This is a genomic window from Klebsiella sp. 141153, assembly GCF_032601995.1.
GTDB classification, from domain to species: Bacteria; Pseudomonadota; Gammaproteobacteria; order Enterobacterales; family Enterobacteriaceae; genus Klebsiella; species Klebsiella aerogenes.
Map to the genome: position 1 here is coordinate 282,173 of NZ_JAQIRJ010000001.1, position 114,867 is coordinate 397,039.

The 114,867-nt window shown below is 55.1% G+C and carries 109 protein-coding genes and 2 riboswitches (1 of these 111 running past the window's edge); of the genes, 34 read left to right on the top strand and 75 right to left on the bottom strand.

Translation table 11 applies throughout. From position 1 onward, the window contains the following. Positions 1–57 precede the first annotated feature (57 nt). From hpxW to hpxZ, 4 genes are read left to right on the top strand one after another with little or no spacing between them, the layout of a single operon-like run. Positions 58–1,641: an oxamate amidohydrolase gene (gene hpxW / locus PGS10_RS01410; RefSeq protein WP_316422277.1), complete on the top strand. Its 1,584-nt coding sequence runs from the start codon at positions 58–60 to the stop codon at positions 1,639–1,641. Positions 1,642–1,651: 10 nt separating this feature from the next. Next, the gene (gene hpxX / locus PGS10_RS01415; protein ID WP_015366605.1) at positions 1,652–1,840 is read left to right on the top strand and encodes an oxalurate catabolism protein HpxX; all 189 of its coding nucleotides are present in this window, start codon (positions 1,652–1,654) and stop codon (positions 1,838–1,840) included. Continuing rightward, positions 1,837–3,234, top strand: coding sequence for an AtzE family amidohydrolase (locus PGS10_RS01420; RefSeq protein ID WP_316422278.1), 1,398 nt, complete (start codon positions 1,837–1,839; stop codon positions 3,232–3,234). Before hpxX ends, PGS10_RS01420 begins: the two co-directional genes overlap by 4 nt. After that, on the top strand, positions 3,231–3,620 hold the full coding sequence (gene hpxZ / locus PGS10_RS01425) for an oxalurate catabolism protein HpxZ (RefSeq protein ID WP_316422280.1): 390 nt from the start codon (positions 3,231–3,233) through the stop codon (positions 3,618–3,620). The genes PGS10_RS01420 and hpxZ overlap by 4 nt, the downstream gene beginning before the upstream one ends. Before the next feature lie 792 nt (positions 3,621–4,412). On the opposite strand, the gene puuE is transcribed toward hpxZ, so the two are convergent. The 3 genes from puuE to PGS10_RS01440 are packed head-to-tail and all read right to left on the bottom strand — an operon-like array spanning position 4,413 to position 6,817. Next, the gene (gene puuE / locus PGS10_RS01430) at positions 4,413–5,345 is read right to left on the bottom strand and encodes an allantoinase PuuE (protein WP_316422281.1); all 933 of its coding nucleotides are present in this window, start codon (positions 5,343–5,345) and stop codon (positions 4,413–4,415) included. Between the two features lie 15 nt (positions 5,346–5,360). Then, positions 5,361–6,101 carry an allantoin racemase gene (gene hpxA / locus PGS10_RS01435; RefSeq protein WP_063415306.1) on the bottom strand — a complete coding sequence of 247 codons (741 nt, stop codon included), beginning with the start codon at positions 6,099–6,101 and terminating at the stop codon, positions 5,361–5,363. Beyond that, a complete protein-coding gene (locus tag PGS10_RS01440) occupies positions 6,101–6,817 on the bottom strand; it encodes a GntR family transcriptional regulator (protein WP_015705421.1) in 717 nt (238 codons plus the stop codon). The genes hpxA and PGS10_RS01440 overlap by 1 nt, the downstream gene beginning before the upstream one ends. A gap of 143 nt (positions 6,818–6,960) precedes the next feature. On the opposite strand from PGS10_RS01440, the gene PGS10_RS01445 reads away from it, so the two are divergent. Together PGS10_RS01445 and guaD are read left to right on the top strand one after the other, a co-directional pair. Further along, entirely contained in the window at positions 6,961–8,457 is a 1,497-nt protein-coding gene (locus tag PGS10_RS01445; protein ID WP_045394361.1) for an NCS1 family nucleobase:cation symporter-1, read from the top strand. A gap of 95 nt (positions 8,458–8,552) precedes the next feature. Beyond that, positions 8,553–9,866, top strand: coding sequence for a guanine deaminase (gene guaD, locus PGS10_RS01450; protein ID WP_316422282.1), 1,314 nt, complete (start codon positions 8,553–8,555; stop codon positions 9,864–9,866). Positions 9,867–9,909: 43 nt separating this feature from the next. Here the strand turns inward: guaD and uraH are convergent, their stop codons facing one another. Genes uraH through PGS10_RS01465 form a run of 3 tightly spaced genes read right to left on the bottom strand, consistent with a single transcriptional unit; the run spans position 9,910 to position 12,093 of the window. Beyond that, positions 9,910–10,236 carry a hydroxyisourate hydrolase gene (gene uraH, locus PGS10_RS01455; protein ID WP_047048387.1) on the bottom strand — a complete coding sequence of 109 codons (327 nt, stop codon included), beginning with the start codon at positions 10,234–10,236 and terminating at the stop codon, positions 9,910–9,912. After that, positions 10,233–10,733, bottom strand: coding sequence for a 2-oxo-4-hydroxy-4-carboxy-5-ureidoimidazoline decarboxylase (gene uraD / locus PGS10_RS01460; RefSeq protein WP_047056833.1), 501 nt, complete (start codon positions 10,731–10,733; stop codon positions 10,233–10,235). Before uraD ends, uraH begins: the two co-directional genes overlap by 4 nt. Continuing rightward, positions 10,711–12,093, bottom strand: a complete 1,383-nt coding sequence (locus PGS10_RS01465; protein WP_316422283.1) for a nucleobase:cation symporter-2 family protein — start codon at positions 12,091–12,093, stop codon at positions 10,711–10,713. Before PGS10_RS01465 ends, uraD begins: the two co-directional genes overlap by 23 nt. Before the next feature lie 359 nt (positions 12,094–12,452). Here PGS10_RS01465 and hpxO point away from each other — a divergent pair, with 359 nt between their 5' ends. Continuing rightward, entirely contained in the window at positions 12,453–13,607 is a 1,155-nt protein-coding gene (gene hpxO / locus PGS10_RS01470; protein WP_316422284.1) for an FAD-dependent urate hydroxylase HpxO, read from the top strand. On the opposite strand, the gene hpxR is transcribed toward hpxO, so the two are convergent. Next, the gene (hpxR, locus tag PGS10_RS01475; protein ID WP_316422285.1) at positions 13,586–14,521 is read right to left on the bottom strand and encodes a LysR family hpxDE operon transcriptional regulator HpxR; all 936 of its coding nucleotides are present in this window, start codon (positions 14,519–14,521) and stop codon (positions 13,586–13,588) included. The two genes, hpxO and hpxR, sit on opposite strands and share 22 nt — an antisense overlap. 125 nt (positions 14,522–14,646) lie before the next feature. Between hpxR and hpxD the strand changes: the two genes are divergently transcribed. Then, on the top strand, positions 14,647–15,684 hold the full coding sequence (gene hpxD / locus PGS10_RS01480) for a molybdenum cofactor-independent xanthine hydroxylase subunit HpxD (RefSeq protein WP_316422286.1): 1,038 nt from the start codon (positions 14,647–14,649) through the stop codon (positions 15,682–15,684). 15 nt (positions 15,685–15,699) lie between these two features. Next, the gene (locus PGS10_RS01485; RefSeq protein WP_316422429.1) at positions 15,700–16,668 is read left to right on the top strand and encodes a PDR/VanB family oxidoreductase; all 969 of its coding nucleotides are present in this window, start codon (positions 15,700–15,702) and stop codon (positions 16,666–16,668) included. Positions 16,669–16,709: 41 nt separating this feature from the next. Here PGS10_RS01485 and PGS10_RS01490 read toward each other — a convergent pair whose 3' ends face one another. Both PGS10_RS01490 and PGS10_RS01495 read right to left on the bottom strand, forming a co-directional pair. After that, complete coding sequence (locus tag PGS10_RS01490; RefSeq protein ID WP_316422287.1) at positions 16,710–17,315, bottom strand: hypothetical protein; 606 nt, start codon at positions 17,313–17,315, stop codon at positions 16,710–16,712. 40 nt (positions 17,316–17,355) lie between these two features. After that, positions 17,356–18,615, bottom strand: coding sequence for a mechanosensitive ion channel family protein (locus tag PGS10_RS01495; protein ID WP_410477084.1), 1,260 nt, complete (start codon positions 18,613–18,615; stop codon positions 17,356–17,358). A gap of 224 nt (positions 18,616–18,839) precedes the next feature. On the opposite strand from PGS10_RS01495, the gene ivy reads away from it, so the two are divergent. Beyond that, the gene (gene ivy / locus PGS10_RS01505) at positions 18,840–19,289 is read left to right on the top strand and encodes an Ivy family C-type lysozyme inhibitor (protein ID WP_316422289.1); all 450 of its coding nucleotides are present in this window, start codon (positions 18,840–18,842) and stop codon (positions 19,287–19,289) included. Positions 19,290–19,346: 57 nt separating this feature from the next. Here ivy and PGS10_RS01510 read toward each other — a convergent pair whose 3' ends face one another. The 37 genes from PGS10_RS01510 to PGS10_RS01690 all read right to left on the bottom strand — a co-directional run bounded on the left by PGS10_RS01510 (position 19,347) and on the right by PGS10_RS01690 (position 57,398). Further along, positions 19,347–19,934 carry a hypothetical protein gene (locus tag PGS10_RS01510; RefSeq protein WP_316422290.1) on the bottom strand — a complete coding sequence of 196 codons (588 nt, stop codon included), beginning with the start codon at positions 19,932–19,934 and terminating at the stop codon, positions 19,347–19,349. Beyond that, positions 19,934–20,266 carry a thioredoxin family protein gene (locus tag PGS10_RS01515; protein ID WP_047079168.1) on the bottom strand — a complete coding sequence of 111 codons (333 nt, stop codon included), beginning with the start codon at positions 20,264–20,266 and terminating at the stop codon, positions 19,934–19,936. Before PGS10_RS01515 ends, PGS10_RS01510 begins: the two co-directional genes overlap by 1 nt. Before the next feature lie 74 nt (positions 20,267–20,340). Beyond that, positions 20,341–20,733, bottom strand: a complete 393-nt coding sequence (locus tag PGS10_RS01520) for a DUF4150 domain-containing protein (RefSeq protein WP_015366584.1) — start codon at positions 20,731–20,733, stop codon at positions 20,341–20,343. Between the two features lie 10 nt (positions 20,734–20,743). Next, a complete protein-coding gene (locus PGS10_RS01525; RefSeq protein WP_316422291.1) occupies positions 20,744–21,349 on the bottom strand; it encodes a DUF3540 domain-containing protein in 606 nt (201 codons plus the stop codon). Between the two features lie 11 nt (positions 21,350–21,360). Next, complete coding sequence (locus tag PGS10_RS01530) at positions 21,361–22,431, bottom strand: pentapeptide repeat-containing protein (protein WP_316422292.1); 1,071 nt, start codon at positions 22,429–22,431, stop codon at positions 21,361–21,363. Continuing rightward, positions 22,428–24,968, bottom strand: a complete 2,541-nt coding sequence (locus tag PGS10_RS01535) for a DUF2169 family type VI secretion system accessory protein (RefSeq protein ID WP_316422293.1) — start codon at positions 24,966–24,968, stop codon at positions 22,428–22,430. Before PGS10_RS01535 ends, PGS10_RS01530 begins: the two co-directional genes overlap by 4 nt. A gap of 65 nt (positions 24,969–25,033) precedes the next feature. Continuing rightward, positions 25,034–25,414: a DUF3592 domain-containing protein gene (locus tag PGS10_RS01540; protein WP_316422294.1), complete on the bottom strand. Its 381-nt coding sequence runs from the start codon at positions 25,412–25,414 to the stop codon at positions 25,034–25,036. Positions 25,415–25,447: 33 nt separating this feature from the next. Continuing rightward, the gene (locus PGS10_RS01545; RefSeq protein ID WP_316422297.1) at positions 25,448–25,825 is read right to left on the bottom strand and encodes a hypothetical protein; all 378 of its coding nucleotides are present in this window, start codon (positions 25,823–25,825) and stop codon (positions 25,448–25,450) included. A 129-nt stretch (positions 25,826–25,954) separates the two neighbouring features. Beyond that, complete coding sequence (locus tag PGS10_RS01550) at positions 25,955–26,290, bottom strand: hypothetical protein (protein WP_316422298.1); 336 nt, start codon at positions 26,288–26,290, stop codon at positions 25,955–25,957. Positions 26,291–26,393: 103 nt separating this feature from the next. Further along, positions 26,394–26,768, bottom strand: a complete 375-nt coding sequence (locus PGS10_RS01555) for a DUF3592 domain-containing protein (RefSeq protein ID WP_045382186.1) — start codon at positions 26,766–26,768, stop codon at positions 26,394–26,396. A gap of 8 nt (positions 26,769–26,776) precedes the next feature. Beyond that, positions 26,777–29,050 (bottom strand): type VI secretion system Vgr family protein, encoded by a 2,274-nt coding sequence (locus tag PGS10_RS01560; protein ID WP_316422299.1) that lies wholly within the window; start codon positions 29,048–29,050, stop codon positions 26,777–26,779. Between the two features lie 38 nt (positions 29,051–29,088). Further along, a complete protein-coding gene (locus PGS10_RS01565; RefSeq protein WP_316422300.1) occupies positions 29,089–29,463 on the bottom strand; it encodes a DUF3592 domain-containing protein in 375 nt (124 codons plus the stop codon). Positions 29,464–29,487: 24 nt separating this feature from the next. Then, a complete protein-coding gene (locus tag PGS10_RS01570) occupies positions 29,488–30,912 on the bottom strand; it encodes a serine/threonine protein kinase (RefSeq protein WP_315710502.1) in 1,425 nt (474 codons plus the stop codon). Between the two features lie 24 nt (positions 30,913–30,936). Beyond that, a complete protein-coding gene (tssH, locus tag PGS10_RS01575; protein WP_316422301.1) occupies positions 30,937–33,549 on the bottom strand; it encodes a type VI secretion system ATPase TssH in 2,613 nt (870 codons plus the stop codon). Positions 33,550–33,598: 49 nt separating this feature from the next. Next, complete coding sequence (gene tssG, locus PGS10_RS01580) at positions 33,599–34,642, bottom strand: type VI secretion system baseplate subunit TssG (RefSeq protein WP_316422302.1); 1,044 nt, start codon at positions 34,640–34,642, stop codon at positions 33,599–33,601. Then, a complete protein-coding gene (gene tssF, locus PGS10_RS01585; protein ID WP_316422303.1) occupies positions 34,639–36,510 on the bottom strand; it encodes a type VI secretion system baseplate subunit TssF in 1,872 nt (623 codons plus the stop codon). The genes tssG and tssF overlap by 4 nt, the downstream gene beginning before the upstream one ends. Positions 36,511–36,512: 2 nt before the next feature. After that, on the bottom strand, positions 36,513–37,076 hold the full coding sequence (gene tssE / locus PGS10_RS01590; RefSeq protein WP_015705452.1) for a type VI secretion system baseplate subunit TssE: 564 nt from the start codon (positions 37,074–37,076) through the stop codon (positions 36,513–36,515). Further along, entirely contained in the window at positions 37,073–37,867 is a 795-nt protein-coding gene (locus tag PGS10_RS01595) for a type VI secretion system accessory protein TagJ (RefSeq protein WP_315710506.1), read from the bottom strand. Before PGS10_RS01595 ends, tssE begins: the two co-directional genes overlap by 4 nt. A gap of 9 nt (positions 37,868–37,876) precedes the next feature. Beyond that, positions 37,877–38,860, bottom strand: a complete 984-nt coding sequence (locus PGS10_RS01600) for a hypothetical protein (RefSeq protein ID WP_063447110.1) — start codon at positions 38,858–38,860, stop codon at positions 37,877–37,879. Between the two features lie 21 nt (positions 38,861–38,881). Continuing rightward, positions 38,882–39,676: a PP2C family protein-serine/threonine phosphatase gene (locus PGS10_RS01605; RefSeq protein WP_015705455.1), complete on the bottom strand. Its 795-nt coding sequence runs from the start codon at positions 39,674–39,676 to the stop codon at positions 38,882–38,884. After that, positions 39,676–41,403 (bottom strand): type VI secretion system-associated FHA domain protein TagH, encoded by a 1,728-nt coding sequence (tagH, locus tag PGS10_RS01610; protein ID WP_315710508.1) that lies wholly within the window; start codon positions 41,401–41,403, stop codon positions 39,676–39,678. Before tagH ends, PGS10_RS01605 begins: the two co-directional genes overlap by 1 nt. 80 nt (positions 41,404–41,483) lie before the next feature. Then, positions 41,484–41,891 (bottom strand): putative T6SS immunity periplasmic lipoprotein, encoded by a 408-nt coding sequence (locus tag PGS10_RS01615; RefSeq protein WP_213316095.1) that lies wholly within the window; start codon positions 41,889–41,891, stop codon positions 41,484–41,486. Further along, the gene (locus PGS10_RS01620; RefSeq protein WP_316422305.1) at positions 41,882–42,424 is read right to left on the bottom strand and encodes a hypothetical protein; all 543 of its coding nucleotides are present in this window, start codon (positions 42,422–42,424) and stop codon (positions 41,882–41,884) included. Before PGS10_RS01620 ends, PGS10_RS01615 begins: the two co-directional genes overlap by 10 nt. A gap of 55 nt (positions 42,425–42,479) precedes the next feature. After that, positions 42,480–42,962 carry an Hcp family type VI secretion system effector gene (locus tag PGS10_RS01625; RefSeq protein WP_015366565.1) on the bottom strand — a complete coding sequence of 161 codons (483 nt, stop codon included), beginning with the start codon at positions 42,960–42,962 and terminating at the stop codon, positions 42,480–42,482. Positions 42,963–43,814: 852 nt separating this feature from the next. Then, entirely contained in the window at positions 43,815–44,303 is a 489-nt protein-coding gene (locus PGS10_RS01630) for a hypothetical protein (RefSeq protein WP_316422307.1), read from the bottom strand. An 86-nt stretch (positions 44,304–44,389) separates the two neighbouring features. Then, entirely contained in the window at positions 44,390–44,806 is a 417-nt protein-coding gene (locus tag PGS10_RS01635) for a T6SS amidase immunity protein Tai4 family protein (protein ID WP_316422308.1), read from the bottom strand. Positions 44,807–44,878: 72 nt separating this feature from the next. Beyond that, positions 44,879–45,277, bottom strand: a complete 399-nt coding sequence (locus PGS10_RS01640; protein WP_227505045.1) for a Rap1a/Tai family immunity protein — start codon at positions 45,275–45,277, stop codon at positions 44,879–44,881. Between the two features lie 59 nt (positions 45,278–45,336). Further along, positions 45,337–46,836 carry a type VI secretion system contractile sheath large subunit gene (gene tssC, locus PGS10_RS01645; RefSeq protein WP_045382220.1) on the bottom strand — a complete coding sequence of 500 codons (1,500 nt, stop codon included), beginning with the start codon at positions 46,834–46,836 and terminating at the stop codon, positions 45,337–45,339. 3 nt (positions 46,837–46,839) lie between these two features. Next, positions 46,840–47,364: a type VI secretion system contractile sheath small subunit gene (gene tssB, locus PGS10_RS01650; RefSeq protein WP_032711669.1), complete on the bottom strand. Its 525-nt coding sequence runs from the start codon at positions 47,362–47,364 to the stop codon at positions 46,840–46,842. Positions 47,365–47,439: 75 nt separating this feature from the next. Next, entirely contained in the window at positions 47,440–48,450 is a 1,011-nt protein-coding gene (gene tssA, locus PGS10_RS01655; protein WP_316422310.1) for a type VI secretion system protein TssA, read from the bottom strand. 11 nt (positions 48,451–48,461) lie between these two features. After that, positions 48,462–49,169 carry a type VI secretion system-associated protein TagF gene (gene tagF, locus PGS10_RS01660; protein WP_316422311.1) on the bottom strand — a complete coding sequence of 236 codons (708 nt, stop codon included), beginning with the start codon at positions 49,167–49,169 and terminating at the stop codon, positions 48,462–48,464. A 16-nt stretch (positions 49,170–49,185) separates the two neighbouring features. After that, positions 49,186–52,797 (bottom strand): type VI secretion system membrane subunit TssM, encoded by a 3,612-nt coding sequence (tssM, locus tag PGS10_RS01665; protein WP_316422312.1) that lies wholly within the window; start codon positions 52,795–52,797, stop codon positions 49,186–49,188. Positions 52,798–52,799: 2 nt separating this feature from the next. Then, complete coding sequence (locus tag PGS10_RS01670; RefSeq protein ID WP_047079152.1) at positions 52,800–54,029, bottom strand: DotU family type VI secretion system protein; 1,230 nt, start codon at positions 54,027–54,029, stop codon at positions 52,800–52,802. Positions 54,030–54,043: 14 nt separating this feature from the next. Then, entirely contained in the window at positions 54,044–55,387 is a 1,344-nt protein-coding gene (gene tssK / locus PGS10_RS01675; protein WP_047067581.1) for a type VI secretion system baseplate subunit TssK, read from the bottom strand. A 24-nt stretch (positions 55,388–55,411) separates the two neighbouring features. Beyond that, positions 55,412–55,918: a type VI secretion system lipoprotein TssJ gene (gene tssJ / locus PGS10_RS01680; protein ID WP_315710522.1), complete on the bottom strand. Its 507-nt coding sequence runs from the start codon at positions 55,916–55,918 to the stop codon at positions 55,412–55,414. 24 nt (positions 55,919–55,942) lie between these two features. Beyond that, positions 55,943–56,437: a hypothetical protein gene (locus PGS10_RS01685; RefSeq protein ID WP_015366552.1), complete on the bottom strand. Its 495-nt coding sequence runs from the start codon at positions 56,435–56,437 to the stop codon at positions 55,943–55,945. A 646-nt stretch (positions 56,438–57,083) separates the two neighbouring features. Continuing rightward, positions 57,084–57,398 (bottom strand): DUF2502 domain-containing protein, encoded by a 315-nt coding sequence (locus PGS10_RS01690; protein ID WP_015705463.1) that lies wholly within the window; start codon positions 57,396–57,398, stop codon positions 57,084–57,086. Between the two features lie 280 nt (positions 57,399–57,678). Here PGS10_RS01690 and PGS10_RS01695 point away from each other — a divergent pair, with 280 nt between their 5' ends. Continuing rightward, positions 57,679–58,962, top strand: a complete 1,284-nt coding sequence (locus tag PGS10_RS01695) for a glycoside hydrolase family 10 protein (RefSeq protein ID WP_316422430.1) — start codon at positions 57,679–57,681, stop codon at positions 58,960–58,962. A gap of 73 nt (positions 58,963–59,035) precedes the next feature. Here the strand turns inward: PGS10_RS01695 and PGS10_RS01700 are convergent, their stop codons facing one another. Beyond that, entirely contained in the window at positions 59,036–60,013 is a 978-nt protein-coding gene (locus PGS10_RS01700) for an NAD(P)H-dependent flavin oxidoreductase (protein WP_047067586.1), read from the bottom strand. Positions 60,014–60,175: 162 nt separating this feature from the next. Between PGS10_RS01700 and PGS10_RS01705 the strand changes: the two genes are divergently transcribed. Continuing rightward, on the top strand, positions 60,176–61,060 hold the full coding sequence (locus PGS10_RS01705) for a LysR family transcriptional regulator (RefSeq protein ID WP_045394277.1): 885 nt from the start codon (positions 60,176–60,178) through the stop codon (positions 61,058–61,060). A gap of 47 nt (positions 61,061–61,107) precedes the next feature. Here PGS10_RS01705 and PGS10_RS01710 read toward each other — a convergent pair whose 3' ends face one another. The 6 genes from PGS10_RS01710 to PGS10_RS01735 form a co-directional block, all read right to left on the bottom strand. Then, positions 61,108–61,656, bottom strand: a complete 549-nt coding sequence (locus tag PGS10_RS01710) for an RNA polymerase sigma factor (RefSeq protein WP_045414211.1) — start codon at positions 61,654–61,656, stop codon at positions 61,108–61,110. Positions 61,657–61,673: 17 nt separating this feature from the next. Continuing rightward, positions 61,674–62,096, bottom strand: a complete 423-nt coding sequence (locus PGS10_RS01715; protein ID WP_032714542.1) for a hypothetical protein — start codon at positions 62,094–62,096, stop codon at positions 61,674–61,676. Positions 62,097–62,204: 108 nt separating this feature from the next. Next, positions 62,205–63,158, bottom strand: a complete 954-nt coding sequence (locus PGS10_RS01720) for a hypothetical protein (RefSeq protein WP_316422313.1) — start codon at positions 63,156–63,158, stop codon at positions 62,205–62,207. 66 nt (positions 63,159–63,224) lie between these two features. Further along, complete coding sequence (locus tag PGS10_RS01725; protein WP_047079147.1) at positions 63,225–64,331, bottom strand: DUF4056 domain-containing protein; 1,107 nt, start codon at positions 64,329–64,331, stop codon at positions 63,225–63,227. A gap of 66 nt (positions 64,332–64,397) precedes the next feature. Further along, complete coding sequence (locus PGS10_RS01730; RefSeq protein ID WP_316422314.1) at positions 64,398–65,351, bottom strand: hypothetical protein; 954 nt, start codon at positions 65,349–65,351, stop codon at positions 64,398–64,400. A gap of 15 nt (positions 65,352–65,366) precedes the next feature. Then, positions 65,367–66,491: a BamA/TamA family outer membrane protein gene (locus PGS10_RS01735; RefSeq protein ID WP_213797198.1), complete on the bottom strand. Its 1,125-nt coding sequence runs from the start codon at positions 66,489–66,491 to the stop codon at positions 65,367–65,369. Between the two features lie 257 nt (positions 66,492–66,748). After that, a riboswitch (TPP riboswitch) is annotated at positions 66,749–66,852 on the top strand. A 67-nt stretch (positions 66,853–66,919) separates the two neighbouring features. Between PGS10_RS01735 and tenA the strand changes: the two genes are divergently transcribed. The 6 genes from tenA (at position 66,920) to PGS10_RS01765 (ending at position 73,215) form a co-directional block, all read left to right on the top strand. Further along, the gene (gene tenA / locus PGS10_RS01740; protein WP_047048500.1) at positions 66,920–67,615 is read left to right on the top strand and encodes a thiaminase II; all 696 of its coding nucleotides are present in this window, start codon (positions 66,920–66,922) and stop codon (positions 67,613–67,615) included. Further along, positions 67,612–68,337: an ABC transporter ATP-binding protein gene (locus PGS10_RS01745; RefSeq protein ID WP_316422315.1), complete on the top strand. Its 726-nt coding sequence runs from the start codon at positions 67,612–67,614 to the stop codon at positions 68,335–68,337. The genes tenA and PGS10_RS01745 overlap by 4 nt, the downstream gene beginning before the upstream one ends. Beyond that, positions 68,334–69,074 carry an ABC transporter permease gene (locus PGS10_RS01750; RefSeq protein ID WP_316422316.1) on the top strand — a complete coding sequence of 247 codons (741 nt, stop codon included), beginning with the start codon at positions 68,334–68,336 and terminating at the stop codon, positions 69,072–69,074. Before PGS10_RS01745 ends, PGS10_RS01750 begins: the two co-directional genes overlap by 4 nt. 27 nt (positions 69,075–69,101) lie before the next feature. Beyond that, positions 69,102–70,031, top strand: coding sequence for an ABC transporter substrate-binding protein (locus PGS10_RS01755; RefSeq protein ID WP_316422317.1), 930 nt, complete (start codon positions 69,102–69,104; stop codon positions 70,029–70,031). A gap of 307 nt (positions 70,032–70,338) precedes the next feature. Then, positions 70,339–71,724, top strand: coding sequence for a diaminobutyrate--2-oxoglutarate transaminase (locus tag PGS10_RS01760; RefSeq protein ID WP_047048511.1), 1,386 nt, complete (start codon positions 70,339–70,341; stop codon positions 71,722–71,724). A gap of 9 nt (positions 71,725–71,733) precedes the next feature. Beyond that, positions 71,734–73,215, top strand: coding sequence for a pyridoxal phosphate-dependent decarboxylase family protein (locus tag PGS10_RS01765; RefSeq protein ID WP_196796519.1), 1,482 nt, complete (start codon positions 71,734–71,736; stop codon positions 73,213–73,215). A 67-nt stretch (positions 73,216–73,282) separates the two neighbouring features. On the opposite strand, the gene PGS10_RS01770 is transcribed toward PGS10_RS01765, so the two are convergent. The 4 genes from PGS10_RS01770 to PGS10_RS01785 all read right to left on the bottom strand — a co-directional run bounded on the left by PGS10_RS01770 (position 73,283) and on the right by PGS10_RS01785 (position 77,730). Next, positions 73,283–74,473: a cytochrome c biogenesis protein/redoxin gene (locus PGS10_RS01770; RefSeq protein WP_316422318.1), complete on the bottom strand. Its 1,191-nt coding sequence runs from the start codon at positions 74,471–74,473 to the stop codon at positions 73,283–73,285. An 88-nt stretch (positions 74,474–74,561) separates the two neighbouring features. Then, positions 74,562–75,914, bottom strand: a complete 1,353-nt coding sequence (locus PGS10_RS01775) for an ATP-binding protein (protein WP_047079141.1) — start codon at positions 75,912–75,914, stop codon at positions 74,562–74,564. Then, positions 75,914–76,651, bottom strand: a complete 738-nt coding sequence (locus PGS10_RS01780) for a response regulator (RefSeq protein WP_316422319.1) — start codon at positions 76,649–76,651, stop codon at positions 75,914–75,916. Before PGS10_RS01780 ends, PGS10_RS01775 begins: the two co-directional genes overlap by 1 nt. Before the next feature lie 86 nt (positions 76,652–76,737). After that, positions 76,738–77,730 carry an alpha/beta fold hydrolase gene (locus PGS10_RS01785; RefSeq protein ID WP_045394239.1) on the bottom strand — a complete coding sequence of 331 codons (993 nt, stop codon included), beginning with the start codon at positions 77,728–77,730 and terminating at the stop codon, positions 76,738–76,740. Between the two features lie 247 nt (positions 77,731–77,977). On the opposite strand from PGS10_RS01785, the gene PGS10_RS01790 reads away from it, so the two are divergent. The 7 genes from PGS10_RS01790 (at position 77,978) to pqqF (ending at position 84,644) form a co-directional block, all read left to right on the top strand. Continuing rightward, positions 77,978–78,997, top strand: a complete 1,020-nt coding sequence (locus PGS10_RS01790; protein ID WP_047048524.1) for a dipeptidase — start codon at positions 77,978–77,980, stop codon at positions 78,995–78,997. 138 nt (positions 78,998–79,135) lie between these two features. Next, a complete protein-coding gene (pqqA, locus tag PGS10_RS01795) occupies positions 79,136–79,207 on the top strand; it encodes a pyrroloquinoline quinone precursor peptide PqqA (protein WP_002905689.1) in 72 nt (23 codons plus the stop codon). 54 nt (positions 79,208–79,261) lie between these two features. After that, positions 79,262–80,179: a pyrroloquinoline quinone biosynthesis protein PqqB gene (pqqB, locus tag PGS10_RS01800; RefSeq protein WP_020078734.1), complete on the top strand. Its 918-nt coding sequence runs from the start codon at positions 79,262–79,264 to the stop codon at positions 80,177–80,179. Positions 80,180–80,181: 2 nt separating this feature from the next. After that, a complete protein-coding gene (gene pqqC, locus PGS10_RS01805; protein WP_063415353.1) occupies positions 80,182–80,937 on the top strand; it encodes a pyrroloquinoline-quinone synthase PqqC in 756 nt (251 codons plus the stop codon). 2 nt (positions 80,938–80,939) lie between these two features. After that, positions 80,940–81,218, top strand: a complete 279-nt coding sequence (gene pqqD / locus PGS10_RS01810) for a pyrroloquinoline quinone biosynthesis peptide chaperone PqqD (RefSeq protein WP_015366526.1) — start codon at positions 80,940–80,942, stop codon at positions 81,216–81,218. Further along, positions 81,205–82,347, top strand: a complete 1,143-nt coding sequence (gene pqqE / locus PGS10_RS01815) for a pyrroloquinoline quinone biosynthesis protein PqqE (protein WP_316422320.1) — start codon at positions 81,205–81,207, stop codon at positions 82,345–82,347. Before pqqD ends, pqqE begins: the two co-directional genes overlap by 14 nt. Next, the gene (pqqF, locus tag PGS10_RS01820; protein ID WP_316422321.1) at positions 82,347–84,644 is read left to right on the top strand and encodes a pyrroloquinoline quinone biosynthesis protein PqqF; all 2,298 of its coding nucleotides are present in this window, start codon (positions 82,347–82,349) and stop codon (positions 84,642–84,644) included. The genes pqqE and pqqF overlap by 1 nt, the downstream gene beginning before the upstream one ends. A gap of 5 nt (positions 84,645–84,649) precedes the next feature. On the opposite strand, the gene mrdA is transcribed toward pqqF, so the two are convergent. The 4 genes from mrdA to PGS10_RS01840 form a co-directional block, all read right to left on the bottom strand. Next, positions 84,650–86,569 carry a penicillin-binding protein 2 gene (gene mrdA, locus PGS10_RS01825; protein WP_316422322.1) on the bottom strand — a complete coding sequence of 640 codons (1,920 nt, stop codon included), beginning with the start codon at positions 86,567–86,569 and terminating at the stop codon, positions 84,650–84,652. Between the two features lie 186 nt (positions 86,570–86,755). After that, complete coding sequence (locus PGS10_RS01830) at positions 86,756–87,388, bottom strand: LysE family translocator (protein WP_045394225.1); 633 nt, start codon at positions 87,386–87,388, stop codon at positions 86,756–86,758. Between the two features lie 17 nt (positions 87,389–87,405). Then, positions 87,406–87,485, bottom strand: a riboswitch (ZMP/ZTP riboswitch). Positions 87,486–87,494: 9 nt separating this feature from the next. Beyond that, positions 87,495–87,998 (bottom strand): DMT family transporter, encoded by a 504-nt coding sequence (locus tag PGS10_RS01835; RefSeq protein ID WP_063415564.1) that lies wholly within the window; start codon positions 87,996–87,998, stop codon positions 87,495–87,497. Positions 87,999–88,007: 9 nt separating this feature from the next. Beyond that, positions 88,008–88,442: a DMT family transporter gene (locus PGS10_RS01840; RefSeq protein WP_047048535.1), complete on the bottom strand. Its 435-nt coding sequence runs from the start codon at positions 88,440–88,442 to the stop codon at positions 88,008–88,010. Between the two features lie 100 nt (positions 88,443–88,542). Between PGS10_RS01840 and PGS10_RS01845 the strand changes: the two genes are divergently transcribed. Beyond that, the gene (locus PGS10_RS01845; RefSeq protein WP_047048537.1) at positions 88,543–89,475 is read left to right on the top strand and encodes a LysR family transcriptional regulator; all 933 of its coding nucleotides are present in this window, start codon (positions 88,543–88,545) and stop codon (positions 89,473–89,475) included. A 264-nt stretch (positions 89,476–89,739) separates the two neighbouring features. Continuing rightward, positions 89,740–91,917: a catalase/peroxidase HPI gene (katG, locus tag PGS10_RS01850; protein ID WP_316422323.1), complete on the top strand. Its 2,178-nt coding sequence runs from the start codon at positions 89,740–89,742 to the stop codon at positions 91,915–91,917. Positions 91,918–91,993: 76 nt separating this feature from the next. Here the strand turns inward: katG and zapE are convergent, their stop codons facing one another. Together zapE and PGS10_RS01860 are read right to left on the bottom strand one after the other, a co-directional pair. Further along, complete coding sequence (gene zapE / locus PGS10_RS01855) at positions 91,994–93,016, bottom strand: cell division protein ZapE (RefSeq protein ID WP_213797187.1); 1,023 nt, start codon at positions 93,014–93,016, stop codon at positions 91,994–91,996. Then, positions 93,000–93,608, bottom strand: a complete 609-nt coding sequence (locus PGS10_RS01860; protein ID WP_316422324.1) for a TetR/AcrR family transcriptional regulator — start codon at positions 93,606–93,608, stop codon at positions 93,000–93,002. The genes zapE and PGS10_RS01860 overlap by 17 nt, the downstream gene beginning before the upstream one ends. 132 nt (positions 93,609–93,740) lie before the next feature. On the opposite strand from PGS10_RS01860, the gene PGS10_RS01865 reads away from it, so the two are divergent. Beyond that, a complete protein-coding gene (locus PGS10_RS01865; protein ID WP_316422325.1) occupies positions 93,741–94,613 on the top strand; it encodes an arginase family protein in 873 nt (290 codons plus the stop codon). 99 nt (positions 94,614–94,712) lie between these two features. Here the strand turns inward: PGS10_RS01865 and mgtU are convergent, their stop codons facing one another. From mgtU to mgtA, 3 genes are read right to left on the bottom strand one after another with little or no spacing between them, the layout of a single operon-like run. Continuing rightward, positions 94,713–94,799: a magnesium transporter protection protein MgtU gene (mgtU, locus tag PGS10_RS01870; protein ID WP_257880777.1), complete on the bottom strand. Its 87-nt coding sequence runs from the start codon at positions 94,797–94,799 to the stop codon at positions 94,713–94,715. Positions 94,800–94,809: 10 nt separating this feature from the next. Further along, positions 94,810–94,902, bottom strand: coding sequence for a protein MgtR (gene mgtR / locus PGS10_RS01875; RefSeq protein ID WP_020078726.1), 93 nt, complete (start codon positions 94,900–94,902; stop codon positions 94,810–94,812). A gap of 21 nt (positions 94,903–94,923) precedes the next feature. Then, complete coding sequence (mgtA, locus tag PGS10_RS01880; protein WP_316422326.1) at positions 94,924–97,656, bottom strand: magnesium-translocating P-type ATPase; 2,733 nt, start codon at positions 97,654–97,656, stop codon at positions 94,924–94,926. Between the two features lie 686 nt (positions 97,657–98,342). On the opposite strand from mgtA, the gene PGS10_RS01885 reads away from it, so the two are divergent. Next, positions 98,343–99,464 carry a polysaccharide pyruvyl transferase family protein gene (locus PGS10_RS01885; RefSeq protein ID WP_063447134.1) on the top strand — a complete coding sequence of 374 codons (1,122 nt, stop codon included), beginning with the start codon at positions 98,343–98,345 and terminating at the stop codon, positions 99,462–99,464. Between the two features lie 38 nt (positions 99,465–99,502). Here the strand turns inward: PGS10_RS01885 and PGS10_RS01890 are convergent, their stop codons facing one another. Further along, the gene (locus PGS10_RS01890; protein WP_047048555.1) at positions 99,503–100,033 is read right to left on the bottom strand and encodes an anti-virulence regulator CigR family protein; all 531 of its coding nucleotides are present in this window, start codon (positions 100,031–100,033) and stop codon (positions 99,503–99,505) included. Between the two features lie 272 nt (positions 100,034–100,305). Here PGS10_RS01890 and PGS10_RS01895 point away from each other — a divergent pair, with 272 nt between their 5' ends. After that, positions 100,306–101,712, top strand: coding sequence for an MFS transporter (locus PGS10_RS01895; RefSeq protein WP_316422327.1), 1,407 nt, complete (start codon positions 100,306–100,308; stop codon positions 101,710–101,712). Here PGS10_RS01895 and PGS10_RS01900 read toward each other — a convergent pair. Beyond that, positions 101,709–102,899, bottom strand: a complete 1,191-nt coding sequence (locus PGS10_RS01900) for an MFS transporter (RefSeq protein ID WP_316422328.1) — start codon at positions 102,897–102,899, stop codon at positions 101,709–101,711. The two genes, PGS10_RS01895 and PGS10_RS01900, sit on opposite strands and share 4 nt — an antisense overlap. 104 nt (positions 102,900–103,003) lie before the next feature. On the opposite strand from PGS10_RS01900, the gene PGS10_RS01905 reads away from it, so the two are divergent. Then, a complete protein-coding gene (locus tag PGS10_RS01905; protein WP_047048560.1) occupies positions 103,004–103,906 on the top strand; it encodes a LysR family transcriptional regulator in 903 nt (300 codons plus the stop codon). On the opposite strand, the gene PGS10_RS01910 is transcribed toward PGS10_RS01905, so the two are convergent. Further along, on the bottom strand, positions 103,903–104,799 hold the full coding sequence (locus PGS10_RS01910) for a LysR family transcriptional regulator (RefSeq protein ID WP_045394200.1): 897 nt from the start codon (positions 104,797–104,799) through the stop codon (positions 103,903–103,905). The genes PGS10_RS01905 and PGS10_RS01910 overlap by 4 nt on opposite strands. 161 nt (positions 104,800–104,960) lie before the next feature. Then, on the bottom strand, positions 104,961–107,261 hold the full coding sequence (locus tag PGS10_RS01915; RefSeq protein ID WP_316422329.1) for an FdhF/YdeP family oxidoreductase: 2,301 nt from the start codon (positions 107,259–107,261) through the stop codon (positions 104,961–104,963). A 453-nt stretch (positions 107,262–107,714) separates the two neighbouring features. Here PGS10_RS01915 and PGS10_RS01920 point away from each other — a divergent pair, with 453 nt between their 5' ends. From PGS10_RS01920 to PGS10_RS01930, 3 genes are read left to right on the top strand one after another with little or no spacing between them, the layout of a single operon-like run. Further along, a complete protein-coding gene (locus tag PGS10_RS01920) occupies positions 107,715–109,124 on the top strand; it encodes a cytochrome ubiquinol oxidase subunit I (RefSeq protein ID WP_015366505.1) in 1,410 nt (469 codons plus the stop codon). Position 109,125: 1 nt separating this feature from the next. After that, entirely contained in the window at positions 109,126–110,136 is a 1,011-nt protein-coding gene (gene cydB, locus PGS10_RS01925; RefSeq protein ID WP_015705494.1) for a cytochrome d ubiquinol oxidase subunit II, read from the top strand. After that, complete coding sequence (locus PGS10_RS01930; protein WP_064568862.1) at positions 110,136–110,297, top strand: DUF2474 domain-containing protein; 162 nt, start codon at positions 110,136–110,138, stop codon at positions 110,295–110,297. The genes cydB and PGS10_RS01930 overlap by 1 nt, the downstream gene beginning before the upstream one ends. 38 nt (positions 110,298–110,335) lie before the next feature. Here the strand turns inward: PGS10_RS01930 and PGS10_RS01935 are convergent, their stop codons facing one another. The 5 genes from PGS10_RS01935 to PGS10_RS01955 all read right to left on the bottom strand — a co-directional run. Further along, positions 110,336–111,253, bottom strand: a complete 918-nt coding sequence (locus tag PGS10_RS01935; RefSeq protein ID WP_316422330.1) for a bestrophin family protein — start codon at positions 111,251–111,253, stop codon at positions 110,336–110,338. A gap of 458 nt (positions 111,254–111,711) precedes the next feature. Next, the gene (locus PGS10_RS01940) at positions 111,712–112,656 is read right to left on the bottom strand and encodes a Dyp-type peroxidase (protein ID WP_045394192.1); all 945 of its coding nucleotides are present in this window, start codon (positions 112,654–112,656) and stop codon (positions 111,712–111,714) included. 69 nt (positions 112,657–112,725) lie between these two features. Further along, positions 112,726–113,652 (bottom strand): cation diffusion facilitator family transporter, encoded by a 927-nt coding sequence (locus tag PGS10_RS01945; protein WP_045394190.1) that lies wholly within the window; start codon positions 113,650–113,652, stop codon positions 112,726–112,728. Between the two features lie 166 nt (positions 113,653–113,818). Beyond that, positions 113,819–114,688, bottom strand: coding sequence for an oxygenase MpaB family protein (locus tag PGS10_RS01950; protein WP_063415540.1), 870 nt, complete (start codon positions 114,686–114,688; stop codon positions 113,819–113,821). A gap of 117 nt (positions 114,689–114,805) precedes the next feature. Continuing rightward, positions 114,806–114,867, bottom strand: the 3' portion of a protein-coding gene (locus tag PGS10_RS01955) for an OsmC family protein (protein ID WP_316422331.1). The gene runs 370 nt beyond the window's last position; 62 of the gene's 432 nt are visible here — the last part of the coding sequence; its start codon lies beyond the right edge, outside the window — the gene reads right to left on this strand; its stop codon occupies positions 114,806–114,808.

Below are 114,867 nucleotides of genomic sequence, written 5' to 3' on the forward strand. Positions count from 1 at the left end.
CTTTTGCACGGACAGCGTTTGCAGCAGTGGCTGCACGATTCGTTACGAGGATAATTTATGCAGAGTCATTTCTCGACCCAGGGGATGGCGGTCGCCCCCCATCATCTGGCTAGCCAAAGCGCGCTGTCCCTGCTGCGCGAAGGCGGAAGCGCAATAGAAGCGATGGTCGCCGCCGCTGCGACCATCGCGGTGGTCTATCCGCATATGAATGGTTTAGGCGGCGATGGGTTCTGGCTGATCGTGCCGCCGCAGGGCGATCCGATCGCCATTGACGCCAGCGGCGCCGCTGGTTCACTGGCGACGCCGGAAGCCTATGCCGGGCTAACGCACATCCCGCATCGCGGCCCGCAATCCGCCCTGACCGTCGCCGGCACCGTCAGCGGCTGGGATGAGGCGCTGAAAGTTTCACAATCCCTGACCGGTAAATCACTACCGCTTTCGCGCCTGTTACAGGACGCGATTGGCTATGCCGATAACGGTATTCCGGTGACCGCCTCACAAGCCAGCGCCACCGCTGGAAAGTTAGATGAACTTCAGCGCCAGCCGGGCTTCGCTGAGACCTTTCTGGTCAATGGCCGCCCTCCTGAAAGCGGCAGCCGCTTTTGTCAGCCTGCGCTGGCCTCCACGCTAAAACGGCTGGTTGCGGAAGGGCTTGATAGTTTCTATCGCGGCTCGCTGGCGGAACAACTGGCGGCCGGCATGGCCCGTTACGGCCTGCCTATCACGCTTGACGATCTGCGCCAGCATCGCGCGCGCCGCCCGCAACCACTGCGGCTACAGCATCAACACGGTGAGTTATGGAACCTGGCGCCGCCGACGCAGGGGCTGGTGTCGCTGGCCATCCTCGGCATCACTGACCGGCTGGCGATGGAACAGGCCGACGATGCGCAGACCATCCACCGTATCGTGGAAGCGACAAAACAGGCCTTTAGCCTGCGCGATAAACATATTACCGACCCGCTGCATCTGGACGTGGATATTCAAAGTTTGCTGTCCCCGCAGGCGTTACAACCGCTGGCGGAGAAGATCGACGACCAGCGCGCCGCGCCATGGGGCGCAGGCAAAGGCCCCGGCGATACCGTCTGGATGGGCGTGATGGATAGTAGCGGGCTGGCGGTCTCCTTTATCCAGAGTCTCTACCATGAGTTTGGCAGCGGCGTGGTGCTTCCGGACAGCGGTATTGTCTGGCAAAACCGCGGCGCGTCGTTCAGCCTCGACCCGGCGCATTTGCTGGCGCTGGCGCCCGGCAAGCAACCCTTCCATACCCTTAATCCCGCCGCCGCACGCCTGAACGATGGGCGGGTGATGGTTTATGGCTCAATGGGCGGCGACGGCCAGCCGCAAACCCAGGCGGCGCTGTTCACCCGTTATATCCTGCAGAACGTCCCGCTTCAGGAGAGTATTTCTCGTCCGCGCTGGCTCCTTGGGCGCACCTGGGGACAGACCTCGGACTCACTAAAAGTGGAAGGTCGCTTTGCGCCGCAAACCCTCGCCCGACTCAGGGAACTGGGGCATGAAGTTGAGGTACTGGCCGACTTCAGCGAGGCCATGGGACATGCCGGGGCCATTGTCCGCCATCCTGACGGCCTGTTTGAAGGCGCGTCTGACCCGCGCAGTAACGGCACCGCCGCTGGCTATTAGGAGGAGAAGCATGAAACAAACCGAAAAAGAGTGGCGCGACTGGCTTCTACAGATGGAACAGATCCTCGCCCTTGAACTGGATGAATCGCGCCGCGCTGAGCTGCTGGCGCAATTTCGCCGCATTGCCGATATGGCTGAACCGCTGATGGCCTATCCGCTCGATCAGCGTCTGGAAATCGCCGGAGTGTATAAAGCATGAAGCTACATCAGATGACCATTGCCGACATTCAGCAGTCGCTGAGTCGCGGTGAATTTAGCGCCAGAGAGCTGGCTCGCCAGACGCTTGATGATATTGCGCAAAGTAACCCGCGGCTCAACGCCTGGACGACAGTCACCGGGAAACGGATGCTCGACGAAGCGGACGCCATTGATGCCCTACGGCGTACGAATCAGCCGCTGCCTGCGCTGGCAGGTATTCCCTATGCGGTCAAAAATCTGTTTGATGTCGCAGGGGAAACCACCCTTGCCGGCGCGCAACTGTTCAGCGATAACCCGCCTGCCCGCGTCGATAGCTGGGCGGTAAGTCAGATCCATAGCGCAGGCGGCCTGCTCAGCGGGATGCTGAATATGGACGCCTATGCTTACGGTTTTACCACGGAAAACAGCCACTATGGCGCGACGCGCAATCCGCACGATCTTAACCGCATTGCCGGCGGATCCTCCGGCGGCTCGGCGGCGGCGGTCGCCGCCGGATTGGTTAATTTCTCGCTCGGTAGCGACACCAATGGTTCGATTCGCGTTCCGGCATCCCTGAGTGGGATTTTTGGTCTCAAGCCAACCTTCGGCCGCCTGTCGCGCGCCGGCAGCCACCCTTTTGTTCCCAGCCTCGATCATATTGGTCCGTTTGCCCGCACGGTAGAGGATTTAGCCACAGTTTACGATGTTCTGCAGGGGCGAGACGTCAACGATGGGTTTCAGGCCGAACGCGGCGTCGCCCCTGCCACGCCGCATCTACGATATGGTCTCCAGGGGCTGCGTTGCGCGGTTTTAGGCGGCTATTTCAGCCGCTGGTGCGATGACGATGGCCGCGCGGCGGTGGCTCGCGTCGCCCGCTATCTCGAAGCCTCTGAAGAGTATCTCTTCCCCGAGGCGGAGCTGGCGCGCGCTTCTGCGTTTATCATTAGCGCTTCTGAAGGCGGAAACCAGTACCTTCCAGCCTTACGGCGCGAGCCGGAGCGCTTTGAACCGCACTCGCGCGAACGTCTGCTGGCGGGCGCGATGATCCCTTCCGCCTGGTACCTGCAGGCGCAGCGCTTCCGTCGCCACGCTCAGCAGCGAGTCGCCTCGCTGTTCACCCACGCCGATGTGCTCATCGCCCCGGCAACACCGTGCAGCGCGACGCTTATTGGCGAGCAGACGATGGAGATCAACGGCGAGTCTTTACCGATACGCGCCAGCATGGGCATGCTTACTCAACCGATCTCCTTTATCGGTCTGCCGGTGGTGACCGTCCCGCTTCGTTCCGCGACGGGGCTGCCTGTCGGGGTGCAGTTAATTGCCGCGCCGTTTAATGAACAGGCTTGTCTGCGCGCCGCCTATGCGCTGGAAGCGATGGGAGTAACCGATTCTCGTCCGGTGGGGGTAGCCGCATGATCGCATCACAAGACATCAATCTTCCGCAAGTGGTCGCCGAAGTTACGGCGGCCTTTTATCGCTATGAACAGGCGCTGGTGAGTAACGATATCGCGGTGCTGGATGCGTTGTTCTGGCACGATACGCGCACGGTTCGCCTCGGCGCCGGAGAGAATCTGTATGGTATTGATGAGATCCGCGCCTTCCGCGCCGCGCGCCCTGCCGCAGGGCTTGCGCGGGAGTTACGCCATACGGTGATCACCACCTATGGAGAGGATTATGCGGTATGCAGTACCGAGTTCACCCGTGAAGGCAGCGAACGTATTGGCCGTCAGCAGCAAACCTGGGTGCGGTTTTCCTGCGGCTGGCGTATCGTTGCCGCGCAGGTCAGTTTGATGGGACATTGATGCCGTTGTCGCCCCCTGCTTGCGCTGCGCTTAGCAGGGCTACCAACTCACAATGGCACGGATCGTAGGCCGGATAAGGCGCAGCCCCATCCGGCGCGAAAGTGGTTCTTTACCCGCGGTTATTGCCCGGCGGCGCTACACTTACGTGGGCCTACAGATCACATGCCGGCGTAGATACTGTTATCGATTTGCAACGGTTTTGGTCTGGGAAAAACATGTGCTTTGGGTTAATTCTGAGCACATTGCGCTCCCGGTTAATTTTTTCCGCAATATGTTTTCCGTGGCGCTGGGAGCGCACAGAGGGCGGCCAGTCGCCGCTGCCCTCTGTACTCCCGGGCTCTGGCCGCCAAAATCGCCACTTCGTGGTTCCTTCGACTTATCCCGGCAGGCTCCGGGTCGGGCCGAGGCAGCATCCCTGCAAATCACGGCCCTCAGCCCGCATCCATGCGGGCTGCCCCGGCCTTCCGGGAACGTCTCAGCGATTTTGAGGCCACCAACACCGCAGTTTCAGTAGCCATTTACAAGATAGAGATCTTAAGCTCACAACGGTACGGACCATAGATACTGTTATCGGTTTGCTACTTTTTTAAGGGGTTTTCCCGGACGCGGCGCGTTGCGCCTTCTCCGGGCTACCAAATCGCAAAGCGCTGTAGCCCCGGTAAGCGGCAGCGCCACCGGGGATTTTGAGGCTACCAACACCGGCAGTATAAATTAACGGCAGGCCGCACGGACCGTAGGTCGGGTAAGGCGTTAGCCGCCACCCGACAAAATAACGGCGCAATGGGCCTGCTGCTATGGCTGGTACGGATGTACCTGCCGCCAGTGGTCGGCAATCTGCTGGCGGGTACAAATCCACACGCGCTCATGCTGCTGCACGTAATCGAGAAAACGTTGCAGAGCGCGGAAACGTCCGGGGCGCCCCAGCAACCGGCAGTGCATGCCGATAGACATCATTTTCGGCGACATTTCGCCTTCCGCGTACAGCACATCAAAGCTGTCTTTCAGATAGGTATAAAACTGTTCAGAGGTATTAAACCCCTGAGCGGTGGCAAAGCGCATGTCGTTGGCATCGAGCGTGTAAGGCACGATGAGATGCGGTTTACGCTGCCCGTCGGCGCAAGGCACTTCCGTCCAGAACGGCAAATCATCGCCATAATAGTCGCTGTCGTAATCAAATCCGCCATGTTCCACCACCAGTTGCCGGGTGTTAGGGCTATCGCGACCGGTATACCAGCCGGTGGGCGGTTTGCCAAACAGGTCGGTCAGCACCTGCACCGCTTTATGCAGATGGTCACGCTCCTGTTCAATCGCCATATGCTGATAGTGGATCCAACGCCACCCGTGGCTGACCACATCATAGTTGGCCGCTTTGATCGCCGCGACGATATCCGGATGACGCGCCAGCGCCATCGCCACGCCAAACACCGTCAACGGCACCCCCCGCTCCTGAAAGGCATGATGGATACGCCAGAAGCCCGCGCGGCTGCCATATTCATACAATGAGTCCATTGACATATGGCGGTCGGGGTAGCTGGCAGCGCCGATGATATCGGAGAGAAACTGTTCGGAACCCGCATCGCCGTGCAGGACGTGATTCTCGGCGCCCTCTTCGTAATTAAGCACAAACTGCACCGCGATACGCGCCTGATTTGGCCACTGCGCGTGCGGCGGCTTTCCCGCATAGCCGCGCAAATCGCGCGGATACGATTCTGCTGCTGGTATCATCTCCCACCCCTTCATTTAATCATTAAACACGGCAAATTTACCGCTAAGCGTTTTACGTTCCGGATAGGCTAAATCACCGTGCTTGCCGGTTGTCAGCCCGAGCGACACCAGAGATTCAACCATCTTCACCGCCGCGCTGACGCCATCAATAACGGGTACCTGAAGTTCCCGGGTCAGTTGCTGCGCCAGGGTCGCCATGCCGCCGCAGCCCAGCACGATAGCGCCGCAGCCATCCTCCTGTAGCGCCTGAATACAGCGGGCGCGTACTTTTTCCTGCGCCACGCCGCTGCCATCTTCCAGCGCCAGCACCGGTAGATCGATCGCATGCAGACCGGCGCAATGGTCATGGAATCCATATTGATGTAGCAGGTGGCGAGCGATAATCAGCGTGCGCGGCAAGGTAGTGACCACCGAGAAGCGGGTAGCGACCAGCGTCGCCATATGCATCGCCGCTTCGGCAATACCAATAACCGGCCCCTGGGCCAGTTCACGGGCGGCCAGTAGTCCCGGATCGCCAAAACAGGCGATGACATGGCCGGAAACGCCCTGCCGCCGCCCGGCTTTAATCTGCTCCAGCACGCCGACGGCGGCGACGGCTTCGTCAAAATGTCCTTCAATCGACGGCACGCCGTCCGGTGGACAGACCGCGAGAATATCGGTTCCTGGCGACGCCGCGGCGCGGGCCGCCTCGGCGATGGTTTGCGTCATACCGGGATCGGTATTGGGATTGATAACTTGTATACAGATGGTGGACATTACCGCTCCTTATAGCCGGCGAATAGCCGGGCGAAATCGGGAACCGACTCCCCCGTGCGGGAAAAACATAAACTGGCGACGATGTGTTCAAAGTGATGGTTGAGCGCCTCGGTCAGCGCGGTTAGCGCTTTTTCGCGCAGCAGGCCGACAAGGCGCTCGTGATCATCGCAGCGGCACCCTTGCCGCCACGGCGCGCCCCAGGCGGCAATCACCAGCGATGAGCGTTGACTGAGTCGGGTGACCATCTCCGTTAGTACCTGGTTGCCGGAAATGGCCTGTAACTGAATATGAAAATTAGCGGAGTGGCGGATAGCCGCCGGGCCATCGTAGGCCTCATGCGCTAGTTGCTCCTGCTGAATAATGGCTTCCAGCGCCGCCAGATGCGGAGGCTGGCAGCGTTGCAGGACATCCGGCAGATTCGCCACTTCCAGTAGCGCGCGGGTGCGGAATATTTCCCGTGCCTCGTCGACCGTCGGACTGGCGACCTGTGCACCACGTTTGGGCGTTAATGTCACCATTTGCACAGCGGCGAGTCGTTGCAGCGCTTTGCGTACCCCCGTGCGGCTGACGCCGAACACCTCCGCCAGCGCCTCTTCCGGCAATTTGCTGCCCGGCAGCAGCTGTTGCTCGACAATCGCGGTCAGCAAGGCTTCGTAGATAGACTCATCCTTGTCATGCAGTCCGGCTGCGGCCTGCAGCGGATTTTCATTGCCCATTGGTCTACTCCACTTTCCATTTTGATATCAAATCGTATACATAAAATAAATATTTTGTATACAAGATTAACCATTCTGGCCTGAATCCTGCAACGCCTTCCGCTATCAACGGCACAACGTTTGTCTTCAGAGGAGCAGGATCCATGCCAAATACACAAAACACGCATCAGCTCAACGCCGGTGACCCGGCATCAGGCTACAGCCCGCGTCTTTGCAACGAGGATCTGGCGCCGACGCGCGAGCAAAACTGGAACTGGTACAACATTTTTTCTTTCTGGATGTCGGACGTGCATAGCATGGGAGGCTATGTGGTGGCGGCGAGTTTCTTTACGCTGGGGCTGGCGAGCTGGCAGGTACTTATCTGCCTGTTGGCCGGAATTGTTATCGTCCAGCTTTGCGCCAATCTGGTGGCCAAACCCAGCCAGATTGCCGGCGTGCCCTATGCGGTCATTTGTCGTCAGGCGTTTGGCGTCTTCGGCGCCAATATTCCGGCGGTGATACGCGGACTGATTGCTTTCGCCTGGTACGGGATCCAAACCTATCTGGCTGCGAACGCCTTGATGCTGGTGCTGCTGAAGTTCTGGCCCTCGCTGGCGGCAATGACGCAAACCTCATTGCTGGGTCTTTCATCGCTTGGCTGGCTCTGTTTCGCTACCATGTGGCTGTTGCAGGCGATGGTGTTCTGGCACGGCATGAGCGCGATTAAGCGTTTCATCGACATCGCCGGCCCGGCGGTATATGTGGTGATGCTGGCGCTGGCGGGCTGGATTGTATACAAGACAGGCCTCGACGGTATCTCATTTACCCTCGCCAGTAAGACGCTGACCGCTGGCGAGCAAAGTTGGCAGATGATCACCGCCACCGCGCTGGTGGTCTCTTACTTCTCCGGTCCGCTGCTCAATTTTGGCGATTTCTCCCGTTATGCCAGAAGCATGGGCGAAATTCGCCGCGGTAACCGCTGGGGGCTGCCGTTTAACTTCCTGCTGTTCTCGGTGGTGACTGTAGTGATCGTCTCCGGGACGCAATCTTTATTTGGCCGGATGATCACCGACCCGATTGAAACGGTGAGCCATGTGGGTAACGATCTGGCGGTGGCCATCGGCTTGCTGACCATGATCACCGCCACTATCGGCATTAATATTGTCGCCAACTTCGTCTCGCCGGCATTTGATTTTTCCAACTGCGCGCCACAAAAAATCAGCTTCCGCACCGGCGGGATGATTGCCGCCGTCGGCTCGATACTACTCACCCCGTGGAACCTGTTTAACTCCCCTGAGCTTATCCACTACACCCTGGATGTATTGGGAGCGTTTATCGGACCGTTGTTCGGCATTCTGCTGGTTGATTTCTATTTGATTAAACGCGGACAGGTATCGGTCAACGATCTGTTCGATGACACTCCGAAAGGCAAATACTGGTACCGCAACGGCTTTAACCCGAAGGCCATCGCCGCGCTGCTGCCCTCGGTAGCGGTTGGCCTGATTATCAGCTTTATTCCCGCTCTGCATGAAGTGGCCAATTTTAGCTGGTTCATCGGCGTGCTACTTAGCGGCAGCCTGTATCGCTGGATTGCCCGCGATGAGCGGCAGGCCGCTTCCTCCGCCCGCTTTACCCCCGGCGCGCTGGCGCAGAAAGAATAATCCCGCCCGGCCGCGGCATCTGTCGCGGCCTTCTGGCATTAAATTTGCAAAACATTTGCGTAATAGATATCTCCACACTCAAATAAGGCGGCAACATGCTGGAATACCACACCGCGCTACGCGGTGCGTTTTTTGATATTAGCCAACCCGCCGCCAGCGCTGACGATATCGCCCGCTACGCGCGATATATTGATGATGGCGTGCTGTTTATTTACGCCGGAAAGATTCAGGCGTTACTGCCATGGCAGGAAGGCGAAGCATTACTCGATCCACAGAAAGGCTATCGCGATCTGCGCGGTAAACTGCTGCTGCCGGGGTTTGTCGACGCCCATATTCATTATCCTCAAACCGAAATGATCGGCGCCTTTGGCGAACAGCTGCTGGAATGGCTGACCACCTATACCTTCCCGGTGGAAAGCCAGTTTGCCGATGAACGGTACGCGGCAGATATCGCCCGTTTTTTTGTCAACCAGTTGCTCAGCCATGGCACCACCACCGCGCTGGTATTTTGTACGCTTCATCCGGCGTCCGTGGATGCCCTGTTTACCGAGGCGTTGCGCCTGAACATGCGCCTCCTGGCCGGTAAGGTGATGATGGATCGCCATACGCCGGAGTATTTAACCGAAACCGCCGAACAAAGCTATCGCCAGACCCGCGAACTGATCCAGCGCTGGCACCGGCGCGGTCGTCTGGGCTACGCCATTACGCCGCGTTTCGCCCCCACCTCCACGCCGGAGCTGCTGCAAGCTGTTCAGCGTCTGCGGGAGGAGTTTCCCGATACCTGGCTACATACCCATCTGAGTGAAAACCTAAATGAAATAGCGTGGGTAAAGCAGTTATGGCCGGAGCATGAGCACTATCTTGATGTTTATCATCACTATCAATTGACCGGTGAGCGCAGCGTCTTCGCCCACGGGATCCATCTGGCGGAGAAAGAGTGGCGGTGTCTGCATGAGACCGGTTCGGCAATTGCTTTCTGTCCGACGTCAAACCTGTTTCTGGGTAGCGGGCTATTTCGCCTGCCCGCCAGCTGGCAACATCAGGTCCGGATCGGCATCGGCAGCGATGTTGGCGCCGGGACCTCCTTCAGCCTGCTGCGTACTCTCGGCGAGGCCTATAAAGTGGCGCAGCTACAGAGCTATCGCCTGCGCGCCAGCGAAGCGTTTTATCATGCGACATTGGGCGGCGCGCACGCGTTACGCCTGGATGACAAAATTGGTAATTTCCAGTCGGGAAAAGAGGCCGATTTGGTGGTTATCGACCCGGCGGTGACGCCGCTACAAAAGCTGCGCGGCGCACGCTGTCATGATGTCTATGAGCAGCTGTTCGTATTGATGACCTTAGGCGATGAACGAAACATTAGTGAGACCTGGGTCAATGGCCAACAGGTATGGTGTAATGAAGGCTGAACCGCTGCCCGGCGCTTTATTCTGGCCGGGCAGCGGACTCAATTTAACTTCCGCGATAGGTCGACCAGCCGCCGGGGGCAATTAAAAACGGCAGATGAAAATGGTCTTTGTCATCAATGGTAATCATAAAATCGATCTGCGCCTGTCGGTACAGGGTCTGGCGGCCATCGCGCGCAAACCACGATTGCAGTTCGGCCACCAGCTGATAGTTTCCGGGACGCAGCTGTCCCGTCGCCAGCTCGCCCAGACGGCCATTGCTGTCTGTCACGCCTGATGCCAGGCTGCGCCCTTCGCATAACAGGGTGACCGCCACGCCTTGTGCAGGCTTGCCGGTGGAAATATCAAGAATATGGGTGCTCAGGGTGATCATGCGCTAATAACTCCCGCCAGTCTGAGTAAGGTGATTTCACGTAATTGTTCCAGTGCCGCTTCAATTTCCTGCGCATCATTATGCGTCAGCCGTTGGGTCAGCGCCTGCAGGATCTCGGCGGCGCTGCGCCCTTTGGCGCGGATCAGAAACACGCGGTCAAAGCGGGCTTCGTAACGGGCATTCCCTTCTTTCAGCGCCCGGGCGATAGCGGCATCGTCGGCATTAACCTCCGCCTGCTCCTGGCGAGACAGCGCGGCATGCGCTTCCCCGCCTGTCGGCTTCTCTCCGATCCGCGGGTGGGCGCAGAGCGCCCGCGCCAGGTCCGCCTCTCCCCAGTGCTGCATCAGCTGTTGTGCGCGATCCGTTAAGGCCGTCAGTGTGGCATAGGGTCGCCCCAGCGCCAGCGCTTCGCGCCAGGCGGGGAGCGCCACGCAGGGTTCGAGCAGTCGCAGAGCTTGCGCCTGCGGCAGCTGATTAAAGTGGTTGAGTGTTATCATCATTGCTCCTTGCCGCTGCCGTCATGGCGGCTTTCTCTTGCGGAATAATCAGATTCAATACAATCGCCACCAGCCCGCCGCTGGTAGCGGCAGATCCAAACAGATTGCCGATGATGGGCGGGAAATGGGCAAGGAAAGCGGGAACCGCCTCAATGCCGAGGCCAAAACCAAATGCCAGGCCCACAATCAGCATATCGCGGCGGGTTAGCGGGGTCTGGGTGATAATGCGGATCCCGGCCGCCACGACACAGCCAAACATGACCATCGTCGCGCCGCCTAACACCGGCGTGGGGATCTGGCGCAGGATTTCGCCAAATGGCGGAAATAGACCAAGCAGGATCAGCAATACGCCGATATAACGCCCGACATAGCGGCTGGCGACCCCGGTCATCTGGATGACGCCGTTATTCTGCGCGAAGGTGGTATTGGGAAACGCGCAGATCGCCGCGGCGATCAGGCAGCTAATACCATCCGCGAGGATCCCGCCTTTCAGGCGTGAGCGAAACGCGGCATCATCGATGGACTGTTTTGAGATCAGGCAGTTGGCGGTTAAATCGCCGACGGCTTCAAGAATGCAGACCAGCGACACCAGCGCGACCGGTAAAAAGATGGCGCTATTAAACTGAAAGCCAAAAGGAAAGATCGCCGGCAGACGAAACCAGCTCTCGCCGACCGGCGCCAGATGAAATTTCCCGCTCAACGCGGCGGCGATACAGCCCACCGCCATGCCGACGACCACCGACGATAAACGCAGCCAGCGGTTTTTCGCGCAGCTTAATAACACGATAATCCCTAAGGTCACGCCGCCCAATGCGATATTGCCAGGGCTGGCGAAATCCTTCGCGTGCTCGCCGCCGCTCCAGTTAATAATACTGACCTTTATCAGGCTGATGCCGATTAGCGCAATGACGCTGCCGGTAATAATCGGGGTAAAGAGTTTTTTCAGCGGTTCGATAAAGCGGCTGACGGCGACCGGTACCAGCGCGGCAACAACGTTGACGCCGAACAGCATGGCCATAATGTCCTGCGGGCCGCCTCCCTGCGCTTTGACCCACATACCGCCGGCAATCGCTACGCCGAGAAAAGCGAAGCTGGTGCCCTGCATACAGATCATGCCCGCACCGATCCCCCAGACGCGGTTAGCCTGAAGAAAGGTGCCAATCCCGGAAGCTATTAGCGACATACTAATTAAATATGGCAGCCATTCGCCAAGTCCCAGCGCGGCGCCAATAATCAGCGGCGGCGTAATAATGCCGACCAGCCCCGCCAGCACGTGCTGTAAGGCGCTAAAAAAGGCCGGCAGCGGCGGGATGCGCTGCTCAAGGCCATAAAGCAGGTTGCTGTTCTGTTCATCAGACATGGGGTCACCGTCTCGTCGTGGGTAAGCGTTGACGATGTAGTGCACAAAGCAGGCCACATTGCTGGCTCCCTCTATCTTTACTCACCTAAAAATCGTTTTATCTATTATTTTTCAGTGAAATAGCTTCATTAAAGAGTGGGTGTTCCGTAACGATCGTTGGCGCAAGGCGATGAAACTTTTGATTCCTGAATTCATTTAAAGAAATCTTTGATTCATAAAAAGGCAACATTATCGCAACTTTGCCCTTCTTTGGTGCGCACTCCGCCCATCACCCTTCCATTTTCCGCTGATTTCGTATGTTCTGCTACCTGGTACGCAAATTGCTGAACCCCTTAAACAACACACCTAAGGGGAAGACAATGAAAGCAATCGTGATTGGCGCGGGAATCGGCGGCTTGAGCGCCGCGGTGGCGCTCCGTAACGCAGGCATCGGATGCGAAGTGTTCGAAGCGGTAAAAGAGATTAAGCCGGTTGGCGCCGCGATTTCTATCTGGCCCAACGGCGTCAAGTGTATGAACCGCCTGGGGATGGGCAAGATCATCGACGCTTACGGCGGCCCGATGCATTATCTGGCGTATAAGGAGTATCAACGCGGAGAAACGCTCACCCGCTTCAGCCTCGCGCCGCTGGTTGAACGTACGCAGGGCCGCCCTTCGCCCGTGTCGCGAACGGAACTGCAGCGCGAGATGCTCGATTTCTGGGGGCGTGAGCAGGTGCAGTTCGACAAGCGGGTCACCCGCGTGGAGGAGCATACCGACGGCGTAACCGTCTGGTTTACCGATGGTAGCGAGGCGCACGGCGATGTGGTCATCGCCGCCGATGGCAGCCATTCGGCGCTGCGGCCATATGTGCTCGGCTATACGCCGGAACGCCGCTATGCCGGTTACGTTAACTGGAATGGTCTGGTCGATATTGATGAGTCCATTGCTCCCGCCGATCAGTGGACGACGTTTGTTGGCGAAGGGAAACGCGTGTCGCTGATGCCGGTGGCGGGCGGACGCTTCTACTTCTTCTTCGATGTGCCGTTGCCGGCCGGATTAGCGGAAGATCGCCTCACCCTGCACGACGATTTAACCCGCTACTTCACCGGCTGGGCGCCGCCGGTGCAAAAGCTTATCGCCGCCCTCGACCCGCAGACCACCAACCGGATAGAAATTCACGATATTGAACCTTTTGATAAGCTGGTACGTGGCAAGGTGGCTCTACTGGGCGATGCCGGACACAGCACCACGCCGGATATTGGCCAGGGCGGCTGCGCGGCGATGGAGGACGCGGTCGTGCTGGGGAATGTACTACGCGAAAACAGCGATATTGTCACCGCGCTGCGCCAGTACGAAGCATTGCGCTGTGAACGGGTGCGTGACCTGGTGCTCAAAGCGCGTAAACGCTGTGATATCACCCACGGTAAAGATATGGCGTTAACCAAAGCCTGGTATCAGGAACTGAAAACGGAAACCGGCGAGCGTATTATCAATGGCTTGTGCGAAACCATTCAGGGCGGGCCATTAGGCTGAGAGTGAGCAGCGCTACGCATCTCCTCCATCACCAGCGTGAGTTTTTGAATCGCCATTTGCGCCGGACGAGATAGCTGGCGCGATGGCGCGGTGCATAGCGCCAGGGTCAAAGGCCGCAGCAGCTTATTACGTAGCGGCACAAACGCCAGCGAACCGTTGTTTACCTCGTCCTGCACGTCCAGCAGGCTCAGCACCGCCACCCCGCCGCCTTTAAGCACCAGCGATTTAATCAGACGAATATCATTGCAGCTAACGGTGTTGGGCGGCGAAAAATCATAATGGCGATAGAGCATTGCCACTCGGTCATGCACTATTAACGGCGCGCCGGGAATAATATGCCGTTCATCGCTAAGTTCCCCCAGCGAAATCGCGGGCGCAGCGGCAAAAGGATGGTGCGGATGCAGTACCACCCCGACTTCCATTTCAATAAACGCCAGTACGTTGAGACCCGCCTGACCTTCAGGATCGAGGATCAGACCAAAATCGACATCGGCCTGACGCACTCTGTCGCTGATGCTCTGGCTATCGGCGACCTGCAACATCAGTTCCAGCCACTCGCACTGGTTGATAATCTCTGCCAGCGCCGCGGCAAAGCTCCCTTCGGCTAGCGCCTGCACCATACCGACATTCACCGTTCCGCATTTTAGCCCCTGCAGTTCATCAAATTTCTGTTGGGTTACGCGAAACTCTTTTTGCCAGCGCAGCAGATTGTCGTACAGCAACTCGCCTGCGGTGGTCATCCGCAAACCTTCCGGCAGCCGTTCAAACAGCGGCGTGCCGAAGGACGCTTCAGCCTGCAGTATCTGGCGGTTAATCGCCGAAGCCGAAATATGCAGTTTTTCCGCCGCCCGACGCAGGCTGCCGCTGCGGGCCACTTCCATAAAATAGCGAGCAAAGCGTGAGAAAGGACTCATTGGTTACCTGTACTGATTTTTGCAACGAGTAGCTGAATTAATGCTGATGGATGTCAACACCCTACTATGGCAACAATTAACTCACAACAATTAAACAATCACTTTAGCCATCAGGAAGCAAAACGATGAACAGACAACCGCTCACGCCCCCCGCGCATTGCACCTTTGAACCCCAGGACTGGCTGCGGCTGGCAAAATGCTGGCATCCGGTGGCGCGTAGCGCGGATATCGGCCCGCAACCGGTGAAGGCCACCCTGCTGGATGAAAAGCTGGTAATCTATCGCCTGCACGAACGCGTAGTGGTCGCCCGCGACGCCTGCCCCCATCGCGGGGTACCATTGACGTTAGGCTTTCATGACGAAGAAGGTATCATTTGCCCTTATCACGGCCTGCGCTTTGGGGAAGATGGCCGCTGTAACCGAATCCCCTCCAGTCCAAATCAGCCGATACCGGCGAAATTAAATCTGACCAGCTACGCGGCGGAAGAGCGCTATGGTCTGGTGTGGGTCTGTCTCGATTATGATGCTGACAATCCCCTGCAGTTACCGACTATGCCGCACTGGGCAGACGACGGATTTCAGCAACTGACCTGCCCGGCTTTTGAGGTCAATGGCTTCGCAGGCCGTCAGGTTGAAGGGTTTCTTGATGTGGCGCATTTTGCGTGGATCCATACCGACACCTTCGCCGATGCGGATAATCAACAGGTTCCTGACTACCTGCCTGAGGAAACGGAAAATGGGTTTGTCGTCGACTACTGGAGTACGGTCGGCAATTATCCGGCAAGCGCCGGCTACCGTGCTCCAGAGGGTTTTCAATGGCTGCGTCGCTTTGAGATGCATTTGCCCTTTACCGCCACCCTGACGATTCATTTCCCCGGCGAAGCCCGGCTGGTAATTATGAATGCCGCCTCTCCCGTCTCATCACGGATCACGCGAATGTTTGCCCCTATCGCCCGCAATTTCGACCTGCATGTGCCGGTGGAGGAAGTCTACGCCTTCAACCTTCGCGTGTTTGAAGAAGACCGGCTGATGGTAGAGAGCCAGCGTCCGGAGACGCTACCTCTGGATCTTACCCTGGAAGCACATATTCCTGCCGACCGTAGCTCAATTGCCTACCGTCGCGGCTTGAAGCGGCTGGGTTTCGGTGAATTTTTCCTGGTCTGAGCAAGGAGTTATATGATGAGTACTCTGATTGAGGTGGTTGTCGATGGTCTCTGGCGCGAAGGCGAACATAATCTGGCGGTCAGGCTGGTGACGGCTGACGGCGGTCCATTACCCGCATGGCAGCCCGGCGCCCATATCGATCTGCATCTGGCGAGCGGCGTAACCCGTCAGTATTCACTCACCGGCAGCCACAGCAGGCTGGAGCGTTATCTGATTTACGTGGCGAGAGCGGCAGAATCGCGCGGCGGTTCGCGCTACATCCATGAGACGCTGCGACCGGGTCAGAGGCTGATGATATCACCGCCGAGAAATCAGTTTGCCCTGCAGACGGCGCGACACGTCACACTACTGGCCGCCGGGATTGGCATTACGCCGCTGTATAGCATGGCGCGGGCGTTAGCGGCGCAGGGAAATCCGTTTACCTTACAGTATTACCTCAAACGCCTTGAAAACGGCGCCCTGCTAGCCGCGATTGCCCGCAAGCTGGCGCCAGAAAACGTGAGGATTTATAGCTCCGCTGAAGGCGGGAGCCCGCGAGAAAATCTGGCTGGCAGATTGAGCGTTCCTCACCGTGAGGATCGGCTTTACGTGTGTGGTCCGGCGGGATTTATTGCCGCCGCGCGCCAGGCGGCGGCAATACAAGGCTGGCAGGCTGAGCAGATCCATGAAGAGGCATTTCAGGCGTCAATGCCCGCGAACGACGCCCGGCCAGAAGAGACGTTTACGGTGACGCTCGCCTCTTCTGGCCAATGCTGGCCCATTGCCGCCAATCAAACCATCGCGCAGGTATTGCAGGAAAATGGTGTGGCAGTGCCGCTCTCTTGTGAGATGGGAATTTGCGGCGCCTGTCTGACCAGGGTGGTTGAGGGAGAGGTGGACCATCGTGATACGGTGCAGTCAGCAGCAGAAAAATGCGCCATCGTGCAGCATGTCGCGCTGTGCTGTTCCCGCAGCCGCAGCACGAATCTGCTCATTGATTTATAAAATAAGGCCAGGCGAAAACTGCCGGTTGTTGCCGCCCTTTTCTAACGTGAAGCGCGGCGCAGCATTTGGCGCTGAATATTAAGCTGTTTTCGCCAGACCCTGTTATGTAAATAAAGGGCGTTTGCACGGTAAAAAGTCTGGCTATTTATGCATCGGATACAGCCGAAAATGAATAATAGTCCCAGCACGGCGCTGATGAGAAATCCCAGTTTGAGTCCGGCGCCGAATAATGCCCCGAGGCAAACAGAAAGAAAATAAACACTCGCAACCAGACTACTAAAAACCATCAAAGCCAGTGATAATTTAAGCGCCAGAAAATTGCCTCTGGCAACGAAGTACATCGCCAGAACCATTACCAGACTATAAATTAGCGATACAGGCACAATCGCCGCCATCACGGCATACTGCGGCAGCCCAAATAGTTCGAACATCGTCAGGCAGAGATAAGGTTGAGCCAGGGCAAAAGCGAACATGCTCAGAATCATTGCCCCTATCAGCGGTATTCCTGACATATGCCAGCCGACCGGAATACCCATCCGGTCTTTTAATCTGTCTTTAAGCTTTTTAAGCTGCTGCGGATCGTGGGTTTTTATTCTGTCCCTGACGACCGCACTGAGCAGCAAACTGTATTTAATGAACTTCAGCATCCTCTGAACATCCTGTTGTCGAGATGGATATACGCGCCAATTATGGCCCTTCTGTCGACGGCGGTATCGTCGTCCGTAAACTGTTTTCCTGCGATAAGCGCCAGAAATCATGCCCGGCGGGATACTGGTAAAGACGCAGTGAAAACTGCCCGGCCACGGCGGTAATGTATTCAAAAATAGCGGATTGCGTGTTCTCGTAATCCATCCATAGCGTCGAGGAGGTAAAACAGTAGATTTCCAGCGGCAGCCCGGACGGCGATGGTTTTAACGTCCGCGCCACGATGTACATATCTTTAATGATATCTGGCCGTTCGGCGAGATAGCTCATCAGGTAATGGCGAAACAGCGTCAGGTTAGTCAACCCGTTATCAATAAACCAGCGATCCGCGACGCCGCCCGGATCCCGACCATCCAGTAATTTACTGAGCGGCTCACTCACCCCGCGGATTGCCAGCATCGGGGTTAACATCTCCTGATTCAGGAAGGTTACCGAGTGCTGATCGATATTAATGCTACGCATGATCCGCCGTGCGCCGGACGAGAACATCGCCTGCCAGTTGGTATACGTTTCTGTGAGGAAATTCTTGGTCGGAATACGCGAAATGGTGTTGTCCCAGTTACGGATAGTAATGGTATGCAGCGCGATATCCGTCACTTCCCCGCTCAGGTTCTTGTCGGGCATTTCGATCCAGTCGCCCAGTTGCAGGACATCGTTGGACGATAGCTGGACGTTGGCCACCAGCGACAGCAAGGTATGTTGAAACACTAACATCAGCACCGCCGCGACGGCGCCGAGGCTGGAAATGATAATCACCGGTGATTTATTCGACATCACGGCGAGGATCATAATCGCGGCCAGAATGTGAACTAAGATTTTACCTATCTGGATATAGCCTTTGATGGAGTGGTTTTTACGTTTGGTCTTACGCAGATAAGAGCTATTGACGATATCCAGCATTTCGTTGAAGAAGATCGACAGAAAAATAAAAAACAAAATTCCGCAGATGGTATTAATCGCCGTTACCAGCGATGCCGGCATATTGGGCATAAACTGCAGAACGTAGTAGACGATAATAACCGGAATGAAGTTTGACAGTTTCTCGGCGATACGGCGGTCTTTTTCCAGCGGCACGTCCTGTTTATGGCTGGCGAAGAACACCTTGCGTATCACTTTAATCAGCAAAAACTTGCACAAAAGATGGGCAAAGATGCCGGAGACGACCAGCAGAATAAGGTTAAAGCCGATCGCCAGAGCCGGATTACTTTCAATAAACGTCAACAGATGATTCAAATACGCCATGCGTTATCGCCTGAATTAATATGCCCTTTTGTATTAGCCATTCACTATCAACTATTAATACAAAAATTTAACCAATGTGCATCATGACATGTCAAAGCCGCATAAGTCCACGCTTTGAGCGGGGGATCACATTCATTGTATAAATATGTTCATTTGCATTAATGATGCTCTGCGCCCACTATTAAGGGGCCCGAAATGAGGACATATCAACTCCAGGAGGAAACATGTTCAAAGCACTTGCCGCCGTCGTCGCACTCACTGCATCCGCCAGCGTCATGGCGCAAAGTGATGTCACGCTGACTTCACTTGCCAAAGATAATGCGACCAAAGCGTCGTTCAGCCAGATGGTTAAAGGCCATAAACTCCCGGCCTGGGTTAACAGCGGTGGTACCGGATCCCCGGCACAAACCGTGAAACTGGGATCTGAATCCTGGCAGGTATTAAGCGCCTGTAAACCACACGATTGTGGTAGTGAACGTATCGCCGTGATCTGGTCGGAAAAATCCAAACAGATGTCGGGCGTCTTCTCGGTGGTAGATGAGAAAACATCGCAGGAAAAACTGACCTGGCTTAACGTCAGCGATGAGCTGTCGATTGATGGCAAAACCGTGCTGTTTGCCGCGCTGAGCGGCAGCCTTGAAAACCATCCTGACGCGTTTAACTACCCGCAATAAACAAAACCCCTGGCTATCCGTTGATAGTCAGGGGGTGCTCACCGTCTTCGCCGCTCTCTATTTACGCTGCCGGCGTAGTGTGCCCGCGAGAAGAGCCAACCGCTGGCTACGACAATAAATCGCGAACAGCACGAATCCCTGGCGGTTAAATATTAGCCGGCAACACAGTAATGCCAGCGCGGCGAACGCCAGCGGCCAGAGACTTTCACCTGCGCTAACCATCGCTCGCAATGCTTGCACCACCGTTGACGCTGAGAGGATAAGAAATAGCGCCAGAAATCCCTTCAGCCCGAGGGTATAACCGCGAGCCAGCAACACGCCGCTGGTTAACAGAAAAAATATTATCACCAGCGCCGGTACAAAAAAACTCGCTACCCGTATCGGTGCCGAGAATGGCGGGAGCGTCTGCAAAAATGGTAGCAAGTTGAATGCAAAAGCCACTAAGAACAGTGGGAATAGCGCGGCGACCGGAAATGGGTTTTGCCGGGGAAGTTCGCCTGGTGGACGCGAAAAGTAGCGTTCAAGTCCTGGCGTGGAGTGATTCAGCAAGCTGGCGTCCCGGCGCGCAATAGCGCGGTCTATCTCCCGACCATGCTGCAGGAGATCGTAGAAGACGGGCCCCACTATCGGAGAAACTATCGACATCAGATGAGGGCCTGGGCGCGAATTATTGCTGCAAAAATAGTGCTGAATGTTTGTGGGCCGCTGAGACGCTCCACCACCTGACCATCGCGGAAAACAAGCGTATTGGGTAACCCCCAGACGCTATATTTCGCCGCCAGCACCGGAGCCTGAACAACATTTACTGTACCGACTAAAACATCAGACGGTAGCCGGTCGGCCGCCTGGAGAAAAAGACTTTCGCTGCTTTGACAAGGGCCGCACCACGGCGCATGAAAACGCACAACAGCCACGCCGTTATAGCGTTCAACTTGCGAGAAATTGTCTTCATTCCACTGAATGACGCTCGGATTCATTTTGACCCTTATAACTCTGCACAAAAAGTGATTCAGTTGAGCGATTGTAATCGTTTTCTCGCATAGCCGACAGCTTACGGCGCCAGCATCAATACCTTGAACTGGCTGGGTACGATGCGCATACCGACCGCATTTGTTGAATTTTGCAGGCTAACGCTGGTTAGACGCGTCGCCGGCGTGCCTTTCAGCAGCACGGTAAATGCGCCGGTCAGATGACGCGATGGCCCCATCACCGTACCTGACGCCACCCCGGTCGCCACGCCGGGGTTATCGCCGTTGGTGAGCGGCGTCACCGTCGCCATATTATGCGCGGGCATGCCCATAAACAGAATATTGAGCGCGTTAGGGATCGCCGTCGGCCCCAGCGCGATGTCCGGATAGGGAATCGGTGTTGGCGCCGGCATCGGCGTCAGACAGACGTCGGGGAAGGCTAAATCGACACCGAATAGCTGGCAGTTGGCAAACATGATTAGCTCCTTAGCCCATGTGGATCTGTTCTGAATCGACTTTGGTGATCGCTTTTGAGGTGATGACCGTATTGTGCGCATGCAGGCGGGCATAATCATCCGCTTTCATATCCAACTGCCCGGCGCGCACCTGCTCGGTCTGCCGGGTGGTGCGCAGCAGATTGTGGCTAATTTGCGTCACCGTTTGCCAGACCGATTCGGCGCGCTTGCCGACAATACGTGACAGTGTCACCCATGCCGAGAGCTTATCGCCGCTGTAGTTCATCTCGCTGATATGGCAGTCCCCCTGCGCGGCATTGACGCACAGGCGCTGACCGCTGAGGCTGAGTTCCCCCTGACTTTGAATATGCAGGTCACCCGGTACGCTGAGCTCCGCCTGGCGGCTTTCATCACGCTCCAGCACCGCTAACAGCCAGATCTGGTTGTCCACGCTGCTGATGAGTACGCGATCGCCAGCCTGCGGCGCGATCAGACAGCTGACCGCTCGCCGACAGTGCCAGCCGCGCCCTTCGCTCTCGACGGTCACGCTACCGTCGGCAAAGCAATGGGTCACCGTGCCGGAAGCCTGCGCCGGCGGCATCGCCGCCTGGGCCAGTTTGTGATTAATAGTTGTCATCTGTTGTCTCCTTAACAACGGCTGTGGCGCTGGGCGCTCCACGCCTCAGCGGTTAATAACTCTTCATCGTATTCCAGAATCCCCTGACGGCCGGTAAACAGCGCTTCGTCCTGGCGGGCGCGATGCAGCCGGGTGCGGCAAAAGGTCGCGCCGCGCAGATCCGCCTGGCGCAGGTCGGCGGCGGAAAAATCACTCCACGTCAGATCGCAGAGCGCGAATCGCGCCCCAGCGGCCTGAACCCGCTGTAAAACGCTCTGGAACAACCTGCTCTGGCTAAAGTCGGCCTGCTCCAGGATCGCGCCGACAAATATCGCCTGGTCGAACCGGCTGCCGCGACACTGGGCGCCGCGCAGATCGGCCTCCATAAACAGCGCCTGGCTGGCGTTCACCTGATTGAGCTCTGCTTCACGCAATGACGCGCCTTTGAAATTGCACTGGGTTAGCTGGGCGCCGTTAAACTTCGCGCCGTCCAGCGGACAATCGGTGAACTGGCAGCCGGTAAAGCCCTGCCTTGAATAGTCTTTGCCGCGCTGATCGCACTGGAAAAACACCAGCCGGTCGCACTGCATTCCGTCCAGTGCGGTGTCCCGCAAATCAATATGGTAAAAGGTGGTCAACAGACCGCGGCTTTGCGCAAAGCTGGCGTGAGTCAGGTCAGCCTCATAAAACACGCTGCGTTCCAGCGTTGAACCGCTAAAACGGCTCCTGCTCATCTGGCAACGCATAAACTGGCTGCTTTGCAGCGTCGTCGCCGAGAAATCGCTCTCTTGCAGGTCGCACTGATTAAACACGCAACTATCAAGCGTGGTTTCAGCGGCCTGAAGATGGGCCATTTCACACTGATTGAAGGTCGTCTGCTTAAGTTGGGCGCCTTGCAGCTGCAGGTTCTGCAGCTGGCACTCGGTAAACAGGGCTTCATGCAGATTGGCATTTTGCAGATTAGCGCCGCGTAGCGACACCTCCTGAAACAGTCCGCCGGAGAGATCGCAGCCCTGCAGGTTGATACCATCCAGCGATATTTCATTGAGTGGCTCGCCGTTTTTGATGCGCTGAACGATCTCCTCCGGGCTCAGTATCGTCATATCACTTCTCCATCGCGCTTCGGCAGGGTTTTAATGCGTTTGGTCCATGCGCCGTCCAGCCGCGTGGTTTTACTGGTAAAGGATTGTGAAAGATCGGCGCGGAACAGATTGGCGCCTTCGAAATTGGCCCCGGCAAGCTGGCTTTTTTGCAGCAGCGCGCCCATCAGGTTGGCGTCGGTAAAATCAGCCTCGCGAAAATCGGTGCGAACAAACAGACTGCCGACCAGATTCGCCCGTACAAAGCTGGCATCGCGACAATCAGCCTCACTCAGATCGCTGTTTTCGATTTTTGCCAGCGCAAAGCGCGCGCCCTGTAATGGCGTCTGGCGCAAATTGCTCTGCTGCAGCGTAGCGTGGCTGAAGTCGGCGCCGATAAGTGAGCTTTCCGACACCGCAGCGCTGGCTAGCCATGTTGCAGCGCTAAAATCAGCGCGCTCCGCGATGGTCTGCACCAGCGAACAGCTTTCCAGCGTCGCCTGATGGAAAATGGCATGCTCCAGTTCAGATTGTAAAAACGAGCATTTGTGCAGCCGCGCGTGGCTGAAATCAGGTTGTGCCAGCGTCAGTTCCATAAAGACGCAGCCATCCAGCTCGGCGCGCTGAAAACGGCAGTCAATCAGGCTGATTTCCCGAAGGATCAGCGTTTTTAGCGTCGCGTTATCGAAAATGCATTGCGCAAACAGCGCGTTCTGTAGCTGACTATCTTCAAAGCGGGCGCCGGTGAAGTCGCTTTGATGGCACTCCGCCAGTACCAGGCTGGCGCCGCTAAAATCACAGTTACGCAGCGACGAATGCTGTAGCTCCGTTCTGGCCAGCACGGCCCCCTGAAAAGAGGCGTTATCCAGCTGACAGTGGCTAAGGTCCGCGCATTCCAGTAACGCCTTTTCAAAATTGGCGCCGCGAAAATCCATGCCGGAAAAATCAACGCCGCTCAGATCCATCCCGCTAAAATTGCCGCCCTGCGCCATGGTACGCTCGGCGCGTTGGCGCAGGATCATCGCCAGATCGCCCTTCAGCCGGACCGCCGGCGGCTGATGCTGCACCGCGGCCAGGTACATCTGATGTAGCGCCTCGCGCGTTTGCGCACGCTTCTTCTCGCTCAGTTCCTGCTGGTGCTGATGCAGCATCTCCTGCATCCGGTGCATGGATTCGGGGCCGCGCGGTTGGTTTTCATCGTTATTCAACTGCGGATATTGCGCCTCCATCTCACGTTTGCGCTGTTGCGCATCATTCTCCATTTCCTGCGCCTGACGCTCCATGTCGGCGATAAACTCCGGCAGGTCTTCAAGCTTAGGCAACGTGGGCTCGTCGATATCCGCCAACAGGCTATCGATATCACCGCCGCTGGCTTCAATGGCGGCGCGGTGCTGTTCACGCAGCAGACGAGCGCGGTTTTTCATATTCTCCTGCTGCGGACTCGGCGACTGTTCAATTTCATTGTCGATCCACGGGCCGATGGTCTCTTCCGGTATGAGATCCTTTTCGCGAAAGGAGAAGAGCGCGCCCTTCTCTTTATCCATTCGCTGGGCCAGTACCTTGCGATAGTGATTAAGCGAACGGGCGGCGCCCTCTTTTTCCAGCGCCGGGATCAGCTGCAGGACGTCGGCGGCATCGTCTTCATTGATACGAATGTGCCCCTGCCAGATAAGCATCATCTGTTCCCGATGGGGAAAGAACCATACCGTGGTGGCGCGTAAGGCAATTTCTTCGAATAGCGTTTCATCCGCGCGCTGGCGATGAATAAAACAGCGAGCCTGCCACGGCGGCAACTGGCCCTCCTGCATTGATTTCTCAGGATGCATATTCCAGATCCGCCATTTCGCCCCTGGCGGCAAGGTATCCCGATCCTCCCACCATTGATCCGAACTGGCGGCGTTAAAGACTTTCCAGTCAATATCGCGGGCAAAACCGGGAAACTCCTGTTGTAGCCAACTGGCATCATATTTTTTGCCCATTCGGCTAAAGCGCCGCGGCCACTGAATATCCAACGGGCCAAAACTTGCCGGCTGCGGTTTCTGCTGCGGCGAGCTTACTCTTCCCTCCAGTGGTTCAATATTCGGCAGAGGATGATGCTCGCGCCCCTGCTGTTTTACCGGCGCGACACCAAGACCGTGCGGGTTGTCGGCATAATCACCGCCGCCAAAGGCGCGGCTCCAGTCGAGGCGCATTTCGCTGAACGGCTGCGGTCGGGTCATACGTTGCCCCGTCCACTCGCGATCGCCGAACACCACCAACGACTTACTCAGTTTGTCGATATCGATGCGCGCCACGCAGGCGCTTTTTTCCTGCTGATGATGGGTATAGGCAAAACCGGTGGCAAGAAATTCGGCGCGGACTTTAGGGATGGCCATATCCACCACGCCGCCGCTGGTTTGCAGTTCGTCGGCGGCAAGCTGCCACAGTTCCATCTCGGGGCGCAGCTGCGGGTTTGGCCCCATATCCGCCAACGCCAGCACCGAAACGCCAAGATAATTTTTGCCCTGCCAGCGGAATGGCCGGTTCAGTACGCTCAGGCGTAAGGGTTTAATGATTTTCATAGGAGGTCTTTGTACGTTGCTGTGTAATCAGTGAAATGAGACTCGTGCATGGGAAAATAGCGGGATTACAAAAAAAGCGGCCTGTCGTATAGCGCAATTCTCTGCGGGTTAGCCGGATCGTATTTAATCGTGGTGCCATTACCCGGTTTAAAACGCTCAATGTCGCTGAAATTCAGGGTGTGATTCAGGCTAGCCTGGACTTCCACCTGCTCGCGGGTCTTAAATTTAAAGGTGAGACGATAGACCGGTTTACTTCCGCTCCAGGCGCTGGTCTGGTGTGCGGCAATGATATCCGCGTTGACCGCAATCCCGGATTGCAGGACCTCACTGTGGGTGAAACTATCCTTTAAATACGGATAAACATCCTGATAAAGAAAGCGGGCCATGGGATAGACACCAAACACCAGGACAATCAACCCCATGAGGATAAAAAAGAGTATATCCATCGTGACAAGCCTTATTTGCTCATGGCTTACAATTTAATAATTGACAGCAATAACCGCTATCTTTACAGGCGTGTCATTACTGTACTTTACTGATAATAACATTCCTTTCTTTAATTTATGAATGTCATTAGGTCTCACAATGCCTTTCGCAATGTATTTTTCCACAGAGCCGTTTATATTTGCACTAAAATAGAAATCATAAATATAATCATTGCCGTACTTTGTTTCTGTCTGACGCCATGATTCTAGCGGAACCTGGATTGTTTGACCGGGCCACTTATCTCTCGATAACCAGTTTTTAATTGCTGAGACTTCAGCTTTATTTGGTTTGAATGCAGCAAATGATATACCTAATGCTATGATTGTCATCACAATGCCAAAGATAAAAGATGGTTCCGTGATAACATTCATAGGGTTGCATCCGTGCTATTAACAAAAACCATCATCGATAGCTTACTCCACATCTCCAATTAGACATATTGTGAGTATTTTTAAGTGGCCATATGAATGACCACAGACATAGTAAGTCCAGCCGACTATTTATTCATAATTCACATCTATAACAGCCATTCGTTTTGGCGGAACGCCCTCATGCTTTATAGTTAATTGAAGCCCCGGTTTTAATTTTGGGATTTCTGAAGCACGTACTACGGCGGCAGCATTATACTGTTTTGTCGTACCCTCAATGTTCGTATAAAAGGTAAATGCAAAATAATAATCGAAATTATTGGTCGCGTTAGTTCGACGCCAACTTACCAGAGATACGTTTTTGATCTCACCGGGCCAGCGCTCACGGCTTAACCAGTTCTTTAATTCAGTGAGGTCTCCTCCTTGTCCTTTGAGGCCACATAACGAACTGAATAGGTTGTGCTTCACAGTGATTTACTGTGTTATACATCTTAGTAATCACTGACACTTAGAGAACCGACTCTAAGTGCCCACCAATAACCTTATATGTTGTATTGAATTCTGAAATACATTACTTACGTCTTAGATTGGGTTTAGGGATAGTCAGGATGTATTTATGAGGTTCTTTTTTCGAATAACTCAACGGTATCTTTTCCCCGGGCTGAAAATCATTTATTTTCATTGCATCAATAACGGTATCAGCCTCTCCCTCTAATGTTGTACCATTCTCGATGACATAATTGAACTTAACTGTAATGTTAATAAACCCTGAGTTACCACCTGAGCGGCTACGAACACCAGTAATAGTTCCCAGAACACTTACACCATCCGTCTGAATGCCTTCTTTCAATTTCTTATTTTTGAAATCGCGAATGAGAAGAGACGCAAAAATATAAATAAAAAGAATTACAACAGCTAATACGATTAGGTTTGTGACAATTCTCATATATCCCTCTAAATAAACATAAACACTGCAGCCGCATGCAGACTCATAGCAAGCGAATCAAATTCCACACCAGCCACGCGGGTTTTTATACCGTTATCAAAATGTATAGTAACAGGGTTATTTTCTAATTTCACCCCTGTCAATCCGAAACTTAATGGGGTCAGCGATATGCTGAGGCCTTTCATATCAATACCTGTACCTGTTAATCCCAACGATATACCTACATAACTTTCCTGGTGACCATGTGCATTGGTGACCCAGTATGGTGTATCAAGGTTAACTTCGGTGTCGCTGTGTATGGTGATTTTATTTGGCGAGGTGATTAAAACTTCACCGCCGGTGACGGTTTGTGTCCATTTGCCGTTAATCGTTGTATTAACGTCACCTGTAATTTCTGTATGTTGTCCTCCTGAACTGACTATCAAGCGATCGCCATTTTTTATTTCCGCGTTCCTGCCCCCGGCATTTATAAAAAGCTCCTGCTTACCCGTAACGATCGTAGTGGATTGATCACCTTTGTCTATTTTAGTTTTCTGGGTACCGGTAATATTATTAACTTCCCCACCAGCAGAGATGGTCAGTTCTCGGCCTTCTTTAATATTTATAATTTCTGTTTTATTGAGGTTTATTTGTTCAACGTCATCAACTGTAGTTGTTCTTTTCTTCTGATAATGAAAGGATGAATCACCAACGACAGTATCGCTTTGCTCTTTACCTATTGTGGTAGTACGGCAACCATCAATATTGACATGTTTATCATTCTCTACCGAGATCTTCATATCTTTCTCTGAATGCATCTCGACAGATTCATTGCCCGGATTATCTTCGAAGAACAAGAAACTGCTGTTATCAATATTCCCATCCTTACTCCGCGTCATAAAGCCCATCCGGGTGGCGTCGCCGGGGAGATCCCATGGCGGCATGCTGGCTTCATTATACACACGTCCGGTGACGATCGGGCGGTCAGGATCGCCGTTGATAAAATCAATGACCACTTCATCGCCGACGCGGGGAATTTGCACGCCGCCAAAGCCCTGGCCTGCCCAGGCGCTCGACACGCGAACCCAGCAGGAGCTGGTGTCATCGCCTTTGGCATGGCGGTCCCAGTGAAACTTCACTTTGATGCGGCCATACCTGTCGGTCCAGATGCTTTCCCCTTCAGGCCCGACAACTTTCGCCGTCTGCGGGCCATAGGTGCGCGGCCAGTCGGTTACCTGCGCCGGGCGATAGACTACCGAAGAGGGGATCACTCTAAAATGGATTTGGTGCGAGATGTCGCTATTACCGCCGCTGGCGTAGCTGTTCTCTTCAAACAAGTAATCTGCGGCGGTCGTCAAATATTCGCCGTTATCGCTAAAGAATGGCGCATTGGTTAGGGTAAACGTTGCGCCGGGAGCGATGCCCACCGCGGTGGCGGTTGCCTGAATTTGCTGATGTTCCACCTGCCAGCGCTCCTGGCGGATACGGGCGTAGAATTCACCGTGTCCGTGATCGACAAACCGCCCCGGCCAGTCGTACACGTCGATACTGCCCGGCGAGGGCGAAGCAGGGTTCTGCCGCGCCTGGAACAGCCAGGCGTTAGGTTTACGGAAATCATAGTCATCGAGGCTGTAGATCCCCGGCGTCACGCTATCTTCCAGCGCCCACTGACCGATCCCCTCTTCAGTGGTAATACCGCCCGATGCCGTCTGGTGGTAGGGAATGGTTTCATAGCCGCTTACCGGTTGATGCTGGGTGGCTGAATCGGTCAGAACCATCGTATGTTTACCCGCCTCGTGGCGGAAATGGTAGGCAATCCCCTCCAGCTCCATCAGGCGGCTGATAAAAGCGAAACTACTTTCCTGATACTGGACGCAGTAATCCCAGACGCGGTAACTACCGTTCAGCTTATCCTCAACGTTGACCTGATATTCGCTCAGCAACGTATTGATGATCTGCGGTACCGTCTGTCCCTGGAATATACGCAGGTTGCGGTCGCGTTTCATCGGCCATAAGTCGGGTTCAACGGTCAGTTGGTAAGCGGCGTAGCGGATACCGCTCAGTTCAACGGCGTTCACCGCCACGCGGGTAATTTTACCGTTGAAATAACGCGAACTCAGCGCGTTTTGCGTCGGAATAGTCACGGTCACCGGCTGGCCAAGCAGCTTGCTGCGATCCAGACGCGCATCGCTGCCAAGCAGCGTTAAGCTGAGCTCGAACATTTCCGACATGGCTTCATGTCCGCTGAGTTTCCAGAAAAGCAGCCCCTCAACGGGGAGCTGAACGGTGATCCTGTTAGACATAATATTATTCCATTCAGGGAGATACAGTTTGTGCAGCGCTAGCTGCGCGTTAACAGTGGGTTCGGCAGATCGACCAGCACCTGTTGCGAGTCAAGGCGCAAGTAGCGTAACGGAATCGGCTTTCCCGGTTGAAAGTTTTGGATACGCGTAATATCAATAACGATATCCCGCTGACCGGTCAGCAATTCACCTTTTTCGTTAACGTAATTAAAATCGACGCTAATATTAATAAACCCGGAATTACCGCCAGAGCGGCTTCTCACATTTGTGATGGTGCCAGATACCGCAACGCCATCATTGTGAATAGCCGCTTTGAGTTTTTTATTTTTCGCATCGCGAATCAGCAATGACGCAAAAATATAAATAAACAGTAGGACCACGGCCAGAACGATTACGTTAGTAAAAATACTCATCTTCCACTCGTCAGTTTTGGCTTATCAGCTCGATGGATTAATAAGCCAGGTTCCCGGTTTGGCGATCTCCAGCGTCTGCTCGCGGGTTTGTCCATTACCCTGCAGGGTAATTTCATAATGCCCCGGCGCCAGCTTCAGCGAGGCGAAGCCGTTCGTGGCCGGTTGCGTATTATGAGGTTCGCCATTGAGTTTGAGCTTTTCCCCTTCCCGCATGCGCACGTAAACCTGAGCAACAGGCGCCGCAGCGGCGGCAGGTTTACTCTCTTTAACGGCAACGGGCGGAGCGGGCTGCGCGTTAGCGGTCTGCGTTGTTACCGGCGGCGTAACCGCCGCTGGCGGCTGGGTGCTGGCGCTCTGTGCTGGTTGCGCCTCGCTGCTGCCGCCGCTGAACAGCATACCGCCGGCAAAAATGCCGACCAGTACGCCTGCGGCGACCATCCCCGGAACCTTATAGCGCCGCCAGTCTGTCGCGGCCGGCGCCTGTTCTTCCTCTTCGACCAGCGCCAGCATGGTGCCGGTTTTTTTGACCGACAAGACGTCATCGATACTGGACACCGGCATTTCAATCAGCTCGGCAAACGCGTCAATTGACTGGGGACGATCCTCCACCCGCAGCGCCAGAGCTTTATCCACCGCCTGTAGCAGCGGCAGCGAGTAACCTGCCGGCTTCAGTTCCGCCAGCGGCTGATAGTTGTCCTGAATACTCCGCACCACGCTCACCGGCGGCGGTGAACCCACGATCAGCGTATGCAGCACCGCGCCGACGGCATAAATATCGGTCCAGGCGCCCTGTTCGCTGTCATTATCGTCGGTATACTGCTCGATAGGCGCATACCCCGGGCGCAGCATGGTTTCGGTTTCGTCGGACAGATTACCGATGGTCCGGCGCGCCGAACCGAAATCAAGTAGCACCGGCAGGCCGTTATCCTGGATCTGGATATTTTCCGGTGAGATATCACGATGCAAATAGCCGGCGTCGTGAATGGTTTTAATGGCGCCGAATAGCATCGGCAGCATCCGGCGGATCCATGCCTCATCGATGAGGTTTGGCTGCTGTTCGCGCAGGCGGCTCAAAGTGGTGCCGCTATAAAACAGCGTGCCCATATAGGCGGTGTCGTTCTGAACCCAAAAGCGCAGCACGTGCAGCAAGTTGGGATGATTAAAGCGCGCCAGCAGCCGCGCCTCCTGGATAAAGCTGTTTAATCCAGCGGAGAACGCTTTGCTAAAGCGCTCGCTACGCAGTACCAGGGTCATATCTTCGTTACGTACCGCCAGCGACGAAGGCATAAACTCTTTAATCGCGATGGTACGTTCCAACTGATGGTCCCAGGCGCGATACACAATGCCGAAACCGCCGCCGCCAATCACTTCCTTTATTTCAAATTCGTTAAAACGATACCCGACCGGCAGCGCGTTCAGGACAGTCCGATTGTTTTCGTGATCCGTCATCTTAAGACTCACTTTCTGATGGTGTTACGCGGCAAACTGACAATGAAACTCGCCTTGCGCATAGCTGATGCGCAGTTGCGTAAACTGCTCATCGTTACGGTTGGCGGTTAACAGAATTTGGCTCATCTGCGGCAGCAGCGTGTTGGTCAGAATCGCATCGACCATACGCCCGCCGGATTCCACTTCGGTACAACGTTGAACCACCTGCTCGACGACGCTGTCGTCAATCTCGCAGACAATGTTGTGATTGTCCTGCAGACGGCGCTGAATACGCGCCAGCTGCAGGCGCACGATTTGCCCCAGCATCGCATCGCTCAGCGGATAGTACGGCACCACCAGCAGGCGGCCGAGCAGCGCTGGCGGGAAGACCTGTAACAGCGGCTGACGCAGCGCGCCGCTCAGCGCTTCCGGCTCGGGCATCAGATCCGGGTCGGCACACATGGCGCTAATCAGCTCGGTACCGACGTTGGACGTTAAGATAATGATTGTGTTGCGGAAATCGATATGGCGGCCTTCACCGTCTTCCATCCAGCCTTTATCAAACACCTGGAAGAAGATTTCGTGCACGTCCGGATGCGCCTTCTCGATTTCATCCAGCAGCACCACGCTATACGGGCGGCGTCGTACCGCTTCAGTCAGCACCCCGCCTTCGCCGTAACCCACGTAACCCGGCGGCGCGCCCTTCAGGGTCGAGACGGTATGCGCCTCCTGGAACTCACTCATGTTGATGGTGATAACGTTCTGTTCGCCGCCGTACAGCGCTTCCGCCAGCGCCAGCGCGGTTTCGGTTTTACCCACGCCGGATGGACCGCATATCATAAAGACGCCGACCGGCTTATTGGGATCGTCGAGCCGCGCGCGTGACGTGCGCACACGTTTGGCGATCAGATCCAGCCCGTGGCGTTGGCCGATCACTCGCTGGTTGAGCGTGTCGGCCAGGCTCAGTACGGCGTCAATCTCATTTTTGACCATCCGCCCCAGCGGAATGCCGGTCCAGTCAGCGACCACCGCCGCCACCACGTTCTCATCTACCGCCGCGAACAGCAGCGGCATCTCACCCTGTAGGGTTTTTAGCGCAAGCTGTTTTTCATTAAGCATCTGGCGCAGCGCCGGCTGGGCGTCGTCATCGGCCTCCTGCAATTGCGCGCGCAACGCGATGACTTCATCAACCAACGCGCGTTCCTGCTCCCAGCGACGACTCAAGGTATCGCGTTCAGTTTCCTGCTGCTGACGCGCCTGCTTGAGTTGCTCAATGCGCTGGGCATCGCCAATCGCCACCCGGTTCTCGCGTTGGGCAATCTCCAGTTCCACATCCAGGGCGGCAATGCGCTGCAGACAATCTTCCAACTGCGGCGGCGGCGCGCTTTGGCTGACGGCGACGCGGGCGCAGGCGGTATCCAGCAGCGCTACCGCCTTATCCGGCAACTGCCGCGCGGGAATATAACGATGCGACAGCTTCACCGCCGCGTTGACCGCTTCATCAAGCAGCAGCACCCGATGGTGTTTCTCCAGCGGCGATACGGTACTGCGCAGCATCAGCAACGCTTTCTCCTCATCCGGCTCGTGGATTTGCACCGTCTGGAAACGGCGGGTCAGCGCCGGATTTTTTTCAATATATTTTTTGTACTCCGCCCAAGTGGTCGCGCCGATGGTGCGTAACTGTCCGCGCGCCAGCGCCGGTTTCAGCAGGTTCGCCGCATCGCCGGTGCCCTGCTGGCCGCCTGCGCCAATAAGAGTGTGGATCTCGTCGATAAACAGCACGATCGGCGTCGGGCTGGATTGCACTTCGTTAATTAACGCCTGAAGACGGGCTTCAAATTCGCCTTTCATGCCCGCACCGGCCTGCAGCATGCCGATGTCCAACAGCCACAGCTCAATATTACGCAACGGCTGCGGAACATCGCCTGCGGCGATCCGCCGCGCCAGCCCTTCCACCACCGCGGTTTTACCGACGCCTGCTTCCCCGGTCAGCAGCGGGTTGTTCTGCCTGCGGCGCATCAGGATATCCACCATCTGGCGGATCTCTTCATCACGGCCGACTACCGGATCGATTTTGCCCTCCTGCGCCCGCTGCGTCAGATTCTGTCCGTACTGGGCCAGCGTGCCCTGCGCCGTCGGCGTCGCGCCCGTGTTGGCCGTCTCCACCGCCGCCTGCTGGCTCTCTTTACTGGCGGCCAGCAGCGTCTCAAAGCTCTCGCTCAACGCATCGACATTGATTTTGCTAAACTGCGGCGAAATACCTTTCAGAACATTAGCCAGATTCCAGGTTTTCAGCAGCCCTATTAACAAATGGCCGCCGCGGATGCGGTTGACGCCATATTTCAGCGAGCCATAAACCCACGCGCGTTCGACGGCGCTATCGATATGCTCAGAAAGGTCGGAGACAGAGCTGGCGCCGCGCGGCAGCGCATCCAGGGCCGCGATGATATCGCGGGTCAGCGCCTGCTCATCAAGGGCGAAATGGCGGATAATGTGTTGCAGGTCGCCGTCCTGCTGCTGCATCAGCTGATGCAGCCAGTGCACCAGCTCAACGTAAGGGTTGCCGCGCAGTTTACAAAAGGCGGTTGCGCTTTCCAGCGAGGTAAACAACAGCGTATCCAGTTTGCCGAAGAGTACGGCACGGCTGATTTCTGACATGTTCGGTTCCATTGATAACATTAATAAAGGTGTCAGAGAGCAGACGACATCAGGCGTCGCTCTGCTCCACGCTAAACACTAAATCGCCACGCGGCGCGGGGGCTGGCTGGCGGCCAAGCCAGGTGCTGTAGCCCAGTTTGCCGTCGCCGCTGAGGACCGTACCGGGTACTTCATCGCCGCGGATAAGTACCCTGACGTCCCATGCATATTCGATCCCGAGATACTGGCGGACCCAATCGCGTAATTCGTTCACCGCGTTTTCGCCCGGCAGAAAACGGGCGTATTCGGCGGCGCTAAGCGGACCGATTTCAAGGCGGAATTTATGCTGAACATCGCGTACCGCGACGCCGAGAAACGCCGAGACGCCCAGGCGAGGCAGACGCCTTCCCGCCCCCAGTTGCGCTTGTTCTCGCGAGGTCAGCGGCATCCATTGCGGCACGTTGCTGATAATGTTGACCGGGACTTTGAAGAAATTTCGCAGGATCTTCTCCAGTCCTTCCGGATCCTTGCCGTGGCGGCTGAGATGGCCTGCGTGGGTGAAACGCGCATGCGGGCTCAGGTCGCCCTTTTCCAGTTGCCCCGGCTGGCCCATGCCGATGAGTGAGGCGAGGTAGCGCTCAAAGCGGCGGTTATCCGCACGGTCTAACGATACCGTTGGCTGCGCGTCGGCCCAGGCGCGGTAGAACAGCAGCGTCAGGCGGTGGTGAAAGAGATCGGCAAAAGCGCTCAGGCTGTCGTCCTGATGATGATGAATACGCTCGCGGGCGTATTCGGTCATATGAACCGGCAGCGGGCCATTGGGGCCGAACAGACCGAAGCTGAGAATCGATATCTCATGCACCGCGCTATTTTCCCGTTTTTTCGCGCTGGCCAGCGTCGCGGGCGCAAACCCCATTGAGGGCGTTTGCCCGATGCGCAGCGATTCAAATTTCGGCAGTGGCGCGCGTCCAAGCGGGTAACGTTCGCCTCCTTGCGCGTCAATGCGGCGCAGCAGATGAAAAAGATCGTAGCGCCAGGGCGCGGCGGTAACCTCGCGCCAGAAAACGTCCGCCAGCGGCGTCAGGCGATGAATGGTAGCCATCGTCTCACTCATATCAGCGCCCTTTTACCCATTCGCGGCGCCCAGTAGCCGATTTCGCCGCGCTGCTGGCTGCATAAGGTGAATTCGGTAAAGCTGTTGAGCGACACCAGCCGGGCAAAGACCCGTTCCAGTACGCTGCCAAACAGCCACGGGCTGGCGCCGGAAAAAGCGCGCTCATCTACGGTTAAGGTAATGCCGATACCGCGGGCGAAGACGATGGGTCCCGGCTCCGGCACCCGGCGATGAACCGGCTCCAGCACGCAGTGGCGTACCCCTTCGATTTGGCGGGCCACGGCGGTCTCCGCCAGCCCGGCATACAGCCCAAGCAACTGGCGTAGCGCCGCGGCGCCTTCGCCATTTTCACCGTCCATCAGGCTGAGATAGTTCATTTGCAGCTGGCTTATCAGCCGCCAGGTGCTGAGCCCTTCCGCCAGCGCCGGGCGCGGCGGCGTCGGGCCGCTACGCATTTTCAATGTTTTTACCGGTAGCGAATCCGCCAGCACAAATTGCCCCAGCTCCTGTTGTAGCATCAACGGCAGGTCGCGGCTGGTGCACAGCACCTCGGCGGTGATGTAACGCAGATCTTCCTGCCACGGCGCATGCTGCTCATCGACCAGTGAGACAAAGGTCTCAGAGCCGGTATAGCCGGTACGCGTGCCATAGCGCAGCGCGTGTTCGGAAAGCACCCGCTGTTCGCGGCGCAGTGAAAAATAAGCGCCGTAATCCCCGGCATCCTTGCTCCACGAACTCCAGAATGGACGGAACTCGCGATCATCGCGGTGGCCATCGGCGCTGCCGTGAATTTTACTCACCGAATAGATTTCGTAGTCCAGCGGGCGGATGTTATCGACCACCAGATGGTATTCATGCTGGGTGTCGCTTAGCGACTGGCGGGCGGCGATTTTCGGAAACAGGTTAATCACCGGCGTGCAGTGCAACGCGAAGTGGTTAGCTTCCACCACTTGTTCCAGGCGGTCGTCGGTTTTATCAAGCAGAATGATGATATCGAAGGATTTTTCTTCCTTGCACTGCCCAATTAGCTTGCTCAGGCCGTTAATACTGATAAAGCGGAAGCGCGCCGGGAAGGCAAAGTATTCGTGCAGCAACCGGTAGCCGTCAAAATTGCGAAGATCTTCCGGTAGGAGCGCCTGATTGGCGGCGAATCCCTCTTGTTGGATAGCCTCTTCGCTCAGCGAAAAACGCAGCGGATCGCGCCCGGTGGTCTGGCACACCACGCCGACCTGGTGGGCAAGAATCAGCTCCAGCAGGCGCAGCGCCTCAATATCCGGGCCGCTTAAGAAAAACGCCAGCCGGTCAAAGGTCAGATGGCCAAGATGTTGAGCCCCTTCACAGCTGATGCGCAGGCGCAAAGCGCTGACGGCGCCGCGCTGGCCGAGCCCAAGTGCGGCCAGCGGCACATCGGCGGGGATCCCGCCAAGTTCGGCTTTCTCAATACGCAGCGGCAACAGCGTGACATCGTGCGCGGTGGTGTAGCTACAGGTGACACCGTTTTTCTTCAATACCTGGCTGTCCATCATCGTACCGCGCGGTACCACGAAACCTTTACTCAGATCGCCTTTATTGATGTCCGGCTGCAGTTCGGCTATCGCCATCGACGGCGTAGGCGCCAGATAATTGGGCGCGATCATCTCCAGCAGGCGCTGTGAAAAGCGCGGGAATTCGGCGTCCATTTTTAGCTGGACGCGGGAAGTCAGAAAGGCGAAACCCTCCATCATCCGCTCAACGTAAGGATCGGCGACCTCAATACCGCGCATGCCCAACCTGCCGGCAACCTTCGGATAGCGTTCAGCGAATTCAGCGCCCATCTCACGCAGATAGGCCAGCTCGCGGTTGTAATATTCAAGCAGTTTGCCTTCCATCGTTACCCCGCGTCTTTCAATTCAAAGTGGCCATTTTCGAGATCCACATCGGTACGGAACAAAAACTCTAATGGATACGGTACGCACCACAGACGCCCTTTAATTTCAATCGACAGGACGTTATGTAAATCCAGTGACTGGGTATCAGAAATACAGCGGACCTGAAGCCCCTGCGGCAGAATGCGCGGTTCGAAGCTGATAATTGCCTCGGTAAGTTTGCGCTGAATATCCTGCCATTCAATGTCCGACATCCGTTTCCCGGCCAGCGGCGCGACGCCGAAATTAACCACCGAACGGCGCACGTGCGCCAGCGCGGCCAACGCCTGCGGATCGTCATGATTGATGGTATTGAACAGCCACTGCAGATCGCGCAGCACGTGACGGCGCAGCGTACTGTGGGTGATCAGGTTGCTGTTAAGCGGCTCCGATTTTTTCTGCGGCTGATTATCGGTCAGGCGGTCGAGCAGCGACGGCTGCATCTTATCGCGGGCGCCAATGGTCTCTTGCTTGCTACGCGCCTGCCAGCCGCTGCGCAGCGCGTCACCGTCGCGTACCGGTTTGTTCATGCAAAACTCACCACGTCGAGAGAGAGAATCGGGAATTCATGGTTATCGTTAAGCCACACTTTCTGCCCGTGGCCCTGATACAGGGATCCTTCGTCGTCCAGCGGCTGCCACTCGGTGGCGCGGCCCAGCTGGAAGCGCGCCTCCGTCTGCGGCGTGACAGGGTAACGCGCGGGGATCTGACACACCTGCTCGCTTCCATCGGTCAGGCGCACCAGCGCATGGCGCCACACCAGATCGGTGACGCTCGCCGGGGCCTGAAAACGAATTTCGGCGATAGCGGCGAACGGCAGCCAGCAATACCGGCCATTGACGATAAGTTCGCAAACCGGACCCAGACGCGCGTCGCCGTCCATCAACCAGTGAAAAGCGACCGCGGGGGTATCCGCCTGATTGAGATTGCCAGGATTAAGGGGCGCCTGTTCAAAGGCGGCCAGCCGCTGTCGCTGGGCGGTTTCTGAATCAACACAAAGCGCGGAGGCCAGCGCAGACAACCACGGCCACTGGCTGTCCGGCATCTGCGGGCGTGCGCTACCGGCAAATACCGCATCGCGCTGCTGCTCGCCCTGAATGCTCTGTTCCAGCAGGGTGACCGTTGGCCGGGCCTGCGGCTTCAGCGCCAGCCAGCTTTTTAGCTGCGCCAACGCGCGCGCCCAGTTACCGCTCAGGCATAGAAACTGGACGAACGCCGCGCGCAAGTCGGCATCGGCGGGACGGCTTTTGATGTCGCTTTCCAGGCGCTGCAGCGCCGCGTCGACGCTTTCGCCAGCCAGCTGTTGATATAGCGTGTTCATCGTCGCTCCTTAGTTTGCCGCGCGCCATGCGCTGGCCGCCGGATTACGCAGCAGCGGGTGCAGGCCGTCGATCAGCACAACGTTGAGTTTGATATCCGGCGCCAGCCACGGCGACCAGACGCTCCGCGCCGCCTCTATCCGCGCCTGTAGACGCGACGGATCGTTGGCCAGTTCGCGGGACATTTCGATAGCCAGCGTGCCGGTCATCTGCCAACCGTTTTGTCCGGCGACATAGGGCAGGATCATCCAGCTTTGTTGGGCGTTTTCATTGCTGACTACCATGCGTTGGTTATTGACCGCGGTGATCAGAAGTTTGTTGGGGTCAGCGGCGGCATTGAGACCCACTACCGGGAAGCCATGCACGAACGTGACGGTGCTCTGCTTTTCTTCGCCGTTCACTGATTGAGTGATGACGGTGCGTCCGCTCAGCCAGCCGCCCTTTTCGCAACTACCGGATTCAACGGCGGGAATGAATAAGGCGGCGGCGCTTTCCTGCCAGAAGGTGCGCAGTCGGCAGCCGCCCTGCAGCGTAAACTCCTGCCACGGCGTGCGGTCGGCGGCGGGAGACAGTTTTTCCGCCTTCTCTTCCGGCGGCAGCCAGGCTGGCGCGACGGGCTTTTCCGCCGCCGCGACGGTCTCAGCGGGCGCGACTTTTACCGCCCATTTTTTGTTTTTCGCCGCGCTACCCTGGGCGATATGCCCATTATTCGCGTCAACCAGCGTCCAGTTCAGCTGCTGTAAACGCGAACACTGATGCTGCATTAAGGCACCGACGCGCGGCAGGAAGTTATCCAGTATTTTGACGTTCTTATTGCCGTTGGCGACGATGCGTAGCGCCACTTCATCAGCGCACCAGTTCTGCGCGGTGTTGCCCTTGATGTTATCGATCCAGACATCCAGTTTTTGCGAAGGCGATTGCACGATACGGTAGTTTTCCGCCTGCGCGACGCCGGTGGCGGCAAATATTGCCGCACCCAATATCCAATGTTTCATAAAAATCCTTCTTAGCCTGTCTCAATCCCGCAGTGGGAAAAATTGCGCGGCGTCGGCCAGCGAGTGCAGCAGCGTCGCCTCTTCCGGACTGCCCATCCATACCGCGACGGCGCTGTAGTTGTCCTGCGAGGCCTGGTCGCCGTCATTGTTTCTCTGAAGATACTGATTCATCAGGGTTAACCACTCCTGCGGGGTATTGACCATCTGCAGGGAGGATTTCATCTGCTCTTCGCCAACGCCGTGCCAGAAACCATCGGTACAGAGCAAAAAGGCATCGCCGTCTTCCACCGGCACCACATCGCTATAGCTGGCTTCCGCGCCGTCGCTGGCCATGCCTAACGCCCGGTACAGCAGATTACTGTTAATATCGTCGGTCTGATGTCCGGCATCTTTCATCTGTTGGACCAAACTGTGGTCAGTGGTGACGTGGTACAGCCAGCCGCGGCGAAACAGGTATAACCGGCTATCGCCGGCGTGGGCCCAGTAGGCCAGCTTATAATCGCGATCGATAAACAGGCTCACCAGCGTGGTGCCCATTCGCCGATAATCCGGCGTCGCCTGCTGTTGTTGGAGAATGGCGCCGTTGGCCTGCTGCACGTACTGGCGAATGGTCTGGGCGTTCAGATGATTATCGCCGTCAAACCGATCCAGAATCGCGTTGCGCGCCAGTTCCGCCGCCACCTCGCCGCCGGGCAACCCGGCAATGCCGTCGCAGACCACAAAGCAGGCGGAGCGCTCACCGACGCATTCGCCGGTCTGATCCTGATTGCTGGCGCGCGTTCCCTGGCGGGAAAGAGAAGCCGTGGTAATGTCCATTATTCTTCCGATCCGCTCTGTGAGTCTTTGTACTGATTCACTTCCATGTCATAGGCATAGAGGAACGCTTCGCCAAACAGGGTGTGGAAATCGTCTTCAATTTCCCCGGCGGTTTCGCCGTAGGTACGGACAAAATAGTCCCATAACGCCGCTTTCCGGCTGGCCGGAAGCGCCAGGCGCGAAGTGTGGCCATCGCGTTTAGCCTCTTCTTCCAGTTGCTCGGGGTTAAAGGACTGCAGCATCGCGGCGATAATGGCGCGGATCCCCGAGATCATCCCTAACTGATGGGCCTGCAGGTCGATCAATGCGTCGCGTACCGATTTTTTCGGCGGCATAAAGCCCGGCATCCGCGCGCCGAACATCTGCATCAGCACGGTTTTCCCGGAAGGCAACAGCTTGAACGGGTTGTTGGCGTCGTCCAGTACCATGGTCATATCGGCTTTGACGCCGCGTTTGAGGATCGAACGCGAAGAGAGCAGCGCGACGGTGCCCTGCGAGAACATGCTCAGCATTTGACCAAGCTGACGCATATTCTCTTTGTCGAACTGCGGCACCGGCTGCATATCGCCGAGCCCCATGCCTTCCAGTAAGGCTTCCAGTAGCTCTCCCTGCAGCACTTCGCCGTTACCCGGCTGCGGCGTGCTGGTCGCCTGATGTTCATGACGTACGGGATCGATACGCAAGCGCCCTTTTGGCGTCTGGGCGGCTTGCCGCGCCACGGCCTGCGGCGTCGGTAAGGTTATTTCCGGCGCTTCTTCGCGCGCTGCCGCGGGCGGCTCCTGCGGCGGCTGGGTCATTAATAATGGCGAATCAAAAGCGGCATCAGGCTCGTCGGCAACCGTTTTAGCAGGCTCTTCGGTGCTGAAGGCATCTACCGATGTCAGCGGCGCGCCGCCCATTAGCCCCAGCGGATCGTCATGACGCGCGGTTTTGGCGCTAGCGTCGCCGCCGAAGAGCGCCAGCGGATCCAATTCTACCTGCGGCTCATCGGCGACAGGCTGAGCCGGTTTTTCAACTGGCGGCACCAGCGTCGTTGGCGTAACGTCGGCAAAGATACTGTCGCGGTCAAATGGGGTGTCATCGGCAAACAGGTCGTCCGTCGCCACCGGCGGGCGCTCAAACAGCGGTTCGCTATCAGCGAACATCGCCAGCGGATCTTCCGGATTACGTTCGGCAGGCTTCGGCTCGGCAAAGGGATTCGGCGCGTTATCGGCCTGCGGCTTGGCCCGGCTGCTGGAGATGCTGTCGGCAATCGAGAATTCCTGCATCAGGCTATCCCAGATTTCTGACGGCACCGCGGTTGGCGCGGCTTCCGCCACGGCGGGCGCTGCGGCTGAGTTTGGCGTTGTCGGTTTCGCAGTGACAGGCGGCTGACCGCTCGCCGCCATTCGGCTGATCGGTTGGCTATCCTGCAGCAGATCGCTGACTTCGATGCGATAGTCGTCAATGGCGAGGATATCGCCATCCTGGAGTTCAACCTGACGCCCCCGCTCCAGCGGGATCTCGTTGAGTACCACCCGCGTCACGTTGCCGCGATTGGTAATTTTGCACTCGCCGTCTGCCGCCACGTGGACGATGGCCTGCAGGCGAGAAATGGCGCGGTCGTCATCCGGCAGCACCAGGTTATTGTCCGTGCCGCGCCCAATGGTACCGCCCGGCGCGTAAAAGTCACAGCTCCCCTGCGGGGGCTGATGACCGGCTTTGGTCGAAATAATCGTGAATCGCATAGCCTATTCCTGCTGATATGATTGGCGCACAAACGCTGCCGCTCTCGAAATAAGAACGGCGGCGTTTGCGGGGGCACATTTTATTCAGTCTGTGTAAGCTTAAATTGCCCTGAAGCACTTTCTACTAAGGAGAATCGAGCACCATAACGAACGGAATCGTTTTTACCAGACACCTTTAGTGCAACATCATATTCTCCAGCTTGCCATGTAATACCACTCCATTGGTGACACTGCTGGCTATTTAACATCGCGGTAGGGCTGAACGTCGCTGGCGGTGATATTGGTTTCCATTCATTGGCCGTTTTTTTCATAATGGTGGGCGAAGAACTAGTGATAGGCGCTTCCAGCCCTGAGTTAACGGGGAGAGCAAAACAAGGTTCATTGTTTTTTAGTGTTACTGAAAACGTCTGATATTGTGCCGGGTGAGGTACACAGGCGTTTATCATGATTGTGAACGCCAATATAATAAAAAATTTACTCATAACCATGTCCGCCGATCTTTAGGGTTTTTAATAAACAAAGATAACGCCTGTAAATATTTATCTCTTAGATTTGGCCCAATAATCCCCTCAAAACCTGTGATGTTTACAAAATCGCCCAAGCCGTAATTAATTAGATAATAATAATCTGAAATTATAGAGGCCTGCTGTTCCATACCAAAGTTCGACAATTTCTTGTTTGGAGGTAAAGAGTAATTATAACTCACTGCCCAACTGAATACCCCTCTGGTTCGAACATTCATTCCAATCTGATGCTGCAAAACATGAACCATCTCGTGTATGAACCAGTGCTTATATCGAGGAGGCTCTGTTGAAAAATCATCACGATAATGCGGCTCTCGGAAATACATTTCACCATTAGGTGTCATTGCAACATTATTTGATTGCATGTTAAATGGTAAGTAACTTTTATTATGTACTTTAACTTCAGGATATTTTATTGCGCCGCCAAAAACCAAACGTGCCAATGCTATCTCGCCGATAGTAAGAGAACGATAACCCCCTTCCTGCAAATTTGCCATGTATCCTTCCTCCTTGATTGAGAATGGCCGGGGAAAATCCCCGGCACGTAGGCAATTATGCTTCTTTATTTTCTTTGATATTCCAGCCGGCGCTGCTTTCTGCCCCTTTACCGCCAGCGGAAGTCTGCTCCCAGTACTGCTGTTTCACTTTCGCCGCCTGGAAGGCATAGGTTACGCCAACGGTGTCGCCGTTATCGGCGCCTGTGTACTGCACGGAAGTCACCAGTACATCTTCGAGGGTGATTCGCGCATATTCAACCTGCTGACCACCGGCTTTGCAGACCGAAAGTTCAACTTTGGTCAGGTGCTTGCCGCTGGAGCAGTGCTTCAGAATCGCGGTGGTGGATTTGTCGATCAGCGCATTTACGTGCAGGTCGTTGAAATTCACTTTACCCGCACCGCCACCGCCGCCCACGCTCATATTACCCGGCTGGGATGCGCCCCAGGAAAAAGAGGTAATATCAGTCCAACCGGTGTGATTAGAATCTTTTGATTCACCGGTTACACCCTCGACCTTCAGAAACATATCAATAGCCATAATATCTACTCTTCGTTAATGAAAATTATTGCTTTCGAAAAAGCACTTATATGGCAAACAGGAAAGCATGGGGCTGAATAAAACCATCCATATTTTACTATTGCCTCAAGCCTGACGAGTTAAACCGTACAGACCACTTCAGAATAGCCGCATTATGACAGCAACTACTCTAAGTTCCCTTCTGTCACTCAGTATTTCGGACAGGTGATAGACAACTAATACCTGGTTAATCTAGAATAAATCCAACCAACTACAGCAAAAAAGGATTGATGAATGAAAAAAGCGCTATCGGTAGCATTGATAATTATACTTTCAATTATTGGTATATTTTCTCTTATCAATATTTTTCAATCATTATGGTATATTATTTCGCTTGAATCATTCAATACAATAAATATTGGACTGCTTGTCGGAAAAATAATTTTCACCGCCCTTGTTTTTATGGTGTTTCGTATTTTAATCAAATTGTGTCGCGCATCACAACTTTGAATTTTCCCTCTCTGCGAAATAGTATATGGCGAGAGATGCGATAATAAGCAACATCAAAAGAAACACATTTTTCGCCAGCACTACAATATCACCACCCCAGTCACATACAAAAATATAATAACCTAGAGTTGTAAAAAATAGAATGAATGAAAAAATCAAAAGAATATAAACACATAAGTATTTAATGATTTTATTTAACACGACCAACCCCTGATAGGAAATGGTTGAATATTTCTTTATCTATAGCGCCATGAGCTTGTTGGTAGTTGATTGCAATGATAAATGGCTTAATATTATCCTCAAGCAGAAAATATAATAAATCTAAATCACCAATTCCTCGCAATTGATTATAAATCTCTTTGTTTAAATTGCGTAGCTCATATGATGTATAAATGGCCTCGAAATAGACGCCCCCACACTTAATACTCCAGTCACACCTACGGACACTAAAAAACGAGGAATTATTTTAGAAATAAACAACGAAACCAACTCGTTCACAAATGCCATTTTGAAAGCAATGCCACCAACTTGCGACCCCCCAACTTTTATCAGAAGTTCTCTCGATTGTTCTTCAGAAAGACCACATAAATAACGTTTTATCACCACATTCACTAATCTGCGTACTTCTTCTGAAGTTACACCTTTTTTAATGAGGCTGATAAGCCTGATTTTATCTGTTTCATTGCGCCAGCGATGATCAGAGTCTAGAAAATCTTTAGACAACATCCAAAGATCTTCTGGAATAGACATGAAGCCACTAATCGTGCTGTTAGCAAAAATCTCAATACTGCTTTTTTTGCCAGAGTCAAAAATTTTCAACATACCATCGGCGATTTGTTTCGGCGTACTCATTCCCAAATTCGAATCTCCCTGTCGTTAATTATATATCTCAACATAATTGTCCATTGAATAGCAGGAATGCAAAGTTGAAATTAATGCTAGTTATCCTGACTCCAGGTTTTATTAGGATCACCGATGATTATCTGCGAAGTTAATTTATCCAGTTCCGTACTATGATAAAGGCGCAAACAATTTAAGGTAACGCCCTGAGTTGCGGGTTGTCTCTCGGAATGAAAGCCATTGGTGGCACTTTTGTATTTAGCAATAATGGCGTTAATTTTGTCATTACCGTTTTCAATATCGAAAGGTACCCACTCCAGCAACGTATTGCTACTGCGCGCAGCATCCTCAGAAAACTGACTTTTATCATCGGCTACCTGCGCCAGACAGCGGGATAAAACCACGTCTTTAACAACCTGCTTATAAGGTAGCTGTTTAACAAACAATACCGGGTCGTCCCCGGCATAAGCCGACGCACTGCTAGCAAGCAGCAGACTGATAATGATTCTGTTCATGGCAACTCCCAAAAATTGGCTTTGGTTGCTACCTCAATTCCCAAAATTCATCATGTTGTCGCCAGGGAAGCCTCATGACGTCGCTCCCTTTTTGCAAGGCAACTCCTTCGCCAACGCTTCGGTAATCAGCATCGCCGCAGGCTGTTTAATTCGCTCGTCGGGCAGCTTTTTGAAATAGCCGTAGACGCTTTCTCGAAGCGATCCCGGCAGTGCCTGCTGATAACCGCACCAGGCTTTACCTTCTGTTGCATCCATCACGCCAAGCAGATACATATTGGCCTTTAACTGCTGCTGGGTATTGTCTTGCGCCAGCCAGGCCTGGAGAAACTTTTCACCGCTCAACCGCACATCATTACGTGATAGTTGATTGGGATCGCGCAGTAAATTGGCGGAGTCATCAGCCGCCTGGACGACCGTAAATGGCGTCAGTACCGTGAACAGTCCCAGCGTGCAGAGTGGTAATAATTTCATTTCTTTACCTTCTTCCATGGCGTGGTAGCTGCCGGGAGTTCCCTCCCGGCGGCATCATATTACGCTTCCTTGGTCTTCAGCGACGGCAGCTTGGAAACCAGACGCAGCGACACGGTAAGCCCTTCCAGCTGGTAGTGCGGACGCAGGAAGAACTTCGCGGTGTAGTAACCCGGGTTGTCTTCGATCTCCGCTACCTGCACTTCAGCGGCCGCCAGCGGTTTGCGCGCTTTGGTCTCCTGCGACGAGTTAGCCGGATCGCCATCGACATAGTTCATCACCCAGTCGTTCAGCCAGCGTTCCATGTCATCGCGCTCGCGGAAGGAGCCGATCTTGTCGCGCACAATGCACTTCAGGTAGTGAGCAAAACGGCAGCAGGCGAACAAGTACGGCAGACGAGCGGCCAGACGGGCATTCGCCGTGGCGTCGGCATCATGATATTCCGCCGGTTTCTGCAACGACTGCGCGCCGATAAAGGCGGCAAAGTCGGAGTTTTTGCGATGGATCAGCGGCATAAAGCCGTTTTTCGCCAGCTCCGCCTCGCGGCGATCGCTGATGGCGATCTCGGTCGGGCATTTCATGTCCACGCCGCCATCGTCGCTCGGGAAGGTGTGGCAAGGCAGATTTTCCACCGCGCCGCCGGATTCCACGCCGCGAATGGAGGTGCACCAGCCAAACTCTTTGAACGAGCGGTTAATGTTCGCCGCCATCGCATACGCCGAGTTGGCCCAGGCGTAATTGTTGTGATCCGCGCCGTCGGTCTGCTCTTCAAAATCAAAACTGTCCACCGGGTTGGTTCGAATCCCGTACGGCAGGCGCGACAGGAAGCGCGGCATCACCAGCCCCAGATAACGCGCGTCTTCCGACTCGCGCAGCGAACGCCAGGCGGCGTATTCGGTATTCTGGAAGATTTTGGTGAGGTCGCGCGGGTTCGCCAGCTCCTGCCAGGACTCCATCTGCATCACTTCCGGTGCGGTACCGGTAATAAACGGACAGTGCGCAGCCGATCCGATACGCGCCATTTCGCCCAGTAATTCCACATCCTGCGGACTATGGTCGAAATAGTAATCGCCGACGATGCAGCCGAATGGCTCGCCGCCAAACTGGCCGTACTCCTGTTCATAAATTTTCTTAAAGATCGGGCTCTGGTCCCAGCCCACCCCTTTGTAACGCTTCAGAGTGCGCCCCAGCTCCTGCTTTGAGATGCTCATAAAGCGGATTTTCAGCATTTCGTCGGTTTCGCTGTTGTTGACCAGGTAGCTCAGGCCGCGCCATGCGCTTTCCAGTTTCTGGAACTCGTCATGATGCAGGATCTGGTTCACCTGCCGCGACAGCTGCTCATCGATACCGGCAATCAGGTTCTGGATGGTGCGATAGGTGTCGTTGGAAAACGTGACGGTGTTTTCCAGCGCCTGCTGCGCGAGGGTTTTTACCGCGTTTTCAACGGCGGAACGCGCCTGGTCGGTTTTCGGGCGAAACTCTTTGTTCAGCAGCGCGCTGAATTCATCCTGGCTAAAGGCCTGGCTGGACTGCTGCTCATGTTGTTGAGTCGGGTTGCTCATCGATTACTCCTCGCTACCTTTCGCACTGTCGTCTTGTTTCGGCATCTGGCTCAACGATTTGAGCAGCGTCGGATCCTGCAAAATTTTAGCAATTAGCTCTTCCGCGCCGTTTTTACCGTCCATATAGGTGAGCAGATTTGAAAGCTGAGTACGGGCTTCCAGCAGTTTGTTCAGCGGCTCCACTTTGCGGGCCACGGCATCCGGCAGGAAGTCGTCCATGCTGTCGAAGGTTAAATCGACGTTCAGTTTGCCTTCGTTGGTCAGCGTATTGTCGACCTGGAAAGCGACGCGCGGTTTCAGCGCTTTCATACGTTCGTCGAAGTTATCAATGTCGATGTCGAGGAACTTACGTTCATCGACCGCCGGTTGATTGTCGAGCGGTTTACCCACCAGATCCGCCATCACCCCCATTACAAACGGAAGCTGGATTTTGCGTTCCGCACCATAAATCTCTACGTCGTACTCGATCTGTACGCGGGGCGCACGGTTGCGTGCGATAAATTTCTGCCCACTTTTACTTATTGCCATGATGTTCTCCATCGAAGATGCGCGGTAAAGGTTGAGCGCCAGACCTTATGCCTGTCGCCATAATGTCCGGACGCGTCAGTCGCGACGTCCAAAAATGTTTTCCAGTTGATGAACGCCGTCCGGCACTAAATCGCGGATGATGTCCATAAAATCCAGCTCAATCAGCCGCTGTACCCGTTCAATCATCAGCGGCGCGGGGTGACTCGGTTCGTGCTGGGCGAAGTACTGTTTTACTTTTTCCAGCATCTGCTGCGCCTCGGCGCGGCTGCTGATTTGCGCGCTGCGCCAGTCAACGGCAGACGGCGGCGGCGCGTTGGGTATCGCTTGATGTTCACTCACGGCACTCTCCTCGCGGGACGCGTGAAAGGACGAAATATCGGTTATCTGGCAGGCGCCGGCGACGATACCGACGGTCTTCTGCAGTTGTTCCATTTCCGGCACGCCGCTTTCACCCAGACAATCGCTCAATATTTCGCGGATGGTCTGCAAGCGCTGGTGAATGGCGAGGATGGCGTCAATCCCCGGCTGTCCGCCGCGGGCCAGTTCATCAATCAATCGCGAACGGCCGCCGGGATAATCCGCGCATTCGGTTTTACTGCCATCGAGCAGCGCCTGCGCATCGCGCAATAGCAGTTCATCGCCATTACTGCGTAACAACACGGCATTGCGTAACGCGCTGGTCAGCGCTGATTTATCGCTTAGCCCCGCGAGCGCATTGATGCGGTAAAACGGATCAGTTTCGCCATACTCTTCCAGCAGCGGATAGATAGGCTGCCAGTAAAGCGACAGCGCCTGTTGCACCAGCAGCAGGCCATCCGCGTAACCACTCAGGCCGCGGCGTTTTGTCCACGCCTGAGTCAGCGCCAGCATGACGCGCAAATCTTTGGTGCGGCTAAGTAGCCCAGCCGCCAGCTTTTCTACCGTCGTCCAGTCAGCGGGTTCCGCCGGGATAATGGTGTCGCCGAACTGCTGCTCGGCTTTACCCTGCATCGCTTGTTCCATTGCCTGGAAATCGGCGTCATATTCGAGGTTTTCACCGCAGGGCTGCTCCGCGCTAACCGGAGCAAGGAATTCATCAATATTCATGGCCTACCTGCTTATTCAAACATTGGCGGATACAGACCGTGACGGCCCGGCCTCGCACCCCCGGCGGGATCAAACAGCAGCGTGAACAGCTGGCCGGTCAAATTACCGCTATGGACGTGGGTATAGAGCGGATAACCATCGGCGCGGTTGGTCCACCAAAAACTGGTCTGACGCTGCGGATCAAAACAGTCCGCCGCCTGCTGCCAGCCCAGGGAGCTTTGCCCATCTTGCTGATAACCAATCACGTCGAGTATTTCCGAACGCTTTTCCGCCTCTACCAGCTTTGGCGCCGGAATAGCGAGTAGCGCCTGGTCAAGTTGTTCAGCGGAATAGCCATTGCGTACCGCATGCAGCAGCGTTCTGCCCACCTGCTGATACCACTCTCCGGCCTGAGTGAGGATCGAAGGCGACCACTCCAGCGGGTTGAAGGCCATTTGCGCGCAGATAGGATACTGGCGACCTACCCGGTCGCGCCCTGGGATCAGACAGCCCATCTGCACCATCTGCCCGCTCAACATCGGCGGAACGATAAAGTTCCATACCGGCGCGTTGCTGAACTGGCGTTCGCCGCTACGCTGTTGCTCCTGTTGCCAGGCCATCAGCCCAACCTGAAACCATTGCGACCACTGGCGAACCAGCATGTCCGGAAATCGACGTTGTAAAAAATCGCCGGTACTGGGGAGTTTCCCGTACCAGCTCATCGCAGGGGCGTGAGTCATTCGGCTTTCCTTGCGGTTATGGACATGAGAAACGGGGAAGCTGGAACGGATTGCGGATACTGTTCGGCGCAAACTCCAGCGTGACCTGGTAACCATCGACATTAAACGTTGCCTGACGGCTCAAACTGCTGCTGCCGGGCGCGGTGCGCGCTTTATCAAAAAAGCGGTTCAGCGCCCATGAGCCGCTGGTCACCAGGGTCGAGGTGGTACCATCGGCCAGACCGAGTTGCATACGCACCTGGTTGGTGCCGCCCGGCCCCGGCCAGTTCATCATTTGCACCGCCTGCGGACCGTGGCTATAGCGCAACTGCTGGCCATCAACATCCAGCGTCAGGTTGAGGATCCGGTTGTCCATGTTGATGGTGCGCACCGTCACTTTAAATGACGGCGTGGTCGCGCCATTGGCAAAGAACGCGTCGCGGATCGATTGCGCCTGCTGGAAAGGCCTTAATAACCCTTCACTACCCGGCAACGTTTTGCCATCGATGCCGGGCATAAAACGCCAGCTGGACTGCGTGGTATCGACCTTATTGGTCAGGTTGTCACGGAAGAAGGTATCCATCATGCCGGTGCCCGGCGCAAACATACGCGCCAGATCGTCCGGCGTGACTTCGCTACTGGCGCTGCGAACCAGCGGATAGCGCCCGGCGATAGCCTGGCGGCAGAAACCGCCAACTTCCACGTTAATCCGTTTACGTACGTTATCGAGATCGCGGCGCTGGGTATCACTGCTGGCACCGACTGCCATTTTGCTGAACATGGTTTGCAGGCCGCCCGGTAAGCGCCCGGCGCTGGCCTGTAGACGGCTAATCGCGTCGCCGCCCGGCGGTTGCATACCGCTGTTGGCGGCATCCTGTACCGCGGTCAAGTAGCGATAAAGTTCATCGATCTGTTTGAGGAAATCGTCGAACACAATCGTTTTGCCGCCCTTTTCCAACGGCTGCGCCAGTTCGATCAGCGGCGCGTAGTGTTCCGTTACCAGCTGTTCCGGCGTCTGGCTAAGCGCCGCGCCCTGGGTTGTGCCGCCCTCATCATGGCGGAAAAGCGCTTCCAGCGTTCGGGTAGCGCGGTTGCCCTGCTCGGCTGAGTTTTCGCTTTTAACCGTATCCGGCTCGGCGCGCGCCAGGTTCAGCACCTGACTCAGGTTGATAACCAGACGGCGCAGCGGCGAGTTACTGGCGGAAAGCAGGCGCGCGGTGTTGATCCGCGATGACAGATCGGCGCTATTGTTGAGCTGAATATCGGCAAGGAAGCGATCCCAGTTGGCGATAAAATCACGCATATAGAGCTGGCGGACGGCGTTATCGGTTTGCTGTTTATCTTCCGACGCGCTGGCGGCGCCCAGCACCCAGATATCATCTTCATGCAGCGCGCTGGTCACGTTATCGATCTGTTTATTGAACACCTGCCAGTAGCCATCTGGCGTATACAGGCCGGGAACGCCCTCAGCGATCGGCGTACCGCTTTTACGCGAGAACACCAGTTCGCTCTGCGGCCCGCCGAGCGTCGCCAGCGATACCGCTTTCAGATTGTCATCATGCTCAAGTAGACGTTTCAGACGACCGTACACTCTTGAGGAGAGCGGCTGCTGGTTAATCAACGCCCGCTCACGGGCGATCAGCGCATCATCCCTGGCATACGGCGAGGACTGGATTTGCGGTTCCAGTAGCTGGACCAGATGCCCTTCCAGCTGTCGTAGCTGCGTCTGCGTCACGTTTTGCGGCAGGTTACGCTGCAGGTTAAGCATCACCCAGGAGAGTAGAAACTTGCCGTCATACTGCTTGGGCTGATAGAGCATCTGATAGGCTTTCAACGCCTCATAGCTATATTCGGCGTCACTGCCATTGTCGTTGCGCAACCAGGTAGTGATACGCATGGCGACATCCGGTAGCAACATTTGCTGCAGCGCTTTTTGATACAGCGTCTGCGAGGCATCGCTGACATCATTTCCGCGGTAGAGTCCCATCCGGCGGCTTACCGGCGGATCGTTGACGTCAAAATCGGCACTCTTCGGCAATTCCAGCAGGCCGTTGAGTAGCGGCAGCATGGCGAACAGATCGCGCTGCTCGGGGTTTTGCAGCGCTTTGCTCTGCTGCTCAACCTGCGGCACCTTCGCCGAGACTTCTTCCAGGTAGGCCTTGTTTTTGCCGTAGCTGGTCAGCCACAGTACGCATGAAACGATTAACAGCGCCGCGAGCGCCGCATAGCCTGACCAGATCGCTGCGCGGTTACGCAGTTCCCACCAGCGGTTCTGCCCGGCGATGCCGGCTTCCTGGAAAATCACGTTTTGCAGCAGGTTTTTAATGAAATAACTCTGGCCTTTGGCGCCGGGGATCGGCGCTTCTTTACTCACTGAGTCCCAGTTGTCGTTTTCATTTCCCTGTGGCAAAGACAGCGCGCGATTGAGTTCGCCCATCACGCGGTCGAACGGTAGCCCTTCCTGGGTACCGCTGGCGAAATAAATGCCGCGCGGTGAAAACTCGGTTTCAAAGTTAGAACGGGCAAAGACGGTACTCAGGTAATCGGCTAACAGCGGCCGCAACGCCGCAAACTCTTGCGGGAACAGCCAGGCTTCGGCGCGGGTTTTGGCATCATGCTCTTGCAGCATTGTATCCGGCAGCCCGGCTTCAAGCCGCTGTTGCAGTAGCGCAAACTCCTGGGTAAAGCGGCCCATCAGGTCGAAGTCGGCAAGACTTGCCTGCTCCCACGGGAAAGTGAAGCCCCAGATTTGATCGCGCTGCGCCTTGTCGTAATCGGCAAACCAGGCGCGGAAGCCTTTAAGCAGGTCGGCCTTCGTCACCAGTACGTACACCGGGAAACGAATACCCAATTGTTCATGTAGTTCAGAGAGACGCTGGCGCAGATTAACCGCCTGCTGCCGCGAGGCCTCCGTCGATTGCGTTAACAGGTCGGAGATACTTACCGTGACAATAACGCCGTTAATCGGCTGGCGGCGGCGGTATTTACGCAATAACCCCATGAACTTCAGCCACTCGCTGGCGTCCTGCGCCTGCTCGCTCTCCTGGGTGGTATAGCGCCCGGCGGTGTCCAGCAGCACGGCCTCGTTGGTAAACCACCAGTCACAGTTGCGCGTGCCGCCGATGCCGCGTAACGCCGTTTTTCCGAAGCGGTCGGCCAGCGGAAACTGCAGCCCGGAGTTCGCTAAGGCGGTGGTTTTACCGGAACCGGATGCGCCAATAATCACATACCATGGCAGCTGATACAGATAGTGGGTGCTAAACCGCTGGGTCCACTGGCCATTGCCGGTTTTGCTGAAGTGCGCTTTTTTCAACATTTGCGCGGCTTCATCAAAGCGATCGGCGAGGATCTGGTCTTCACTATTGAGGCGCTGCTGCGGATCGTTACCCTTCGGCGTGTCTTCCTTCAGGTTATCCATCAGCTTGCGGTTGAGCCAGGCGTTGTACAGACGCGGCAGAATGTGGCTTTGCGCCCAGATGAGGTACACCAGCGCAATAGATATAACGCGGTTTTGTTCCGATTCCAGCGGCCGGGTATCGACAATCGACAATAGCGGGCCAATCATCCAGATGACGGCCGCCACCGCCGTAGCGCCGAGAAAACCCCACAGCAGCCGGTTGGTCAGTATGGAAAGCAGAAGTGTCAGCATCCTTAATTTCCTTGGGGCAATCCGTTCAGCTCAGCCCGGGTATTATCGGGCGACACCAGCAGAGTAATTTCCACACGGCGGTTACGGGCACGGTTCTCAGGAGTAGTATTCGGCGCGATGGGATTCATTTCCCCTCGCCCTTCGGCTTTTACGCGTTCGGGCTGCGTCAGATGATTTTGCAGTTGCTTTTGTACCGATCGCGCACGTTCCAGCGACAGTTCGTAGTTCGAGGCAAAGCGCGCGCTGCGGATAGGCACATTATCGCTATAGCCGACCACCAGAATGCGGCCGCTGACGTTGTTCATCGCTTGCGCAATGCGGTCAATTACCGGGTCGTAGCGATCGCGCACCACCGTCGAGGCCGAAGCAAATAGCCCGTCGCCTTTGAGGATCACCACGCTGCGGTCCGCTTCGTCACGTACCGCAACCAGCCCTTCGGCAATTTCCGGGCGCAGAAAACCTCGCAGGTTAAGTACCGCCGGCAATTTTTCCGCCGGCTGAGCAATCGACGCTTCCGGCAGCGGGGTCTGGTAAATTTTCGCCAACACCGGGTTGGTGGCATCGCCAAGCCGCCAGTTAAGAATGATATAGAACAGGCAGGCGGCGAACCCCGCCAGCGCGACGCAGGCCCATAGCGGCACCACCGGATGCCACAGTTTACGCAGCACCGGGCGATCCTCGCCGTGAACCGATAACGGCGGCGCGTAGCCGCCGCGTACGCCGCAAATCATTTGCCACAGGCGCTGCTTGATGGTTTCCAATTGCGTACGGCCGTTATCCATTACCCGATAGCGTCCTTCAAAACCGAGCAATAAACAGTAGTTGATCAGTTCCAACAGATTGATGTGTTCGCGCGGATTCTGCGACAGGCGCGCAAGCAACTGGAAGAACTTCTCCCCGCCCCAGGTTTCATTGTGAAAGGTCACTAAAAGACCGCTGCCCGACCAGACGCCGCTACTCCCCCATGGCGTCAAGGCCGCAGCCTCGTCCAGCGCGGTACACAGACAGTAACGAGCGCCGACTATCACTTCGTAGGGTAACCCCGCCTGCTGAGCGCGCACTTCAAAACGGCGGATTTCATCAATCAAACGCTGGCGCAAACCGGCCTGGTCATCGTGAGATACCGAATGACGGATCTGTGGGATCGCATTTAGCAATGGGTTGGCGGCCGTCACCAGGGGATTATTGCCGCTTACGCCATGGCTGGCAGCGGCCTGTTGTTCCTGCATCATCAACGCTCGCTTTCTTATTCCGACGGGCTACGGATAGCCCAAAATTCCATATCCAGGCCGGGGAACTCGCCTGCCAGATGCAGTGCGAAGGCGCCGGATTTCTCCATGTCGTTCCACAGCTCGCCGCCCTTTTCGACTGCAAAGTAGTTGTAACCGGCATGCCACGGAATTTGCGGCGGCGCGGCGGGCATAGCGCGCAGGATCAAACCCGGTAGCTGTAGTTGCACCAGATCGCGAATTTTGCTCACCGGCGCGACTTTCATCTGTGCCGGGAAGTGCGTTTGCAGTACATCACCCGGTACGCTAGCTTTAACCGCCAATACGAATCCGAAATCACGCACCATGCTGCTCTCGGGTACGGTCGCGATGTTTAGCCCATGCGATCGTTCTATCAGCGGGAGTTGGATGGCGTTGTCTTCCATTACTTGTGATAACCCCTGACGCAGCAACAACATCAGTTTGCCGAAGCAGCTAGCGAGATCGTCATGGTCGTAAATTGGCAGGGCGGCATCCGGACCGCGCTGCGCCATCCAGGTCGTCAGCTCGGCGGCGAACGGCAGCCAGCTATTCCACAATGACTCAGGGTGAACTAACGGCAGCGTTTTGAGATGTGATAGATGGCCGAGATGGCGATTGACCAGCGCAAGTAGAGTGAACTCAATTAATTCGGAAGTATTAAAACGCCCCGGCTGTCGCAGCCGGCTGCCGATCTGCTGGCTGCGTTGCGCCAGCAGACCATGCAAGTCGTTGATCATCGCGTAAATCAAAGGATGATTGATGCCGTTGAGCATCGGCGGGATATAGCCATTATCGAGTTTTACGGCATTATCGTTGCGCTTTTCGGCAATGAACGCCACGCCGATGGCCGTCCACTCGGCAGACAAATCCTTTTCCAGCATCAGGGTGAGCCGCGGGCGGGCAAACTGCACGGTGGCATCGCCAACCGACAGCGCATTGTCATCCGCTACATCCTGCTCAAACGCGGTAAAGCGCGCCAGCGAGTCTTTTTCCTCGCTGAAGATAACTTCTTCCCGGCCGCCGCGGCGTACCGGCAAGGCCAGTACGACTTTTTCGCCGGCGACGTTATCCGGAAGCTGCAACGGCGTCGGGCCCTGACGAGCATCGCGAAACTGGAAGAACGTCCCATCCGGCAGCAGGCCGCTGGCATAGCTCAGAGCAATGCAGCCCTGACGCAGCATCGCCTCATCAAGTTCAATCTCAAGGAAACCCCACAGCCAGGAGCGCTGTAATCCGCCCCATTCGCGAATTTGCGTTTGCAGGTAGCTTTCTGCCCGCTGAAAGTGATGCGGACGCAAGAACATACCTTCGGTCCAGACCACCTTTTCTGCTTTATTCATACAAATTTCCTGTTAGGGCTCGCGCTATTGCTGCACGACGCGGATCCCGTTAACGTCAAGATATAAATTGGCTTGCAGCTGATCTGCCGACAGTTTCCAGAACTGCCAAAAAGGAGTTTCGCCAGACGTTGGCAGAGGAAGAGAAATGCGCCACTTTTTACCATCCAGAGATTGGTATTCCGCCATCACTCCGATATAACGCGCCTCCGGCGAGCTCTGCCCGCTGAGTTTTTTTGCCAGTTGACCCGGCATAAGGAAAAATTCATCGCTGTTCAGCAAGTTGCCGGCGAGAACTTTTTGCGCGTTATTTTGTAAGGAGTAGAAATCGGCGGACATGAATTCCGCATCGGATTTCAGCACTAACACTCTGACCTTTAATGGCGCAGAACTGTTAATTTGCGGGTGGGCCTGGAACTGAAGATTGTATCGGGCAGGGTCGCTGTGTGAAGACGAACCACATCCACTAACCAACGTAAAAAGAAGCAAATAAAACGCCAGCATGACCTGGCGTAAAAGAGAGTTATTATTCATACGGTGTCGCTCGTAAAGGCGGGATTAATCCAGAATCCAGGTACCGTTATTACCGTTTTTGCAGGCTTTGGTATTTCCGTCGACGCTCACGCAGGTCGCTTTCTTACGCGCCTTCGGGCGCTTCGACTGTTCGCGGACCGTTTTATCATACAGTTCACTTTTGACGACGGCATTGGCCGGAGCATAGCCAATTAAATTTTCCTGACCTTCATTGGCTAACGCTATCCAACCGTCCTGCGCCTGGCCCAGGGCGATATAATTAGCACCAGGAACCAATTGCACAATCACTTTGCCGCCATATCCGGCCTGGCTCATTACCGCGGCAGAATACAGCGCGCGATATTCTGCGTTAATTGGGGTAAATTCCGTTGGCGGAACAACAATATGGCGATGGGTCAAATTGACGCCGTTAACCTGCGTGGTTTCAATGGTGTCATCGGTAATTTGCGGCTTCGGCGGCGCTTCGCACCCTGCCAGTGAAACCGCAATCATAGCGGCTAAAAACACTCGCGTTTTCATATGCTTTTCCATTGCAATGCTATTATTTTCTTAAGGGTTATCTCTGCTTGAATAACAAGTCTGAATATCCTTAATCACTGTGCGTAAAAGGGTTCCCGATGTGATATGGGCATAGCTACCGCACGAATCTTCACCGCAGTGGATCCCTATATTACATTTCATTAACTATCACCACACAATTTTACAGATCGATCGAGTCAATTCAACACGCAATTTCGGCTCGTAGTTATGGGTGGTTAGCGTATTTAAATTTTTAGGATTAATCTCACCCAAGCTTTTAGCGCAGAAAAACGAACAATCGCCAAAAAAGTGTAATACCAAAGACCATACAAAATAAAGTGTAATTTAACTATATGATTTAAAATATATATTTAATTATTTTGCAAATCGGATTTTTCATTCGCTGTGAATATGGAATAGTCTTAAAAAAGATTTAGCGGTAAATTCGCCCACCAATCTTGGTAGGATACTTTTATTTTTATCAGGCAATACTGACGCTGTAAAAAATCACGGTGATATTTGACAATATTACGGGAGGCCTCTAAAGGCAGATTACGTATAACGTCTACAGCAGCGAATAATGAGTTGAATCTTAGAGGGATGAAATGCAGTAACTAAAACGGAGCCCGATGGCCCCGTTGTCGTTTTAGTGATGATGATTCTTGTGGTGTTTATAGTATTCTTTCTCACGCTTCTTCGCGTCTTTACGACCGTCGTGATAGCCCTTCTCGTAGGCTTTACGCTGTTTTTTCTCTAGCTTTCGCCAGTGCTTGTCACGATATTCATAATGACGATGCCAGTAGTCTTTATCACGCCAACGGCCACCGTCCCAGTAATGACCGTAGGAATCACGGTCGCCTATCTGCAGTTTAATAGCCGGTAAAAGCGTAATCTCTTCGGCCTGGGTGACGATCGGTGCGGATGCCAGCAAAACGGCGGCCAGCAATAATATTTTTCGCATCGGATTCTCCTTAGCTGTGCGTCTCGTAATATGTTGTAACACAACTGACCAGCTAATTATCCAGGTTAATTCTGCTTTTTCAGCTAAATGCTGTGAAAGGTTGTCGTTAGCTCTGCACGTTATGCGTACGGATACCAGACAAAAGGCATTTTATTTTTCTTTACATCGGAGCGCGGCTTGCCCTGGTGGGGGAATCATTAGACAATGTGATTTTTCAAGCGTCTACATGCCTACGGGAGTAATGATTATCGCTTCTCGTCGCCTCCTCTCCGTCACCAGCATGACCCGGCTTGGCGCGGTTGCCGCCGCCGTACTGCTGCTCGTGACTTGCACCAGTAAAGCGCCAAAATCGCTGGTGACCGCCAGCAAACCGCCCGTTGCGCAAAAATCGGCAAAAAATCAGCAGCCGGTGCGTGGCGTCTGGCTCACCACGGTTTCCCGTCTCGACTGGCCGCCGGTGGGTTCAATTATCGCCAGTAGCCTGGAAAGCCGTATCAGCCAGCAAAAGCTGGCCCTGATCGCCAAACTCGACAATCTACAACGCCTGGGCATCAATACCGTCTTCTTCCAGGTTAAACCGGATGGCACCGCGCTGTGGGAGTCCCACATCTTGCCGTGGTCAGACATGTTGACCGGCAAAATTGGCGAAAATCCCGGTTACGATCCGCTGCAGTTTATGCTCGATGAAGCGCATAAACGCGGGATGAAAGTTCACGCGTGGTTCAACCCGTATCGGGTTTCGGTCAATACTAAACCCGCCACCATCGCCGAACTTAACCACACCCTGACTCAGGTCCCCGCCAGCGTATTTGTCCTGCACCGCAACTGGATACGTACCGCCAGCGATCGCTTTGTTCTCGATCCGGGGATCCCGGAGGTCCGTGACTGGATCACCAGTATCGTGGCGGAAGTGGTGCAAAACTATCCTATCGATGGCGTGCAGTTTGATGACTATTTCTATACTGAGACGCCGGGATCAATGCTGAACGATAATCAAACCTATCAGCGATATGGTCAGGGTTATGCCTCGAAAGCCGACTGGCGGCGTCATAACACCCAACAGTTGATAGCGCAGGTCTCACAGACCATCAAGAAACTGAATCCGCAGGTTGAGTTTGGCGTCAGCCCGGCGGGGGTATGGCGCAACCGTTCCCACGATCCGGCCGGTTCTGACACCCGCGGCGCTGCGGCCTATGATGAGTCCTATGCCGATACCCGCAGTTGGGTTCAACAAGGGCTGTTGGATTATATCGCGCCGCAGCTGTACTGGCCGTTCGCCCGCGATGCCGCGCGCTATGATGTGCTGGCTAAGTGGTGGGCCGATGTCGTGAAACCCACTCACACCCGGCTCTATATCGGCGTGGCGCTGTATAAAGTCGGTGAACCGTCAAAAAATGAACCAGACTGGATGGTCGGCGGCGGCGTGCCGGAGCTGAAAAAGCAGATCGACCTCAATGAAACCACGCCAGGTATTCAGGGGACGATTCTGTTTCGCGAGAACAACCTTAACCAGCCGCAAACCCAGCAGGCGGTTCAGTATCTGCAGCAGCGCTGGGGTAGCTAATTTGTGCTAATCACCCTCCCCGTTGTGCGAACGGGGAGTTTCTGTTTTCCGCCTGAGAGCGCAGCGGTAGAGATTAAACCGTCAGTTCATCCACCACTTCCGCGACGCTCTTGACCTGCTGAATACTGCCGATGCCGGTTCCCAATGAAATGTAACCTTCGTCAGTGTTGCCCTCCAGCATGCCAATCCGTAGGCCGCGCAACCCGCCCATTTCCGCGGCTATGGTTTCATTACTGGCGCCGGATTTATCTAACGCCACCAGTCTGGCGGCTAATTTACCCGGCAGCGAACGATAGTAATCCGGCAATGTGCGAAATAGCTGCAAATCCAGGCCGTTAGCCTGCACGATCATCTCTTTCACCGATTGCGGCACGCGGCTCTCGGTGGTGCTGATAAACACGGAGCCGGCAAATACCCCCTGCGCGCCCAGCGCGTGGGCGGCCCTGGCGGTGCGCCGGTCGGTAATCCCCCCAGCCGCCAGCACCGGCACGCGCTTCACCGCATCGACAATCAATGGCACGATAGAAAACGTTCCCAATGCCGTCCCCGGAAGCGTTCCACCTTCGTCGAAGCCGGTGGCGACAATAACATCAGCGCCCATCTCCTCGGCCTCGCGGCTGTTTTCCGGCGTCGGGTTAATATCACGATAGATAATGTTGATCCCGGCCTGCTTAAGAGAAGCAAACAGCGAGGGAATGATAGCCCCTTGACCATAGCCGGTATAAACCACCGCTTTAACCCCCTCTTCTTTTACTACTTCTACAATCGGCGGCGTCCAGATATCGTTTTCAACCGTCGGAATGAGATTGACGGCAAAAGGTTTCTCGGTGAGTAATTTCGTTTTACGGATCTCTTCACGCATCTTTTCTGCCGTTTCCTGCGGCGTCGAGACGGCGGTTTGCGCGGTTAAACCTGCGTTCGGCCCTAATACGCCAAGCCCTCCGGCATTACTGACGGCGGCGACCAATCGGGCGTCGGTCAGCCAGGATAACGGCCCCTGAATGACAGGTTTTTCAATACCGAGAATATGGCTAACAGAACGGTTTTGCATGATGCGACTTCCTTAGTGTGTTTTCTGGCGCTTAACGCTGGGATGACGACACTGTAGGCCGCTTTATTGTTTGGAAAAATAGTAGAAATTATCCATCACTGTTATTAAATAAGTAATAATCAAAGTGAAATACCAAGCCGTCATCAGAGCACATTGATAAAAATGAACTTAAATCTATTTGAATCTATTAAGATTTTTATCGAAATCATCGAGTCTGGCAGCTTTACGCGTGCCGCCGAGAATCTGCAGATCCACCGCCCGGCGGTCACGAAAGCGCTACAGCAGCTGGAGCAGCACTGCGGCGTTAGGCTTCTGCAGCGTACCACCCGACAGATCCACCTCACCCCTGATGGCGAGGCGTTTTATCGTCGTAGTAAACCTCTGCTGGCGCAGGCCGACGAGCTGATGGAATCTTTCGCCCCGCAGCGTCCGCTGCAGGGTCAACTGCGCGTCGATATGCCTATCGCCCTGGCGAAGTTAGTGGTCGTACCGAATCTCCCCGCCTTTTATCATCAGCATCCGGAGCTTGAAATTGTGCTGAGCAGCTCCGACCGACGGCGGGATATGCTTCGTGAGGGCCTCGATTGCGTTCTGCGCATCGGCGAACTTGAAGACGGTGACTATATCGCACGTCATCTCGGTACCGTCGGTATGAAAACCTGCGCCAGCCCGGCCTACCTGGCGAAACACGGCGTTCCCACAATCCTTGACGACCTGCAGCATCATCAGGCGATCAACTGGCTGAATAACAGTAATCATCAGACCATGCGCTGGGTGTTTCAGACTGACGCCGGACCGCAGACTCTTGCGCTGGCCGGCAAACTGGTGGTGGATAATTCAGAGACATACATTGCCGCCGGTTTGGCTGGGCTCGGCATTATGCAGGGTCTGGATCTTTTCCTGCAACCCTGGTTGAAGAGCGGGGAGTTGGTTGAGGTCCTGCCGAATAATCCGGTTCCCTCCAGAAAATTATCGCTTATCTATCCCCATCGTCATGTATCACGCAAGGTGCGCGTCTTCGCCGAGTGGCTGGCGACGCTGTTATAGAAATAAGGATACAATAAAGCCCGGCGCGATATGCCGCCGGGCATGAGTTAAGGCGAGGTAAGTTCATCGTAAAGCGTTCGCAATCGGCTGCGAAGAAAGAGTACCGCTTTGTGTTTACGCGACAGCCACGCCTGCTCGCTGGCGCCGCTCTCTGCCGCCAACTCCCTGTAGCTATAGCCCTGCAGTTCGGTTTTCTCGAAGGCTTCTCGCTGCAGCGGCGGCAACTCCGCCAGCGCTTCAGTTAATGCCTCCCACAGCAGTTCTTTAAGGTATGCTTCCTCCGGCGTCTGCGCGACGCCAAACAGCGTTTCCGCCAGCTCATCCTCGGCAGAGCCGCCATCGCCATCCTCATCGCTGTCGAATGTTAATGGCAACTCGCGCTTCTTGCGCGACCGATCGGTCATTTCATTACGCGCCGCCCGGAATAACCATGCCGCCACGTTCTCCACCGGTTGCTCGACTTTCATCAGTTGCAGGGTAACTTCCTGCAGGATGTCATCGGCATCGTCACGTACGGCGGTTCTACCGCGAATAAACGCCCTTAAACGCGCACGACAGGCGGCAAGCGCAGACAACAGCCGTGATTCCCCCGCCATCGTGTTGTTTACCTCGTTCACTCGGCATCCGGCGTCTTCGCCGAGGTGTTATCGTCAGTCGGTTGCCCGCCGCGACGTTCATGCCAGCCGCAGCGGCCGTGATGTCCGTGGCGACCAAAACGTTGAGCAAACTCCTCTCGCTGCTCCGGGGTCATGGTCATCCAGCGTTCATGCATGCGTCGACGCGCCTGCGCCATACCAAACATACCGCGATGAAAACCTAAACCGCCAAACAAGATACGGCACAGCGCCAGCAACCCCAAAGCCTGCCAGAAACCGATGCTTTTCACCCCGAAGATAGCCGGCAGCAAGGCGTTCCATAGCGACATCACGACCAGACTCAGTACCACAACAATCGCCACGCCGATGATCAGCGGTCGCGCCAGTCTATGGCGACCAAAACCCTGGTGATGATGCCCGTGTCGTTCAAAATCTCTCATCGTCAATTACCTCATTAAAATGTATGTATCGAGGTAGACGAATCAGCGAAGAAAATATTGCCAATAAAAATGAAAAAATAACGCAATCACGAAAACGGGCAATAGCACTCAGAAACTCATTGCTAAACCGAGACCATAACCTTCGGTGTTATTACCGAACATGTAGCGGGCCACCAGTCGGGTGCGGGTGATAAATACCGGATACTGGCTACTGTCAAGTTCCAGACCAATACCAAGCGAACTCAGGCTATCAAAGCCGAGTTCACCGCGCTGGTCGCCGAGATACATGGTATGGGCGCCTTCCAGCACATAGCGCACCGGGCTTTTCAGCAGCGTCCAGTCGGCAATCGGCGCGCGTCGGCGAAGGTAGATACCCAGATTTTCGGCACTGGCCTGCCCCTGTACCGCTTCAGATGTGCTACCGAAGGTTTGTAAATTCATCGCGGAATAGCGCGCCTCTATATCAATATCCTGCGTTTTGGAAAACAGTTCATAATCGAGCATTAGCGACCCGCCCAACCCATAGGCGTTCAGTCGTCCACCATCGAGGAAGCGAATATCGGCATCGGTTTTACGTTCGAGCGCCCAGCGACCAAGACGCGCATCACTGGCCATGGTGCCCAGCATCATTTTGAAGATAGGCCGTAGTACCAGTTTTCCGCCCCAGCGGTCCTGATACAACGGAAAGTCCCAGCCGACGCCGCCGGTGGCGGTCAGACTGTTCCATTTGGTCGGGATGGTACGACTTTGGTCGCCATCGCTGATTACAAATTGTGGGTCGTAGCGGCTATAACCCATGGTGCCTTCCAGATAGAGAGGAAAACTGTTGCTCAGCGTTGCGCCGCCGCCGAATTGGGTGATGGTGAGTTCGTTTTTCTCATTGGCGCCGGAACCAATATTCAGGTCGCTGGCGGTTACATCAGGCACCACGGTATAACTCATTAAGGTGAGCACCGCGTCCGCACGCTGCTTTAGCCGACGGCCGTCGAGGGCATAGCCTGCCTGGCTGACGAATAGCACCGCCAGCAGTAGCCAGGACGCGCGCGGAACGACAAATACCATGGTCTGATGCTACCTCAACGGGGGGATTAGTTTGATTGAGTATAGCCAGCAGTGACCAATCGTTAGTTATTTTTCAATACGCTGCAGTTGAATGGCATCCGCCTGCTGCGCTTTATCAGCAAGCTGCTGGAACTGCTGCGGAGAATAAAAATTTTGCGGTGCTGGTAGCGACTGCATATCCTGCCCTGGATGGATTTGCAGTTGACCTAGTTCAGCGAGCGTAAACCCGGCAACTTCCTTTGGCATCGTCAGACGATACGGCGGCGTGCGTTCAAAAGGAACCGGCGTTGGCAGGCGATTTTCGCTGAGATCGTAATTCCGCTTCAGTACCAAAAATTTGTCCGGTACCCTGCGCTTACTGTTCCACCAGTCGCCGTCAATCTCGCGAAACATCCGTTCCGTCTCACTTTGCGGCGCGACCAGCAGTTTGACCAACGCCTGTTTTAACGCCGCTTCCATCGCCCGGTTGTAGGCATCGACCGAACCGGCTTGCCCTTGCAATATGACGTTGATCGCCAGACGTGCGCCCAGCAGATTGGAGTAGAGATCCTCCGGCGAAAAGGCGGAAATCTCTTCCGAAAAGCCCGGAACCGATTGGAAGCCATACCATTGGGCGATCTCATGCCATTGCGCAATTTCAAAGGCCAGATGGCCGGCAAGCCACGCGGCTATCGTATATCGCTGCGGCATTGAAGCCGGCGGCGTAAAGGCATTTAACTGGACGCGACGGACGCCCAGCTCCTCGCTGTAAAAGATACGTCCTGGCTGGCCGAGCGTAGGATAAATTCGGCTGAATAAATAGAAGGTGTAATCAGCGGTATCGCGCACATGGGCAATATCAATAAAGCCGCCGCGGCGGGTATAGATAAGGCCATTGTGCTCATCGCTTAAGCCAATCAGATTTTTAACCGCGCCGAGCGCGCTATCGTTGTAATGATGCTCACCTAAGGTATCGAGCGTCAGCACATTGCCAATCTGATAAACCGGGATCGGCACGCCAATGGCGCGCACCCGCAGATCGAACCCGAAGGCGCAGCATGGGCGCAGCGATTCCGGCGGTGACAGTTCACCCACTACCGGGCTGACATGATTAACGGGAATCGTCGGTAATACCGGGTCCTGGGCAAATACCGAAAAAGCGGCTGCCCATAACCACCACAAACTCTTACGCATCAAAAGCGTTCTCCACCACACAAAAACAGCGCGCATCATACTCGCCGATGACTACGCGCCGTTAAGTCAAAAACGGTATTCGCCAGCGACAAAGAAACTATTGCGCTCGTTAAAGCCAAATTCGGTTAGCACATTGAAGTTACGCGTGATTTCGTACTGGGCGCCGATCAGCATATTCCACGGTGAAGTGAGTTTCTGTTTGACATCAAACTTGCCGTCGCCGTCTTTATTGACCGCGGCAATCAATGGTTGCAGCTGTGGCGGCATATGCAAATCAGCAAGGTTGCCTTTGAACTCCTGTTGCACGTCCTGATACATACTGCCAACCCACACGCTGAGATGCGAAGGGCCAGAAATCCCCTGTAGATCAAATCGATAACCCACGCGAGGTGACACTGTCACGGCAGAGATGCTGCCGTCGAGAATATCAAAATCGGTGCGGGTGTAGTTAGTATCGACGAGGGCAAACCAGTTCTCATAGCCGCCAGCCAGCGTGAACCCGCCCCCCCAGGTAGTACCTTTGAAATCAAGGACAAAATCGATGTTTTGCAACTCGCCGCTTTGGTTGAGGTTATGCACCGCGCCGGCGATGATGCGATCCAGACCGCGGTATTGCGTCGGGTCAGCATCGACCGACACATTCGACACCGACGAACCGCGGGTGTGGCCCAAAATTCCGTAGACATTAAGGAATGGAAATACCCACATATCGAGACGCAGGTTCTCAGTTTTGCTCTTCTCCCGCGTGTGTCCGGCGTCAATGGCGAACATATCGCTGGGGATTGGATGGTTATCCAGCTTCAGTCCGGAAAAGGTGATGCTGTCGACCATAATATCCTGGCGCATATTCATATAGCTGAGATTGACGCCAAACGGCAGCGGAATGGAATAACCGCGGGCGCGGGCTTCGTCGCCCCATATGGGAAAGTAGCTATCACTGTCGTCACTTTCCGCCGCACAGGCATTCCACACGGCGCCAGAGGTTAATAGCAGCGTAATGACGGTTGTTTTCCATCTCATTTTTTATATGTACCTTTACAGTCCGGAACCCACATTAAAATAGACCGCCTGTTCGTGTTCGCTGAAGGCGACATCGACGCCGGTAAATAATCCATACTGACGGGCGACCAGATAACGAAAACCGGTGCCCCACGCCACTTCGTTTTGCTGCCACAACGCCCCGGCTTCGTCAGCGGCGCTACCGACGCCGACAAAACCCTGCAGGATCCAGCGCGGCGCAAATTGCCAGGCCAGTTGTGTCTGGGCGACAGCGACATAATCGCCCTGATAGCGAAAACGCGAGATGCCACGCAGTTCGATGTAAGGCCGGGCCATTGGCGTCAAGTGCTTGTCATGATGAGTTAGCGACTGATAATTCGCCGCCAGCGCCAGGGTTAAGGTCGGCGCCAGCGGGATAAAGTATTTACCATCCAGCGACAACTGATTGTAATGATAGTCGCCGCCAAGCAGAGCGCGGTAAAAACGGTACTCGCCCTGTAGCGATAACCCTTTCTTAGGGTAGAAAAAATTATCGGTGGTGTCATATTCCGCCACCACGCCCAACGCCGAAGAGGTGCTTTTCTCCCCCAGCACCCGCTGCCACACCTTGTTAATCACCTGATTGTCCGCGGTCACATCGGTATGTGCATAGAATTGCGAGGCGCCAAGAAAAACCGGCGAGTCCCCCACGCGGAATAACAGCTTTTGTAAACCGCCAAAACCTTTGGTATGGGTTTGCACCGCCACATTTTTGTTAAAACCGGCAATATCGCCCGAATAGATATCGAGATTGACATTGGCGTAGCCCGCGCCAACCAGGTAACGAATCCGGTCGTGATTCCACGTATGGCGATGCGCGGCGCCGATGAACCAGGTGCCATTTTGCGTCCCGCCGCCGCCGACCCCCGTTAGCGCTGGTGGAATAAAACGATCGCCCTCGCGGGAGCCTTTACCATGCAGAAATAAACCAAACAGACCGCCGCCGTAGCCGATAGCCGGCTCGGTGATCATTACCGGCACCGGCAAAAAACCGTACGGGTTATCCTGCAGATACTGGCTCATATCAAGCATGCCATCTTCAGGATCGAACAATTGGGCGGCTCGAGACACGTCAGGCGCGAGGGCAAGCATCAGTAAAAGAGTAAGGCCTGCCAGCTTCATGCGGTCTCCAGCACTGACGCATTCATAAGGGGATATTAAGGGAATGTGCTAAAAATATATCGTAAGCCCTTGTTCTTCGCCAACTTACCCTCGCCTTACTTTGCTTATTTTTGGATAAAAAAGCGTGGTTAATCACACAAATTGATAAATGTTATTTATCGATCTGGCGCATAACCACTCAAATGTGACAGTGTCACTACTATCGACGCTTTTTACCTTGTCACCGTTGTAATCAAAAAGTGAATGACGTATAACATGTCGCAACCGAGGGGTGTCCCGTGAGGGCTGAGATGGCGTAAAAACCGAACCCTTTGAACCTGATCTGGGTCATGCCAGCGAAGGGACGGGTCGGCATGTTCGCCAGTTTTCAGTTTTTACCTGTTCACACTTCTGCACGCCCGGATCTCCCCTTATTTTCAGGAGGTCCCATGATGATTCCCGCTTTTACCCAAGGTCTTTACGGTCGACTGCGTGAGCAGGCCGGTGGCGAGTGGCAACGCTACGTATCGCACCCCTTCCTCCAGCAATTAGCCGCGGGCACGCTGCCGCAGGTAGCCTTTCGTCATTATTTAACCCAGGATTATCTGTTCCTGATCCACTTCGCTCGCAGCTACGCCCTGCTGGTCAGCAAACTTCGCACGTTGCCGGAGATGCGCGCCGCCGCCGCCTCGATGAATGCCATCCTTGCTGAGCTACCGCTACATGTGGGCTATTGCGAGCAATGGGGGCTGAATGAAGACGCTATGGCCCTGCAAAGCGAAGCGATGGAAACCGTCAACTACACGCGCTACGTTCTGGATATCGGCCACGCCGGCGACGCGTTGGATCTGCTGGCGGCGCTGCTGCCCTGCGTTGCGGGTTACGCGGAAATCGGGCTCGGTCTGCTGCACAACCCACAAACCAACTTGCACGATAATCCCTATGCTTCATGGATCCGCAACTACGGGGACGAGAGCTATCTTCAGGGCGTCAACGCGGCGATCGGCCTGCTGGAAACCCTCTGGCAACAGCGCGGCGCGGAATCACGGTTCGCCGGACTGAGCGACATATTTACTACCGCTACCCGGCTGGAAGGCAATTTCTGGCAGATGGGTCTGAATGCCGCCGGGCAGGTCCAGGCGTGATGGCGCCAGGCATTCACGTTCGTGATTTATGCCTGCGCTTTGGCACACGGACTATCTTTCGCGATCTCGCCTTTGATATTGCCGCCGGGCAATGGGTGTCGCTCCTTGGCGCCAGCGGCGCGGGCAAAACCAGCCTGTTGCGTATTATCGCCGGGCTGGCGGCGCCAACCCGCGGAACCGTTGTCGCCAGCGATGGCCTTCCCGTCACTACGCGACTGGCGTGGATGGGTCAAAAAGATCTGCTCTATCCGTGGCTTAACGTGCGGGAAAATGTCGCCCTCGGCGCCAGGCTGCGCGGTGAGAAGGTCGACAACACCCGCGTCAACGAGCTTCTTGAGCAGGTAGGACTGGCCTCCTGCGCTGATGATCGCCCTGCCGCGCTGTCCGGCGGGATGCGCCAGCGCGCGGCGTTGGCGCGCACCCTCTATGAAGATCGCCCCATTGTGCTGATGGATGAACCGTTTTCCGCCCTCGATACCCTCACCCGCACACGCATTCAGAGCCTGGCCGCGCGCTTACTGACCGGACGAACCGTAGTGCTCATTACCCACGACCCGATGGAAGCCTGCCGCCTCAGCCATCGGCTGCTGGTGCTCTCGCCTGATGGTGAAATTGATGATAGCCATCATTTAAGTGGCGTTCCGCCCCGCGATCCGGATGATGGCGCGCTGTTGGCAAGTCAGGCGCAGCTGCTGCAGCAATTGATGAGGGCGAACGGATGAGGGGCAAGTTACTGCGCGGGTGCAGCGTATTTTGTGGCCTACTGTTGCTCTGGCAGTTGGCGAGCTACAGCGGCATGCCCGCCTTTTTGTTGCCTTCTCCGGCGGCGGTCGCTGAAGCGCTGTGGAATAACCGTAGTTATCTGGCCAGCCACACCCTGGTCACCCTGAGCGAAATTCTCAGCGGAATGGCGCTCGGCGTCGCGCTCGGTATGGTGCTGGCGCTCTGTATGACCATGTCGCCGCGATTACAACGCTGGTTGATGCCGCTGGTACTGACCAGCCAGGCCATTCCGGTCTTCGCCCTCGCACCGCTACTGGTGCTGTGGTTTGGTTTTGGTATGAGCGCCAAGGTCATGATGGCGGTGCTGGTTATCTTCTTCCCTGTTACCTCGGCTTTCTTTGATGGTCTGCAACGGGTCAATCGCGACTATCTCGATCTGGCCCGTACCATGGGCGCCTCCTTTGGCGCTCAATTGCGCCATGTCCGGCTCATGGCGGCGCTACCCGCGCTAGGTTCCGGCCTGCGGATGGCCGCCGCCGCCGCCCCCATCGGCGCGATTATTGGCGAATGGGTCGGCTCCGCCGAGGGGCTTGGCTACGTAATGCTGAATGCCAATGCCCGCCTGCAAACCGATATCTGCTTCGCCGCCTTGTTCATTTTAGTGCTGCTGACCATCGCGCTGTGGTTGGCGGTCGACGCCTTTTTGCACCGGCTGATCGACTGGTCGCCGGAATAACTTATCAACAGATAATAAGGAAGAGATATGCGTATACCTCTGTTGGCCGGCCTCACTCTGCTGGTTTGCGGTCAGGCATCGGCAAATGAAAAGCTGACCCTGGTACTGGACTGGTACATCAACCCGGATCATGCGCCCATTATGGTGGCGGAACAGATTGGCGCCTTTCGGGATGCCGGGCTGGATGTCAACATCATCCCCCCTTCCGACCCGGCGCTCCCTCCGCGCCTGGTTGCCGCTCGCCAGGCGGATTTAGCGATAACCTATCAACCGCAGGTTCACTTCTTCGCCGATGAAGGACTGCCGTTGGTTCGCGTCGGGACGCTGATCCACTCGCCGCTGAACACGGTGATTGCGCTGGATCCGCGCATCAAATCTCCGGCCGATCTACAAGGTAAAAAAGTGGGATATTCGGTGAGCGGTATTGAACAGGCGACCCTGGCCACCATGGCGCAGCATGCTCACATCGACCCTGACAGCATCAAATTGATCAACGTTAATTTCCAGCTCACCAGCGCTCTGCTGGCCGGCAAGGTTGATGCCGTTATCGGCGGTTATCGCAATATCGAAGCGCTGGAACTCAAACTGCAGGGCAAAAAACCGGTGGTCATGAACGTGGAAGACTATGGCGTGCCCGCTTACGACGAACTGGTGATCGTGGCAAACAAGGCCGAGGTCAACGCCCCTAAAATCAAAAAGTTTCTCGACGCATTACAGCAGGGCGTGAGCTATTTGCGCGCCCATCCGCAGCAAACCTGGCAGCGGTTTGCCAAAGAGCATCCGGAACTCAATACCGAACTGAACCAGCAGGCGTGGTTGCAGAGCGTGCCGCTGTTCGCCACCGATCCGGCAGCGTTAGATAAGCCCCGCTATGACGCGTATGAACAATTTTTATATAACAACAAGTTGGTGAAAAAAGTAACACCTTTAGCAAATTATGCGGTTGAACTGCGTTAAGTAACCATAAAACTGACGGAAGTATTTCCGTCAGTCATTCAGCGAAGCGGTAATAAAAATATATAGACTTTCTCACTAATAATTACACTTTCCATGGTTTTAAAAACAATCGAAATTTATCTTTTAAATCAGCTAATTATATTGACACCCCTGTATGTAATAATGACGTCAAAATAGCGCCATAAATTAAAGATTGAATGCGGATTTAAAAAGCCATATATTGTGCGCGCTTTATGAATGCCGATTCAATTTTCTAAACCTTTTTATTCAACCAGAGTTCAAACGTAACGCTGGTTGTGGGAGTGATATGATGACGGATAAAGTCCGTATTGATACTTTAAGTGCAGATTTATTGGACGCGAACAACGAAACCTTTTTGGCCCGTCAGGCTGAATTCGAATCGAATGTCAGGAGTTACCCTCGCAAGTTGCCGCTCGCCATCACCAAAGCCGAAGGCGTTTGGCTGACCGATGCGGATAACAAACAGTACCTGGACTGCCTCGCCGGCGCCGGGACCCTCGCTCTGGGCCATAATCATCCTGAAGTACTGCAGAGCATCCAAAGTGTCATTACCAGCGGCTTGCCGTTACATACCCTCGATCTGACAACACCGTTAAAAGATCGCTTCTCTGAATACCTGCTCTCCTGCCTGCCGGGCGAAGGGAAAGAGTATTGCCTGCAGTTCACCGGTCCTTCCGGCGCTGACGCCGTTGAAGCCGCGCTGAAGCTGGCGAAAAAATACACCGGCCGTACGGCGGTGATCAGCTTCTCCGGCGGTTATCACGGGATGACCCACGGCGCGCTGTCCGTGACCGGCAATCTGTCGCCAAAAGCGGCGGTCAACGGCATGATGCCGGAAGTCCAGTTTATGCCTTATCCGCACCAGTATCGTTGCCCTCTTGGTATCGGCGGCGAAGCGGGCGTGAAAGCGCTGACCTACTACTTCGAAAACCTGATCAACGACGTGGAAAGCGGCGTTCGCAAACCTGCTGCGGTCATCCTTGAAGCCGTACAGGGCGAAGGCGGCGTGAACCCGGCGCCGGTTGAGTGGCTGCAGCGCATCCGCAAAGTCACCAAAGAGCACGGCATTCTGCTGATCATCGATGAAGTTCAGGCAGGTTTCGCCCGTACCGGTAAATTCTTCGCCTTCGAACACGCCGGCATCGAGCCGGACATCATCGTGATGTCAAAAGCCGTCGGCGGTGGTCTGCCAATGGCGGTTCTGGGCATTAAGAAAGAGTTCGATGCCTGGGAACCTGGCCACCATACTGGCACCTTCCGCGGCAACCAGCTGGCGATGGCCACCGGCCTGACCACCCTGCGCCACCTGCGTGATAACAAGATTGCCGACAAAGTCGCCGCCCAGGGCGAGTGGCTGAAAGGCAAACTGGCGGAAATGCAGAAACGCTATCCGGTTATCGGTCACGTTCGCGGTCTCGGTCTGATGATCGGTATCGAAATCGTGAAGCCGAACGAGGCGCAGGATCATATGGGTTGCTACCCGGCTGACGGCGAACTCTCCGCGCTGCTGCAGAAGAAATGCTTCGAAGCGGGCCTGATCCTGGAACGCGGCGGCCGTCACGGTTGCGTACTGCGTCTGCTGCCATCTCTGCTGATTAGCGATGCGGAGCTGGAAGTATTCCTCGATAAGTTTGAACAGGCCCTGCTGGCCGCCGGCGTAAAACCGGTCTGAGTGGAGTAAGTGACCGCAATGTCCAAATTGAATCCGATTCTGGCTGGGTCCACGGCAAGCATTGACGCTTACCAGCAGGTCATTTCCCAGACCAGCCAGGCGGTTGCGCAGTGGCTGCAACAACCTGAAATGTATCAGGGGAAAAGCGTTGATGAACTCCGTGAGCGCATCACCCTTGATTTTAACGAACAGGGTCTGGGCAACCAGGCGGCGATTGAACGTGCGATCGAGTACTTCCTGAAAGACAGCCTGTCGGTGCATCATCCGCAGTGCGTGGCGCACCTGCACTGCCCGAGCCTGGTTATCAGCCAGGCGGCGGAAGTGCTGATCAACGCCACCAACCAGAGCATGGACTCCTGGGATCAGAGTCCGTCGGCGACCATCATCGAGATGAAGCTGATCGAGTGGTTGCGCGCGCAGGTCGGTTATCCGGCTGGCGATGCCGGCGTCTTCACCAGCGGCGGCACCCAGAGCAATCTGATGGGCCTGATGCTGGCGCGCGACGCCTTCTTCGCTCGTCAGGGGCATTCCATCCAGCAGGATGGTATTCCGGGCGACATTCGGCAGTACAAAGTGCTGTGCTCGGAAAACGCCCACTTCTCGGTGCAGAAGAACATGGCGCTGATGGGGCTTGGCTACCGCTCGGTCACGTTGGTGAAAACCGATGAATTCGCCCGTATGGACGTCACCGACCTGAAGGCCAAGATTGCGCAAGCGCAGGCCAACGGCGAGCAGATCATGGCCATCGTCGCCACCGCCGGTACCACCGACGCGGGCGCGATTGACCCGCTGCGTGATATCGCCGGTATCGCGGCGGAGCACCAGATCTGGCTGCACGTTGATGCCGCATGGGGCGGCGCGCTGCTGCTGTCCGAGCAGTATCGCGATTACCTCGACGGCCTGGAGTTAGTGGATTCAGTAACCCTGGACTTCCACAAGCAGTTCTTCCAGACCATCAGCTGCGGCGCCTTCCTGCTGAAAGAGGCGCGTCATTACGAGCTGATGCGCTATCAGGCGGCCTATCTGAACTCCGAGTTTGATGAAGAACACGGCGTTCCGAACCTGGTCTCCAAATCGCTGCAGACCACCCGCCGCTTCGACGCGCTGAAGCTGTGGATGGGGCTTGAGGCACTGGGCAAGAAACAGTACGCTTCAATCATCGATCATGGCGTGACGATGGCGAAAAACGTCGCGGAGTTCATTCAGACTCAGCCAACGCTGGAGCTGGTCATGCAGCCGCAGCTGGCAAGCGTGCTGTTCCGCTCACGTCCGGCGCAAATGGCTGGTAGCGATACCGCCGCGATCGCCCTGCTTAACCAGCGCGTGGGCGACGCCCTGCTGGAGTCCGGCCGCGCCAACGTCGGCGTGACCGAGCATAACGGCGTAACCTGCCTGAAGCTGACGCTGCTCAACCCGGTGGTAACGCTGGAGGATGTGAAGGTCCTGCTGAGCCTCGTTGAACGCACTGCCCAGGAACTGCTGGCGAAATAAGACGCTGCCGATTAGCGAGTGTCCTGCAAAGCCGATAACTGCTGTTATCGGCTTTTTTATTTCCACCTCACGTCCGCGCTTCGCGCAGCAGTTGTTGGATCACCTGCTCCTGACGGGCATAATCCCCTTCGCCAAAGGCGGTATAGCGCAGTTGTCCCCGCGCGTCGAAGAAATAATGCGCCGGCCAGTACTGATTACCAAACGCATTCCAGATGGCGTAGTTGTTATCCGCGACAACCGGATAGTTTAGCTGCCGCTGGCTGACCGCTTCACGAAGCTGCGGCAACGATCGTTCCCACGGATATTCCGGCGTATGTACGCCAATCACCACCAGCCCCGCATCGCGATACTTATTGGCCCACGCCCGTACATAAGGCAGCGTATGCTGACAGTTGATGCAATCGCGGGTCCAAAAATCAATCAGCACCACCTTACCCTTTAACGCCGCCTTGGTAAGCGGTGGGCTATTAATCCATGCGGTGCCGCCGTGCAAATCCGGCATAGCGCTGGTTGGCCGCGGCGCGACGATCGGCTCCAGCCGAACCCGCTGTGGATCCTGCGGCATAAACGCGCTGAGCCGCTGCTCCAGACGATGGGTTAAACCGCTGGCGCCCTGCAGATAACGATCGCTGCCGCTGGCGATTAACGCCACCACGGCCAGCATCGCCACGCCGGCCAGTTGGCGCAACCGCCCACTTATCACCTGACCACCGCGCAGACGGGAAATCAGCCGCGCGCCGAACCACCCCAATAGCAGCAACATCAGCGCGCATCCGCTGGCATAGGAAAGCAGCAAGATGCCGGTCGTCACTGAATTTCCTTGAAACAACGCCAGGCTAAATATCGCCCCCAGCACCGGTCCCGCGCACGGCGCCCAAAGTAGTCCAATCGCCAGTCCGGCGAGCACTGAAGCGAGCCCACTGCCATAACGATAGCTCTGTTGGTTAAGTTGATTGCCCAGCGCCACCGCTGGCGATCCGAGCCAACCTGCAACGCGTGATGACAGCAAACTGATGGCCACAACGACCAAAAAGCCCAGCGCCAGCCAACGCCCAACGATAGTCAGATTGACTAACCACCCTGCTGCCGCCGTGGCCAGCAGCGACACAGCGGTAAACATCAACCCCATACCGAACAACAACAAGATCAGTTGTCCCCTACGCCCGCTAACGCTGGCAAACACCAGCGGGATCACCGGTAAGGTACAGGGGCTGAGCAGCGTCAACATACCGGCCAAAAATGCAATCACAACAGCCATGATCATTCTCCTTCGCAACGTTGCCGAAGTGGCAACGTCAGCATTACAACAGGCGATTGTATGGCGGATATGTCCGTGAAACGGCGGTTTAGTATAGGGATTTATCTACAGTTGACGTGGATACAGAAGGATACAAAGCGGCGGTATTGAGACGTACCCGCGCCTCAAGACCGCCCTGTTGCAGATTATGCAGGGTCAAACTTCCCTGCATCTGTCCGGCGAGCTGGGCGGCGATTGCCAGCCCCAAACCGGTTCCGCCGGTATCGCGATTACGTGACTGCTCGAGGCGATAGAACGGCTGCAGTACGGCGGTGAGTTCTTCTTCCGGGATGCCGGGGCCATCATCAGCAACGTGAATGATAACATCGCCATTCGGCGAATAACTCAGGCTGATTTCTACCTTTTCGGCGTATTTCAGCCCATTATCGATTAAATTACTCATGATTCGCCGCAGCGCCTGCGGCTGAAGCGCCATGACGTCCGCCCCTTTAGCGGCATGAAAACTGACCGCTTTACCGATGTCGGCATAATCACAGGCGATGCTATCCAGTAATGCATTGAGACTCATCCGCTGCGGCGCTTCTGCCAGCGGTTCGGCCGATCGTGCCAGCGCGATGCCTTCACGAACCAGTCGGGTCATGCTATCGAGATCCTGTAACAGCTTATCGCGGAGTGCCGGTTGCTCGGCCATCTCAACCCTTAGCTTCATACGGGTAATCGGCGTCTGTAAATCGTGGGAGATCGCCGCCAGGATCCGCGCGCGCTCCTGCAAATGGTCCTGTATTCGCTTTTGCATCGCGTTGAAGGCGCGCGCCGCGCGCTGCACCTCCTGCGGCCCCTTCTCGGCCAGCGGCCCTGCCGCCGGAGTAGCCGGTTGCAGCGTATCAATGGCGCGGGTAAAACGGGCCATCGGCGCAACCACCTGGCGGACGGCGTACCAGGCGCAAAATAGCAGTAACAGAAACTGCGCGACCAGCACCAGCGGCAGCCAACGCGCGATGGCCGGCAGCTTTGGCCACAGGTCAATGCTCAGCGGCGCGCCGTCGCGCAGGGTCACGTGGGCCTGAATATGTTCGCGCGGTCCAGGGACGGCGACAATACTCACAGGATAGCGACCGCTCAGAGCTTCCTGTAACGAGCGTACCGCATCGCGGGTACGCCAGCTGGTGGGATAGTCGCCAGTTTGTCCAGCAGACAGCTGATAGCGGTAGTTACCGCGCGCCAGACGCGGCAACCAATGCGGGCGTTCTTGCGGCGGAAGACGATCAAGGATAGCCACGCTGGTGGCGACATCGTATTCAAGGTTGCCCAGCATGACGCTACGGGCGCTGCTCATGCGTTCGTAGAGCAGAAGCGATAGCGTCAGGGCATTCGCAAGCAGCAGAGCGAGAAAAATCATCAACATTAAGCGCGACTGCAGTGACGCCGGCCACACTTTCATTATCGCGCCTCGCGGATCGACACCGGCACTGACAGCACATAACCCTCGCTGCGCACGGTTTTGATATAGGCGGGCTCACGCGCGTCCTCCCGCAGGCGCTGACGCAGGCGGCTCACTAACAGATCGATAGACCGTTCAAACAGTTCGGCATCACGCCCTTGGGTAAGATTCAACAACTGATCGCGGTTGAGCACCCGTTGAGGATGATCAAGAAACACCCGCAGCAGGCGATATTCCGCCCCGCTTAGCGCCACAATTATGCCACTCTTGTCCAGTAGATGCCGCGCTGAGGTATCGAGCTGCCAGTCGCCAAAGACGATAAGCCTGCCGGCTTCGCTGATTTGTAAATTGGGGGGAAGCGCGCGGGCGCGGCGTAAAATGGCTTTAATCCGCGCCAGTAGCTCCCGCGCCACGAAGGGTTTCACCAGATAATCGTCGGCCCCCATCTCGAGACCAAGTATACGGTCGCTATCTTCGCTACGCGCGGTCAACATCAGCACCGGGATATCCTGTTGGCCATCATTGCGCAACTGGCGACAAAGGGTTAAACCATCATCGCCGGGCAGCATGATATCGAGGACAATCAAATCGATTTGATGGTTTTTAAGTACGGACCACATCGCTTTGCCATTAGCTGCGCCGCTGGCGCGATAGCCCGATTTCTCCAGATAACCCACGATCAGTTCGCGGATATCGCGATCGTCATCGACAACCAGGATGTGGTCAATACGTTCCAAAGGCGTCTCCTGCGGAAAAATAAGCTCATGAAAAGCATATGCGGCTTCTCCGCAAGCGCAACTCTGCGTTTGCGCCGCGGTGAGGCTTATAAACGATCGGCGTCAATAACCGCCTGAACAAATTCCGCTGGCGCCTCCTGCGGCGGGTTATGTCCCACTGCGCCTTTGAAATCCCGATGCTCATATTTACCGGTGAATTTCGCCCGATAGGTATCCGGCGCCGGATGCGGCGCGCCATTGTTTTCCCCCTCGATGGTAATTGTAGGTACGCTAATCGCCGGCAGTTTCGCGAGTCGCTGTTCGTAGGCCGCATATTTCGCTTCGCCCTGCTCCAACCCCAGGCGCCAGCGGTAGTTGCTGATGGTGACGGCAACGTGATCCGGGTTATCCAGCGCTTTCGCGCTATTGGCGAACGTGGCCTCCGTGAATGTCCACCGCGGCGAAGCCTGATGCCAGATAAATTTGGCAAAGTCATGGGTATTTTGCCGGTAGCCTGCCTCGCCGCGCGGGGTGGCAAAGTAGAATTGATACCACCACGACAGTTCCGCCTGCGGCGGTAACGGCTTCTCGCCAATTCGCTGGCTGCTAATCAGATACCCGCTCACCGATACCAGCGACTTAACCCGCTGCGGCCAGAGCGCCGCGACGATATCCGCTGTACGCGCCCCCCAGTCAAAGCCGGCGAAATCCGCTTGCTTAATATTTAGCGCATCCATCAGATGCACAATATCCGCCGCCATCGCCGATGGCTGACCGTTACGCGGCGTTTTAGCCGACAGGAAACGAGTGGAGCCGTAGCCGCGCAGATACGGCACGATGACCCGGTACCCCTTCTGCGCCAACGCCGGGGCCACCTGCGCGTAGCTTTGAATATCATACGGCCAGCCGTGCAGCAAAATTACCGCCTGGCCATCGCGTGGCCCCATATCGACATAACCGATATTCAAATCGCCGGCGTTGATTTGTTGCACCTTGTCGAAAGCGCCTGCGTCTTCAGCAGCGCACACGCTGGCGGACCACAGCGCGGAGAGACACAGCGCCGCCGCGCTGACATGACGGATTGCGGATAATCTGTTCATCCTCATTTCACCTTTTATCTGGAAGCGTTAAGCGAGTACGTGAACAGTTAATCAGGCCTGTGTATCCCGCATGTGTGGGATTTATCGTGTTTTTGCATCGCCATGTATGAGGATTGTCGATTGATACAGTGTGATACAAACGCCAGATTTGGCGATTGTTGCTAAGTTGTGAATTTCCACTTGCCGCAGCGAACAAATCAGTTACCGTGTCAGGCATTTCCAGTAAAACCAGCAGAGGGAGCGCGCTATGGCGATTTTTGATGGTCACAATGACCTGCTGCTCAATTTATGGCTTCACCATCGCGAAGATCCTGCAACCGCTTTCTTTGCCGGGATTGAGAACGGCCATCTCGACTATCCGCGCATGCAGCAAGGCGGATTTGCCGGCGGGCTATTCGCGCTATTCGTGCCGCCGCAGGAGTATATTGCCCGTATGGCGCCGCAATACGCCAGCCAGCGATGGGAGCCGATCGCTATCCTCTGGCAGCAGCTGGCCATCCTGAAGCAACTTGTCGCGCAGTCCGCTGGACGCTTGAGATTGTGTCTGAGCGCGGCGGATATCGAACGCTGCCGCCAGGATAAGGTACTGGCAATGGTGGCGCATATTGAGGGCGCCGGGGGTTTTGATGGCGAGGGCCACGACCTGCAGGCCTTCTATGCCGCCGGGGTACGCAGCATTGGACCGTTCTGGAATATTGCTAACCGCTTCGGCAGCGGCGTTAATGGTTCGTTTCCCGGTAGCCCGGATACTGGGCCTGGACTGACAGCGGCAGGTATCCATCTTATTAAGCAGGCCAATGCCCTGAAGATGCAGATTGATGTGTCTCATATGAATGAAAAAGCATTCTGGGATACCGCCCATCACTCGACGTCGCCGCTGGTAGCCACCCACTCCAATGCCCATGCGCTATGCCCGCAGCCGCGTAATCTCACCGATGAACAACTGCGGGCGATTCGCGACAGCGGCGGCGTGGTCGGCGTCAATTTCGGCAACGCTTTCCTGCGCGCCGACGGCAAACGCGATAGCGATACCCCATTGCGTACCATCGTTCACCATATCGACTATCTTATTAACATCATGGGCGACGATCACGTGGCGCTGGGGTCCGATTTTGACGGCATCACGCTACCGGACGAATTGGGCGATGTGAGCGGTTTACCACGGCTAATCAACGCATTGCGCCATAGTGGTTATGAACAATTGGTGCTGGATAAACTGCTGTGGGGCAACTGGCAAAAGGTATTAAAAAATGTTTGGCAACAATAGGTTATATTGTAAACATAAGGTTAAACACTTACATGTTGCCGGTTGACCTTTATCCCCCTGAGGGGCAATATTTGATTGCCATCACAAAACCGACACAACCGACGTTGTTGATGTCGCATTTTTATAGAGGAAAAAACGATGTGGAAGAAACCTGCTTTTATTGATTTACGTCTGGGTCTGGAAGTGACGCTGTACATTTCCAACCGCTAATCGCTCCGCCCGCCGTCCGTGCGGGCATTTTGTTTTTTTATCTGGTCCGTCTTCATGTTTATAAAAGTCCTCGGTTCCGCCGCTGGCGGAGGCTTTCCGCAGTGGAATTGTAACTGCGCCAACTGTCAGGGTCTGCGCAATGGCACGATTCAGGCCACTGCTCGTACTCAGTCTTCCATTATCGTGAGCGATAACGGTAAAGAGTGGGTGCTGTGTAACGCCTCTCCCGATATCAGCCAGCAAATTGCCCATACGCCAGAGTTAAATAAACAAGGCGTTCTGCGCGGCACGCATATTGGCGGCATTATTCTTACCGATAGCCAGATTGACCATACGACCGGGCTGCTGAGCCTGCGCGAAGGCTGCCCCCATCAGGTATGGTGCACGCCGGAGGTACATGAGGATCTCAGCACGGGTTTTCCCATTTTTACCATGTTACGGCACTGGAACGGCGGCCTGATTCACCATCCTGTCACTCCGCTGAATAGTTTTACCGTTGACGCCTGTCCCGACCTGCAGTTTACCGCCGTCCCCATCGCCAGCAATGCGCCGCCCTACTCGCCGTTTCGCGATAGGCCGCTGCCGGGCCATAACGTGGCGCTGTTTATCGAAAACCGCCGCAACGGCCAGACGCTATTCTATGCGCCGGGGCTTGGCGAACCGGACGAGGCGCTCTTGCCGTGGCTGAAAAAAGCGGACTGTCTGCTGATTGACGGCACCGTATGGCAGGATAATGAACTGCAGGCTGCCGGCGTCGGGCGCAATACCGGTCGAGATATGGGCCATCTGGCGCTTGGCGATGAACACGGCATGATGGCGCTGCTGGCCTCGCTCCCGGCGAAGCGCAAAATTCTGATTCATATCAACAATACTAATCCAATCCTTAACGAGCAGTCGCCGCAGCGTAACGCCCTGACGCAACAGGGAATTGAAGTGAGCTGGGACGGAATGCCTATCACGCTTCAGGACTAACTATGCAGATTCGCGAAACCCTATCGCCACAGGCGTTTGAACAAGCGCTACGGGAAAAAGGCGCCTACTACCATATCCATCATCCATACCATATTGCGATGCACAACGGCGAGGCCAGCCGCGAGCAAATCCAGGGCTGGGTGGCGAACCGTTTTTACTACCAGACCAATATCCCGCTAAAAGACGCCGCCATTATGGCGAACTGCCCCGATCCCCACACCCGACGCAAGTGGGTACAGCGGATCCTCGACCACGATGGCAGTCACGGCCAGGAAGGCGGTATTGAAGCCTGGCTGCAGTTGGGTGAAGCCGTGGGGCTAAGCCGCGATGAGTTACTCAGCGAGCGCCACGTGCTGCCCGGCGTGCGTTTTGCCGTCGACGCCTACGTCAATTTTGCCCGCCGGGCCAACTGGCAGGAGGCGGCGTGCAGTTCGCTAACCGAACTGTTTGCCCCGCAAATCCATCAGTCGCGCCTCGACAGCTGGCCGCAGCACTATCCATGGATTAAAGAAGAAGGCTATTACTACTTCCGCAGCCGCTTAAGCCAGGCCAATCGCGACGTCGAACATGGACTGGAACTGGCGAAGATCTACTGCGATAGCGCGGAAAAACAGAACCGGATGCTGGAGATCCTGCAGTTTAAGCTAGACATTCTGTGGTCGATGCTGGATGCCATGACCATGGCCTACGCACTGCAGCGCCCGCCCTATCATACGGTCACCGACAAGGCGGCCTGGCACACGACCCGACTGGTATAACTATGCAAAAGAGCGCAATCATCGCCTTTCGTCGCGGCTACCGCCTGCAGTGGGAAGCCGCTCAGGATAGCCACGTGATCCTCTATCCGGAAGGAATGGCGAAACTGAATGAAACCGCCGCCGCGATCCTCGAGCTGGTCGATGGTCAACGCGACGCGGCAAAAATAATCGCCGAACTCAACGCCCGTTTCCCGGAAGCGGGCGGCGTCGATGACGACGTCATCGAATTCCTGCAGATAGCTTACCAACAGAAGTGGATTATCTTCCGTGAGCCAGAATAAACCCGCCGTTAATCCGCCGCTGTGGCTACTGGCGGAACTGACCTATCGCTGTCCGCTGCAGTGCCCCTACTGCTCTAACCCGCTGGACTTTGCTCAGCAGGAGAAAGAACTCACCACCGAACAGTGGATTGAGGTCTTTCGCCAGGCGCGGGCCATGGGTAGCGTGCAGATGGGTTTCTCAGGCGGCGAACCGCTGACGCGCAAAGATCTGCCGGAGCTGATTCGCGCCGCGCGCGATCTCGGTTTTTATACCAACCTGATTACGTCGGGCATTGGGCTCACCGAGAGCAAACTCGACGCCTTCAGCGAGGCCGGACTGGATCATATCCAGATTAGTTTCCAGGCCAGCGATGAAGTGCTGAACGCGGCGCTGGCGGGCAACAAAAAAGCGTTCCAGCAGAAGTTGGCGATGGCGAAAGCGGTAAAAGCGCGCGACTACCCGATGGTGCTGAACTTTGTCCTGCATCGCCACAACATCGACCAGATCGATAAAATCATCGAGCTGTGTATCGAGCTGGAAGCGGATGATGTTGAGCTCGCCACCTGCCAGTTTTACGGCTGGGCGTTCCTCAATCGTCAGGGATTACTGCCGACCCGCGAACAGATCGCCCGTGCTGAACAGGTCGTTGCTGATTACCGACACAAAATGGCGGCTAACGGTAATTTGACCAATCTGCTTTTTGTCACCCCGGACTACTACGAAGAGCGTCCCAAAGGCTGTATGGGCGGCTGGGGCTCGATATTCCTCAGCGTGACCCCGGAAGGCACCGCGCTGCCGTGTCACAGCGCGCGCCAGCTGCCGATCGAGTTCCCGTCGGTGCTGGAGCAGAGCCTGGAATCGATCTGGTATGACTCATTTGGCTTCAACCGCTACCGCGGCTTTGACTGGATGCCGGAGCCCTGTCGTTCCTGTGATGAAAAAGAGAAAGATTTCGGCGGCTGCCGCTGCCAGGCCTTTATGCTGACCGGCAATGCCGATAACGCTGACCCGGTGTGCAGCAAATCGCCGCACCACCATAAAATCCTCGAAGCGCGGCGCGAAGCGGCCTGCAGCGATATAAAAATCAGCCAGCTGCAGTTCCGCAACCGCACCCGTTCACAGCTGATTTATAAAACCCGGGAATTGTGATGACCACCGCCACCCGCATCGTGGAACTGGCAGGCGGTATGCGCGCAACGCTGGTTCATCATCCGCAGGCGACGCGTGCGGCGGCGTTGGTTAAGGTGGGTGCCGGAAGCCATCATGAAACCGATGCCCTGCCGGGGCTGGCTCATTTGCTGGAACATTTACTGTTTCGCGGCAGCCAGAGTTATCACGATGATGAGCGATTGATGGCGTGGATCCAACGCCAGGGCGGCAGCGTCAACGCCACCACCCTTGCCCGCCACAGCGCCTATTTCTTCGAGGTTGCCGCCAACAGTCTGGCCGAGGGCATCACCCGTCTACGGGATACGCTCCGGGCGCCGCTGCTGTCGCCTGAAGATATCGGTCAGGAACTGGCGGTCATCGATGCGGAAAACCGGCTTATCCAGCAGCACGATCCCTCCCGCCGTGAAGCAGCGGCCCGTCACGCGATGGCGGCGCCCGCGGCTTTTCGCCGTTTTCAGGTCGGCAGCATGGATTCGCTGGGCGGAAACTTGCCTGCGTTGCAGAGTGCGCTCGGCGAGTTTCACCAGCGCTATTATGTCGCCAGCCATCTGCAGCTATGGCTTCAGGGGCCGCAGTCGCTTGATGAATTAGCCGAATTGGCCCATTTTTTTGCCGCGGGGTTCCCTGGCGGCCTGCCGCCGGAAAGCCCGCCGTCTGCATATTTTAGCAACAATGTGGATCTTCAACTGGCCGTTGAAGACAAACCGGCGGTATGGCGTTGTACGCTCATCGAAAAAAGTGACAACGTCACCACTTTTCGTGAATTCTTACTGGATGAAGCGCCTGGCAGCCTGCTGGCCGGGCTGCGTGAATGCGGGCTCGCGGACGATGTCGCGCTGAACTGGCTTTACCAGGATGAACGCGTCGGCTGGCTGGCGCTGGTATTCAGCAGCGACCATCCCGACGCCATCAAGCAGCATGTCGAGCGATGGCTGCAGGCATTGCGGCACACCTCGCCTGAACAGCAGATGCACTATTACAAGCTGGCGCAGCGGCGTTTTGACGCACTGACCCCGCTCGAACAGCTCCGCCAGCGGGCATTGGGTTTTGCGCCCGATTCCCCGCCCGTCGATTTTGCTGGCTTCTGCGCCAGCTTGCTGTCGGCGCCGGCCTCTTCGCTGGTTTGCCGCAAAATAGCGGCTGGCGATGGCGTGGCAACCCAGGGCTTTACCTTGCCGCTCAGCCGCTGGCAGCCACGGACGATAGTGACGGATCCGCTGGCATTTAGCTTTTATCCGCAGGCGGCGACCGCTGATGCACCTGAACTGACGCTAACGACCAGTCCAATGCTGCATGTCATTGCAGATAATCAAACGCCGACGCTGATCGTTCGCAAGCCTTTCTATAGCGTGCTCAGCCAGGCGCAGGGTATGGCGATAAGCCAGCAGATCCGTCCCTTGCTCGCGCAACTTCGCCATGCTGGCGGCAGCGGCGAGTGGCAAACAGTGGACGGCAACTGGCAGCTTACTCTACAGCTACCTGAATCCGGCGGCGTAGCGGAGCGCGTCGTCACCGCGCTCATGCGCCGATTATCTCAACCCGCGCCGGGGACGGTGGTCGCACCTGAAACCATCGCCATTCGCCAGCTACTGCAACAATTACCTGAACAATTGGCTATCGCTCCGCCGCAGGAGGGTTGGCTGGCGGCGATGGTAGGCGGCAGCAGCAATCTGGGGCAGCAGGTTGCCCGTCTGTTGAGCTTGCTCAACGCCCCGGTCAACGCCGAGCTTCGCTCTTCGGCAGGCTGTCGCCGCGGTATTAAGCGTCTTCCTCACGCCAGCTCTGATAGCGCGCTTCTGGTTTTTATTCCATTGCCTGAGGGGGCGTCGCTGGCCGCGCTGCAACTGCTGGCGCTACTTTGCGAGCCGCAATTCTTCCAGCGTCTGCGGGTCGAACAGCAGATTGGCTACGTGGTGAGCTGCCGTTATCAGCGGATCGCCGATCGCGATGGCCTGCTGCTGGCGCTGCAATCGCCCGACCGTTCCGCCGGTAATCTACTACGCTGCTGTAAAACCTTTCTTCGCCAGTTAACGCTGTGTGGGCAAGCTGAGTTCAGCCAGTTACAACACCAGCTGGCTGAGCAGAACGGTCAGGCGCGGGACGCCAGCGCAACCGCGCTCGCCGCCCTGCGCCAGTGCTATCATCTACCGGTAGCCACGCCGCAGGACGTTAACGAGCTGCAGCTGGACGAGATCATCGCGCTATGGCGTGAGATAACTCGCCGTCGCCGCAGTTGGCAAATCTTATATAGCGTGCCGACGACGTCCACCACTTAAGGTCGTTACTGCGCATCGGCGCTTTCGACCTGCGGAACGCTACTTTGCGCGCTATCCGCAGCTGGCGCATTCGCCGGGTCGAAGATATGGTCGAGAATCGCGCGCGCCGTCGGGCCGGCGACAACGCCATCGCCGCCGCCATTTTCGAGAATGAGCGCCATCGCCACCTTCGGATGCTGATACGGCGCAAACAGGGTATAAAAAATGTGGTCGCGCAGACGTACCGGGATCATTTTGGCATTGTAGGTCTGGTTCTCCTTCAGGCTGAACACCTGCGAGGTCCCGGACTTCGCCGCAATCTGATACGGCGCGGTATGGAACAACTTATATCCCGTCCCGTTCGGCAGGTTCGCCATGCCATACATACCGTTGCGGACAATCCCCCAGTATGGCGATTTCGGGTCGCCAACCTGCGGTAAATTGGCCGGCTGCTGGTAGCGTTCGACCTTATTCCCCTGCTTCATTGAGTACAAAAGATGCGGGTTTTGTACTTTGCCGTTGTTGATTAGGGTGGTCAGCGCTTTCACCATTTGAATAGGAGTGGCGATCCAGTAGCCCTGGCCGATACCGACGGAAATAGTATCACCCTGGTACCACGGTTTTTTATGGACCCGCTGTTTCCACTCTCGGCTCGGCAACACGCCAGAATACTCCTCATTCAGGTCAATCCCTGTCGGCTGTCCATAACCAAACTTGCTCAGCCACTGATGAATACGGTCAATGCCCATTTCAAAAGCGACCTGGTAGAAGAACGTATCCGCCGACTCTTCAATCGCTTTGGTCACATTCAACATACCGTGTCCGGTTTTTAACCAGTCGCGATAGCGGCGCTGAGTACCGGGTAGCGTCCAGGTTGGCGCGCCGAAGAAGGTGGTATTTGGCGTAATCACCCCGGCGGAAAGGGCTGAGAGCGCCATATACGGCTTGACCGTGGAAGCCGGGGGATACAAGCCCTGAGTGACGCGGTTAATCAGCGGGCGATCCTGGTTATCGAGCAGCGATTTGTAAGCCTGGTAGCCAATCCCCTTAACGAAGGGATTCGGGTCATAGCTGGGGCTCGACACCATCGCCAGTACGCCGCCGTCGCGCGGATCGACGGCCACGACCGCGGCGCGCTGGCCCTTCAGGACCGACTCAATATACTGCTGCAAATGCAGGTCGAGCGTCAGATAGATATTTTTGCCGGCGACCGGCGGGACTTCTTTCAGTAGGCGAACGACGCGGCCGTGGTTATCTACTTCGACTTCCTGATAACCGGTGGTGCCGTGTAATTCTTTCTCGTAATAGCCTTCAATTCCCTGTTTGCCAATATTGCGATCGGCCGCGTAGTTTTCTGCTTCACCGTTTTTCGCCAGCCGTTGTAAATCGTTATCGTTAATTTTAGAAACGTACCCGACAACGTGCGCCAGTTCCGCGCCATAGGGATAACTTCGCTGCTGGTAGCTCTCGACGGTGACGCCGGGAAAACGGAATTCGTTGACCGCGAAGCGCGCCACTTCCACATCGGTAAGATCGGATTTCAGCGTCACTTCTTTATAGCGGCTATTGTGGTGCATATCGTCGCGGAAACTGGCGATATCATCCGCCGTCAGGTCGACAATCGGGCTTAACGCCTGGAGCAGCGCCGACATATCGGCAATTTTGCTGGGGATCACCTGCAGGCGATACAGGGTGATATTTTGCACCAGCGGAATACCGTTGCGGTCGAAAATCAGCCCCCGGCTTGGCGCGATCGGCAGCATTTTAATGTCGTTCTGGTTGGAACGGGTCTGATAAAAATCGTGCTGCTCTACCTGGAGATGGTAGAGATTGAAAATCAACACGCCAAAGCAGACCACCACCAACAGGAAAGCAATGACGGCGCGGCGGATGAATAGCATCTCTTCTGCCGAGTGGTCGCGGATCTCATCTCTCAATACGGGCATTGGCGGCAATTTACCTGAGTCACTTGAAAGCACAAAAAATAAAGGCGGGGAAGAATAGCTTTATTGACGCATTAGCCCTACAGAAAGGTTGCTAATGAACTGGCAGAAATGTATCAGTATGTTAGAACGTGAGATGCCTTTCTTAACCGGAGAAAGGCATCAGCATGCGGGGTTCGCCAGTAACGGTTATTTTCTGGCCTCAAAGGCAATTTTTACGGCCATTCCGGCAAGTACCGTCGCCATCAGCCAACGTTGAAATTGTTGCCAGCCCGGCCGCCGCCCAAGAAACAGCGCCACCTGCCCGGCCAGCATAATAATAAGTCCGTTTACCGCCACGCTTATTAGCGCCTGGGTGCAGCCTAATATTAGCGACTGACTCAGCACGCTGCCGAGCCCGGGGGTGATGAACTGTGGCAGCAAAGACAAATACATGATAGCTACTTTTGGATTCGCCAGGCTGGTAAGAAGGCCCATCAGAAACAGCTTACGCCCGCTATCCGCCGGTAAGTCGCGAACTGCGAAAATCGGCCGCCCACCGGGTTTAATCGCCTGCCACGCTAAATAGAGTAAATAAGCCACTCCGCAAATTCGCAACGCGTCGTAGGCATAAGGTACGGCGAAAACCAGCGCGGTTATGCCAAAAGCCGCGCACAGCATATAACAGAAAAATCCCAGCGCAACGCCAGCAAGAGAAATAAAGCCGGCGCGTTTTCCCTGGCAAATCGACCGTGAAGTGAGGTACATCATGTTGGGGCCAGGAGTTAATACCAAACCCAACGCCACCGCGGCAAAAGCCGATAATGAAGCTAATTCAGGCATAACTTATCTCCAGATAGGGGTAATGCCCAGGCGCGCGGCGTACTTGACCATGCTCCCCAACAGTATTCTGTCTTTAGCGCCAGTCACATGGTGTCTAAGTATTAGCTTATTCCCGTTCGGTCGACAACCATTTCGCCTTTCCCGACCGTTTTGTCGGCTCAACTGCCCCTGATACGCCAGACGCATATATAAAGTACAGCGCTAGCGCCAAACACAGAACCGCCGCCAGGCGTTGTGGCGAAAAGGCAATAGCGCTATTCCCCAACCACCCAAAATTGTCAATCAGCAAGCTCATCGCGAGTTGACCAAATATTACCGCCACCGTCGCCGTTGCCGTGCCGATTCGCTGTACTGCCAGCACCATGATGACAATATAGGGTACCCCGCAGAACGCCCCAAGCAGTTGCCACTTTGGCACATCCAGCAGCGTCATCGACTGCTGCGGAGCAAAGAAAACGATCAATAAACCGGTCACCAACGCACCAATGGAAAAGGTCAAAAAGGCGCTACGCAATATTCCGACATGTGCGCCAAGACGGCCATTCACCGCAGCCTGTACGCTTAGCAATGCGCCGCCAATCAGCGACAAAATAATCATCAACATATTCATATCAGCACCTCAATCAACGGCAATCAGCATTAATGCCGCCACAATGAACAACAGTGCAATAACCCGGCGGCGATCTATTTTTCGCCGCGGACTACCAAACCAGCCAAAATGATCGATTAACAGGCTTTTACATACCTGACCGGCGAGAACGCCGGTAATTGTCATTGCGATGCCGATCGCCGGAGTCACAATCGTTAATATCACCACATAACCGGGCCCCAACAGACCACCGGTTAATTGCCAGCCGGGGAGCGAAAAAAAAGAGGGACTCTGTCGCGGGCTAAAAAAAAGCATCAGTAAAAATGTTAATGCCGCGCCAATAGAGAAAATACTCATTGTTGCCCATAAATCACCGACCTGACCCGCCAGCGGCCCCAACAGACCTGCCTCTACGGACAGTCCCATTCCGCCGGCAATCACTAAAAAAATCAGCACACGCTGCATGTTGAATACTCTTCAGTTGTTAAGAGCGGAAGAGAATAGAACGGCGCGCTAATGCAAAAAATAGTATAGTTTTGCAAACACCTTTGCAGGATCTGCATCAATGGCCGACGTAGGTAACATCAATCTCCGCGCCCTCCAGCTATTTATCGCCGTGTATGACAGCCATAGTTTTTCCGTTGTCGCGCGCCGTGAAGGCGTATCCCCTTCTCTTATCTCACGGGTCATCCAGCAACTCGAGGATGCGCTAGGCCAGCAGCTGTTCTATCGCAATACGCGTGCGGTCGTTCCAACGGAGGCCGGAAACCTGTTTGCTGACTATGCCCGCGGGATGACCGAGCAATTCGCTCACGCGCAACGCGAATTACAGGATCGCACCCAACAACCTGGCGGACTTGTGCGCATCAACGCCCCGGTCTACTTCGGCCAACGGCATATCGCGCCATGGTTAGCCGGACTGGCCGATCGTTATCCCGCGTTGGAGTTCGAATTAATTCTGACCGATGACTTTGTCGATCCTCATCGCCAGGCGACTGATATCATTTTTCGCATCAGCGCCCTGCCTGACGCCAGCTATCACGCAAAGGTTTTTGGCGCCCAGCGCTATTACCTCGCCGCAGCGCCTGGTTACCTTTCCCGTTTCGGCGCGCCGCAATCGCCTTCTGAGCTCAATCAACATCACACGCTGGTGTATCGCGGTTCACAGGGAGCTAACCGTTGGCTTTTTCGCCAGGGGGAAGAAGAGTGGACCCATTACCCGCAAACACCGCGGCTAATCTCAAACAACGCCGATGCCCTTCTCACTTCAGCGATTGGCGGAATGGGTATAGTTCTGTTTCCAGACTGGATGGTGGGCGATGCGCTGGCGCAGGGAACATTAGTTTCGCTGATGAATGACTACAGCGTTGGCATCAACCATTTGCCCTCTTACATTGCCGCGATTTATCCGCATGCTCGTCATCCGTCGCTCAATGTACGCACCGTTATTGATTATTTTACCGACGTTTTCGGCACGCCGCTTTACTGGCAACGCTAATCCATTCATCGCAGTAAAATTGTCATATCTCAAACAATTAGCGATCCGTAGCGGTTAACGCATCATAACGTTTCCTTTACCGCTGCGTTACGACTATGTTTAAAGGTGTGGTTTTGAATTTCGCCGAGTAAACACACTAAAACACTGGTTTTAATTATGTTTGTTGAACGGTAAAAGCTATTAAATCCGTAGACTCATTCAAATATCGCTTATTGGTAGCAGTGTATATCGTAATGGCATTCACAAAAGCAAACGGAGCCTGATATGAGCACGTCAAATGATCCCACTAACAACCCATCCGCTGGGAAATGTCCTTTCCACGCCGAGACGCCGAAGCAAAGCGCCGGTAGCGGTACCGCCAACCGTGACTGGTGGCCCAACCAACTTCGTGTTGACCTGCTGAATCAGCACTCCAACCGTTCTAACCCGCTGGGCGAAAACTTCAACTATCGGGAAGAGTTCAAAAAGCTCGACTACTCCGCATTGAAAGCCGACCTTCGCGCGGTGCTGACCGACTCCCAGGAGTGGTGGCCCGCCGATTGGGGCAGCTATATTGGCCTGTTTATTCGCATGGCGTGGCACGGCGCGGGGACCTACCGTACCGTTGATGGCCGCGGCGGCGCGGGTCGCGGTCAGCAGCGTTTCGCCCCGCTTAACTCCTGGCCTGATAACGTCAGCCTTGATAAAGCCCGTCGCCTGCTGTGGCCGGTGAAACAAAAGTACGGTCAGAAAATCTCCTGGGCCGACCTGTATATGCTGGCGGGTAACGTGGCATTAGAAAACGCCGGCTTCCGGACCTTCGGTTTCGGCGCAGGGCGTGAAGACGTGTGGGAACCGGACCTCGACGTGGACTGGGGCGATGAGAAAGAGTGGCTGAAACACCGCCACCCGGAAAGCCTGGAAAAACAAGCGCTGGGCGCCACCGAAATGGGTCTGATCTATGTCAACCCGGAAGGCCCTAACGCCAGCGGCGATCCGCTTTCCGCCGCGGCAGCCATTCGCGCGACCTTCGGCAATATGGCGATGGACGATGAAGAAATCGTGGCGCTGATTGCCGGCGGCCATACGCTGGGTAAAACGCACGGCGCCGCGCCGGCAAGCCATGTGGGTCCGGAACCAGAAGCCGCTCCGCTGGAATCTCAGGGTCTTGGCTGGAGCAGTACTTACGGCAGCGGTGTAGGCGCGGACGCCATTACCTCGGGTCTGGAAGTGGTATGGACGCAAACCCCGACCCAATGGAGCAACTACTTCTTCGAGAACCTGTTCAAATACGAATGGGTACAAACGCGCAGCCCGGCGGGCGCAATTCAGTTTGAAGCGAAAGATGCGCCAGAGATTATTCCCGATCCGTTTGATCCAAATAAAAAACGCAAGCCGACGATGCTGGTAACGGACCTGACGCTGCGCTTCGACCCGGAATTCGGCAAAGTCTCGCGCCGTTTCCTGAACGATCCGCAGGCCTTCAACGAAGCCTTCGCACGCGCCTGGTTTAAGCTGATTCACCGCGATATGGGGCCAAAATCCCGTTATCTCGGCCCGGAAGTGCCAAAAGAAGATCTGATTTGGCAAGATCCGTTACCGGCACCGACGCATAACCCAACCGCCTCCGACATCGCCACGCTGAAAACGGCCATTGCGGATTCAGGCCTGTCGGTTAGCGAACTGGTCTCCGTTGCCTGGGCTTCCGCCTCAACCTTCCGCGGCGGTGATAAACGCGGCGGCGCTAACGGCGCGCGTCTGGCCCTGCTGCCGCAAAGAGAGTGGCCGGTAAACGCCATCGCCAGCAAAGTGCTGCCAACGCTACAGGCCATTCAGAAAGCGTCGGGTAAAGCTTCTCTGGCGGATATCATCGTTCTGGCTGGGGTCGTGGGCGTTGAGCAGGCTGCCGCCGCTGCCGGCGTTCGCGTAAACGTGCCGTTTGCGCCGGGTCGCGTTGATGCGCGCCAGGATCAGACCGACGTTGAAGCAATGGATCTGCTGCAGCCGCTGGCCGACGGTTTCCGTAATTACCGTCGCATCGAAGGCGGCGTGTCGACGGAGACTCTGCTTATCGATAAAGCGCAGCAGCTCACCCTGACGGCGCCGGAAATGACGGCGCTGGTCGGCGGCCTGCGCGTGCTGGGCGCTAACTTTGACGGCAGCCAACATGGCGTCTTCACCGATCGCGTCGGCGTCCTCAGCACTGACTTCTTCGTCAACCTGCTGGATATGGGCACCGTATGGAAAGCCGCCGATGAACAGGCTGAGCTGTTTACCGGTCGCGACCGTAAGAGCGGCGAAGAGAAATATACCGCCACTCGCGTTGATCTGGTGTTCGGTTCTAACTCAGTCCTGCGCGCGCTGGCCGAAGTCTATGCCTGCGCCGATGCGCAACAGAAATTCGTTACTGATTTCGTTGCCGCATGGACGAAAGTGATGAATCTGGACCGCTTCGATCTGTAATTCCCCTGCCCGCCGGTGAATAATCGGCGGCAGGTTACTCTGTTAAAGCGCCGCTCATTATCGAGAGGCGCTTTTTTTATGCTTCCCGCGCGAGCTGCTGTAACCGGCTGTAGGTGCGCTGAATATCATCCAGCTCCACATCCGCCACCAGTGTTTCCAGCCCGCAATCGGTAATTAATATTAAGCGGCACTGTTTTTCATACAAAATATCCACCACGTTGATAAAACGCTGCTGTGCCGCCGGGCTAACGCGCGCCAACGGCGGAACATTCTCGACGAGCCAGTTCTGGTGCTGCTCACATAGCGTCAGGTAATCCATGACCGAAGTGGGCGCAAGGCAGAGCTGCTCGAAAGTGAAATGCAGATAGGTCCCTTGCGGCGATGCCGTGTGCAGGGTTCGATAACCTACCTGCAGAGCCTGCGCCTGCGGGGCAATAGCCGGCAAACCGAGCGCCGCGCGGCTGCTGAGAGTGGGCTGCACCAACAATTTTCCCTGGCAGAAATCATTCTCCAGCGAGGTATGTCGCTCGCGATAATCCTGTTCGCCGTTGAGCGCCGTTACCGTCATATGCCGTTTAATGAGGTTAATGGAAGGCAAAAAACGTTCGTGATAAAGCGGATTCGCCAGCAAACGGTCGGGCGGATAATTGGAGGTCGCTAATAAGACGATATTTCGCGCGAATAAATGTTCCAGTAGCACCTTCATCAACATCGCGTCAGCCGGGTCATGAAGGTGAAACTCATCAAAACAGAGCAGACGACAGTTGTCGGTCATTTGCGCGACGACCTGTGGCAATCGCGGCGCCGAAGGGGCGTTCAGCCGCTGATGGAGCTCGCGGAAAAAGTGATGAAAATGCACCCGCCGCTTTTCACGCAGCGGCAAACTGGCAAAGAAACTATCGAGAATAAAGCTTTTCCCGCGCCCGGTTCGCCCCCAGACGTACAAGCCTTGTATTGCCGTTTGCTGCCGGAATAACTGCTGACTCAGCGTTTGCAAATCGGCGACTAACGCGAGCTGGTCGGCATCAAGGGTGAGATTTTCTTTTGCCGCCCGTTGGGCCATCACGGCGCTAAAACAGAAATCAGCATACTGTTGCATGGGATTCACTAACGCTATTTTTATCGAGAATGGTCGCCATGACATGGTCAAAGTGCGGCAGATCCTTAGCCACGCTAAATGCGGGATTTATCGCTTTACGGCCAATCAAACCATCGATTAACGCAAAGATGGTAAGCGTTGCTTCTTCGACATTAACGTGTGGGCTGAGCTCACCCGCGGCAATTCCGCGAGTAATAATCTGTGCCATTCCGTCGCGCATGATCCTGTCGCTATTGACGAAAATCTGCCGCAGCGCCGGCTTTCTTGCCGACTCAGCAATAATTTCCACCCACAGCTGGTGAGATGAGGGATACCCCACTTCTTCAATACAGGAAACGGCTAAGGCGCAAATCTGCGCAAAATGGGAACCTTCAAAGCGCTCCTGATGCTTAGCTAATGCCGATTTTTGCTCTTCAAGGATAATCGCCTCAATGAGTTCATCTTTGCCCTTGAAGTAGGTGTACATCGCGCCGAGGCTAATACCTGCGCGCAGTGCAATTTCGCGCACGCTGGTTCCATTAAATCCTTTTTCGGCAAAGCACGCCGCCGCGGCGACAATCAGCTTATGGTACGTTTCTGAATTATTTAACATTTCAACTACCTCCGGCGATGGGCAATTCTACCTGCTTCTGCCGTTTTTTGCTTGCCATCGTGCATCGCGCGTTTCATTATAAATGAATGAACGTTCGTTCATTTAATTGCACATGCCTGAGGCGAGGATAATATGGCTCAAAATACTTACCACACACTGCGTTTACTTTTCCCGCAGTGGCAAGGCGGTAACAATCCGCCCTACTTTTTCGGTTCGCAGCTGCTGGCGTGGCTGGCGCCGCCGGCCCAGGGCGCCGTTGAGGAGGTCAGCGTCCCCGCCCCGACCAAGGCGCCGCTGGTTAATGAAGATGGTATTGTCGGCCGCCGTTCGGTAGTTGAACAGCTGCTTGATGCGCAAGACAAAATCACCAGAACTCAGCCAGAGTCCATCGTCACCTTAGGGGGCGATTGCCTGGTCTCTCTGGCCCCCTTTGCCTGGCTTGCGGAAAAATATGGCGATAAATTGGGGGTGTTATGGATTGATTCTCACCCGGACATTATGACGCCAGAGCAGTTCCCACATGCCCATGCCCACGTTCTTGGGGCGTTGATGGGCAATGGCGACGTGGAACTAACCCAGGTGGTCAGAAAGCCATTATCGCCTGGCAAAGCGCTTATTGCTGGGATCCATAGCCCCCTCGATGTCGAAAAACAGTTTATTACTGAACGCGGTATCGCCACCTTAAGCCCTTCAGAGCTGCGTCAGAATCCGCAGGCGATCGACGAGTGGATAGCGCGCGAAAGTGTTGAGTACCTGGCCATCCACCTCGATCTTGATGTCCTCGACCCGGCCCTGTTTCGAGCGGTGCTGTTTGCTCGTCCGGGGCGCGGCGTACACGACTTCGGCGATGTCGCCGAAGGGAAACTGACGATTGCCGAAGTGGTTAATTTTATCAATCAAGCTGCCGCTCAGGCCAAACCGGTGGGACTCACCGTCGCCGAACACTTGCCGTGGGATGCCCTAAACCTGAAGAATATGCTCGAAGCTCTGCCATTATTGAGCTAATCGACGCGTTCCCCGTGGTGGAAAGCGCCAATTGCCATGTTGCAGGAATACCGCAGGACTTTACCTCAGGCCCGGAGCAATAATGCCCCGGGCCTTAAACTACCTAATCCAGACGGTGAGTAAGACTATCACCACCATCATCAACACAGCCTGGATAAAGATTGGGTCTAATGATGTTTTGCGCATAGTCCCCCCGCTATTCAAAGATTTGTCGTATCGCCAGCGCCAGTACCAGCAAACCGGCCAGTAAAAACATCCAGGCGATGAGATCTTCCGGTGAACGATTCATCGTCATCCCTCCTTTTTGTCATCAGAACCACTGGCCAAAGCGCTTGATATAGAAACGTTTCATACCCTGCGCCACCAGGCAGTAGCTCAGCAGCGTGGCAACCAACCACGGGAAATAACTCAGCGGCAGCGGCTCAAGCCTCACCATGGCGCCAAGCGGCGAGAATGGGATATAAATGCCGATGGCCATAATGGCGGCGGTGGTGAGCAGTACCGGCAGCGTCGCGCGGCTCTGGATGAACGGTATTTTCTGCGTTCTCAACATATGCACCACCAGCGTCTGCGACAGCAGCCCTTCGATAAACCAGCCGGACTGGAACAACGCCTGCGCCTCCACATGATTGGCGGCGAAGACGTACCACATCAGAGCAAAGGTGGTGATATCGAATATCGACGACGTGGGGCCAATCCACAGCATAAAGCGGCCAATGTTCTTCGCATCCCACTTGCGCGGTTTACGCAAAAACTCCTTATCCATTTTGTCCCACGGCAGCGACAGCTGTGAGATGTCGTACATCAGATTCTGGATCAACAGATGAATAGCCAGCATCGGCAGGAACGGGATAAAGGCGCTGGCGACCAGCACCGAAAACACGTTGCCGAAGTTGGAGCTGGCGGTCATGTTCAGGTATTTGATAATGTTGCCAAAGGTCTCGCGTCCTTTAATAACGCCCTCTTCCAGCACCATCAGGTCTTTTTCCAGCAGAATAATATCCGAGGACTCCTTCGCGATATCCGCCGCGCTATCGACAGAAATACCGACATCGGCATCGCGCAGCGCCGGCGCGTCGTTAATGCCATCGCCCAGAAAACCAACGGTATGGCCATTTTTCTGTAGCATCTGTAGAATGCGCGACTTCTGCAGCGGCGTCAGTTTGGCAAACACCGCGCGTTTCTCGACCTCCTGCTGAAGCTGGCGGTCAGTCATTGACTCAACCTGTTGGCCGGTGAGAATGTCGTGCGAATCAATTCCCACTTCAAGACAAATCCGCGCCGTTACCACCGGGTTATCACCGGTAAGCACCTTAACCGCGACACCGTTATCACGCAGTGCGGTGATGGCTTTGCCCGCGCTTTCCTTCGGCGGATCGAGAAACGTTAACATGCCCTCAACGGTGAGCCCCTGTTCATCGGCGGCGGTGAGCGGCACGTTTAGCTCGGTGTCGTCCAGCTTGCGGGTAGCGACCAGCAATACCCGGAAGCCCTGAGCGTTATAATCTTCGGTTTTCGTCAGCAGCAGTTCCCGGCGCAGCGCATCCAGTTCAACGATCTTGTCGCCCTCACGGATATGGGTCGCGGCTTCGAGCATCTCTTCAACCGCCCCTTTGCAAATCAGGCTTTTATCGCCATAGCGGCTGTCTTCCACCGAGACCGATACGCGGCGACGTACAAAATCGAATGGCAATTCATCAAGCTTAACGAAGCGCTCTTTTTCCATCGGCGCCAGCCGGCCTTCCCCATAACGGAGCACGGCCCTGTCCATCAGATTACGCGCTCCGCTTTGGCTGCTGCTATTCAGCCACGCCAGCATTAATACCCGATTACTTTCCGCGCCGCCGACGTCGAGATGATGCTCAAGAATGATATTGTCCTGGGTCAGGGTGCCGGTTTTATCCGTACACAGCACATCCATTGCGCCAAAGTTTTGGATGGCATTAAGACGTTTAACGATCACCTTGCGTCGCGACATGGCAATCGCGCCCTTCGCCAGGTTCGAACTGACGATCATGGGTAACATCTCAGGCGTTAAACCGACCGCCACCGCCAGGGCGAATAGCGAGGCTTCAACCCAATCGCCCTTGCTGAAACCGTTAATCAGCAACACGATCGGTACCATAATCAACATGAAGCGGATTAACAGCCAGCTGACGCTATTCACCCCACGATCGAAGGCGGTCTGCGTGCGGGTGCCGACAATCGATTTTGCCAGTGAGCCAAACCAGGTCCGGTCGCCGGTCGCCACCACCACCGCCTGCGCCCTGCCGCTGGTGACGTTCGTCCCCATCAGACAGATATTGCCCATCTCTAACAGGCTTTTATTTTTATCCGGCGTCGGTATACGATCGCTGCATTTACCTGAAACGCTGGCCATGAGGTCATATTTTTCCACCGGCAGCGATTCACCGCTTAGAATGGACTGACTGACGAAGAGGTCCCGTGATTCCAGCAGACGAACATCTGCCGGCACCAGATCGCCCGCGGCAAGAAAAATAATATCGCCCGGCACCAGCTCTTCAATGGGTATTTCCTCCTGACTGGGGCCAATATTTCCCGGCCCGCGGCGCAGTACCGTTGCGGTGGTACGGACCATGGATTTTAGCGCCTGCGCGGCTTTATTGGTCCTGAACTCCTGCCAGAAGCGTAATAGACCACTCAGGCTCACCATTGTCAGGATAATAATAACGCCGGTGAGGTCGGTCTCTTCACCATTACGCAGCGGTAGCCAGTAATCGGTAATAAAACTGACTGCCGCCAGCGCCATCAGCACGTAAATAAACGGGTTATTAAATGCCTGCAGTAATTGAATAAAAAACGGCGGCGCGGTTTCTCGTGCCACTTCGTTGCGGCCATAATCTTCCAGCCGCTCCAGCGCATCGGCGGTCGTTAGCCCCTGCCGACTGCTATTTAAACGCGACAGCGTGTGATCCGGGCTATTAAAGGCCTCCGTTTCAATCGCAAAGCTCTTTTTATGCTGCTTATCATTTTCTGACGCAGACCGGTTGGTATTCCGGTTTTCTAATTTCATGTCAGTCATGATTCATCCCCAAATTTAGATGTGGTAGTCCCTGCATAAATAAATTATGCATAGTTAGATGTTATTTTTTCACACTCATAATTGCGCGTATTAAATATCCCTGCGAGGTTTGCCAAACCGCAGTGAGAGAGCCTTAATGGCTAATATGAGCGTGTATTACCGCGGCAAAGGCGGAGGGAACAGTGCGTAAAAAAACAATAGCATGATGAATTACCTCGCAAAAAAGCGAATTCCAGTTCTCAGGAGGCAATCGGGTTTGGGAAAGGATTGCTGCCTGCCGGTTGGCAAACAGCGCAGAATAGATAGCGTCAGTTTGCCTTGATGTTTAAATAAGGGTGACTGTCCAACATATCTCTCCTGTGTGAAGTTGTGCTTAGTATAGACGTGACTTGCCGGGAGTAAAGCTCCGTAAGCCCGTCAGTGAGGTTTGGTTTAGATTTGCTCTTGTTTAACCTCTCTCGTCAGAGGAGTCACAGCGCACAATCGTGTCGGCTGCCCATGCTTCAGACCGACATCATACAGCTCTTATCGTGAACATTGTGCCACCCCTATCACCAAATCAGACAACATACCTATACGATAAACGTTATTTATATTAACATCTTAAATATTCGCATTATTTATTTGTCTGTACAAAATACCATCATAATTTAAGCAAATTTACACAACCACGTAAAGGAAACGGTATGAGCAAGAGAGTTTATTTGGTTTCATGTTCCGGAAGACCAAATTATGGCGATGAATTAATCACCGCCACCTGGCTATCTTTCCTTTATAAAAATTATCCACAGTACGAAGTCTGGTTAGATACCCCTGAACCAGGTAACGTGCAATCGTTGTTTATGAAGTATCATCCCAACTTCAAAGCCATTAATACCTTGTGGAAAATCTGCTGGCGTTCCGTAGATATTCTAAATGATATAAATAATAAAACTGCCAGTCTTATTAAGGATTATGGTTCTCCTGATATTGACCTGAATATCGATATTTTACGCTCTGCTGATATTGTACATATTCTCGGCGGCGGCTATATCAATGCCAACTGGAAAGAAAACTATGCCATCCTGTTCGCTTGCCAGGCGCTAAAACAGGTCTCGCAAGCTAAAACGATTGCCACCGGCATCAGCATTTACCCGCACGAAGAGTTCCTTGCCGCTGAAATTTTTAACGATGCGATAACCTCATTTGATTATTTTTCCGTTCGCGATCCCGCAACGGCCAGTCGATTTGCGGTTGAAAATACTCAGGACGATGTGTTCCTGGGTTATGACCTGGATGTGGTATCCAAAAACAATAGCCCCGATCTGCCGGATATTTTATGCTGTATTCAGAATGAACTTTCTGAAGACGATATATTTCAAAAGCTTGTTTCCCTGGTTGCCGATTACCTTCAGCAACAGCATCAATGCGGCAAGAAAATAGGTTATATAGAAGCTATTCCAGGCGCCGACAACACGGCATTTGTCGAACTGCAGAAGGCCATCCCTGATATTCAGTTTTATCCTTTCTCGCATGTCTGGCATGGAGGTATCCCGGTTCAGGCTGATGGTGAGATTATTAGTACCCGTTTTCATCACCATCTGGTAGGCGCTTGCCTTGGAATTAAAGGCACCGCACTTAATATTGATAGTGAATATTATAAGAACAAGCACGAATCGTTGAGCCTGCTGGGTACCGGCTGGAATGTGCAATCGGCAGACACCCTTGCCGGTAATTTACACTCAACAATCAATGACGATTTTCATGCGCAACTCAGTAATATCGCCTCCGCCAAGTTAAACAAGGCTTTGGCGCTGTATCAGGAATAACGACACTCCAGTCCCCCGGCAACGCCGGGGGCTTCAGTTTAATCAAATACGCTATTAATAATCGCGGTGACCACAGCGGTACTGAGCGCAATCAGAACCAGATCGTCACCGACGACCCGCCACTCATAGCCGGGATAATAAGGTAATTGGTTGAGCATCGAGGCAGGCACCGCTTTTTTGGCAATACCCGGAGGTAATGGTTTTCCACGCGCGAGATTTTTCGCAATCCCCGGAGGCAGCGCCTGATAGCCGGTTAAGCCATAGTTCACCGCTAGCGCGCGAGCGGTGGTATAGCTGATATCACTGTTGACGTGATCCGGTTTGCCGTAGTTCTTACGCTGTCCCTTGCCAGCGCCGTTATCGCTTTGGCTGACGCTATGGCCATTGTTGCCTTTGTCTCCATGGTTGCCGTTATTACCACTATTGCCATGGTTGCCGCTATTACCATGACCACCGTTGCCATTACCGTTACCATTACCGTTTCCGGGATTAGCAAGCGCCGGTGCCGCGGCCATTGTTAGGGACAGCACTATAGCCAACGCTGCTTTTACTACCTGACGCTTTAACATGATCTTTTCCTTTAAATGCACAGAGTACACGCTGCAAATGTAGGTGATATTCGCCAACGATACCATTTCACTTATTCTGATTTCCATCACCGGTCGTTTACTTCAATTCCGCCGCCACGCCAGGCAAAAAACCAGCATATTTGCCATCTATAAACGCATTAAGCATGATTTCTGACTGTTAAATCGTGATGCCGCTAACAATTAAAAATTTAAAACCATTAACAACCAATTAACATTAGCAGGCAAACATTTCTCCTGAGGAAAATAATAATATGTCTACCACCCAGGTTCTCGGCGACGCCTCCTTTAGCCCGCCAGGACAACATCCCGACAGCTTAACCGCGCGTATCGACGCTCTGCCCTCCTCGCCCGGTCTGTGGTCATTTATCACACTGCTGGCATTAGGCGGCTTTTTCGAACTCTACGACCTGTTCCAGACCGGTTATATCAGTACCGGCCTGCTCGCCGAGAATATTTTCCATACCGGGAAAGACGGGGTATTCGGTATCGCGGATCAGGCGGCCTTCGCCTCTTCGACCTTTATGGGCTTGTTTATCGGCGCCAGCCTGCTCGCGCCGCTGGCGGACAGGCTCGGACGCCGTCTGACCTTTATGTTCGCGCTGGCGTGGTATGGCATCTTTTCGCTGATTATGGCGCTGCAAAATAGCGCTGAAGGGGTCATTTTCTTTCGTTTCCTGGTCGGGATCGGCCTGGGAATTGAACTAGTGACTATTGATACTTATCTCAGCGAGTGGATGCCGACGCATTTACGCAATAAAGCCTTCGCTTATGCTTTCTTCATTCAGTTTCTCTCGGTACCGACAGTGGCGCTGATGTCCTGGCTACTGGTGCCAATGACCATCCTCGGCCTGAGCGGCTGGCGCTGGGTGATTATTCTTGGCGCACTGTGCTCATTGGTCATTTGGGTCATCCGCAAAAAGCTGCCGGAATCCGCCCGCTGGCTGGAAAGCAAAGGCCGCCACGATGACGCGCACCGGGTCATGGGTGAAATGGAGCAGCGCTGCGGTTTATCGCCTTCCCGGCGCCATGCCAGCCCGGCGGTATCGGCGCCGCAACGCGGTAATTTTAAAGAAATTTGGGCACCGCAGTACCGGCAACGCACCCTCATGTTAATGGTGATGAACTTCTTCCAGGCCATCGGCTTCTTTGGTTTCGGTAACTGGCTGCCCGCGCTGCTTTCCGGCCAGGGCGCCAGTATTACCCATAGCCTGCTGTACGCCTTCTTTATCACCCTGGCCTACCCGCTTGGCTGCCTGTTCTGCACTCGTTTCGTCCATCGTTTTGAAAACAAATGGCAAATTGTCCTGTCAGCGCTAATGACGGTCATCTTCGGCACACTGTTCGCTTTACAAAATAACCCGATACTGCTGGTTATCTGCGGCTTTATGATCACCTGGTCTAATGCCTGGCTCACCATCAGCTATCACGCCTACCAGGCCGAAGTTTTCGCGACCCACATTCGCGCCCGGGCGGTAGGTTTTTGTTACTCCTTTAGCCGTCTGTCTACCGCGGTCACCAGTATTATGATTGGTGTGATCCTGCAATATGCCGGAACGCCAGGGGTGATTAGTTTTATCGTCGCCAGTATGCTGATGGTCATGCTGTCGGTCGGCATATTTGGGCCAAGAACCCGGGGAATTCGCCTGGAAAATATTTAAAGCTCACCAACGCCGCCGGTTACCCGTTCGGCGGCGTTGCGTACGAGTATTTTTTCTTGATAGCGCAGTAAAAATGGCAGCAGCAAGGCGCTAGCTCCGCTAAATGCAATCAACCCCGTAGACGCCTGCTGACTCATCTCGCCGTCGGCCAGCCACACTGAACAGAGCATAAAAGCAATCGCCGTACTGAAGGACATGAAACCTCCTTGCAGAGTGGTAAATCCCGCTCGCCAGGTATCGTCCGGGAACCGAATCGCCACCGCCGAGGAGGCAACCAGCCGGCTATAAGATGCTCCCAGGAAGGCAATCATGAACAGCCAACTCGCGCCGTCCAGCCAAAGCACCATCAGCAAACTGATGATAAAAACTACGGTTGCCGCCAGGCTCAGCCGATAGCCGCCAAAGCGTTGACACAGACTGCCGCTCAACTTTGTCGCCGCGAATCCCGCTATACCGCCGAGAAAGAACAACCACGGTAGCGCTTCGCTGCTTGCCCGCATATTGCCCATCAGCAAAGGCACCAGGATCGGCAGTAATAGCATCGGGCTAAACTGGGTTAACGCATTGCCGCTGGCGAATAACAGCATCGTTGGCGTGATGCGTATCTTTGTACCAGAGCCTGCACAGCCGGAAGTCTTCGGCAGGCCAACATAGATCATGATAAGCGCCAGCAGGCAGAGAACGCCAATCAATGCCGGCGCCGTCTGCCAGCCGAAACGTGCGCAGAGAAACAACATGGCGGGCATGCCGATAATACTGACCAGCGAAAAGGCCGAAATGACCGTTGCCAACAAGCGCGCGCGTTGTTGCTGGTCCGCCGCGTTGATCAATAAACTGCTGGCCACCCCCATCGTCATTCCGCCAAGGATCCCGGCAAAAAAGCGCAGCACCAACAGTAATATGAAATGCTGGGTGGCCAGCACCATCAGCGTTAACGCTCCCAGTAACGCCATATTAACCAGCAGAAACGTTCGCGGATTAAGCCTCCCCACCCAGCGCCACGCGCCAATGCCGGAAATGACCGATGCGAGCGTGTATATACCGCTGACATAACCTGCCCAGCTCACCGGCACCTGGAAAGTTGGCGCCATGTAGACAAATAGCGGATTGAAAATCATATATTCCAGCGCGTTGGTAAATTGGATAAAAGCGATAATCGCACCCATTCGTCGTAGATTTATGGTCATTACACGTCCTCTCATCAGGGGGAGCATCAGTTTATCGGCTAGTAAAAAAGCGCATAAGGCGGTAAAAATGGGCGGGTTAATTATCAAAAATGGGATAATCGGCGGTGAGTAAACTGGATTTGAATGCACTACGCGTGTTTGTGAATGTCGTGGAAAACGGCAGCTTCAGCGGGGCGGCGCGGGCGCTACGTATGCCTTCGTCAAATGTCAGTCGCCAGATTTCTCAACTGGAAGAAAAACTGCAATTGCGGCTTATCCAGCGCAGCACCAGACACATGCATCTCACCGATGCCGGACAGGCTTTTTTTAACAGCATGCGTCCCCTGCTCGATGAGCTCGCGGCAACCGAAGCGGCCTTGACTCAACAGCAGGCCGATCCTGAGGGGCTGTTGCGCTTATGTCTGCCTAACGAAATTGGACCGACGCTTTTTGGCCCCCTGCTGGCGCAGTTCGCCACGCGTTATCCCAAAATCGAAGTAAGCTGCGTGGTCAGCCTTGCCGGTGCCGATGCGCTTAAAGATGATATTGATATTGCCGTCGCCATCGTCCGTGGAAAAATGGAGGATGCCAGCTATATCGCCAGGCCGTTGGCGACGTTTCCCTGTTGTGTTGTCGCAGCGCCTTCGCTGCTGGAAAAATGCGGACAGCCAGTACGTTGCGAGCAGCTTGCCTCGCTTCCCTGCATCACCACCGTCAGCGCGCTGAAGGGGCAAGCCTGGCAATTCATCACCGCACAGAACGCGTTTAAAAAAGTGAACGTACAGGCCCATTTTCGGGTGAATAGCGGAGAGATCGCTCTTCATGCCGCCGTCGCCGGCGTGGGTTTCGCCATCCTTGCTGAACAGGCTTGCCGCCCGTTTATCGCCTCAGGTCAGTTAAAGGTGATTGAATTGGAACTACCGGCGGCACCGCTACATCTCATGGCGCTGTATCGCGAACGCCACTTTTTACCCGCTCGTTCTCGCGTCTGGCTCGATTTCATGCAACAGCATTTTGCCGCCGATTAAGTTTCTGACGTTTCGCCGAAAATCGCCTGCGCATCGGCGAAGCACTTCTCCGCCAGCGACGATACTGGCTCCTGGTTACGCATGATGAGCGCAAGCGTGGAGTCAACCTCGGTTTCCGCGATGGGAATAATCGCCAGGTTGTCGCTCAACGCCTCCAGGCCGTTATTGAGCGGCATGATGGCACAACAGATCCCGGCCTGGACCGCCTGGATTATCTGAAATGTCGAATCGCTTTCAAAAACATATTTCGGCGTTAACCCTTTGGCTTTGAAGCTCATTTCAATCGATTCACGATAATACATCCCCTTGGTAAGGAAACCCAGCGGCAGTCCCGCTAATGTCTCCCACTCGGGGATACCGGCATCAAACTGGAAATGGCGACTGTCGTGCAGCAGGCCCATTCGCGTTTTCGGCAGCCAGGTGACGTTAAATAATTCGCTATCGACGTGGTGCAAATAGCAGATGCCAAGATCGAGCTGATTACGGCTGACGCCGTCGATAATTTGCTCAGAGGTCATCGACAGCAGACTGAACTGCAGTTCAGGGTATTTTTCCGCCAGCGGTTTGATAAGCTGCATAGGGTTCAGGCTGGCTAACGGCACCATGCCTACGCGTAACTGGCCCACCATCTGGCCGCGACAAATCGCCGCTTCTGCCGCCAGGCCGTCGTGCGCCGCCAGCAGCGCTCGCGCCCAGGCCAGAATGCGCTCCCCCTCCGGGGTAAAACCTTCGAAGCGTTGGCCGCGCTGAATCAGCGTAAGATTAAGTTCGTCTTCCAGGTTGCGAATACGCATCGAAAGCGTCGGTTGGGTGATATGGCAGGCCGCCGCGGCCTGACCGAAATGGCGCGTCTGATCGAGCGCGATCAGATATTTCAGCTGTTTAATGTCCATCTTAACTTCCAGAATAGTGACGTCCGCTGGTCAGTGGTGGACGCGATGCAGAACACAGCTGCGATAAGATATGTTATTTAAATGTTACTTGCGGTAGGGGCTTATTTCAAGATGCCATTTGCCAGTGGCCCGGTCTTAGGCCACTGGCAACATTCAGCAAATTAACGCAGACCGGGGACGGCGCGCACCTCTTTAGAACGCAGCGTCAGGCGGATAGGAACTGATTTGTACGACGGCGTTCCGCTCTCTTCATCGATGTAATCCAGCGGCACCAACACGTTGGCTTCCGGATAATAAGCGCCCACGGTGCCCGGCGCGATGCTATAAGCAACCACGGTGATATCCTCAAGGCGCAGGTCGCTATTCGGGAGCGCGGTGAAAATGTCGACGCGGTCGCCATGCTCCAGCCCCTGCTCGGCCATATCCTGCTCATTCATAAACAGCACATCGCGGCGGCCAAACACCCCGCGATAGCGATCGTCCATCGCGTAAATCGTGGTGTTGTACTGATCGTGACTGCGCAGCGTAACCAGGCGCATCACGTCGTCGCCATCAACGCGGGTGTTCTCATGGACGCCTTTGAACACCGAGAACATCGCTTTGCCGGTCGGCGTCGGCCAGATCCGCTCGGTTGGCGGCAGCGGCATTCGGAAACCGCCCGGATGACGAATACGTTCGTTATAATCCTCGAATCCGGGGATAGTGTGCTCGATGAGATCGCGGATGCGGTCGTAATCCGCCACCAACGATAACCAGTCGATCTTACTGTTCGGCAGCGTCGCCGTCGCCATCCCGGCGACGATAGCCGGTTCCGAGCGCAGTCGGTCAGAGGCCGGTTTCAGTTTGCCGGATGAAGCGTGGACCATCGACATCGAGTCTTCCACGGTAATCGACTGACGTCCGCTCTCCTGCATATCAAGTTCGGTGCGGCCCAGACAAGGCAGAATAAAGGTCTCTTTCGCCACCAGCAGATGCGAACGGTTCAGTTTGGTGCCAATGTGCACGCTAAGATCGAGCCCGCGCATTGCCGGGAACGCCTGCTCATGATCCGGCATCGCCACCGCGAAATTACCGCCAAGACAGATAAGCGCTTTCGCTTCGCCGGCAACCATTGCCTGCAGCGCTTTCACCGCATCGTGACCATGTCCACGTGGAGCGGCAAAGCCAAACACGCTTTCAAGATTATTCAGAAACTCCGCACTCGGTTTTTCGGTAATGCCGACGGTACGGTTGCCCTGCACGTTAGAGTGACCGCGCAGCGGGCAGATCCCGGCCCCCGGTTTGCCGATATTACCGCGCATCAGCAGAAGGTCGGCAATCAACCGGACGTTAGAGGTGCCTTTGTTATGCTGGGTGATCCCCATGCCATAGGTCACGATAGTGGCGTTGGATTTGGCGTAGGCAACGGCAACGCGCTGCAGATCGTCGCGGGTTAATCCGGACTCACGCTCAATTTCCGGCCAACTAGTCTGACGTAAATCTTCGGCAAAAGCATCGAAGCCGAGGGTGTGCTCGTTAATAAACGCCTGGTCCAGCACCTGGCCCTGGTCCGCTTCGATCTCCAGTAATGCCTTAGCGATCCCTTTCAGCGCCGCGGCATCGCCGCCCGCTCTCACCTGAAAATAGGTTGAGGCGATATTAGTTGAGCTGTAGGTCGCCATTTCAATAACGTTCTGCGGGTCGGCAAAACGCTCCAGCGCCCTTTCACGCAGCGGGTTAAAGACGATAATCGGCACACCGCGGCGGGACAGTTCATGCAACGTCCCCATCATGCGCGGATGGTTGGTTCCGGGGTTGTGACCGATGGAAATAACCAGTTCGGTTTTATCAAAGTCATCCAAAGACACCGTGCCTTTGCCGATGCCGATCGATTGCGGCAGACCGACGCTGGTCGCCTCGTGGCACATATTAGAGCAGTCCGGGAAGTTATTGGTGCCGAACTCGCGGGCGTAAAGCTGGAACAGATATGCCGCTTCGTTAGAGGCGCGCCCGGAGGTATAGAACTCAACTTCATCGGGCTGCATGCCCTGTAATACTTCGCCAATGCGGGCAAACGCGCTTTCCCAGGAGACCGGGCGCAGCGTGTCGCTTTCGCGATCGTAAGACAAGGGATGGGTAATACGTCCGTACCCTTCCAGTTCAAAGTCGCTTTTCGCCAGCAGCGAGGTCACGGTATTGGCAGCGAGGAACTCTGGCGTCACGCGTTTGCTGGTGGCTTCCCAGGTGACCGCCTTCGCGCCGTTCTCACAAAACTGGAAGGTTGATTTATGTTCTTTATCCGGCCATGCGCAGCCGGGGCAGTCAAAACCGTCAGGCTGGTTGGTACGCAGCAGCGTGACCGGGGCGTCAAGCGCGTCCATTTGCGTACGCACGGCGATGGCGGTCGCTTTTAACGCCCCCCATCCACCCGCTGGGCCATCATAGGGATGAACACCGGGGACAGCGCGTTTTTTCTTATTCATATGAACTCCTGAATACTCTCTTCAGCTAGCGGATGTTATTAACAACATTGGTCACGTTTTTTTGCGGTGATGTTAAATAACCACATTAATTAAGCGGGAAATACCGCATTTCATTTTGCAATGAATAGCAAATGACAGGGTTAACTCGTTGTTTTTAATCTTTAACTAAATGTCTGGTTAAAATGAAATGAGCGACTTTAATCGTTAACTAAATAATAACATCTCATTTCGTGTTGTATAATAGATGTTATCTATCGGGTGTTAAATTTAACCTATTTGATAATTAAAGAATTATTTTTAAACTTTATTATCAAGGGCATTAACATATTTCAATGCCCGTCAACGCCGTAATTTAATTGTCATCAACAGGAGGCTTTGCGCAGGTAAAGCCGTATCCGCTATGCAGAAAATATTCCATAAATACAATGAAGTAATGTCGTACAGGGGTGAGCCATGTTCGGATTAGATGCCTTTTATTTAGCCAGGATACAGTTTGCATTTACTGTATCTTTCCACATCATTTTCCCCGCTATTACCATTGGTCTCGCCAGCTACCTTGCGGTACTGGAAGGGCTGTGGTTAAAAACAAAAGAGGATACCTACCGCCAGCTCTACCATTTCTGGTCAAAAATATTTGCCGTTAATTTTGGTATGGGCGTCGTTTCCGGACTGGTGATGGCCTATCAGTTCGGCACTAACTGGAGCGGGTTCTCGCAGTTCGCCGGTAGTATTACCGGGCCGCTATTGACCTATGAAGTCCTGACCGCCTTCTTCCTCGAAGCCGGCTTTCTTGGCGTCATGCTGTTCGGCTGGCATCGCGTCGGCCGCGGACTGCACTTCTTCGCGACCTGTATGGTGGCGCTGGGCACGCTGTTTTCCACTTTCTGGATCCTCGCGTCCAATAGCTGGATGCATACGCCGCAGGGCTACATTATCGAGAATGGCATCGTGGTGCCGGTAGACTGGCTGAAGGTCGTTTTTAACCCTTCATTCCCGTATCGCCTGCTGCACATGTCCACCGCCGCCTTCCTTGCCAGCGCCTTTTTCGTCGGCGCTTCGGCGGCCTGGCATCTGCTGAAAGGCAATGACACGCCGGCAATCCGCAAGATGTTCTCGATGGCGCTGTGGATGGCGCTGATCGTCGCCCCCATTCAGGCGATGATTGGCGATGCGCACGGCCTGAATACGCTCGAACATCAACCGGCAAAAATCGCCGCGATTGAAGGACACTGGGAGAATAAACCGGGTGAGGCCACGCCATTAGTGCTGTTTGGTCTGCCGGATATGGATGAGGAGCGCACCAAATATAAAATTGAGGTTCCCTATCTTGGCAGCATCATCCTGACCCATAGCCTAGATAAACAGGTTCCGGCCTTAAAAAGTTTCCCGAAAGAAGATCGCCCAAATTCCACCATTATCTTCTGGTCGTTCAGGGTGATGGCCGGGCTCGGTATGTTAATGGTACTGCTCGGCGTGGTCAGCGCCTGGCTGCGTTGGCGTGGCCGGCTTTACACGTCAAAACCGTTCCTGCGTTTTGCCCTGTTGATGGGTCCTTCCGGGCTGGTCGCGCTACTGGCAGGCTGGTTTACCACTGAAATTGGCCGCCAGCCGTGGGTAGTCTATGGTGTTCAGCGAACCCGGGATGCGGTCTCCGCCCATGGCGATCTGCATATGTCCCTCAGCCTGCTGGCCTTTATCGTGGTTTACGCCTCGGTGTTTGGCGTCGGCTACGTGTATCTGATTCGCCTGATAAAAAAGGGGCCGGAAAGTGCGCACACGCCGGAGGACCCGACTCAGAACCAAACCCCTGCCCGCCCGCTGTCAGCGGTACGCGAACCTATGAATACTTCGGGGAGAAAATAATATGGGTATCGACCTGTCAATTATCTGGTTCACGATCATCGTTTTTGCCACTCTGATGTATATCGTGATGGACGGTTTCGATCTCGGGATCGGCATTCTGTTCCCGTTTAATAAAAATGAAACCGACCGCGATATGATGATGAACAGCGTGGCGCCGGTGTGGGACGGTAACGAAACCTGGATGGTGCTGGGCGGCGCGGCGCTGTATGGCGCGTTTCCACTGGCCTACGCGGTGATTATCGATGCGCTCAGCATCCCGTTAACCGCCATGTTACTGGGGCTGATTTTCCGCGGCGTAGCGTTTGAGTTTCGCTTTAAGGCGACGCCGGAACATCGTCCGTTGTGGGATAAGGCGTTTATCGGCGGTTCGCTATTGGCGACGTTTAGTCAGGGGATCGCCGTAGGCACCCTGCTCAACGGCCTCAGCGTCACGGGTCGCGAATTTAGCGGCTCAACCCTCGACTGGCTGGCGCCCTTCCCGCTGTTTTGCGGCGTCGGACTGGTGATTGCCTACGCATTACTGGGCTGCACCTGGCTGATAATGAAAACTGAAGGCGCTCTGCATCGCAAAATGTCCGAGCTGGCGATCCCGCTGACGCTGGCGTTGTTAGCAGTGGTCGCTATTATCAGCATCTGGACGCCGCTGACTCACCCGGAAATCGCTCACCGCTGGTTTACCTTCCCCAATATCATCTGGTTTATGCCGGTGCCGTTGCTGGTGCTGGTTTGCTGCTGGGGGATTGTCCGGAGCGCCTATAATCGTCAGGCCAGCTATGGGCCGTTTTTACTCACCCTGGCGCTGGTGTTCCTCGGGTTCAGCGGCCTTGGGATCAGCATCTGGCCAAATATTATTCCACCGGCTATCTCTATCTGGCAGGCCGCTTCGCCGCCGCAGAGCCAGGGCTTTATGCTGGTCGGCGGGCTGCTGATCATTCCGGTTATTTTGATGTACACCTGCTGGAGCTACTACGTGTTCCGCGGCAAAATCAAACCCGATGAGGGGTATCATTGATGGCGACTCAATCTGATAAAACGTTAACGACGCATCATCGTCCGTTCTGGCACAAACTGATGTGGCTGGTGATTATCTGGGGGGCCAGCGTGCTGGCGCTCGGCGTGGTCGCCACCTTCTTTAAGCTATTGATGACGGCGGCAGGAATGCGCACTCACTAATACTAAATGCCGGACGGGCTGACCCGCCCGGCGTTTTTTTATGTGAGGTTGTAAAAACGATCAGGCTGCATTTTTTCCGGTAACGGATGTTGCCCGGTCATATCCATCAAATTACGTTCAATGGTATTGCACATTGCATTCAGCGGCAGGTCGTTGGCCGAGGTGCCAAACGGATCTTCCAGCTCTTCCGCCAGGGAATCCCATGACAGGAAGGTGTAGGAGATAAACACCGAAACAAACGGCGTCATGTAATGCAAATCCCCCACCAGCGCGAACGGCAGCAACGTACAAAAAAGATACACCGTGCGCTGTAAAATCAAGGTGTAGGCAAACGGCACCGGCGTACTCGCCAGACGCTCGCAGCCGCCCAGGACATGGGCTAACTCATCGAGTTTATTATCAATCAAGCCGTAGGTAATATCGCTGAGCTTACCCTGCTCGCGCAGCTTACCTAACTCATTACCAATCAATAATAATATTCGGTTAGTCGGCATTGAGCTGGCGAGAATTTCCGCCACTTTTTCTTTCGGCAACAGGCGATAGAGGTCGACCGCCGGGTCGGTTTTACGCAACTGGTGCTTAAGGCTCCAGCTGAACGCCACCAGATAACTGACTAATGTTTTATGCGTTTCATCCTCGGCTGGAAGGATATTTTTCAGCTGCCGCACCAGCGTTCGTTCGGCAATCAGCACGGTTCCCCATAAATTACGCGCCTCAACGAAGCGGCTGTAGCTCGCGCTATTACGAAAGCCGAGAAAAATCGCAATCGCGATCCCCAACAGGCTAAATGGCGCAACGGTTAAATGAATGCCAAGTTGTTCATACCATTGATAGCTGATGATGGCGATGACCGACATCAGGACGTTCAATAGCAGGCGGAAAACAATTTTTGACAGCACGGAACCGTGCCAGTCAAACAGACGAAAAAACCAGTGTTGTTCTGGCCGGATGATCATTGTATTACTTCCTGAAGACCCAATGATGCTCAGTACATACCCTAATGAAAAATGATGGGTATATACCCGTCATACTTCAAGTTGCATGTGCGTTGGCAATAACTCGGCCCATCCCTGGGCCTCGCCCTTACGGGCGCAGTGAACTGCGTTCAAATTCGTTCCTGACGAATTTGTCCTCGCTCACCCCAGTCACTTACTGGAGTAAGCTCCTGGGGATTCCCTGCGTCGCCGCCTTCCTGCAACTCGAATTATTTAGGGTATAGATATTATCTATTAAGCCATTGGTTAATTTTATTGTACACAAACACGACATCGCGTTGATAACCGCCATTAATTAGCGATGAATTAATGGTGTTTTAATTATGGGCTGTTTTTATTTTCCACGCAATATACGGCCTGCAAAGCAGGCCGGAGAAATAAACCATCTGTAGCGGCGTAATGGCCGATATTATGCAGGGTTATTCAGCCTGACGGCTGGATAATTCTTCAAGTAGCGTCGCGGAAGGTACAAAGAACAGACTGCCGGTAACCGGGCGACTGTAATCGAGCAGTCGATCGTAATTACCGGCCGGGCGACCGACGAACATGTTTTCCAGCATCTGTTCGATGGGCGCCGGGCTGCGCGCATAACCGATAAAATAGGTACCAAACTCGCCCATCCCGGGTTTGCCGAACGGCATGTTGTCGCGCAGGATTTTAATCTCCTCGCCGTTCTCTTCAAGCGTGGTCAGCGAACTGTGCGAACAGCTTGGTTTGACGTCGGCATCCAGTTCGATGTTGGTCATTTTTTTACGCCCGATAATACGCTCCTGCTGTTCGACGGTTAGCGCATTCCAGCCCGCCATATCGTGCAGATATTTCTGCACGATCACGTAGCTACCCCCGGCGAAATCTGGGTCTTCTTCGCCGATAATGGTGAAATCCGCCGCCGCGCGCCCCTGCGGGTTTTCACTGCCGTCAACGAAGCCAATCATCGCCCGACGGTCGAAATAGCGGAAGCCGTGAACTTCATCGACAACCGTCACCGCGTCACCCAGTTTATCCATCAACTGCGTCGCCAGCTCGAAGCTAAGCCCCATATCATCGGAACGGATATGCAGCAGCAGATCGCCCGGCGTAGAGACCGCCACGCGCTCTCCGCTGCCCACGCGGCGGAAAGGATGCAGCTGCTGCGGGGTGGGCTGACCAAACAACTGCGGCCAGATCTCAGCGCCAAATCCGCAGATGCAGGAAATCCCCGCCTCCGGCATGCGGGTACCAACGGAACGCACCACCGCGGCAAAATCATCGCACCAGTCGCGCACGCGGCTCAGGCTCTCAGCGCTGCGCGCTACGGTCGCGACGATGAATATCGCCGTTCGCGGCAGCGGTAAAGTAATCGCCTGAGGTTCGTTAATTTTCATATCATCCTCTGTTATTGCCAATTAACGGCAAGGTAGCGTTGGCTCCTGCAGGCAGGAGTCGAAAGTTGTTTACGCGTGAGCCAGTTCGCCGCCGGGCGCTTCGTATGGATCAATGTGAATCATCACCTGTAGCACCTCATGGCGCGCGAGCACATTTTCCCGCACCGCCAGCGCGATAGCATGGCCTGCACGAACCGACAGCTCGCCCGGAACTTCAATATGGACATCGACGAGGATCAGGTCGCCCGCCTTACGCGTTTTTAGATCATGCAAACCCACTACGCCGCCGGTTGCGGCGATGGTGTCGCGTATCGCATTCTGGGTTTGCGCGTCGACCGAGCGATCCATTAAATCATGTAAAGCATCGCCGGCAAAAGTGTAACCCATTCGTGTAATCAATACCCCTACTAACAATGCCGCCACGGGATCCAACCAGGCAATACCGGCGAGGTTACCCACGATCCCCACCGCCACCACTACCGACGATGCCGCATCCGAGCGCGCATGCCAGGCGTTCGCAATTAATAATGACGATTGAATGCGCTTTGCTACCGCCAGCATGTAACGGAACAGCGTCTCTTTTGCGATCAGCGCCGTCAGGGCCACCCAAAGTGCCGTAATATGCACGGATTGAATGGTTTCCGGATGGAGTAGTTTATCCACCGCCGACCACAACATACCGACGCCGACAACCATTAAAATCGCGCCCAATATCAGCGACGCGCCATTTTCGTAGCGCCAGTGGCCATAATGATGATCGCTGTCGGAAGGTTTACGGCTTTTCTTATTGGCAATCAGAACCACAAAATCAGCAATTAAATCGGAAAGAGAGTGGATGCCATCGGCAATAAGCCCTTGCGATCCTGAAAACAGGCCAGCGATAATTTGCCCGGTCGATAAAAACAGATTAACCACGACGCTGACCAGGGTGCTTTTACGCGCGGCCTGTGAACGCTGATGATATTTATTATCATTCTGTTGGTTTTTATTTTCCATCATCCCTCCCGAATAAAGTGTGGATGATAGCCTGATATGAATCAGCGATATTCAATATTAATGGCTTGTTGATAATAAATTTAAAATAAATAGCCTGAGTTATAATATATAAATGAGAATGATTGCGCTTTAAAAATAGCCGACATTGAGCGGCTATTTTTTTATTTTATGACGTTGCCATTCGACGCATAGCGCAATGATAAGCCCCATTTCGCACCGAGGCGCGGAGCACCCGCGCTACGCCATTGACCGCCACTCTCGCGGTTCGCCGCTGCAGCGGATTGATGGGGATCGCCAGCATCTGCTGCGCCCAATCGGGGAGCAGATCGATTCCGGCGACCATCATCCAGCGCCCTACCGGCTGGCTTAGACGGCCCGGCAGACGGGTGTTGAGCAGCACCTGCGCCACTTCTTGCGTTCGCTCATCACAACGTAACTGTGGGCGCATATCCTGCAAATACTCCGCCACCTGACGTGGCGTTTCGGGGATGTCTTCGGCGCCAAGCCGACGGGCGACCTCCGCCGCTTCGCGGTAGTATTGCTCCTGACGCGCGGCAGTAACGATGGTGCGCTTATAACGCAGATGAGAGGCCATAAAGCTGCTGCACTCGGCCACGTGAACCCAGGTTAAGAGCGCCGGATCGCTGGCGCGATAGGGTGTGCCGTCCGGCGCAACGCCGCTGATGCGCTGATGGATCCCCTGCACTTTGGCGATTAATCTTTCGGCATCTGCGGTAGCGCCAAACGTGGTGGCTGAGATAAATTGACTGGTGCGGCGCAAACGTCCAAAGATATCCTCGCGAAAACGCGAATGATCCCACACACCGGCCAGCGCCAGCGGATGCAGCATCTGCAATAATAGCGCGCTAATGCCGCCGCAGAGCATTGAGGTAAAGTCGCCGTGTACCTGCCAGATAGCCGACTGCGGGCCAAATAAGCCCGGCTCGCCCTTCGGGTTTTCAAAATCAATCTCTTTTAACGCCATCCCGGTTAAACCCAGGACCTGTGATTCAATCATGCCGCGTATGCTGGTCATTGCGTTGCCCGTCGCTATCCGTAACGCCACCAACATAACACCATTCGCGGCGGCAGGCATTTGCCGACGGTGACTTTAAACGCCAACGCGCCCGCGTTCCCGCGGGCACGCCACGGATCAAGCGTTGAGCTGATAATCGAGGGAGATGTCGGCTTTCAGGACCTGCGAAACCGGGCAGC

Bases quoted from the DNA above. Each gene is read 5' to 3' on its own strand.
- hpxW (WP_316422277.1), top strand. From the start codon at position 58: ATGCAGAGTCATTTCTCGACCCAGGGGATGGCGGTCGCCCCCCATCAT.
- hpxX (WP_015366605.1), top strand. From the start codon at position 1,652: ATGAAACAAACCGAAAAAGAGTGGCGCGACTGGCTTCTACAGATGGAA.
- PGS10_RS01420 (WP_316422278.1), top strand. From the start codon at position 1,837: ATGAAGCTACATCAGATGACCATTGCCGACATTCAGCAGTCGCTGAGT.
- hpxZ (WP_316422280.1), top strand. From the start codon at position 3,231: ATGATCGCATCACAAGACATCAATCTTCCGCAAGTGGTCGCCGAAGTT.
- puuE (WP_316422281.1), bottom strand. From the start codon at position 5,345: ATGATACCAGCAGCAGAATCGTATCCGCGCGATTTGCGCGGCTATGCG.
- hpxA (WP_063415306.1), bottom strand. From the start codon at position 6,101: ATGTCCACCATCTGTATACAAGTTATCAATCCCAATACCGATCCCGGT.
- PGS10_RS01440 (WP_015705421.1), bottom strand. From the start codon at position 6,817: ATGGGCAATGAAAATCCGCTGCAGGCCGCAGCCGGACTGCATGACAAG.
- PGS10_RS01445 (WP_045394361.1), top strand. From the start codon at position 6,961: ATGCCAAATACACAAAACACGCATCAGCTCAACGCCGGTGACCCGGCA.
- guaD (WP_316422282.1), top strand. From the start codon at position 8,553: ATGCTGGAATACCACACCGCGCTACGCGGTGCGTTTTTTGATATTAGC.
- uraH (WP_047048387.1), bottom strand. From the start codon at position 10,236: ATGATCACCCTGAGCACCCATATTCTTGATATTTCCACCGGCAAGCCT.
- uraD (WP_047056833.1), bottom strand. From the start codon at position 10,733: ATGATAACACTCAACCACTTTAATCAGCTGCCGCAGGCGCAAGCTCTG.
- PGS10_RS01465 (WP_316422283.1), bottom strand. From the start codon at position 12,093: ATGTCTGATGAACAGAACAGCAACCTGCTTTATGGCCTTGAGCAGCGC.
- hpxO (WP_316422284.1), top strand. From the start codon at position 12,453: ATGAAAGCAATCGTGATTGGCGCGGGAATCGGCGGCTTGAGCGCCGCG.
- hpxR (WP_316422285.1), bottom strand. From the start codon at position 14,521: ATGAGTCCTTTCTCACGCTTTGCTCGCTATTTTATGGAAGTGGCCCGC.
- hpxD (WP_316422286.1), top strand. From the start codon at position 14,647: ATGAACAGACAACCGCTCACGCCCCCCGCGCATTGCACCTTTGAACCC.
- PGS10_RS01485 (WP_316422429.1), top strand. From the start codon at position 15,700: ATGAGTACTCTGATTGAGGTGGTTGTCGATGGTCTCTGGCGCGAAGGC.
- PGS10_RS01490 (WP_316422287.1), bottom strand. From the start codon at position 17,315: ATGCTGAAGTTCATTAAATACAGTTTGCTGCTCAGTGCGGTCGTCAGG.
- PGS10_RS01495 (WP_410477084.1), bottom strand. From the start codon at position 18,615: ATGGCGTATTTGAATCATCTGTTGACGTTTATTGAAAGTAATCCGGCT.
- ivy (WP_316422289.1), top strand. From the start codon at position 18,840: ATGTTCAAAGCACTTGCCGCCGTCGTCGCACTCACTGCATCCGCCAGC.
- PGS10_RS01510 (WP_316422290.1), bottom strand. From the start codon at position 19,934: ATGTCGATAGTTTCTCCGATAGTGGGGCCCGTCTTCTACGATCTCCTG.
- PGS10_RS01515 (WP_047079168.1), bottom strand. From the start codon at position 20,266: ATGAATCCGAGCGTCATTCAGTGGAATGAAGACAATTTCTCGCAAGTT.
- PGS10_RS01520 (WP_015366584.1), bottom strand. From the start codon at position 20,733: ATGTTTGCCAACTGCCAGCTATTCGGTGTCGATTTAGCCTTCCCCGAC.
- PGS10_RS01525 (WP_316422291.1), bottom strand. From the start codon at position 21,349: ATGACAACTATTAATCACAAACTGGCCCAGGCGGCGATGCCGCCGGCG.
- PGS10_RS01530 (WP_316422292.1), bottom strand. From the start codon at position 22,431: ATGACGATACTGAGCCCGGAGGAGATCGTTCAGCGCATCAAAAACGGC.
- PGS10_RS01535 (WP_316422293.1), bottom strand. From the start codon at position 24,968: ATGAAAATCATTAAACCCTTACGCCTGAGCGTACTGAACCGGCCATTC.
- PGS10_RS01540 (WP_316422294.1), bottom strand. From the start codon at position 25,414: ATGGATATACTCTTTTTTATCCTCATGGGGTTGATTGTCCTGGTGTTT.
- PGS10_RS01545 (WP_316422297.1), bottom strand. From the start codon at position 25,825: ATGAATGTTATCACGGAACCATCTTTTATCTTTGGCATTGTGATGACA.
- PGS10_RS01555 (WP_045382186.1), bottom strand. From the start codon at position 26,768: ATGAGAATTGTCACAAACCTAATCGTATTAGCTGTTGTAATTCTTTTT.
- PGS10_RS01560 (WP_316422299.1), bottom strand. From the start codon at position 29,050: ATGTCTAACAGGATCACCGTTCAGCTCCCCGTTGAGGGGCTGCTTTTC.
- PGS10_RS01565 (WP_316422300.1), bottom strand. From the start codon at position 29,463: ATGAGTATTTTTACTAACGTAATCGTTCTGGCCGTGGTCCTACTGTTT.
- PGS10_RS01570 (WP_315710502.1), bottom strand. From the start codon at position 30,912: ATGACGGATCACGAAAACAATCGGACTGTCCTGAACGCGCTGCCGGTC.
- tssH (WP_316422301.1), bottom strand. From the start codon at position 33,549: ATGTCAGAAATCAGCCGTGCCGTACTCTTCGGCAAACTGGATACGCTG.
- tssG (WP_316422302.1), bottom strand. From the start codon at position 34,642: ATGAGTGAGACGATGGCTACCATTCATCGCCTGACGCCGCTGGCGGAC.
- tssF (WP_316422303.1), bottom strand. From the start codon at position 36,510: ATGGAAGGCAAACTGCTTGAATATTACAACCGCGAGCTGGCCTATCTG.
- tssE (WP_015705452.1), bottom strand. From the start codon at position 37,076: ATGAACAAACCGGTACGCGACGGTGACGCGCTGCGCAGCGGCTGGCAG.
- PGS10_RS01595 (WP_315710506.1), bottom strand. From the start codon at position 37,867: ATGAACACGCTATATCAACAGCTGGCTGGCGAAAGCGTCGACGCGGCG.
- PGS10_RS01600 (WP_063447110.1), bottom strand. From the start codon at position 38,860: ATGAAACATTGGATATTGGGTGCGGCAATATTTGCCGCCACCGGCGTC.
- PGS10_RS01605 (WP_015705455.1), bottom strand. From the start codon at position 39,676: ATGGACATTACCACGGCTTCTCTTTCCCGCCAGGGAACGCGCGCCAGC.
- tagH (WP_315710508.1), bottom strand. From the start codon at position 41,403: ATGCGATTCACGATTATTTCGACCAAAGCCGGTCATCAGCCCCCGCAG.
- PGS10_RS01615 (WP_213316095.1), bottom strand. From the start codon at position 41,891: ATGGTTATGAGTAAATTTTTTATTATATTGGCGTTCACAATCATGATA.
- PGS10_RS01620 (WP_316422305.1), bottom strand. From the start codon at position 42,424: ATGGCAAATTTGCAGGAAGGGGGTTATCGTTCTCTTACTATCGGCGAG.
- PGS10_RS01625 (WP_015366565.1), bottom strand. From the start codon at position 42,962: ATGGCTATTGATATGTTTCTGAAGGTCGAGGGTGTAACCGGTGAATCA.
- PGS10_RS01630 (WP_316422307.1), bottom strand. From the start codon at position 44,303: ATGAGTACGCCGAAACAAATCGCCGATGGTATGTTGAAAATTTTTGAC.
- PGS10_RS01635 (WP_316422308.1), bottom strand. From the start codon at position 44,806: ATGAACAGAATCATTATCAGTCTGCTGCTTGCTAGCAGTGCGTCGGCT.
- PGS10_RS01640 (WP_227505045.1), bottom strand. From the start codon at position 45,277: ATGAAATTATTACCACTCTGCACGCTGGGACTGTTCACGGTACTGACG.
- tssC (WP_045382220.1), bottom strand. From the start codon at position 46,836: ATGAGCAACCCGACTCAACAACATGAGCAGCAGTCCAGCCAGGCCTTT.
- tssB (WP_032711669.1), bottom strand. From the start codon at position 47,364: ATGGCAATAAGTAAAAGTGGGCAGAAATTTATCGCACGCAACCGTGCG.
- tssA (WP_316422310.1), bottom strand. From the start codon at position 48,450: ATGAATATTGATGAATTCCTTGCTCCGGTTAGCGCGGAGCAGCCCTGC.
- tagF (WP_316422311.1), bottom strand. From the start codon at position 49,169: ATGACTCACGCCCCTGCGATGAGCTGGTACGGGAAACTCCCCAGTACC.
- tssM (WP_316422312.1), bottom strand. From the start codon at position 52,797: ATGCTGACACTTCTGCTTTCCATACTGACCAACCGGCTGCTGTGGGGT.
- PGS10_RS01670 (WP_047079152.1), bottom strand. From the start codon at position 54,029: ATGATGCAGGAACAACAGGCCGCTGCCAGCCATGGCGTAAGCGGCAAT.
- tssK (WP_047067581.1), bottom strand. From the start codon at position 55,387: ATGAATAAAGCAGAAAAGGTGGTCTGGACCGAAGGTATGTTCTTGCGT.
- tssJ (WP_315710522.1), bottom strand. From the start codon at position 55,918: ATGAATAATAACTCTCTTTTACGCCAGGTCATGCTGGCGTTTTATTTG.
- PGS10_RS01685 (WP_015366552.1), bottom strand. From the start codon at position 56,437: ATGAAAACGCGAGTGTTTTTAGCCGCTATGATTGCGGTTTCACTGGCA.
- PGS10_RS01690 (WP_015705463.1), bottom strand. From the start codon at position 57,398: ATGCGAAAAATATTATTGCTGGCCGCCGTTTTGCTGGCATCCGCACCG.
- PGS10_RS01695 (WP_316422430.1), top strand. From the start codon at position 57,679: ATGACCCGGCTTGGCGCGGTTGCCGCCGCCGTACTGCTGCTCGTGACT.
- PGS10_RS01700 (WP_047067586.1), bottom strand. From the start codon at position 60,013: ATGCAAAACCGTTCTGTTAGCCATATTCTCGGTATTGAAAAACCTGTC.
- PGS10_RS01705 (WP_045394277.1), top strand. From the start codon at position 60,176: ATGAACTTAAATCTATTTGAATCTATTAAGATTTTTATCGAAATCATC.
- PGS10_RS01710 (WP_045414211.1), bottom strand. From the start codon at position 61,656: ATGGCGGGGGAATCACGGCTGTTGTCTGCGCTTGCCGCCTGTCGTGCG.
- PGS10_RS01715 (WP_032714542.1), bottom strand. From the start codon at position 62,096: ATGAGAGATTTTGAACGACACGGGCATCATCACCAGGGTTTTGGTCGC.
- PGS10_RS01720 (WP_316422313.1), bottom strand. From the start codon at position 63,158: ATGGTATTTGTCGTTCCGCGCGCGTCCTGGCTACTGCTGGCGGTGCTA.
- PGS10_RS01725 (WP_047079147.1), bottom strand. From the start codon at position 64,331: ATGCGTAAGAGTTTGTGGTGGTTATGGGCAGCCGCTTTTTCGGTATTT.
- PGS10_RS01730 (WP_316422314.1), bottom strand. From the start codon at position 65,351: ATGAGATGGAAAACAACCGTCATTACGCTGCTATTAACCTCTGGCGCC.
- PGS10_RS01735 (WP_213797198.1), bottom strand. From the start codon at position 66,491: ATGAAGCTGGCAGGCCTTACTCTTTTACTGATGCTTGCCCTCGCGCCT.
- tenA (WP_047048500.1), top strand. From the start codon at position 66,920: ATGATGATTCCCGCTTTTACCCAAGGTCTTTACGGTCGACTGCGTGAG.
- PGS10_RS01750 (WP_316422316.1), top strand. From the start codon at position 68,334: ATGAGGGGCAAGTTACTGCGCGGGTGCAGCGTATTTTGTGGCCTACTG.
- PGS10_RS01755 (WP_316422317.1), top strand. From the start codon at position 69,102: ATGCGTATACCTCTGTTGGCCGGCCTCACTCTGCTGGTTTGCGGTCAG.
- PGS10_RS01760 (WP_047048511.1), top strand. From the start codon at position 70,339: ATGATGACGGATAAAGTCCGTATTGATACTTTAAGTGCAGATTTATTG.
- PGS10_RS01770 (WP_316422318.1), bottom strand. From the start codon at position 74,473: ATGGCTGTTGTGATTGCATTTTTGGCCGGTATGTTGACGCTGCTCAGC.
- PGS10_RS01775 (WP_047079141.1), bottom strand. From the start codon at position 75,914: ATGAAAGTGTGGCCGGCGTCACTGCAGTCGCGCTTAATGTTGATGATT.
- PGS10_RS01785 (WP_045394239.1), bottom strand. From the start codon at position 77,730: ATGAACAGATTATCCGCAATCCGTCATGTCAGCGCGGCGGCGCTGTGT.
- PGS10_RS01790 (WP_047048524.1), top strand. From the start codon at position 77,978: ATGGCGATTTTTGATGGTCACAATGACCTGCTGCTCAATTTATGGCTT.
- pqqB (WP_020078734.1), top strand. From the start codon at position 79,262: ATGTTTATAAAAGTCCTCGGTTCCGCCGCTGGCGGAGGCTTTCCGCAG.
- pqqC (WP_063415353.1), top strand. From the start codon at position 80,182: ATGCAGATTCGCGAAACCCTATCGCCACAGGCGTTTGAACAAGCGCTA.
- pqqD (WP_015366526.1), top strand. From the start codon at position 80,940: ATGCAAAAGAGCGCAATCATCGCCTTTCGTCGCGGCTACCGCCTGCAG.
- pqqF (WP_316422321.1), top strand. From the start codon at position 82,347: ATGACCACCGCCACCCGCATCGTGGAACTGGCAGGCGGTATGCGCGCA.
- mrdA (WP_316422322.1), bottom strand. From the start codon at position 86,569: ATGCCCGTATTGAGAGATGAGATCCGCGACCACTCGGCAGAAGAGATG.
- PGS10_RS01830 (WP_045394225.1), bottom strand. From the start codon at position 87,388: ATGCCTGAATTAGCTTCATTATCGGCTTTTGCCGCGGTGGCGTTGGGT.
- PGS10_RS01835 (WP_063415564.1), bottom strand. From the start codon at position 87,998: ATGAATATGTTGATGATTATTTTGTCGCTGATTGGCGGCGCATTGCTA.
- PGS10_RS01840 (WP_047048535.1), bottom strand. From the start codon at position 88,442: ATGCAGCGTGTGCTGATTTTTTTAGTGATTGCCGGCGGAATGGGACTG.
- PGS10_RS01845 (WP_047048537.1), top strand. From the start codon at position 88,543: ATGGCCGACGTAGGTAACATCAATCTCCGCGCCCTCCAGCTATTTATC.
- katG (WP_316422323.1), top strand. From the start codon at position 89,740: ATGAGCACGTCAAATGATCCCACTAACAACCCATCCGCTGGGAAATGT.
- zapE (WP_213797187.1), bottom strand. From the start codon at position 93,016: ATGCAACAGTATGCTGATTTCTGTTTTAGCGCCGTGATGGCCCAACGG.
- PGS10_RS01860 (WP_316422324.1), bottom strand. From the start codon at position 93,608: ATGTTAAATAATTCAGAAACGTACCATAAGCTGATTGTCGCCGCGGCG.
- PGS10_RS01865 (WP_316422325.1), top strand. From the start codon at position 93,741: ATGGCTCAAAATACTTACCACACACTGCGTTTACTTTTCCCGCAGTGG.
- mgtU (WP_257880777.1), bottom strand. From the start codon at position 94,799: ATGCGCAAAACATCATTAGACCCAATCTTTATCCAGGCTGTGTTGATG.
- mgtR (WP_020078726.1), bottom strand. From the start codon at position 94,902: ATGAATCGTTCACCGGAAGATCTCATCGCCTGGATGTTTTTACTGGCC.
- mgtA (WP_316422326.1), bottom strand. From the start codon at position 97,656: ATGACTGACATGAAATTAGAAAACCGGAATACCAACCGGTCTGCGTCA.
- PGS10_RS01885 (WP_063447134.1), top strand. From the start codon at position 98,343: ATGAGCAAGAGAGTTTATTTGGTTTCATGTTCCGGAAGACCAAATTAT.
- PGS10_RS01890 (WP_047048555.1), bottom strand. From the start codon at position 100,033: ATGTTAAAGCGTCAGGTAGTAAAAGCAGCGTTGGCTATAGTGCTGTCC.
- PGS10_RS01895 (WP_316422327.1), top strand. From the start codon at position 100,306: ATGTCTACCACCCAGGTTCTCGGCGACGCCTCCTTTAGCCCGCCAGGA.
- PGS10_RS01900 (WP_316422328.1), bottom strand. From the start codon at position 102,899: ATGACCATAAATCTACGACGAATGGGTGCGATTATCGCTTTTATCCAA.
- PGS10_RS01910 (WP_045394200.1), bottom strand. From the start codon at position 104,799: ATGGACATTAAACAGCTGAAATATCTGATCGCGCTCGATCAGACGCGC.
- PGS10_RS01915 (WP_316422329.1), bottom strand. From the start codon at position 107,261: ATGAATAAGAAAAAACGCGCTGTCCCCGGTGTTCATCCCTATGATGGC.
- PGS10_RS01920 (WP_015366505.1), top strand. From the start codon at position 107,715: ATGTTCGGATTAGATGCCTTTTATTTAGCCAGGATACAGTTTGCATTT.
- cydB (WP_015705494.1), top strand. From the start codon at position 109,126: ATGGGTATCGACCTGTCAATTATCTGGTTCACGATCATCGTTTTTGCC.
- PGS10_RS01930 (WP_064568862.1), top strand. From the start codon at position 110,136: ATGGCGACTCAATCTGATAAAACGTTAACGACGCATCATCGTCCGTTC.
- PGS10_RS01935 (WP_316422330.1), bottom strand. From the start codon at position 111,253: ATGATCATCCGGCCAGAACAACACTGGTTTTTTCGTCTGTTTGACTGG.
- PGS10_RS01940 (WP_045394192.1), bottom strand. From the start codon at position 112,656: ATGAAAATTAACGAACCTCAGGCGATTACTTTACCGCTGCCGCGAACG.
- PGS10_RS01945 (WP_045394190.1), bottom strand. From the start codon at position 113,652: ATGGAAAATAAAAACCAACAGAATGATAATAAATATCATCAGCGTTCA.
- PGS10_RS01950 (WP_063415540.1), bottom strand. From the start codon at position 114,688: ATGACCAGCATACGCGGCATGATTGAATCACAGGTCCTGGGTTTAACC.